Annotated in this window: 118 protein-coding genes (1 of these 118 only partly in view); 71 read left to right on the forward strand and 47 right to left on the reverse strand. The window is 58.1% G+C overall.

Annotated features, from left to right (window positions below; translation table 11 throughout):
- The 28 genes from ACIQT8_RS00005 to rplQ form a co-directional block, all read left to right on the forward strand.
- A partial coding sequence (locus tag ACIQT8_RS00005) for an EF-Tu/IF-2/RF-3 family GTPase (RefSeq protein WP_400962095.1) occupies positions 1-435 on the forward strand: 435 nt, incomplete at its 5' end.
- Positions 436-749: 314 nt separating this feature from the next.
- Positions 750-1,058 (forward strand): 30S ribosomal protein S10, encoded by a 309-nt coding sequence (rpsJ, locus tag ACIQT8_RS00010; RefSeq protein WP_003507767.1) that lies wholly within the window; start codon positions 750-752, stop codon positions 1,056-1,058.
- Between the two features lie 168 nt (positions 1,059-1,226).
- The gene (gene rplC, locus ACIQT8_RS00015) at positions 1,227-1,868 is read left to right on the forward strand and encodes a 50S ribosomal protein L3 (RefSeq protein ID WP_138790878.1); all 642 of its coding nucleotides are present in this window, start codon (positions 1,227-1,229) and stop codon (positions 1,866-1,868) included.
- A 13-nt stretch (positions 1,869-1,881) separates the two neighbouring features.
- Positions 1,882-2,502, forward strand: coding sequence for a 50S ribosomal protein L4 (gene rplD, locus ACIQT8_RS00020; RefSeq protein WP_138790877.1), 621 nt, complete (start codon positions 1,882-1,884; stop codon positions 2,500-2,502).
- A complete protein-coding gene (locus tag ACIQT8_RS00025) occupies positions 2,499-2,792 on the forward strand; it encodes a 50S ribosomal protein L23 (protein WP_063948592.1) in 294 nt (97 codons plus the stop codon). The genes rplD and ACIQT8_RS00025 overlap by 4 nt, the downstream gene beginning before the upstream one ends.
- 43 nt (positions 2,793-2,835) lie before the next feature.
- Entirely contained in the window at positions 2,836-3,672 is an 837-nt protein-coding gene (gene rplB / locus ACIQT8_RS00030) for a 50S ribosomal protein L2 (protein WP_138790876.1), read from the forward strand.
- Between the two features lie 15 nt (positions 3,673-3,687).
- Positions 3,688-3,966: a 30S ribosomal protein S19 gene (gene rpsS, locus ACIQT8_RS00035; RefSeq protein WP_075627127.1), complete on the forward strand. Its 279-nt coding sequence runs from the start codon at positions 3,688-3,690 to the stop codon at positions 3,964-3,966.
- A gap of 2 nt (positions 3,967-3,968) precedes the next feature.
- A complete protein-coding gene (gene rplV / locus ACIQT8_RS00040; RefSeq protein ID WP_065113658.1) occupies positions 3,969-4,358 on the forward strand; it encodes a 50S ribosomal protein L22 in 390 nt (129 codons plus the stop codon).
- Entirely contained in the window at positions 4,358-5,089 is a 732-nt protein-coding gene (gene rpsC / locus ACIQT8_RS00045; protein WP_262522817.1) for a 30S ribosomal protein S3, read from the forward strand. Before rplV ends, rpsC begins: the two co-directional genes overlap by 1 nt.
- A gap of 38 nt (positions 5,090-5,127) precedes the next feature.
- Positions 5,128-5,541, forward strand: coding sequence for a 50S ribosomal protein L16 (gene rplP, locus ACIQT8_RS00050; RefSeq protein WP_003495190.1), 414 nt, complete (start codon positions 5,128-5,130; stop codon positions 5,539-5,541).
- A gap of 12 nt (positions 5,542-5,553) precedes the next feature.
- Positions 5,554-5,754, forward strand: a complete 201-nt coding sequence (gene rpmC / locus ACIQT8_RS00055; RefSeq protein WP_138790874.1) for a 50S ribosomal protein L29 — start codon at positions 5,554-5,556, stop codon at positions 5,752-5,754.
- Between the two features lie 12 nt (positions 5,755-5,766).
- Positions 5,767-6,003 (forward strand): 30S ribosomal protein S17, encoded by a 237-nt coding sequence (gene rpsQ, locus ACIQT8_RS00060; RefSeq protein ID WP_045017083.1) that lies wholly within the window; start codon positions 5,767-5,769, stop codon positions 6,001-6,003.
- 234 nt (positions 6,004-6,237) lie between these two features.
- Positions 6,238-6,606 (forward strand): 50S ribosomal protein L14, encoded by a 369-nt coding sequence (gene rplN / locus ACIQT8_RS00065; protein WP_003495199.1) that lies wholly within the window; start codon positions 6,238-6,240, stop codon positions 6,604-6,606.
- Between the two features lie 12 nt (positions 6,607-6,618).
- Positions 6,619-6,927 carry a 50S ribosomal protein L24 gene (gene rplX / locus ACIQT8_RS00070; protein WP_138790873.1) on the forward strand — a complete coding sequence of 103 codons (309 nt, stop codon included), beginning with the start codon at positions 6,619-6,621 and terminating at the stop codon, positions 6,925-6,927.
- Positions 6,920-7,477 (forward strand): 50S ribosomal protein L5, encoded by a 558-nt coding sequence (gene rplE, locus ACIQT8_RS00075; RefSeq protein ID WP_138790872.1) that lies wholly within the window; start codon positions 6,920-6,922, stop codon positions 7,475-7,477. Before rplX ends, rplE begins: the two co-directional genes overlap by 8 nt.
- Positions 7,478-7,510: 33 nt before the next feature.
- Positions 7,511-7,816, forward strand: a complete 306-nt coding sequence (gene rpsN, locus ACIQT8_RS00080; RefSeq protein WP_138790871.1) for a 30S ribosomal protein S14 — start codon at positions 7,511-7,513, stop codon at positions 7,814-7,816.
- 12 nt (positions 7,817-7,828) lie between these two features.
- Positions 7,829-8,227, forward strand: coding sequence for a 30S ribosomal protein S8 (gene rpsH, locus ACIQT8_RS00085; protein WP_138790870.1), 399 nt, complete (start codon positions 7,829-7,831; stop codon positions 8,225-8,227).
- Positions 8,228-8,269: 42 nt separating this feature from the next.
- On the forward strand, positions 8,270-8,803 hold the full coding sequence (gene rplF, locus ACIQT8_RS00090) for a 50S ribosomal protein L6 (RefSeq protein ID WP_138790869.1): 534 nt from the start codon (positions 8,270-8,272) through the stop codon (positions 8,801-8,803).
- 12 nt (positions 8,804-8,815) lie between these two features.
- A complete protein-coding gene (gene rplR, locus ACIQT8_RS00095; RefSeq protein ID WP_138790868.1) occupies positions 8,816-9,178 on the forward strand; it encodes a 50S ribosomal protein L18 in 363 nt (120 codons plus the stop codon).
- Positions 9,179-9,298: 120 nt separating this feature from the next.
- Positions 9,299-9,868: a 30S ribosomal protein S5 gene (gene rpsE / locus ACIQT8_RS00100; protein WP_138790867.1), complete on the forward strand. Its 570-nt coding sequence runs from the start codon at positions 9,299-9,301 to the stop codon at positions 9,866-9,868.
- 11 nt (positions 9,869-9,879) lie between these two features.
- Positions 9,880-10,086: a 50S ribosomal protein L30 gene (gene rpmD / locus ACIQT8_RS00105; RefSeq protein ID WP_003495212.1), complete on the forward strand. Its 207-nt coding sequence runs from the start codon at positions 9,880-9,882 to the stop codon at positions 10,084-10,086.
- A 16-nt stretch (positions 10,087-10,102) separates the two neighbouring features.
- Positions 10,103-10,582 (forward strand): 50S ribosomal protein L15, encoded by a 480-nt coding sequence (rplO, locus tag ACIQT8_RS00110; protein ID WP_138790866.1) that lies wholly within the window; start codon positions 10,103-10,105, stop codon positions 10,580-10,582.
- A gap of 233 nt (positions 10,583-10,815) precedes the next feature.
- Positions 10,816-12,156 carry a preprotein translocase subunit SecY gene (secY, locus tag ACIQT8_RS00115; protein ID WP_400962113.1) on the forward strand — a complete coding sequence of 447 codons (1,341 nt, stop codon included), beginning with the start codon at positions 10,816-10,818 and terminating at the stop codon, positions 12,154-12,156.
- Positions 12,153-12,743 carry an adenylate kinase gene (locus ACIQT8_RS00120; protein ID WP_138790864.1) on the forward strand — a complete coding sequence of 197 codons (591 nt, stop codon included), beginning with the start codon at positions 12,153-12,155 and terminating at the stop codon, positions 12,741-12,743. The genes secY and ACIQT8_RS00120 overlap by 4 nt, the downstream gene beginning before the upstream one ends.
- Before the next feature lie 251 nt (positions 12,744-12,994).
- On the forward strand, positions 12,995-13,363 hold the full coding sequence (gene rpsM, locus ACIQT8_RS00125) for a 30S ribosomal protein S13 (RefSeq protein ID WP_003516122.1): 369 nt from the start codon (positions 12,995-12,997) through the stop codon (positions 13,361-13,363).
- A 138-nt stretch (positions 13,364-13,501) separates the two neighbouring features.
- Positions 13,502-13,891 carry a 30S ribosomal protein S11 gene (gene rpsK, locus ACIQT8_RS00130; protein WP_007766864.1) on the forward strand — a complete coding sequence of 130 codons (390 nt, stop codon included), beginning with the start codon at positions 13,502-13,504 and terminating at the stop codon, positions 13,889-13,891.
- Positions 13,892-14,084: 193 nt separating this feature from the next.
- Positions 14,085-15,095: a DNA-directed RNA polymerase subunit alpha gene (locus ACIQT8_RS00135; protein ID WP_003495228.1), complete on the forward strand. Its 1,011-nt coding sequence runs from the start codon at positions 14,085-14,087 to the stop codon at positions 15,093-15,095.
- Positions 15,096-15,213: 118 nt separating this feature from the next.
- Entirely contained in the window at positions 15,214-15,639 is a 426-nt protein-coding gene (gene rplQ, locus ACIQT8_RS00140) for a 50S ribosomal protein L17 (RefSeq protein ID WP_004442575.1), read from the forward strand.
- A 181-nt stretch (positions 15,640-15,820) separates the two neighbouring features.
- Here rplQ and ACIQT8_RS00145 read toward each other — a convergent pair whose 3' ends face one another.
- A complete protein-coding gene (locus ACIQT8_RS00145) occupies positions 15,821-16,693 on the reverse strand; it encodes a DUF817 domain-containing protein (RefSeq protein ID WP_400962119.1) in 873 nt (290 codons plus the stop codon).
- 66 nt (positions 16,694-16,759) lie between these two features.
- On the opposite strand from ACIQT8_RS00145, the gene ACIQT8_RS00150 reads away from it, so the two are divergent.
- Entirely contained in the window at positions 16,760-17,176 is a 417-nt protein-coding gene (locus tag ACIQT8_RS00150; protein WP_400962122.1) for a DUF2809 domain-containing protein, read from the forward strand.
- Here ACIQT8_RS00150 and msrQ read toward each other — a convergent pair.
- Both msrQ and msrP read right to left on the reverse strand, forming a co-directional pair.
- Positions 17,139-17,798 (reverse strand): protein-methionine-sulfoxide reductase heme-binding subunit MsrQ, encoded by a 660-nt coding sequence (msrQ, locus tag ACIQT8_RS00155; RefSeq protein WP_400962125.1) that lies wholly within the window; start codon positions 17,796-17,798, stop codon positions 17,139-17,141. The genes ACIQT8_RS00150 and msrQ overlap by 38 nt on opposite strands.
- Positions 17,799-17,800: 2 nt before the next feature.
- Positions 17,801-18,742: a protein-methionine-sulfoxide reductase catalytic subunit MsrP gene (gene msrP, locus ACIQT8_RS00160; RefSeq protein ID WP_400962128.1), complete on the reverse strand. Its 942-nt coding sequence runs from the start codon at positions 18,740-18,742 to the stop codon at positions 17,801-17,803.
- Between the two features lie 306 nt (positions 18,743-19,048).
- Here msrP and ilvD point away from each other — a divergent pair, with 306 nt between their 5' ends.
- Positions 19,049-20,890: a dihydroxy-acid dehydratase gene (ilvD, locus tag ACIQT8_RS00165; protein ID WP_400962131.1), complete on the forward strand. Its 1,842-nt coding sequence runs from the start codon at positions 19,049-19,051 to the stop codon at positions 20,888-20,890.
- Between the two features lie 232 nt (positions 20,891-21,122).
- Positions 21,123-22,124, forward strand: a complete 1,002-nt coding sequence (locus tag ACIQT8_RS00170) for a serine hydrolase domain-containing protein (RefSeq protein WP_400962134.1) — start codon at positions 21,123-21,125, stop codon at positions 22,122-22,124.
- A 14-nt stretch (positions 22,125-22,138) separates the two neighbouring features.
- Here the strand turns inward: ACIQT8_RS00170 and ACIQT8_RS00175 are convergent, their stop codons facing one another.
- Positions 22,139-22,492, reverse strand: coding sequence for a lysozyme inhibitor LprI family protein (locus ACIQT8_RS00175; RefSeq protein WP_400962137.1), 354 nt, complete (start codon positions 22,490-22,492; stop codon positions 22,139-22,141).
- Positions 22,493-22,652: 160 nt separating this feature from the next.
- On the opposite strand from ACIQT8_RS00175, the gene ACIQT8_RS00180 reads away from it, so the two are divergent.
- Both ACIQT8_RS00180 and ACIQT8_RS00185 read left to right on the forward strand, forming a co-directional pair.
- On the forward strand, positions 22,653-24,059 hold the full coding sequence (locus ACIQT8_RS00180; RefSeq protein WP_138790857.1) for a DegQ family serine endoprotease: 1,407 nt from the start codon (positions 22,653-22,655) through the stop codon (positions 24,057-24,059).
- A complete protein-coding gene (locus ACIQT8_RS00185; RefSeq protein ID WP_138790856.1) occupies positions 24,056-25,372 on the forward strand; it encodes a replication-associated recombination protein A in 1,317 nt (438 codons plus the stop codon). Before ACIQT8_RS00180 ends, ACIQT8_RS00185 begins: the two co-directional genes overlap by 4 nt.
- 121 nt (positions 25,373-25,493) lie before the next feature.
- Here the strand turns inward: ACIQT8_RS00185 and ACIQT8_RS00190 are convergent, their stop codons facing one another.
- Entirely contained in the window at positions 25,494-25,808 is a 315-nt protein-coding gene (locus tag ACIQT8_RS00190) for a DUF1883 domain-containing protein (protein ID WP_138790855.1), read from the reverse strand.
- 250 nt (positions 25,809-26,058) lie between these two features.
- Between ACIQT8_RS00190 and ACIQT8_RS00195 the strand changes: the two genes are divergently transcribed.
- From ACIQT8_RS00195 to ACIQT8_RS00215, 5 genes are all read left to right on the forward strand, one after another.
- A complete protein-coding gene (locus ACIQT8_RS00195) occupies positions 26,059-27,873 on the forward strand; it encodes a methyl-accepting chemotaxis protein (protein ID WP_400962142.1) in 1,815 nt (604 codons plus the stop codon).
- Between the two features lie 281 nt (positions 27,874-28,154).
- A complete protein-coding gene (locus tag ACIQT8_RS00200) occupies positions 28,155-29,396 on the forward strand; it encodes an extensin family protein (protein ID WP_400962145.1) in 1,242 nt (413 codons plus the stop codon).
- A 259-nt stretch (positions 29,397-29,655) separates the two neighbouring features.
- The gene (locus ACIQT8_RS00205; RefSeq protein WP_400962148.1) at positions 29,656-30,477 is read left to right on the forward strand and encodes a sulfite exporter TauE/SafE family protein; all 822 of its coding nucleotides are present in this window, start codon (positions 29,656-29,658) and stop codon (positions 30,475-30,477) included.
- Between the two features lie 106 nt (positions 30,478-30,583).
- Positions 30,584-31,510, forward strand: coding sequence for an ABC transporter ATP-binding protein (locus tag ACIQT8_RS00210; protein WP_400962151.1), 927 nt, complete (start codon positions 30,584-30,586; stop codon positions 31,508-31,510).
- Entirely contained in the window at positions 31,507-32,268 is a 762-nt protein-coding gene (locus ACIQT8_RS00215) for an ABC transporter permease (protein WP_138790850.1), read from the forward strand. The genes ACIQT8_RS00210 and ACIQT8_RS00215 overlap by 4 nt, the downstream gene beginning before the upstream one ends.
- Positions 32,269-32,277: 9 nt before the next feature.
- Here the strand turns inward: ACIQT8_RS00215 and ACIQT8_RS00220 are convergent, their stop codons facing one another.
- Entirely contained in the window at positions 32,278-33,012 is a 735-nt protein-coding gene (locus tag ACIQT8_RS00220) for a hypothetical protein (RefSeq protein ID WP_400962154.1), read from the reverse strand.
- A 730-nt stretch (positions 33,013-33,742) separates the two neighbouring features.
- On the opposite strand from ACIQT8_RS00220, the gene ACIQT8_RS00225 reads away from it, so the two are divergent.
- Entirely contained in the window at positions 33,743-34,324 is a 582-nt protein-coding gene (locus ACIQT8_RS00225; protein ID WP_138793920.1) for a transglutaminase-like cysteine peptidase, read from the forward strand.
- 116 nt (positions 34,325-34,440) lie between these two features.
- Here the strand turns inward: ACIQT8_RS00225 and ACIQT8_RS00230 are convergent, their stop codons facing one another.
- From ACIQT8_RS00230 to ACIQT8_RS00240, 3 genes are read right to left on the reverse strand one after another with little or no spacing between them, the layout of a single operon-like run.
- The gene (locus ACIQT8_RS00230; protein ID WP_262522803.1) at positions 34,441-35,148 is read right to left on the reverse strand and encodes a TIGR02281 family clan AA aspartic protease; all 708 of its coding nucleotides are present in this window, start codon (positions 35,146-35,148) and stop codon (positions 34,441-34,443) included.
- Complete coding sequence (locus tag ACIQT8_RS00235) at positions 35,145-35,339, reverse strand: DUF1289 domain-containing protein (protein ID WP_400962159.1); 195 nt, start codon at positions 35,337-35,339, stop codon at positions 35,145-35,147. The genes ACIQT8_RS00230 and ACIQT8_RS00235 overlap by 4 nt, the downstream gene beginning before the upstream one ends.
- A 19-nt stretch (positions 35,340-35,358) precedes the next feature.
- A complete protein-coding gene (locus ACIQT8_RS00240; RefSeq protein ID WP_400962162.1) occupies positions 35,359-36,141 on the reverse strand; it encodes an adenosylcobinamide-GDP ribazoletransferase in 783 nt (260 codons plus the stop codon).
- A 125-nt stretch (positions 36,142-36,266) separates the two neighbouring features.
- On the opposite strand from ACIQT8_RS00240, the gene cobT reads away from it, so the two are divergent.
- Together cobT and ACIQT8_RS00250 are read left to right on the forward strand one after the other, a co-directional pair.
- On the forward strand, positions 36,267-37,289 hold the full coding sequence (cobT, locus tag ACIQT8_RS00245; protein ID WP_400962165.1) for a nicotinate-nucleotide--dimethylbenzimidazole phosphoribosyltransferase: 1,023 nt from the start codon (positions 36,267-36,269) through the stop codon (positions 37,287-37,289).
- 8 nt (positions 37,290-37,297) lie between these two features.
- Positions 37,298-37,702, forward strand: coding sequence for a diacylglycerol kinase (locus ACIQT8_RS00250; RefSeq protein WP_138793915.1), 405 nt, complete (start codon positions 37,298-37,300; stop codon positions 37,700-37,702).
- Between the two features lie 57 nt (positions 37,703-37,759).
- Here ACIQT8_RS00250 and ACIQT8_RS00255 read toward each other — a convergent pair whose 3' ends face one another.
- Positions 37,760-39,295: a sensor histidine kinase gene (locus ACIQT8_RS00255; protein WP_400962169.1), complete on the reverse strand. Its 1,536-nt coding sequence runs from the start codon at positions 39,293-39,295 to the stop codon at positions 37,760-37,762.
- 107 nt (positions 39,296-39,402) lie between these two features.
- Here ACIQT8_RS00255 and ACIQT8_RS00260 point away from each other — a divergent pair, with 107 nt between their 5' ends.
- The 4 genes from ACIQT8_RS00260 (at position 39,403) to ACIQT8_RS00275 (ending at position 42,434) form a co-directional block, all read left to right on the forward strand.
- A complete protein-coding gene (locus ACIQT8_RS00260; RefSeq protein ID WP_262522798.1) occupies positions 39,403-39,990 on the forward strand; it encodes a thermonuclease family protein in 588 nt (195 codons plus the stop codon).
- Positions 39,983-40,639 carry a uracil-DNA glycosylase family protein gene (locus ACIQT8_RS00265; RefSeq protein WP_400962172.1) on the forward strand — a complete coding sequence of 219 codons (657 nt, stop codon included), beginning with the start codon at positions 39,983-39,985 and terminating at the stop codon, positions 40,637-40,639. The genes ACIQT8_RS00260 and ACIQT8_RS00265 overlap by 8 nt, the downstream gene beginning before the upstream one ends.
- Before the next feature lie 67 nt (positions 40,640-40,706).
- Positions 40,707-41,195 (forward strand): Lrp/AsnC family transcriptional regulator, encoded by a 489-nt coding sequence (locus tag ACIQT8_RS00270; RefSeq protein WP_138793911.1) that lies wholly within the window; start codon positions 40,707-40,709, stop codon positions 41,193-41,195.
- Positions 41,196-41,468: 273 nt separating this feature from the next.
- The gene (locus ACIQT8_RS00275) at positions 41,469-42,434 is read left to right on the forward strand and encodes an aliphatic sulfonate ABC transporter substrate-binding protein (RefSeq protein WP_400962176.1); all 966 of its coding nucleotides are present in this window, start codon (positions 41,469-41,471) and stop codon (positions 42,432-42,434) included.
- Between the two features lie 102 nt (positions 42,435-42,536).
- Here ACIQT8_RS00275 and ACIQT8_RS00280 read toward each other — a convergent pair whose 3' ends face one another.
- From ACIQT8_RS00280 to ACIQT8_RS00300, 5 genes are all read right to left on the reverse strand, one after another.
- On the reverse strand, positions 42,537-43,361 hold the full coding sequence (locus ACIQT8_RS00280; RefSeq protein WP_400962179.1) for a methyltransferase domain-containing protein: 825 nt from the start codon (positions 43,359-43,361) through the stop codon (positions 42,537-42,539).
- A gap of 186 nt (positions 43,362-43,547) precedes the next feature.
- A complete protein-coding gene (locus ACIQT8_RS00285) occupies positions 43,548-43,814 on the reverse strand; it encodes an usg protein (RefSeq protein ID WP_138793908.1) in 267 nt (88 codons plus the stop codon).
- 168 nt (positions 43,815-43,982) lie between these two features.
- Complete coding sequence (locus ACIQT8_RS00290) at positions 43,983-44,813, reverse strand: ABC transporter permease (RefSeq protein WP_262522794.1); 831 nt, start codon at positions 44,811-44,813, stop codon at positions 43,983-43,985.
- Positions 44,810-45,613, reverse strand: a complete 804-nt coding sequence (locus ACIQT8_RS00295; RefSeq protein ID WP_138793906.1) for an ABC transporter permease — start codon at positions 45,611-45,613, stop codon at positions 44,810-44,812. Before ACIQT8_RS00295 ends, ACIQT8_RS00290 begins: the two co-directional genes overlap by 4 nt.
- Before the next feature lie 113 nt (positions 45,614-45,726).
- Positions 45,727-46,500, reverse strand: a complete 774-nt coding sequence (locus tag ACIQT8_RS00300; RefSeq protein ID WP_138793905.1) for an ABC transporter substrate-binding protein — start codon at positions 46,498-46,500, stop codon at positions 45,727-45,729.
- A gap of 349 nt (positions 46,501-46,849) precedes the next feature.
- On the opposite strand from ACIQT8_RS00300, the gene ACIQT8_RS00305 reads away from it, so the two are divergent.
- Positions 46,850-49,039 (forward strand): OmpA family protein, encoded by a 2,190-nt coding sequence (locus ACIQT8_RS00305; RefSeq protein ID WP_400962184.1) that lies wholly within the window; start codon positions 46,850-46,852, stop codon positions 49,037-49,039.
- 72 nt (positions 49,040-49,111) lie between these two features.
- On the opposite strand, the gene ACIQT8_RS00310 is transcribed toward ACIQT8_RS00305, so the two are convergent.
- Entirely contained in the window at positions 49,112-50,035 is a 924-nt protein-coding gene (locus ACIQT8_RS00310; RefSeq protein WP_138793902.1) for a pseudouridine-5'-phosphate glycosidase, read from the reverse strand.
- A gap of 31 nt (positions 50,036-50,066) precedes the next feature.
- Entirely contained in the window at positions 50,067-51,008 is a 942-nt protein-coding gene (locus ACIQT8_RS00315; RefSeq protein ID WP_400962188.1) for a carbohydrate kinase family protein, read from the reverse strand.
- A 246-nt stretch (positions 51,009-51,254) separates the two neighbouring features.
- Here ACIQT8_RS00315 and recA point away from each other — a divergent pair, with 246 nt between their 5' ends.
- Positions 51,255-52,346 carry a recombinase RecA gene (recA, locus tag ACIQT8_RS00320; protein WP_138793900.1) on the forward strand — a complete coding sequence of 364 codons (1,092 nt, stop codon included), beginning with the start codon at positions 51,255-51,257 and terminating at the stop codon, positions 52,344-52,346.
- Between the two features lie 221 nt (positions 52,347-52,567).
- Entirely contained in the window at positions 52,568-55,231 is a 2,664-nt protein-coding gene (gene alaS / locus ACIQT8_RS00325) for an alanine--tRNA ligase (RefSeq protein ID WP_400962192.1), read from the forward strand.
- A gap of 54 nt (positions 55,232-55,285) precedes the next feature.
- Here the strand turns inward: alaS and ACIQT8_RS00330 are convergent, their stop codons facing one another.
- Both ACIQT8_RS00330 and ACIQT8_RS00335 read right to left on the reverse strand, forming a co-directional pair.
- Positions 55,286-55,912: a glutathione S-transferase family protein gene (locus ACIQT8_RS00330; RefSeq protein ID WP_400962195.1), complete on the reverse strand. Its 627-nt coding sequence runs from the start codon at positions 55,910-55,912 to the stop codon at positions 55,286-55,288.
- Positions 55,913-56,301: 389 nt separating this feature from the next.
- Positions 56,302-57,516, reverse strand: coding sequence for an NADP-dependent isocitrate dehydrogenase (locus ACIQT8_RS00335; RefSeq protein ID WP_138793897.1), 1,215 nt, complete (start codon positions 57,514-57,516; stop codon positions 56,302-56,304).
- A 214-nt stretch (positions 57,517-57,730) separates the two neighbouring features.
- Here ACIQT8_RS00335 and ACIQT8_RS00340 point away from each other — a divergent pair, with 214 nt between their 5' ends.
- The 7 genes from ACIQT8_RS00340 (at position 57,731) to ACIQT8_RS00370 (ending at position 63,976) form a co-directional block, all read left to right on the forward strand.
- A complete protein-coding gene (locus tag ACIQT8_RS00340) occupies positions 57,731-58,261 on the forward strand; it encodes a hypothetical protein (protein WP_178340843.1) in 531 nt (176 codons plus the stop codon).
- A 109-nt stretch (positions 58,262-58,370) separates the two neighbouring features.
- Complete coding sequence (locus ACIQT8_RS00345) at positions 58,371-59,198, forward strand: RNA methyltransferase (protein WP_138793896.1); 828 nt, start codon at positions 58,371-58,373, stop codon at positions 59,196-59,198.
- Complete coding sequence (gene murI, locus ACIQT8_RS00350) at positions 59,182-59,994, forward strand: glutamate racemase (protein WP_262522786.1); 813 nt, start codon at positions 59,182-59,184, stop codon at positions 59,992-59,994. The genes ACIQT8_RS00345 and murI overlap by 17 nt, the downstream gene beginning before the upstream one ends.
- Before the next feature lie 385 nt (positions 59,995-60,379).
- Positions 60,380-60,619 (forward strand): hypothetical protein, encoded by a 240-nt coding sequence (locus ACIQT8_RS00355; protein ID WP_138793894.1) that lies wholly within the window; start codon positions 60,380-60,382, stop codon positions 60,617-60,619.
- Between the two features lie 154 nt (positions 60,620-60,773).
- Positions 60,774-61,409, forward strand: a complete 636-nt coding sequence (locus tag ACIQT8_RS00360) for a LysE family translocator (protein ID WP_400962201.1) — start codon at positions 60,774-60,776, stop codon at positions 61,407-61,409.
- Positions 61,410-61,446: 37 nt separating this feature from the next.
- Positions 61,447-62,331 carry an EamA family transporter gene (locus tag ACIQT8_RS00365; RefSeq protein WP_138793892.1) on the forward strand — a complete coding sequence of 295 codons (885 nt, stop codon included), beginning with the start codon at positions 61,447-61,449 and terminating at the stop codon, positions 62,329-62,331.
- A 130-nt stretch (positions 62,332-62,461) separates the two neighbouring features.
- Positions 62,462-63,976, forward strand: coding sequence for a helicase HerA domain-containing protein (locus ACIQT8_RS00370; RefSeq protein ID WP_400962205.1), 1,515 nt, complete (start codon positions 62,462-62,464; stop codon positions 63,974-63,976).
- Positions 63,977-64,008: 32 nt separating this feature from the next.
- Here ACIQT8_RS00370 and ACIQT8_RS00375 read toward each other — a convergent pair whose 3' ends face one another.
- Positions 64,009-64,998 (reverse strand): TerC family protein, encoded by a 990-nt coding sequence (locus tag ACIQT8_RS00375; protein ID WP_400962208.1) that lies wholly within the window; start codon positions 64,996-64,998, stop codon positions 64,009-64,011.
- 452 nt (positions 64,999-65,450) lie between these two features.
- Between ACIQT8_RS00375 and rpsD the strand changes: the two genes are divergently transcribed.
- The 5 genes from rpsD (at position 65,451) to ACIQT8_RS00400 (ending at position 69,733) form a co-directional block, all read left to right on the forward strand.
- A complete protein-coding gene (gene rpsD, locus ACIQT8_RS00380; protein ID WP_138793889.1) occupies positions 65,451-66,068 on the forward strand; it encodes a 30S ribosomal protein S4 in 618 nt (205 codons plus the stop codon).
- A gap of 70 nt (positions 66,069-66,138) precedes the next feature.
- On the forward strand, positions 66,139-67,068 hold the full coding sequence (locus tag ACIQT8_RS00385) for a glutaminase (RefSeq protein ID WP_138793888.1): 930 nt from the start codon (positions 66,139-66,141) through the stop codon (positions 67,066-67,068).
- A gap of 63 nt (positions 67,069-67,131) precedes the next feature.
- Positions 67,132-68,040 carry a tRNA 2-thiocytidine(32) synthetase TtcA gene (ttcA, locus tag ACIQT8_RS00390; protein ID WP_262522784.1) on the forward strand — a complete coding sequence of 303 codons (909 nt, stop codon included), beginning with the start codon at positions 67,132-67,134 and terminating at the stop codon, positions 68,038-68,040.
- A gap of 12 nt (positions 68,041-68,052) precedes the next feature.
- Positions 68,053-68,880: an inositol monophosphatase family protein gene (locus ACIQT8_RS00395; RefSeq protein WP_138793886.1), complete on the forward strand. Its 828-nt coding sequence runs from the start codon at positions 68,053-68,055 to the stop codon at positions 68,878-68,880.
- A 28-nt stretch (positions 68,881-68,908) separates the two neighbouring features.
- Positions 68,909-69,733 carry an inositol monophosphatase family protein gene (locus ACIQT8_RS00400; protein WP_138793885.1) on the forward strand — a complete coding sequence of 275 codons (825 nt, stop codon included), beginning with the start codon at positions 68,909-68,911 and terminating at the stop codon, positions 69,731-69,733.
- A gap of 73 nt (positions 69,734-69,806) precedes the next feature.
- On the opposite strand, the gene ACIQT8_RS00405 is transcribed toward ACIQT8_RS00400, so the two are convergent.
- From ACIQT8_RS00405 to ACIQT8_RS00415, 3 genes are all read right to left on the reverse strand, one after another.
- On the reverse strand, positions 69,807-71,015 hold the full coding sequence (locus ACIQT8_RS00405; RefSeq protein ID WP_138793930.1) for a multidrug effflux MFS transporter: 1,209 nt from the start codon (positions 71,013-71,015) through the stop codon (positions 69,807-69,809).
- Between the two features lie 136 nt (positions 71,016-71,151).
- On the reverse strand, positions 71,152-71,487 hold the full coding sequence (gene grxD, locus ACIQT8_RS00410) for a Grx4 family monothiol glutaredoxin (protein WP_138793884.1): 336 nt from the start codon (positions 71,485-71,487) through the stop codon (positions 71,152-71,154).
- Between the two features lie 144 nt (positions 71,488-71,631).
- A complete protein-coding gene (locus ACIQT8_RS00415) occupies positions 71,632-71,895 on the reverse strand; it encodes a hypothetical protein (protein WP_400962218.1) in 264 nt (87 codons plus the stop codon).
- Between the two features lie 114 nt (positions 71,896-72,009).
- Here ACIQT8_RS00415 and ACIQT8_RS00420 point away from each other — a divergent pair, with 114 nt between their 5' ends.
- Positions 72,010-73,158, forward strand: a complete 1,149-nt coding sequence (locus ACIQT8_RS00420; RefSeq protein ID WP_400962221.1) for a hypothetical protein — start codon at positions 72,010-72,012, stop codon at positions 73,156-73,158.
- 83 nt (positions 73,159-73,241) lie between these two features.
- Here ACIQT8_RS00420 and ACIQT8_RS00425 read toward each other — a convergent pair whose 3' ends face one another.
- From ACIQT8_RS00425 to ACIQT8_RS00440, 4 genes are all read right to left on the reverse strand, one after another.
- The gene (locus ACIQT8_RS00425; RefSeq protein ID WP_003516012.1) at positions 73,242-73,475 is read right to left on the reverse strand and encodes a BolA family protein; all 234 of its coding nucleotides are present in this window, start codon (positions 73,473-73,475) and stop codon (positions 73,242-73,244) included.
- Positions 73,476-73,490: 15 nt separating this feature from the next.
- Positions 73,491-75,725, reverse strand: coding sequence for a phosphoribosylformylglycinamidine synthase subunit PurL (purL, locus tag ACIQT8_RS00430; protein WP_400962225.1), 2,235 nt, complete (start codon positions 75,723-75,725; stop codon positions 73,491-73,493).
- A gap of 114 nt (positions 75,726-75,839) precedes the next feature.
- Positions 75,840-76,430, reverse strand: a complete 591-nt coding sequence (locus ACIQT8_RS00435; RefSeq protein WP_400962228.1) for an acyloxyacyl hydrolase — start codon at positions 76,428-76,430, stop codon at positions 75,840-75,842.
- 117 nt (positions 76,431-76,547) lie between these two features.
- On the reverse strand, positions 76,548-77,966 hold the full coding sequence (locus ACIQT8_RS00440; RefSeq protein WP_400962231.1) for a PLP-dependent aminotransferase family protein: 1,419 nt from the start codon (positions 77,964-77,966) through the stop codon (positions 76,548-76,550).
- 91 nt (positions 77,967-78,057) lie between these two features.
- On the opposite strand from ACIQT8_RS00440, the gene ACIQT8_RS00445 reads away from it, so the two are divergent.
- A complete protein-coding gene (locus ACIQT8_RS00445) occupies positions 78,058-78,363 on the forward strand; it encodes a DUF1127 domain-containing protein (RefSeq protein ID WP_400964316.1) in 306 nt (101 codons plus the stop codon).
- A gap of 173 nt (positions 78,364-78,536) precedes the next feature.
- On the opposite strand, the gene ACIQT8_RS00450 is transcribed toward ACIQT8_RS00445, so the two are convergent.
- The 15 genes from ACIQT8_RS00450 to bcp all read right to left on the reverse strand — a co-directional run bounded on the left by ACIQT8_RS00450 (position 78,537) and on the right by bcp (position 93,532).
- Positions 78,537-78,941 (reverse strand): hypothetical protein, encoded by a 405-nt coding sequence (locus tag ACIQT8_RS00450; RefSeq protein ID WP_138793877.1) that lies wholly within the window; start codon positions 78,939-78,941, stop codon positions 78,537-78,539.
- Between the two features lie 97 nt (positions 78,942-79,038).
- Positions 79,039-79,710 (reverse strand): phosphoribosylformylglycinamidine synthase subunit PurQ, encoded by a 672-nt coding sequence (gene purQ / locus ACIQT8_RS00455; protein ID WP_138793876.1) that lies wholly within the window; start codon positions 79,708-79,710, stop codon positions 79,039-79,041.
- 18 nt (positions 79,711-79,728) lie between these two features.
- Positions 79,729-79,971, reverse strand: coding sequence for a phosphoribosylformylglycinamidine synthase subunit PurS (purS, locus tag ACIQT8_RS00460; RefSeq protein ID WP_138793875.1), 243 nt, complete (start codon positions 79,969-79,971; stop codon positions 79,729-79,731).
- A gap of 33 nt (positions 79,972-80,004) precedes the next feature.
- Positions 80,005-80,769 (reverse strand): phosphoribosylaminoimidazolesuccinocarboxamide synthase, encoded by a 765-nt coding sequence (purC, locus tag ACIQT8_RS00465; protein WP_138793874.1) that lies wholly within the window; start codon positions 80,767-80,769, stop codon positions 80,005-80,007.
- A 281-nt stretch (positions 80,770-81,050) separates the two neighbouring features.
- Positions 81,051-83,582 (reverse strand): EAL domain-containing protein, encoded by a 2,532-nt coding sequence (locus tag ACIQT8_RS00470; protein WP_400962237.1) that lies wholly within the window; start codon positions 83,580-83,582, stop codon positions 81,051-81,053.
- Between the two features lie 345 nt (positions 83,583-83,927).
- The gene (locus tag ACIQT8_RS00475) at positions 83,928-84,491 is read right to left on the reverse strand and encodes an alpha/beta hydrolase (RefSeq protein WP_400962239.1); all 564 of its coding nucleotides are present in this window, start codon (positions 84,489-84,491) and stop codon (positions 83,928-83,930) included.
- Positions 84,492-84,561: 70 nt separating this feature from the next.
- Positions 84,562-85,869 carry an adenylosuccinate lyase gene (purB, locus tag ACIQT8_RS00480; protein ID WP_400962241.1) on the reverse strand — a complete coding sequence of 436 codons (1,308 nt, stop codon included), beginning with the start codon at positions 85,867-85,869 and terminating at the stop codon, positions 84,562-84,564.
- 60 nt (positions 85,870-85,929) lie between these two features.
- A complete protein-coding gene (locus tag ACIQT8_RS00485) occupies positions 85,930-86,427 on the reverse strand; it encodes a hypothetical protein (RefSeq protein ID WP_400962244.1) in 498 nt (165 codons plus the stop codon).
- Positions 86,428-86,508: 81 nt separating this feature from the next.
- On the reverse strand, positions 86,509-87,186 hold the full coding sequence (gene rpe / locus ACIQT8_RS00490) for a ribulose-phosphate 3-epimerase (protein ID WP_138793870.1): 678 nt from the start codon (positions 87,184-87,186) through the stop codon (positions 86,509-86,511).
- A gap of 108 nt (positions 87,187-87,294) precedes the next feature.
- Complete coding sequence (locus ACIQT8_RS00495) at positions 87,295-88,374, reverse strand: branched-chain amino acid ABC transporter substrate-binding protein (RefSeq protein ID WP_138793928.1); 1,080 nt, start codon at positions 88,372-88,374, stop codon at positions 87,295-87,297.
- A 628-nt stretch (positions 88,375-89,002) separates the two neighbouring features.
- Positions 89,003-89,263: a hypothetical protein gene (locus ACIQT8_RS00500; RefSeq protein WP_400962247.1), complete on the reverse strand. Its 261-nt coding sequence runs from the start codon at positions 89,261-89,263 to the stop codon at positions 89,003-89,005.
- Between the two features lie 32 nt (positions 89,264-89,295).
- Positions 89,296-89,733, reverse strand: a complete 438-nt coding sequence (locus ACIQT8_RS00505; RefSeq protein ID WP_400962250.1) for an NUDIX domain-containing protein — start codon at positions 89,731-89,733, stop codon at positions 89,296-89,298.
- 19 nt (positions 89,734-89,752) lie between these two features.
- Positions 89,753-91,246: a DEAD/DEAH box helicase gene (locus tag ACIQT8_RS00510; RefSeq protein WP_400962252.1), complete on the reverse strand. Its 1,494-nt coding sequence runs from the start codon at positions 91,244-91,246 to the stop codon at positions 89,753-89,755.
- 221 nt (positions 91,247-91,467) lie between these two features.
- Entirely contained in the window at positions 91,468-92,748 is a 1,281-nt protein-coding gene (locus ACIQT8_RS00515) for a M23 family metallopeptidase (RefSeq protein ID WP_400962255.1), read from the reverse strand.
- A 316-nt stretch (positions 92,749-93,064) separates the two neighbouring features.
- Positions 93,065-93,532: a thioredoxin-dependent thiol peroxidase gene (bcp, locus tag ACIQT8_RS00520; protein ID WP_138793866.1), complete on the reverse strand. Its 468-nt coding sequence runs from the start codon at positions 93,530-93,532 to the stop codon at positions 93,065-93,067.
- 119 nt (positions 93,533-93,651) lie between these two features.
- Here bcp and ACIQT8_RS00525 point away from each other — a divergent pair, with 119 nt between their 5' ends.
- On the forward strand, positions 93,652-97,038 hold the full coding sequence (locus ACIQT8_RS00525; protein WP_400962259.1) for a DUF3971 domain-containing protein: 3,387 nt from the start codon (positions 93,652-93,654) through the stop codon (positions 97,036-97,038).
- Positions 97,039-97,086: 48 nt separating this feature from the next.
- Here the strand turns inward: ACIQT8_RS00525 and tyrS are convergent, their stop codons facing one another.
- Positions 97,087-98,340, reverse strand: coding sequence for a tyrosine--tRNA ligase (gene tyrS / locus ACIQT8_RS00530; protein WP_138793864.1), 1,254 nt, complete (start codon positions 98,338-98,340; stop codon positions 97,087-97,089).
- A gap of 149 nt (positions 98,341-98,489) precedes the next feature.
- Between tyrS and ACIQT8_RS00535 the strand changes: the two genes are divergently transcribed.
- On the forward strand, positions 98,490-99,611 hold the full coding sequence (locus ACIQT8_RS00535; protein ID WP_400962262.1) for an anhydro-N-acetylmuramic acid kinase: 1,122 nt from the start codon (positions 98,490-98,492) through the stop codon (positions 99,609-99,611).
- 102 nt (positions 99,612-99,713) lie between these two features.
- On the opposite strand, the gene ACIQT8_RS00540 is transcribed toward ACIQT8_RS00535, so the two are convergent.
- Positions 99,714-100,391 (reverse strand): alpha/beta hydrolase, encoded by a 678-nt coding sequence (locus tag ACIQT8_RS00540; RefSeq protein WP_003522662.1) that lies wholly within the window; start codon positions 100,389-100,391, stop codon positions 99,714-99,716.
- 210 nt (positions 100,392-100,601) lie between these two features.
- Between ACIQT8_RS00540 and ACIQT8_RS00545 the strand changes: the two genes are divergently transcribed.
- The 7 genes from ACIQT8_RS00545 (at position 100,602) to sufA (ending at position 107,719) form a co-directional block, all read left to right on the forward strand.
- Entirely contained in the window at positions 100,602-101,771 is a 1,170-nt protein-coding gene (locus tag ACIQT8_RS00545) for a cysteine desulfurase family protein (protein WP_400962265.1), read from the forward strand.
- 201 nt (positions 101,772-101,972) lie between these two features.
- Positions 101,973-103,442 (forward strand): Fe-S cluster assembly protein SufB, encoded by a 1,470-nt coding sequence (gene sufB, locus ACIQT8_RS00550; protein ID WP_138793861.1) that lies wholly within the window; start codon positions 101,973-101,975, stop codon positions 103,440-103,442.
- Positions 103,443-103,514: 72 nt separating this feature from the next.
- Entirely contained in the window at positions 103,515-104,270 is a 756-nt protein-coding gene (gene sufC / locus ACIQT8_RS00555; RefSeq protein WP_138793860.1) for a Fe-S cluster assembly ATPase SufC, read from the forward strand.
- Positions 104,271-104,294: 24 nt separating this feature from the next.
- A complete protein-coding gene (sufD, locus tag ACIQT8_RS00560; protein WP_138793859.1) occupies positions 104,295-105,566 on the forward strand; it encodes a Fe-S cluster assembly protein SufD in 1,272 nt (423 codons plus the stop codon).
- Positions 105,559-106,809 (forward strand): cysteine desulfurase, encoded by a 1,251-nt coding sequence (locus ACIQT8_RS00565; protein ID WP_138793858.1) that lies wholly within the window; start codon positions 105,559-105,561, stop codon positions 106,807-106,809. The genes sufD and ACIQT8_RS00565 overlap by 8 nt, the downstream gene beginning before the upstream one ends.
- 23 nt (positions 106,810-106,832) lie before the next feature.
- Positions 106,833-107,216, forward strand: a complete 384-nt coding sequence (locus tag ACIQT8_RS00570) for an SUF system Fe-S cluster assembly protein (RefSeq protein ID WP_138793857.1) — start codon at positions 106,833-106,835, stop codon at positions 107,214-107,216.
- 113 nt (positions 107,217-107,329) lie between these two features.
- Entirely contained in the window at positions 107,330-107,719 is a 390-nt protein-coding gene (gene sufA, locus ACIQT8_RS00575; protein WP_400962271.1) for a Fe-S cluster assembly scaffold SufA, read from the forward strand.
- A 201-nt stretch (positions 107,720-107,920) separates the two neighbouring features.
- Here the strand turns inward: sufA and ACIQT8_RS00580 are convergent, their stop codons facing one another.
- The 3 genes in view from ACIQT8_RS00580 to ACIQT8_RS00590 are tightly spaced (at most 14 nt apart) and all read right to left on the reverse strand, a layout consistent with a single transcriptional unit that may run on beyond the window.
- Positions 107,921-109,129, reverse strand: a complete 1,209-nt coding sequence (locus tag ACIQT8_RS00580; protein ID WP_400962274.1) for an ABC transporter permease — start codon at positions 109,127-109,129, stop codon at positions 107,921-107,923.
- Positions 109,119-109,838, reverse strand: a complete 720-nt coding sequence (locus ACIQT8_RS00585; RefSeq protein ID WP_262522761.1) for an ABC transporter ATP-binding protein — start codon at positions 109,836-109,838, stop codon at positions 109,119-109,121. The genes ACIQT8_RS00580 and ACIQT8_RS00585 overlap by 11 nt, the downstream gene beginning before the upstream one ends.
- Positions 109,839-109,852: 14 nt before the next feature.
- Positions 109,853-110,064, reverse strand: partial view of an efflux RND transporter periplasmic adaptor subunit gene (locus ACIQT8_RS00590; RefSeq protein ID WP_138793853.1) — the 3' portion only. 1,084 nt of this gene lie beyond the right edge of the window; only the last 212 of its 1,296 coding nucleotides appear in the window; its start codon lies off the right edge, out of view — the gene reads right to left on this strand; the stop codon is at positions 109,853-109,855.

Genomic DNA, 110,064 nt, shown 5'->3' on the forward strand with positions numbered 1-110,064 from the left:
ACGTCGAAGACGACTGTTACCGGCGTTGAAATGTTCCGCAAGCTGCTCGATCAGGGCCAGGCTGGCGACAACATCGGTGCACTGGTTCGCGGCGTACAGCGTGATGGCGTTGAGCGTGGTCAGATCCTGTGCAAGCCGGGCTCTGTCAAGCCGCACAAGAAGTTCATGGCTGAAGCCTACATCCTGACGAAGGAAGAAGGCGGCCGTCATACGCCGTTCTTCACGAACTACCGTCCGCAGTTCTACTTCCGTACGACTGACGTTACCGGTATCGTTTCGCTTCCAGAAGGCACGGAAATGGTTATGCCTGGCGACAACGTCACGGTTGAAGTCGAGCTGATCGTTCCGATCGCGATGGAAGAAAAGCTGCGCTTCGCTATCCGCGAAGGCGGCCGTACCGTCGGCGCAGGCATCGTTGCCTCGATCATCGAGTAATTTCTCGATCTGAAAATACTGGCCGACGGCGGTGCGATAAGCACCGCCGTCGGGCTTTTGGTAAAAAGCGTGACGGCGTAGCACTTTTAGTGCTTGAAAAATTCGGTGAAAGCGCGTAAACGCGCACTCACACTCACCGCTGGATTCGCAAGCGATTGCGAAGCGCGGTGATTTTAGCAATACAGACTACCGAAATGATTGGCTGGCCCCTGGGGCAGTCCTCTCGATTTTTGAAAATCTGCGGCGCCACGATTAATAGAAGTTCATGTGTTTCTGCGTGCAGAAACGAATAACAAAGAACAAGGACAAGACGAATGAACGGCCAGAATATCCGTATCCGCCTCAAGGCGTTCGATCACCGGATCCTCGATGCCTCTACCCGTGAAATCGTGTCGACCGCAAAGCGCACCGGCGCCAGCGTTCGCGGCCCGGTTCCGCTCCCAACCCGCATCGAAAAGTTTACCGTCAACCGCTCTCCTCACGTTGATAAGAAGAGCCGTGAACAGTTCGAAATGCGGACGCACAAGCGTCTTCTCGATATCGTTGACCCCACCCCGCAGACTGTTGATGCTTTGATGAAGCTCGACCTCGCTGCTGGCGTTGACGTGGAAATCAAGCTCTAAGACCCGGCCTGACCTCACTCGAGTGAGGGCCGAAATAACAAGGAAGGTACGTGGAGCAATCCAACGGCTTCCAAACCGGAGACCGGAAACGTCGTGAGATGTCGAAGGGAACTCCTTAACAAAGGCCAGAGAGGGTTTTCCCTTCAAGGCTCGCAAGAGGATGAACCAATGCGTTCAGGTGTGATTGCACAGAAAGTGGGAATGACCCGCGTCTATAACGACGCTGGTGAGCATATTCCCGTAACAGTTCTGCGTCTGGATAACGTACAAGTCGTTGCCCAGCGCACGGAAGACAAGAATGGCTATACCGCAGTTCAGCTCGGTGCAGGCCAGTCCAAGGTCAAAAATACAACGAAGGCGCTTCGCGGCCATTTCGCTGCTGCCAACGTTGAGCCGAAAGCAAAGCTCGTCGAGTTCCGGGTTTCCCCCGAGAACCTGATCGACATCGGTGCATCACTGACCGCAAATCATTTTCAGGCCGGCCAGCTGGTCGACGTCACTGGTACGACGATCGGTAAGGGTTTCGCCGGTGCGATGAAGCGCCACAACTTCGGTGGTGGCCGCGCTTCGCACGGTAACTCGATCTCGCACCGTGCACACGGTTCGACCGGTTCCAACCAGGATCCGGGCCGCGTCTGGAAGGGCAAGCGCATGGCTGGTCACATGGGCCAGACGCGCGTTACGACCCAGAACCTCGAAGTCGTTTCCACCGACGAAGACCGTGGTCTCATCCTCGTAAAGGGTGCAGTTCCCGGTTCCAAGGGTTCCTGGATCATCGTCCGCGACGCCGTCAAGTCGGCTGCGAAGTAAGGGAGCCTTATCAATGGAATTGAACGTCAAAACCCTCGAGGGAAAAGACGCCGGCAAGGTTTCCCTGTCGGACGAGATTTTCGGCCTCGACCCACGCCAGGACATTCTGGCCCGTATGGTTCGCTGGCAGCTTGCTAAGAAGCAGCAGGGAACCCACAAGTCCAAGACCCGTGCAGAAGTTTCCCGCACGGGTGCGAAGATGTACAAGCAGAAGGGTACGGGCCGCGCTCGTCACCATTCGGCTCGCGCTCCGCAGTTCCGCGGCGGCGGCAAGGCCCACGGCCCGGTCGTTCGTAGCCACGCTCATGACCTTCCGAAGAAGGTTCGTGCGCTTGCTCTGCGTCACGCCCTGTCTGCAAAGCTGAAGGCAGAAGAACTGATCATCATCGATCAGCTCGTTGCATCTGAAGCAAAGACCAAGGCCCTGCTCGGCAGCTTCGCTACGCTTGGCCTGACCAACGCTCTCGTTATCGGCGGCGCAGAACTTGATGGCAACTTCAAGCTCGCAGCTCAGAACATCCCGAATGTGGACGTTCTGCCGGTACAGGGCATCAATGTTTACGACATCCTGCGCCGTGGCAAGCTGGTGCTTTCCAAGGCTGCTGTAGAGGCTCTGGAGGAGCGGTTCAAATGACGGATCTTCGCCACTACGATGTGATCGTATCTCCTTCGATCACGGAAAAGTCGACGCTGGTATCCGAACAGAACCAGGTCGTATTCAATGTCGCCAAGGACGCTTCTAAGCCTGAAATCAAGGCTGCTGTTGAAGCTCTCTTCGGCGTCAAAGTCACGGCTGTGAACACGCTTATCCGCAAGGGTAAGACCCGTCGTTTCCGTGGGTTCGCCGGTAAGCTTAAGGACGTCAAGAAAGCCGTCGTTACGCTCGCCGAAGGTCAATCCATCGACGTGTCCACCGGACTCTAAAGGTTAGGCCCAAGCGGGCAAAGACCCAAAAGGGAACAATAAAATGGCATTGAAAAGTTTCAATCCGACCACGCCAAGCCAGCGCCAGCTGGTTATCGTGGACCGCGCTTCGCTCTACAAGGGCAAGCCGGTAAAGGCTCTTACCGAGGGCCTCAGCTCCAAGGGTGGCCGTAACAACCAGGGCCGGATCACCGTCCGGTTCCAGGGTGGCGGTCACAAGCGGACCTACCGTCTGGTAGACTTCAAGCGTCGCAAGTTCGACGTTGAAGGCACCGTTGAACGTCTGGAATACGACCCTAACCGCACCGCGTTCATCGCGCTGGTTACGTACGCAGACGGCGAACAGGCTTACATTCTCGCGCCACAGCGTCTTGCTGCTGGTGACAAGGTGATCGCCTCCGACAAGGCAGTGGACGTGAAGCCAGGCAACACCATGCCGCTTCAGTACATCCCGGTTGGTTCGATCATCCACAACGTCGAGATGAAGCCAGGCAAGGGCGGTCAGATCGCTCGCTCCGCCGGCACGTACGTTCAGCTCGTTGGTCGCGACGCCGGTATGGCGATCCTGCGTCTCAACTCTGGCGAACAGCGTCTGGTGCACGGCTCCTGCCTCGCATCGATCGGTGCTGTTTCGAACGCCGATCACGGCAACATCAACGACGGCAAGGCCGGTCGTTCTCGTTGGCGCGGCAAGCGTCCGCATGTTCGCGGCGTCGTCATGAACCCGGTCGACCACCCGCACGGTGGTGGTGAAGGTCGCACGTCGGGTGGTCGCCACCCGGTGACTCCGTGGGGTAAGCCCACGAAGGGCAAGCGCACCCGTTCGAACAAGTCGACCGACAAGTTCATCATGCGCTCGCGCCATCAGCGTAAGAAGTAAGAGAGGAAGTCACTAATGGCTCGTTCAGTATGGAAAGGTCCGTTTGTTGACGGCTATCTTCTCAAGAAAGCTGAGAAGGTGCGCGAAGGCGGACGTAACGAAGTAATCAAGATCTGGAGCCGTCGCTCCACGATCCTGCCGCAGTTCGTCGGTCTGACTTTCGGCGTATACAACGGCAGCAAGCATGTGCCCGTCTCTGTCAACGAAGACATGGTCGGTCACAAGTTCGGTGAATTCTCTCCGACCCGTACCTATTACGGTCACGGCGCGGACAAGAAGGCAAAGAGGAAGTAATCATGGCGAAGGCTAAGACCGAACGCCGGCTGAAGGACAACGAGGCTCAGGCCGTTGCCCGTACGCTTCGCGTCAGCCCCCAGAAACTGAACCTGGTTGCCGCTCTTATCCGTGGCAAGAAGGTTGATCGCGCTCTCGCTGAGCTCGAATTCTCCCGCAAGCGCATTGCAGGCACCGTCAAGAAGACGCTCGAATCTGCAATTGCCAATGCGGAAAACAACCATGATCTCGACGTCGACGCTCTCGTCGTCGCCGAGGCTTATGTTGGCAAGTCCATCACCATGAAGCGTTTCCACGCTCGTGGCCGTGGTCGTGCATCCCGCATTGAAAAGCCGTTCTCTCACCTCACGATCGTTGTTCGTGAAGTCGAGGAAAAAGGGGAGGCCGCATAATGGGTCAGAAAATCAATCCAATCGGCTTCCGCCTCGGCATCAACCGTACCTGGGACAGCCGCTGGTACGCTGACACCGCTGAATACGGCAAACTGCTGCACGAAGACCTTGCTATCCGGGCTTACCTGGTCAAGGAACTCAAGCAGGCTGGTATTGCCAAGGTCGTCATCGAGCGCCCGCACAAGAAGTGCCGCGTGACCATTCACTCGGCTCGTCCGGGTCTGATCATCGGCAAGAAGGGTGCAGACATCGAAAAGCTTCGCAAGAAGCTTTCCGAGATGACCAACTCCGAAACGCACCTCAACATCGTTGAAGTGCGTAAGCCGGAAGTCGACGCAACCCTCGTTGCACAGTCGATCGCCCAGCAGCTCGAACGCCGCGTGGCTTTCCGCCGTGCGATGAAGCGCGCTGTTCAGTCCGCAATGCGTCTTGGCGCCGAAGGCATCAAGATCACCTGCGGTGGTCGTCTCGGTGGTGCCGAAATCGCTCGTACCGAATGGTACCGCGAAGGCCGCGTTCCGCTCCACACGCTGCGTGCGGACATCGACTACGGTACGGCTGAAGCCGAAACCGCATTCGGTATCTGCGGCATCAAGGTCTGGATCTTCAAGGGCGAAATCCTTGAGCACGATCCGATGGCTTCCGAGCGTCGTGCGCTCGAAGGCGATGCCCAGGGTCCGGCAAGCCGCGAGCGTGGCGATCGTTCCGATCGTCGTCGCGAAAACGCTTGATAAACGCTGGCGAAAGATAAGCTCGGAGAAGTAAGAAAATGTTGCAGCCAAAGCGTACTAAGTACCGCAAGCAGTTCAAGGGACGCATCAAAGGCGTCGCTAAGGGCGGCTTTGACCTGGCATTCGGTGAATTCGGCTTGAAGTCGCAGGAACCGAACCGCGTGAATGCACGCGAGATCGAAGCGGCCCGCCGCGCGATCACGCGTTACATGAAGCGCGCAGGTCGTGTTTGGATCCGTGTGTTCCCTGACGTTCCGGTTACGGCTAAGCCGACCGAAGTTCGTATGGGTAAGGGCAAGGGTTCGGTCGATTACTGGGCATGCAAGGTCAAGCCCGGTCGTATGATGTTCGAGATCGACGGTGTGTCCGAGGAGATCGCCCGCGAGGCGCTTCGTCTCGGCGCTGCCAAGCTCTCGGTGAAGACGCGCTTCGTACAGCGCATCGCAGAGTAAGGAGCAAGGCACATGAAAGCCGAAGACGTTCGCGGCCTCAGCGCCGATCAGCTCAAGGACAAGCTCGCTGACCTGAAGAAGGAGCAGTTCAACCTGCGCTTCCAAAAGGCAACCGGCCAGCTGGAAAAGTCCTCGCGCATCAACGAAGTCCGTAAGGACATCGCCCGCGTCAAAACCATTGCCCGCCAGAAGGCGGCAGAAGCCAAGGCCTAAGGGAAGAACAATATGCCCAAACGCATCCTGCAAGGCGTCGTCGTTTCCGACAAGAACGAGAAGACCGTAGTGGTCCGGGTTGAGCGTCGTTTCGCTCATCCGCTGCTCCAGAAGACCGTTCGCCGTTCGAAGAAGTACAAGGCGCACGACGAAAACAACCAGTACAAGGTCGGCGATGTCGTTTCCATCGAGGAATGCGCACCGATCTCCAAGGACAAGCGCTGGACGGTTGTATCTGCCCACGCTTAATTTCAACAGAATCGCGCCGACTCACTTGTATTCGGCGCGAAAATCTGTATGAAGCACCGCAAGGACGCTCGTGTCACGGGCGTCTTTTGCTTTGATGCGCACGGAAGGTCCTTCGGGAAACCACCCTGTCACGACTTTTCCGCGCAAACAAACAGATATTCATAAGCTGGGGCAGGGGGCTTGCTCGTAAGAGTTTGCCCAACCGTTCCGGTAACAACAAGAAGGCGACCTGACATGATTCAGATGCAAACAAACCTCGACGTGGCGGATAATTCCGGCGCACGTCGTGTCATGTGCATCAAGGTGCTGGGCGGCTCGAAGCGCAAGTATGCTTCTGTTGGCGACATCATTGTCGTTTCCATCAAGGAAGCTATTCCGCGCGGCCGCGTCAAGAAGGGCGACGTGATGAAGGCGGTCGTAGTTCGTACCGCCAAGGACATCCGCCGCGCTGACGGCAGCGTCATCCGTTTCGATAACAACGCAGCAGTTCTTATCGATAACAAGAAAGAGCCGATCGGCACGCGTATCTTCGGACCGGTTCCGCGCGAACTCCGCGCTAAGAACCACATGAAGATCATCTCGCTGGCTCCGGAAGTACTGTAAGGAGCGAATGCGATGCAGAAAATTCGTAAAGGCGACAAGGTTGTCGTATTGACCGGTAAGGACAAGGGCCGCACCGGTGAAGTAATCCAGGTTTTGCCGAAGGAAGATCGGGCTGTCGTGAGTGGCGTTAATATGGTGAAGCGTCACCAGCGCCAGACCCAGAGCCAGGAAGCCGGCATCATCAACAAGGAAGCATCCTTGCACATCTCCAACATTGCCATTGCCGATAAGGATGGCAAGCCGACTCGCGTTGGCTTCAAGGTTGTAGAAGGCAAGAAGGTCCGTGTGGCCAAGCGTTCGGGAGAAGTCATCGATGGCTGAGACCAAGTACGAACCGCGTCTCAAGGCGGAATACGTTTCGCGTATCCGTGGCGCCATGCAGGAGAAGTTCTCCTACGCTAACGTTATGATGATCCCGAAGATCGACAAGATCGTCATCAACATGGGCGTTGGTGAAGCAACTGCTGACTCCAAGAAGCCTACGGTTGCTGCTGCTGATCTGGCCGCTATCGCTGGTCAGAAGCCGGTTGTTACCCGCGCTCGCAACTCCATCGCGGGCTTCAAGGTTCGCGAAGGCATGCCGATCGGTGCGAAGGTTACCCTTCGTGGCGCGCGCATGTACGAATTCCTTGATCGTCTGGTCAACATCGCGCTGCCGCGCGTTCGCGACTTCCGGGGCTTGAACCCGAAGAGCTTTGACGGCCGTGGCAACTTCGCCATGGGCATCAAGGAGCACATTGTGTTCCCTGAGATCAACTACGATAAGGTTGATCAGATGTGGGGCATGGACATCATCGTTTGCACGACGGCGACTTCGGACGACGAAGCACGGGCTCTTCTGACAGAGTTCAACTTCCCGTTCCGTCACTAACCGTAACGACGAGCGTAGAAAAGGAACTCCGATATGGCGAAAACAAGCGCAGTTGAAAAGAACAAGCGCCGCCGCAAGACAGTTGCCTCCCAGGCCGGCAAGCGCGCCGCCCTCAAGGCTATTGTCATGAACCAGTCCCTTCCGATCGAAGAGCGGTTCCAGGCCACCCTGAAGCTCGCTTCGCTGCCGCGTGACGGCTCGAAGACGCGTATCCGCAACCGCTGCGAAGTAACGGGCCGTCCGCGCGCGTTCTATCGCAAGCTCAAGATGTCGCGTATTGCGCTTCGTGAGCTGGGCAACTCGGGCAAGGTGCCTGGCGTTGTCAAGTCGAGCTGGTAAGGAGACGGGCACATGACCATGACTGATCCTTTGGGTGATATGCTCACCCGCATCCGCAATGGTGCTGCTCGCCGTAAGTCTTCGGTAAGCACTCCTGCCTCCAGCCTCCGCGCACGCGTTCTCGATGTGCTGCAGTCTGAAGGCTACATTCGCGGTTATTCCAAGGTCGATTTCGAAAACGGCAAGTCCGAATTCAACATCGAACTGAAGTACTACGAAGGCGCGTCCGTGATCCGTGAGATCGGCCGCGTTTCCAAGCCGGGCCGCCGAGTTTATGTCTCGGTTAAGTCCATTCCGCAGGTCGCGAACGGCCTCGGCATCACCATCCTTTCGACTCCGAAAGGCGTGATGGCCGATCACCAGGCTCGCGAACAGAACGTTGGTGGCGAGGTTCTTTGCTCGGTCTTCTAAGACCGCGCAAGGATCTCCATAGCGAACAGACAGGATTGAAACATGTCTCGTATCGGTAAAAAGCCCGTTCCGGTTCCCGCGGGTGTGACGGCCAATGTTGATGGCCAGAAGGTCACCGCAAAGGGCCCGAAGGGTGAACTGTTTTTCGTCGCAAACGACGACATCCAGCTCAAGCTCGAAGATAACGGCGTTTCGGTAACGCCGGCAAACACCACGAAGGAAGCTCGTTCGAAGTGGGGCATGTCCCGCACGATGATCGAGAACATCTTCAAGGGTGTTAAGGATGGCTACGAGCGCAAGCTCGAAATCAACGGCGTTGGTTACCGTGCCGCGATGCAGGGCAAGAACCTGCAGCTCGCACTCGGCTTCAGCCACGACGTTGTTTACGAGCCGCCGCAGGGCATCACGATTGCCGTGCCGAAGCCGACGGAAATCATCATTTCCGGTATCAACAAGCAGCAGGTCGGACAGGTTGCCGCGGAAATCCGCGAATACCGTGGCCCCGAGCCCTACAAGGGCAAGGGCGTCAAGTACGCTGAAGAGCGTATTGTCCGCAAAGAAGGCAAGAAGAAGTAAGGATCACGCGAAATGGCTAGCAGGAAAGAAGCACTTGCACGTCGCGCGAGCCGTGTGCGCCGCCAGCTTAAGGCGGTTGCCAATGGCCGCCCGCGCCTGTCGGTTCATCGCTCGTCGAAGAACATCTATGCTCAGGTCATCGATGACGTTGCCGGCAAGACGCTTGCGTCTGCCTCCACGCTCGAAGCTGATCTGCGCGGTTCGCTGAAGACCGGTGCAGACGTTGCAGCAGCAGCGGTAGTCGGCAAGCTCGTTGCAGAGCGTGCGGCAAAGGCCGGCGTCAAAGAGGTTGTATTCGACCGTGGCGCGTTCATCTACCACGGCCGCGTTAAGGCCCTGGCAGAAGCTGCCCGCGAAGGCGGTCTGAGCTTCTAATCTTTTATCCGTCCGGTTCTGCCGGGCGGATTTTCACCGGACCATGCAGGTTTCAGCAATGAGACCGGTGGTCCTTCTCTCGTTTGCCGTTCTACCCGCAAAAGAAAAAGGACAAGGACAATGGCACAGGATAAAAGAGGTTCGCGCGACGATCGCCAGAACCGCGAAGAGCGTGATAGCGAATTCGTCGACAAGCTGGTCGCGATCAACCGCGTTGCAAAAGTTGTTAAGGGCGGCCGTCGCTTCGGTTTCGCTGCTCTCGTCGTCGTTGGCGACCAGAAGGGCCGCGTTGGTTTCGGTCACGGCAAGGCTCGTGAAGTTCCGGAAGCAATCCGCAAGGCAACTGAAAGCGCAAAGCGCGATCTGATCTTCGTACCGCTGCGCGATGGCCGTACGCTGCATCACGACGTTAACGGTCGTCACGGCGCTGGCAAGGTTCTGCTTCGCTCCGCCAAGGCCGGTACCGGTATCATCGCCGGTGGTCCGATGCGCGCAGTTTTCGAAACGCTCGGCGTTCATGACGTTGTTGCCAAGTCGACCGGTTCTTCGAACCCGTACAACATGGTTCGCGCTACGTTCGACGCTCTGAAGCACCAGGTTCATCCTAAGGACATCGCTGCACAGCGCGGTCTAAAGTATGCAACGCTGCAGGCTCGTCGTGCCGCTTCCGGCAACGCTTCTGAAGAATAAGGAGCTGGATCATGGCCAAGAAGACTACTGAAGCCAAGAAGACTGTTACGGTCGAACAGATCGGCAGCCCAATCCGCCGCCCGGCAATCCAGCGTCAGACGCTGGTCGGTCTGGGTCTCAACAAGATGCACCGTCAGCGTACCCTGGAAGATACTCCGGCGGTTCGTGGCATGATCCGTGCGGTCCAGCATCTCGTTCGCGTCGTTGACGAGAAGTGAGACGGAGTAACCTATCATGAAACTCAATGAAATCAGAGACAACGAAGGCTCCTCCAAGGACCGTATCCGCGTAGGTCGCGGTATTGGTTCTGGCAAGGGCAAGACCGGTGGTCGCGGTGTAAAGGGTCAGAAGGCTCGTTCGGGCGTTGCCATCAACGGCTTCGAAGGCGGTCAGATGCCTATCTACCGTCGTCTGCCGAAGCGCGGCTTCAACAACATTTTCGGTTCCGAATATGCTGTTGTTTCGCTCGGTCGTATCCAGACGGCTATCGACGCCAAGAAGCTCGACGCTTCCGCGACGATCGACGCAGCAGCTCTCAAAGCCGCTGGCGTTATCCGTCGTCCGAAGGACGGCGTTCGCATTCTCGCTGACGGCGAACTGAAGGCAAAGGTTGCCTTCGAAGTTGCTGGCGCTTCCAAACCTGCGATCGAAAAGATCGAAAAGGCTGGCGGTTCCATCAAGCTTCTCGTTGTTGCAGCAGAAGCAGCCGAATAATATTTCGACTTTCAGGCGCCCGGTGTGTTTCACTCCGGGCGTTTGCGCTCCTATATGAGAGCCTCACGGTCTTGATCTCCCGCAGGGGAGGGGATAGACACACGAAAACAGGGTGAGGCATGATGGCGGCGGAAAGCCGCGTTCGTCCGAAGCCCGGTTTTTGACCAGTATCTTTTAGACCTTTCCGCATGTGCCGGTTGTCGCCGGTAGGCAGAGGTCCTTCGGAGAAATTTATGGCTTCAGCAGCGGAACAACTGGCTTCGAACCTGAATTTTTCGACCTTCGCTAAGGCGGAGGATCTGAAAAAGCGTCTCTGGTTTACACTTGCCGCACTTCTCGTCTACCGTCTCGGCACCCATATCCCGCTTCCGGGTTTGAACCCAGAAGCCTATGCACAGGCCTTCCGCGGCCAGGCCAACGGTATTCTCGGTCTTTTCAACATGTTTGCGGGCGGCGCTGTCGAGCGTATGGCGATTTTCGCCCTCGGCATCATGCCTTACATCTCCGCTTCGATCATCGTGCAGCTCATGACATCTGTCGTGCCCTCGCTCGAAGCGTTGAAGAAGGAAGGCGAAGCCGGACGCAAGATCATCAACCAGTACACCCGTTATGGTACGGTTCTGCTCGGTACTCTTCAGGCTTACGGTATTGCCGTTGGTCTCGAGAGCGGCAACGGTCTCGTGATCGATCCGGGCTGGTTCTTCCGTGTCTCGACGGTCATCACGCTGCTCGGCGGCACGATGTTCCTGATGTGGCTCGGTGAGCAGATCACCTCGCGCGGTATCGGCAACGGTATTTCGCTGATCATCTTCGCCGGTATTGCAGCCGGTCTGCCGACGGCTCTGGCCGGTACGCTCGAACTCGGTCGTACGGGTGCGTTGTCCACAACGCTGATCCTGCTCGTCGTGGTCGTCGCGATTCTCGTTATTGCCCTGATCGTTTTTGTCGAGCGTGCGCAGCGCCGCTTGTTGATCCAGTATCCAAAACGACAGGTCGGCAACCGCCTGTTCCAGGGCGATACGTCGCACCTGCCGCTGAAGCTCAATACCGCGGGCGTCATTCCAGCGATCTTTGCGTCGTCTCTGCTGCTTCTGCCGGCAACCGCCGCAGGTTTTGCCGGTAATACCAGCCTGCCGACATGGGCGACATCCATCATTGCCGCACTTCAGCATGGCCAGCCGCTGTTCATGGCGCTCTACGGCCTGCTGATCGCCTTCTTCGCCTTCTTCTACACGGCTATCGTCTTCAATCCGAAGGATACTGCCGATAACCTGAAGAAGCATGGCGGCTTCATTCCCGGTATTCGCCCTGGCGAACGCACCGCGGAGTACATCGATTACGTTCTGACGCGTATCACCTTGATCGGTGCGATTTATCTGGTCTTCGTGTGTATCCTTCCTGAGACACTTATCGCTCGTACGGGTATTCCATTAGCCCTTGGTGGTACTTCGCTTTTGATCGTAGTCAGTGTAACGCTAGATACCGTTGCGCAGATTCAGGGACACCTGATCGCCCAGCAATATGAGGGGTTGATCAAGAAATCGAAGTTGCGTGGAGGAAAGAGGGGACGATGAGACTGATATTTTTGGGTCCGCCGGGTGCGGGCAAAGGAACCCAGGCAAAGCGCTTGACCGACAAGTATGGGATTCCGCAGCTTTCTACCGGTGACATGCTTCGTGCTGCTGTCAGCGCAGGCACAGAGATCGGCAAACGCGCCAAGGCCGTCATGGACGCGGGCGGGCTGGTTTCTGACGATATCGTCAATCAAATCGTTTCTGAGCGCATCGTGGGTGCGGACTGTACGAAGGGATTTATTCTCGACGGCTATCCGCGCACGGTCCCGCAGGCCAAGGCGCTGGCGGACAACATGCGCGACAACAACCTCGTTCTCGATGCGGTTATCGAATTGAAGGTTGATGAGGAGGCGTTGATTCGCCGAATCGAAAACCGTGTGGCAGAGACCATTGCAGCCGGCGGCACCGTCCGTTCGGATGACAATCCGGAATCTTTCCGCAAGCGGTTGACCGAGTATCGCGAGAAGACAGCGCCGCTGTCTCAGTACTATAGCGAGCAAGGTCAGCTCGTGACGCTCGATGGCATGGCTGATGTCGATGCCGTAACACGCGCGATCGAGGGTGCCCTCGAGAAAGCATCGGCCTGACAGGCTGGTCGATTCTATGGATCGAAAAAAGAATCTTGGCGGAGCTGGTTGCTTTTTTGCGCTGATTCCGTTAAACACCGCGCCAACTCGCGACAACCCAAGCGACTGGCGCGGATTTCCCGAAGGGACGGGATATCCGGGTACGGTCGTTTTGACTTGTCGCGGACACCAATTTTGAACTGGCGGTCTTTCGTGCCGCTCAAATGGAATCACCACTTGCCGGATGGCAACTGGAACCAAGGAGAACAGACGTGGCACGTATCGCTGGCGTCAATATCCCGACTGCGAAGCGCGTTGTTATTGCGCTGACCTACATTCACGGGATTGGTCCGAAATTCGCGCAGGAAATCATGGACAAGGTTGGCCTTCCGGCTGACAAGCGCGTTCATCAGCTTACGGATGCTGAAGTTCTTCAGATCCGTGAAGCCATCGACCGTGACTACCAGGTCGAAGGTGACCTGCGTCGCGAGACCTCGATGAACATCAAGCGTCTGATGGACCTCGGTTGCTACCGTGGTCTGCGTCACCGTCGTGGCCTGCCGGTCCGCGGTCAGCGCACGCACACCAACGCCCGCACCCGCAAGGGTCCGGCGAAGGCGATCGCTGGTAAGAAGAAGTAATTTTCCGGTTTTCCGGAAAGGGGAGGCTGGTGCAGTCCGCGCCAGCCTTTCTGAGTTTGGCGAAAAGCCCGTTTTCGGGCGGATTGCCGGTGTAGCCGCTGGTGTTACGGCGGTGAAGAGATCAACGAAAGGTATACCATGGCCAAGGAAGCCACACGCGTCCGTCGTCGCGAACGCAAAAACATCACGTCTGGCGTTGCGCACGTCAACTCGACCTTCAACAACACGATGATCACCATCACCGACGCACAGGGCAACGCTATTGCCTGGTCGTCTGCTGGTGCCAAGGGCTTTAAGGGTTCGCGTAAGTCGACCCCGTTCGCTGCCCAGATCGCTGCTGAAGATTGCGCGAAGAAGGCTCAGGAACACGGCATGAAGTCGCTTGAAGTTGAAGTTTGCGGTCCGGGTTCGGGTCGTGAATCTGCGCTTCGCGCTCTGCAGGCTGCCGGTTTCATGATTACTTCCATTCGCGACGTGACGCCGATCCCGCACAACGGTTGCCGTCCGCGCAAGAAGCGCCGCGTCTGACGCGACCGTGGTTCGGAAATTCCGCCTTTCCTTCAGGTCTGGCGGAATTTTCGTGTATCTGGCGTGTGCGCGCTGATTTCGATCGGCGGACTTGCGCTCAAGAACCCATCGATGAACCGGCATAGGTTCCTCTCGATGTTTTCATGCTCGGTCCGTCACGATTGGATGGTGGCGGCGAACGGAAGGTTTAAAGATGATTCAGAAGAACTGGCAGGAACTTATCAAGCCGAACAAGGTCGAGTTCACCTCGTCCAGCCGCACGAAGGCAACGCTCGTTGCTGAGCCGCTGGAGCGTGGTTTCGGCCTGACGCTCGGCAACGCGCTTCGTCGCGTTCTGTTGTCCTCCCTGCGCGGCGCTGCTGTAACCGCCGTGCAGATCGACGGTGTTCTGCACGAGTTCTCCTCTATTCCCGGTGTACGGGAAGATGTGACGGACATCGTGCTCAACATCAAGGAAATCGCTATCAAGATGGATGGCGACGATTCCAAGCGCATGGTCGTGCGTAAGCAGGGTCCTGGTGCTGTTACCGCTGGCGATATCCAGACGGTTGGCGACATCGAAATCCTCAATCCCGACCACGTAATCTGCACGCTGGACGATGGCGCTGAAATCCGCATGGAATTCACCGTCAACAACGGCAAAGGCTACGTGCCGGCAGAGCGCAACCGCGCGGAAGATGCCCCTATCGGCCTCATTCCGGTGGACAGCCTCTATTCTCCGGTCAAGAAAGTGTCCTACAAGGTGGAAAACACCCGTGAAGGCCAGGTTCTCGACTATGACAAGCTGATCATGACGATCGAGACCAACGGTTCGGTTTCCGGCGAAGACGCCGTAGCCTTCGCCGCTCGTATCCTTCAGGACCAGCTGGGCGTCTTCGTCAACTTCGACGAGCCGCAGAAGGAAGCAGAAGAAGAATCGGTTACCGAACTCGCGTTCAACCCGGCGCTTCTCAAGAAGGTCGACGAGCTCGAACTGTCTGTTCGTTCGGCTAACTGCCTGAAGAATGACAACATCGTCTACATCGGCGACCTGATTCAGAAGACCGAGGCCGAAATGCTTCGCACTCCGAACTTCGGTCGCAAGTCGCTCAACGAAATCAAGGAAGTTCTCGCTTCCATGGGTCTGCACCTCGGCATGGAAGTGCCGGCATGGCCGCCAGAGAACATCGAAGATCTCGCGAAGCGTTACGAAGACCAGTACTAACAAAAGACAAGGCAGGACCGTAAAGACTGCCTTTCCCCGTCAAACAGCAGGTAAGTCACCTGCATGTGCCAGGAAACGGCAGATCCCAAAGGGAACCCTGCATTAAAGGAGAATAGCAATGCGCCACGGAAATTCAGGCCGCAAGCTCAATAGAACCGCCAGCCACCGCAAGGCAATGTTTGCCAACATGGCTGCTTCGCTCATCACCCATGAGCAGATCGTAACCACGCTTCCGAAGGCGAAGGAAATTCGTCCGATCGTTGAGAAGCTCGTGACCCTCGGCAAGCGCGGCGACCTGCACGCTCGTCGTCAGGCGATCTCGCAGATCAAGGATCAGGACGCTGTTCGCAAGCTGTTCGACGCGATCGCAGCTCGTTACGCAAACCGCAACGGCGGCTACCTGCGTATCATGAAGGCTGGCTTCCGCCAGGGCGACAACGCTGCTCTGGCAGTTGTTGAATTCGTTGAGCGTGACGTAGACGCCAAGGGCGCAGCCGACAAGGCTCGCGTTGCTGCTGAAGCTGCTGCTGCTGAAGCTGCGTAAGTTCTGACATCCTTGCGGTGTCATTTGATAAAAAGCCGGGTGAGCGATCACCCGGCTTTTTTGTGTTTGACGTTATCCGGGTGAGGGGATCGGTTGCGTGGATCGACAGGTGCTGAAGGAGGCCGCGTCGAAATGGAACGACAGCCCTCCTTCAGGTTCATCTTCGCCGGGACGGTTCACGTCATTCGGGAACGTAGATGCGGCTCTTGATATGTTTGAGATGGGCCACGATCGTGAAAGTCATGATGACCAGCAGCGACCAGGAACTCCACTTGCCGATATGGACGATGGACCAGGCACCAATCTGATCGGGGTACTTCCAGATCCCGAAGAAGGTGGAGATGTTTTCCGCGAGCCAGACAAAAAAGCCGATGAGCACGAATGACAGCAGCAAAGGCATTTTGCGGTCGCGGTCATAGGGGCGGTAGATGACTGTAGCGCGGGCGTAGAGGCCGATGGCGCAGGCGGCGATATACCAGCGATAGTCGCCGATAAAGTGATGCGTGAAGAAATTGGCGTAAATCGCAACGCCGATCAGCGTTGCCATCCAGTGCGGAGGATGGTGGCGGATACGGACATCGAGCAGCCGCCACGCCTGAATGATGTAACTGCCGACCGCTGCATACATGAAACCGGAAAACAGCGGCACGCCAAAAACCTTGGTATAGGCGAAGTCCGGATAGGACCATGATTGGATGGTGCCGGACGTCTTGAACACCTCCAGGGCAAAACCAACGATGTGGAACAGAAGGATCGCCTTGGCTTCGTCGAGCGTCTCCAGCTTGCTCCAGATCATGAAAAACTGGATTGCGAGCGCGATAACAAGCAGTACGTCATAACGCGGCAGTGCGAAGAGACCAGTGCGTGGAACCAGGAAGATCGACAGGAAAAACAGTCCGGCAAACATGCAGGCACGGGCCTCCTTGATGCCGAAATACAGAAATTCGACCGCGAAGCGCTTTAAGCCGTGCAATTCGCCCCAGGGCTGGATATCGCACAGAAACCTGTCGATCAGGGCGAGGCGGCTTGTGGGATAGGTGGTATCGCTCGTCAAAACCCGTTGATCCTCAATGTGCGGCAATGTTGCCTGTCTACGGCAACCGGTCGTAAAGAGATATTTATGATCGCCGATTCACACCGATTTTATGGCACCCGTGTGGGGTTCCTGTTCGCCACTGTCCTGGTGATTTTTGCCGGGCTGGCGCTGCGTCGCTACGGCTATACCATCGGATTGCCGTTCATGGTCGTGAAGTATGGAGGCTCGGTCCTCTGGGGATCGATGGTCTATTTTCTGATGGCAATGTTCATGGGGTCGGAGAGGCGATCGCTGGCTGCGCCATTGGCGTGTGCAGTGGCGATACTGGTTGAACTTATAAGGCTCGTCCATTTCCCGGCGCTTGATGCGTTTCGAGCGACAACGGCCGGCGCTTTGCTGCTCGGCCGCGTTTTTTCGTTGTGGAATATCGCCTGTTATCTCGTTGGCATCTTACTGGCGGGGTTTATCGCGAGACGGTTCTGGCTGTCGTCGCGCTTTTAGCGGCCCGCCTGCGGGCCATGAGCGTCGGCCGCACCAGCCGGTAGCCCAGCAGGATGACCATGATGCTGATGTAAAACACCGGTTCTAGCGTCATTGACTTTCGCGCCAGCACGAAGTGGAGAACGCCTGCCAGCAGGATCGGGTAGGCGAGTTTGTGCAGGGTGTTCCAGCGGCCGCCAAGGGTGCGGATCGACCAGCGGTTTGATGTCAGTGCCAACGGGATCAGCATCAGGAGGCCTGCCATGCCAAGCATGATGTAGGGTCGCTTCAGGATGTCACCGGCGATCGAGCTGAGGATCAGGCCGCGATCGAGCACCAGGTAGACGGTGAAATGCGCCAGCACGTAATAAAAGGCAATAAGACCCAGCGCGCGCCTGTATGCGATGAGGTTGATGTTAAAAAGGTCGCGCATCGGCGTGACCATCAATCCCAGACAGAGAAAGCGCAGTGCCCAGATGCCGAGAAGGTGTTCAAAATCCTTTACAGGATTGAACCCCAGGCCACCCGTCGCCGCGAGATAGAAATACCATACGCCCGGTGCCAGACCGACAACGTAAAGTGCCCAGATCGCCGCCGGCTGATAGCGCTTCGGCAGGGAGGGAAGGGTAAGAGCAAAAGCCATGGTCAGTAATTCGCCTTGAGGTCCAGGCCGGTGTAGAGGTTTGCGACCTCTTCATAACCATTGAACATCAGGGTCGGGCGGTTCTCCACGCCAAAGAAGCCACCTTCACCAATGCGTTGTTCCGTCGCCTGGCTCCAGCGGGGATGATCGACGTTCGGATTGACGTTCGAATAGAAACCGTATTCCCGCGCGTTGGAGTTCTTCCAGGTCGTTTCCGGCTGCTGTTCGACCAGAGAGATGCGCACGATGGACTTGATGCCCTTGAACCCGTACTTCCAGGGAACAACGAGCCGGACCGGCGCGCCGTTCTGGTTCGGCAGGGTTTCACCATAAAGACCGAGCGCCAGAATGGTCAGCGGATGACGGGCCTCATCAAGCCGCAGACCCTCGACATAAGGCCATTTCAGCGGCTGGAAGAGACCGTGCTGTCCAGGCATTTCGTCGGACCTGACAATGGTTTCGAAAGCCACATATTTGGCGCTGCCCAACGGTTCGACCTTGTCGAGAAGTGTCGCAAGCGGAAATCCGATCCACGGGATCGCCATAGACCAGCCTTCAACGCAGCGCATGCGGTAGGTGCGTTCTTCGAGTTGATATTTCAGGAGATCTTCGATCCCAAACTCCTGTGGTTTTCCGACGAGGCCGTCGACCTTTACCGTCCAGGGGGTCGGTTTAAAGTCGCCTGAATATTCCTTCGGATCTGATTTTCCGACGCCGAATTCATAGAAATTGTTGTAGCTCGTCACGGCGTCGAGGGGCGTCAGCTTCTCGTCGAGTTTGTAGGCGCCGGGTTTCGCGGCAAGTGGGGCTGCGATTGCTTCGCGGCCGGCCAACCCGATAGCTGCCAGCCCGGCCGCAGTCCCCAGAAAGGAACGCCGCGAGAGATAGATGCCCTTGGGCGTGATCTCGCTGGCTGCGATGCGAGGGGGACGATAGGCGGGCATGTGAACCTCCACAAAAGCCGGGCGTAACGGCGACAAATCGATTATGATAATGAATACGGCTGTTGCACAGAGATGTTTCAATACGTGTTATAAAAACTGTATGAAGACCGTAAAAATCGCGGATTTGTGATGTGATCTGTCGAGATTGCGTGATGATCTCAGTGCGTACCGTACCGAACCGTACTGTTTTGCCGGAAGGTGACAGTGACAGGGCCTGTGGTTTGCGCTAGAAAAACGGCAAAACGGGAAGGGAAGGTGCCGCGCTGAGCGGTGTTATCCCTTCGCCAACAGATCGAGGAAAACACCATGCCAGTTTATCGCTCCAGAACGACAACTCACGGCCGCAACATGGCCGGCGCCCGCGGCCTTTGGCGCGCGACCGGCATGAAGGACGGCGATTTCGGCAAGCCGATCATTGCGGTGGTCAATTCGTTCACGCAGTTCGTGCCGGGCCACGTTCACCTGAAGGATCTTGGCCAGCTCGTGGCGCGCGAAATCGAAGCCGCTGGTGGTGTCGCCAAGGAATTCAACACGATCGCGGTTGATGACGGTATCGCCATGGGTCACGATGGCATGCTCTATTCGCTGCCTTCACGCGAAATCATCGCGGATTCCGTTGAATACATGGTCAATGCCCACTGCGCCGACGCGATGGTCTGCATTTCCAACTGCGACAAGATCACCCCCGGCATGCTGAATGCCGCGATGCGCCTCAACATCCCGGCGGTCTTCGTATCCGGCGGTCCGATGGAAGCGGGCAAGGTCGTGCTTCACGGCAAAACGGTCGCGCTCGATCTGGTCGATGCCATGGTTGCTGCTGCCGACGACAAGGTTTCCGACGAAGACGTTCAGGTCATCGAGCGTTCCGCTTGCCCGACCTGCGGTTCGTGCTCCGGTATGTTCACGGCCAACTCGATGAACTGTCTGACCGAGGCACTGGGCCTGTCTTTGCCCGGTAATGGCTCGACGCTCGCCACTCACTCGGATCGCAAGCGTCTGTTCGTTGAAGCCGGTCATCTGATCGTTGATCTGGCACGCCGTTATTACGAGCAGGACGACGAGACCGTTCTGCCGCGCACCATCGCCTCGAAGGCCGCGTTCGAAAACGCCATGTCGCTCGATATCGCCATGGGCGGTTCCACCAACACGGTTCTGCACATTCTCGCGGCTGCTTACGAAGGCGGCGTCGATTTCGGCATGGAAGACATCGACCGCCTGTCGCGCAAGGTACCTTGCCTCTCCAAGGTCGCGCCCGCCAAGCAGGACGTGCACATGGAAGACGTTCATCGTGCCGGCGGTATCATGCGTATTCTCGGCGAACTGGATCGCGGCGGTCTTATCAACCGCGATACCTACACCGTGCATGAAGCGACGCTTGGCGACGCCATCGATCGTTGGGATATTACCCGTACCAACAGCGAAACCGTGCGCCAGTTCTTCAAGGCGGCTCCGGGTGGCGTGCCGACGCAGGTTGCCTTCAGCCAGTCGTCGCGTTGGGATGATCTCGACACAGACAGCGAAAACGGCGTTATCCGCTCTGTCGAAAAGCCTTTCTCCAAGGACGGCGGTCTGGCCGTGCTTTACGGCAACATCGCGCTTGATGGCTGCATCGTGAAGACTGCCGGTGTGGACGAGTCGATCCTGAAATTCACCGGCCCGGCGGTTGTCTATGAAAGCCAGGATGCGGCCGTGAAGGGCATTCTCGGCAACGAGGTCAAGGCAGGTGACGTCGTGGTCATTCGCTATGAAGGACCAAAGGGCGGCCCGGGCATGCAGGAAATGCTCTATCCGACCAGCTACCTCAAGTCCAAGGGCCTCGGCAAAGCCTGCGCGCTCATCACTGACGGTCGCTTCTCGGGCGGTACCTCTGGTCTTTCCATTGGTCACGCTTCGCCAGAAGCCGGGCAGGGCGGCGCTATCGGTCTCGTGCGCCAGGGTGATACGATTGAAATCGATATCCCCAACCGTACGATCAACCTCAAGGTCGCGGATGCAGAACTCGCGTCGCGCCGCGCCGAGCAGGACCAGCTTGGCTGGAAGCCGGCCGCACCGCGCAAGCGTAACGTTACGACGGCGCTCAAGGCCTATGCTGCCTTTGCTGTCAGCGCTGACAAGGGTGCCGTTCGCATTCTGCCCGACGCCGAGTGATAGAGCGTTCGCTTGAAGCCAATACGAAAGCCGCCCTCAGGGGCGGCTTTTTTGTTGAAGACTGCAGTTCAGAAAGCGATTCAAGTCTTTGGGGATGTGATTCCGAAAATCGATCCAAGTCTTTGAACATATTCAATAAGCATTCGAAACCAGAAGAATTCTATCGGTCACGTTGGAGTGATGTGCGCCGAACATACCTTTTCCGAATTCAACCCGTTCCTATCTTGCCATTATGAAAAGACGAACAGCGCTCGCCATTCTCGGCACCTTGCCCTTTGCTTCCATCGCCCGCGCCCAGACCGGCGGGGGAAATGATCGTTTCGAGCCTGCCTTGAGGAATGCGGATGCGCTTTCCAGACTCAAGACTGTGATCGTTAGCGTTGATGGCAACGAGACCGCGAGCCGCGCCTATCACGGTGCGGCGCTCAACGGCTCCACCAACATCAAGTCCGCGTCGAAATCCATCGTCTCTGCTCTGGTTGGCATGGCGATCGACAAAAAGGTTCTTGATGGCGTGGAGCAGCCGATTGCAACGGTGTTGCGGAGCAGTTTTCCAACCAATCCCGATCCGAGGCTGGAAAGGGTTACCATTGGCAATCTGCTTTCCATGCAGTCCGGTCTGGAGCGCATGTCAGGGCCGAATTACGGTCGATGGGTGTCCAGCCGGGATTGGGTGCGGACGGCCCTCGGCTCCGGTTTCGCGGGCGAGCCGGGCGGTGGCATGCTTTACTCGACCGGTTCCACTCACCTGCTTTCGGCCATTCTCACCAAGGCGTCGGGCCGCTCGACATTGGCCTTGGCACGCGAGTGGTTTCGTCCATTGAAAGGTTTTTCGATCGGCGCGTGGGAACGCGATCCGCAGGGCATCTATCTCGGTGGCAACCAGATGGCCATGACGGCGCGGTCGCTGCTGGCCTTTGGCGAGCTTTATCGGCGCGGCGGCGTAACGCCTGATGGTGAGCGATTGCTGCCGCAGGCCTGGATCGACCAGTCATGGCAGCAACGGACCAATTCCGTGTTCAATGGCGACGGTTACGGTTACTGCTGGTTCATCAAGGAGATGGCGGGAGAGCAGGTTTATTACGCCTGGGGTTATGGCGGGCAGATGCTCTACATCGTGCCCGCTAAAAAGCTTTCGGTGGTGATGACGTCGCGTGAGGATGCCCCCTCCGCCAGAACCGGTTACCGCGACCAGTTGCATGGGCTGATGGGGGAGATCATTCGCGCAGCCTGACTTAGCAGCCTGACTTATAGGGGGCGGGAAATGCTTTCAAAGGCTTCGTTGAGTTTCTTCATCCGCTCGTGATAGGCGCCGGTCAGGCAGGTGGCATCCGCACCGCATTCCTGGCGTCTCTTCAGCCACTGGCTTTGTTCGTCGCGTAGCGTGTCGCGCGCGCCCATCGCCATAAGCTGCGTGAGAATGTCGAAGGTCGTTACCATCTTGACGTCGAGATCGTTGAGAACACGATTGTCGCAGATCGCCTTTTCGTCGGCCGCCAGACCCTGCTTTTCACAGTCGAAACTGGCGGCGTGGGCTGGTGCGGCGGTGATGATCGTTACCGCAGCGATGGAAAGGGCAAAGAAACCGGTTTTGAACGTCATGCTGTCTGTATCCCTGAACATTGTCAGGGTTTGAAAAGCCCGAAGGCCGCGGTTTGTTCCATCCGCCCATTCTTGAAAGCGCCAGCCATCATCTTGCCGTGCTTTCATTTATAGGCTGGCTGGTTATAACTTTATCATACTGATGAAGATGAGGAATCACATGCCGAGCATGTTGAAATGTCTGTCCAGCGGCCTTGTCGCTGCCCTTCTTTTCCTGCCAGGCGCGGCGGGTGCACAAGACAACAAGACTGTACCGACCAGTCACACGGAAATGCAGTTGTCCTTCGCGCCGCTTGTCAAGCGCACTGCCGGAGCCGTGGTCAACGTCTATGCCGAGCGTGCCGTGCAGCGCCGACTTTCGCCGTTCGCTGGCGATCCGTTCTTTGAGCAGTTCTTCGGTCAGCAATTGCCGAACCGCACGGAAAAACAATCATCGCTCGGTTCCGGCGTTATTCTTACGGCCGGTGGTCTTGTGGTGACGAACAACCACGTGATCGACGGCGCCGACGATATCAAGGTCGCCCTTGCCGATGGTCGGGAGTTTGCGTCCAAGGTCCTGCTGAAAGACGACCGGCTTGACCTTGCCGTGCTGCAGATCGACGCCAAGGAACAATTCCCAATGTTGCCGCTCGGCAATTCGGATGCAGTCGAAGTCGGCGATCTCGTGCTTGCCATCGGTAACCCCTTTGGTGTCGGCCAGACGGTGACCAGCGGTATCGTTTCGGCGCTGGCGCGCAATCAGGTGGTTCAGGGCGATTTCGGTTTCTTTATCCAGACCGATGCCTCCATCAATCCCGGCAACTCGGGTGGCGCATTGATGAACATGAACGGTGAGCTGATCGGCATCAACACGGCGATCTTCTCCAAAGGTGGCGGTTCCAACGGTATCGGGTTTGCCATTCCGGCCAATCTGGTCCGGGTGTTCATTGCCGCTGCGGAAAAGGGCGATGCCAGCTTCCAACGTCCCTATATCGGCGCGACCTTCGATCCCGTCACATCCGATGTCGCAGAGGCGCTTGGCCTTGATCGTGCCAGAGGCGCGCTGGTTGTCAGCGTCGTGAAGGGCGGTCCTGCCGAGAAGGCTGGCGTCGAGCCGGGACAGGTCATCACGGCCGTCAACGGTATTGAGGTAGAGCATCCAGACGCGCTGGGCTACCGCCTGACGACGGCGGGTATCGGCAAATCTGCCGAGTTGACCGTCATGGACAAGGGGCAGGCCCGAAAGGTTACCATTGCGCTTGATTCCGCGCCTGAAACGGCACCGCGCGACGAGCGCCTGATTGAAGGTCGCAATCCCTTTGCCGGCGCCACTGTCGCAAACCTTTCGCCGAAACTGGCGGATGAGCTGCGCATGCCCTCGCAGGTGAACGGTGTTGTTATTGTCGACGTCAAACGCGGCTCACCGGCTTACCGCGTCGGTTTCCAGCCGAAGGACATTCTGCTGTCGCTGAACGGAGAGGATGTCTCTTCGACAGCGGCCGTCGAGAAGGTGCTGGATGACAATCCCGGTTTCTGGCGAGTGGAAATCATGCGCGACGGTCAACGCATCCGGCAGTTCCTTCGATGAGCGATGACCTCTTCGCGCCGCAGGTTCCGACAGAGGTTGCCAACAGGCGACCTCTTGCCGACCGCCTGCGTCCGAAGACCTTGGCTGAAGTCACCGGCCAATCGCATCTGACGGGCGAAGAGGGCGCATTGCGCCGCATGATTGACAGCGGGTCGCTTGGCTCGATGATCTTCTGGGGTCCGCCGGGAACGGGAAAAACAACCGTTGCCCGGCTGCTCTCCGGTGAAGCGGGCCTCGCTTTCGAACAGATATCGGCAATCTTCTCCGGTGTCGCAGACCTCAAGAAAGTCTTTGAATCGGCCCGTACGCGGCGCATGAATGGCCGTCAGACTCTGCTGTTCGTTGACGAGATCCATCGTTTCAACCGTGCGCAGCAGGATAGCTTTCTTCCGGTCATGGAGGATGGCACCATCATTCTTGTCGGCGCCACCACCGAGAACCCATCCTTCGAACTCAACGCGGCTCTCTTGTCGCGGGCGCGGGTACTGACCTTCCACTCGCACGATGAGGACAGCCTTGCCGAGTTGTTGAAGCGCGCGGAGCAGGCTGAGGCAAGGCCCTTGCCACTGAGCGACGATGCGCGCGCCAGTCTCATCCGCATGGCGGATGGCGATGGCCGTGCGGTGTTGACGCTGGCTGAGGAAGTCTGGCGTGCCGCCCGCAAGGATGAAGTTTTCGACACCGAGGGATTGACGCGTATCGTACAGCGCCGTGCTCCGGTTTACGACAAGAGCCAGGATGGCCATTACAATCTGATCTCGGCGCTGCATAAGTCCGTGCGCGGCTCAGACCCCGATGCCTCGCTTTATTATCTCTGCCGTATGTTCGATGCCGGGGAGGACCCGCTTTACATCGGCCGCCGGCTCGTGCGGATGGCGGTTGAGGATATCGGTCTCGCCGATCCGCAGGCGCTGGTGATCTGCAATGCGGCCAAAGATGCCTACGATTATCTGGGGTCTCCTGAAGGCGAACTGGCGCTGGCGCAGGCCTGCATTTATCTGGCGACCGCACCGAAGTCGAATGCTGTCTACACAGCCTTCAAATCGGCAATGCGGGCAGCCAAGGAGAATGGATCGCTGGTGCCGCCCAAGCATATTCTGAATGCGCCGACCAAGCTGATGAAGGGTGAAGGCTACGGAGACGGCTATCGTTACGATCACGATGAGCCCGATGCGTTTTCCGGCCAGGATTACTTCCCCGAAAAGATGGGGCGGACCACCTTTTATGATCCGCCGGACCGGGGTTTCGAACGTGACATTCGCAAGCGGCTGGACTGGTGGGCGAAGCTGCGGCGAGAAAGAGGACAGCGTTAAGCGCCGTTCCTCATAAAATGAATCACCTGCTTTGCAGAATGATTCCGTAAATGCCCGTATCTTGCTGTTTTCAGGTTCTTTTTCAGATGCGTGGTTTGTTCCTCAAGCGTCAGGCGGGCCGTCAGGACGCCTTGCGCTGCGGCATGGCTGCCGCCTGGGCCGGCAACATCTTCACGGAGGATTCCGCCAGGCCGCTGTGCCCCTCGGCATCGATCACCAGGTGCCAATGCATCGTTTCAGGTATGGTGATGCGGATTGGCGATTTCTTGGCGACACCACCGAGATATTTGAAATCCAGCAGTTCGGTGAAACGCTGAAAATTCGCACCCGTCATCAGGCGCACATTGTTGATGGCCGTCAACGAGATTTCGATGATCGTACCAGCGCGCAATTCTTTCAGATCGTAGTGGGTGAAACGGAAATTCGGCTTCGCCATGGCTCGCCTCTCAATGCTGCAAATTCAAGAACAGAATAAAAGCTTCAACGTTAATGCTGTCTTTAAAAATGGAACGAAACCGTTCTGGTTCCAAAATTTCTGTACAGCTTCCGGACGTTTAGTTGCGTACCGGACCATCAATCCGTGTATTTGGAATACAATACTAAGGTCTAATAACTGTATTTAATAATAATCAATTTTTTGACTTTAGAGTTGGCTGGCTAAATTGCAACTATAGGCGGTCGAACTTATGAAAAACACCAAGATATCTATGCGCCTTTATGCGCTTGTCGCGTTGTTTCTGGTGATATTGGCGACTGCTCTTACGTTCAGCCTGTTGGAAAGTTACCGGGGAATGGAGCGGGAACGTAAAGCAGGGTTGGAATCGATGAACCACACGGCCATCGCTATTCTTGACCAATATTATCGCATGGAGCAAAGCGGAAGTCTTTCTCGGGAGGCAGCGCAGCAGCAGGCCAAGGCCACGATTGCAGCGATGCGATATGGAAATGGCAGCGGCTATTTCTGGATTAACGACATGCATCCGAAAATGGTGATGCATCCCATCAAACCGGAAATGAACGGAACCGATCTTTCCGGAAACAAGGACCCGAACGGCAAGGCGCTGTTCGTTGAGTTCGTCAACACGGTCAAGGCCAGCGGGCAGGGCTTTGTCGACTATTACTGGCCGAAGCCCGGCGCGCCTGAGCCCGTCGAGAAATTCTCGCACGTTGCCGGTTTCGCTCCCTGGGGCTGGATTGTCGGTACCGGTGTCTATGTTGACGACCTGAAGGCGGTTTTCTGGAGGGACGCTTATCTCAACGCGGCCATCTGCCTTGTCGGAGGTCTTCTGGTCATTGCTGCTGCAACTGCGACGATCCGCGGTGTCGTCAAGCCGATCGAGCGGATCAAGCACAGCATGAGCCGCATTGCCGATGGAGATGGTGAGGCAGATGTGCCGTTTGCTGATCGCAGCAACGAAATAGGCGCCATGGCCAAGACGCTTCTTGTGCTGCGCAACTCCGTCAATGAGCGCAGCGCCCTGCAGCGGCGCGAGGCCGAACAGCAGCGCGCTTTGGAGGAGGCGCGCCGTGGCAACGAAATGACGTTGCGTTCGGCGTCGGAGCGTCAGGATCATGCGATGAGCCAGCTTGGCAACGCGCTTGAAAACCTCGCCAATGGCGATCTGACGGTGGAAATCTCCGATATCGGCGCGGACTATGAAAAGCTGCGCACCGATTTCAACCGGGCCGTCGGAGCGCTCCACCAGGTCATCGAGGCAATCAGCAGGACAAGCCACGTCGTCAACGACAGTGCTTCCGATATCAGCGAGGCGACAGGCAATCTTTCGCGTCGTACCGAGCAGCAGGCGGCTGCTCTTGAAGAAACGGCTGCGGCACTGGATGAGATCACGGCGACGGTACGCACCGCCTCCGAGCGCGCCAACGAAGCGCGGCAGATGGTTGGTGATACGAAAACCAGCGCTGGCCGTTCCGGTGAGATCGTTCGCGATGCGGTTGCAGCGATGGGGCGGATCGAAGATTCGTCGAAGCGGATCAGTCAGATCATTTCGGTGATCGACGAGATCGCCTTCCAGACCAACCTTCTCGCGCTTAACGCCGGCGTCGAGGCTGCACGCGCCGGAGAGGCCGGCCGTGGCTTTGCTGTCGTCGCGCAGGAGGTTCGCGAACTGGCGCAGCGGTCGGCCAATGCGGCCAAGGAGATCAAATCGCTGATCACCAGTTCGGCAGAAGAGGTCGGTAGCGGTGTCCGTCTTGTCCGCTCGACGGGCGATGCGCTGGACGAGATCGTTGGCCTCGTCAATCGTGTTGACGGCCACGTCAATTCCATTGCCACCGCCGCGCGCGAGCAGGCGACGGGTTTGCACGAGATCAACACCTCCGTGAACCATATGGACCAGATGACGCAGCAGAACGCAGCCATGGTGGAGGAAACGACCGCAGCCAGTCAGACGCTTGCCGAAGAAAGCCGACAGTTGCATGCGCTGTTGTCGCGTTTCGAACTTGGGCAGCAGGCGGGCCGCACGATTTCACGCGCGGCGTGACGCTTATTGTTCAGAGGACCTCAAGAGGCGCTGTTTCGACAGCGCCTTTTTCATTTGGAACAACCGGTTAACGGATTTCGGCCGGGTTCTTAGCGCAGGATAAGACTTCGTTTACCTCGGTTTACTAAAATTTTACCTGAATTGCCGCTCTGCGCGTCGAGGCGAAGGTCGAAACCGATTTTCGACATGAACGATGCGCAGGTTCAAATTTTAGGGCGTTCCCGCGTGCGTTCAAACGAATGCACGGCGCTCTAGAAGCCGCTGAAGGTACAGGTTCGAGTATGACGTATGCTTCCCTTCCGCGTCGTCTGGTGACGTTGCTGATGATTTCGACGGTGATGGTGTCGTGCTCTGCGGAGGGGCTTGTCCCGCCGGCAGAGGTCGATGGTACCACCCGCGTCAGCGCCATTGGCTCACCACGGCAGCCCGCCTACAGCGCGCCTCCCGGCGCGGTAAACCAGGCGGGGCAGATGGCCGATTATTCTGCCGTTTCGCAGCCGATGCCGGAACCCTACACATCCCACGATCCATTGCTGCAGGCGCCGCAGGGCAGCTATTCGACACTCGATAGCCAGCATCAGGCGCGCATGGCCGCGACTGGCCAGAATGTCTCAAGTCAGGCGATGGTACGCCAACCCGCTTCCAATCAGATCGCCGAAGGCGAGGGCGGTGTGAACATGGATTCCATGCTGGGCGTGGAACCGGTGCGCGGTCTGGCCGAAGAGCAGGATGCCGACATTGCCGAAGGCGTGTCATCTCAGCCGGTTGTCGATGGGATTGGCACGGATAGCCCGATGCAGGTTTCTCCGGTACGTCAGTCACAGGCTGCTGCCCAATCACGCCTGATCCCGCCACCGCCGTCCGGCGGCTCCCGCCAGCCGGTCGAGGAGGTGGCGATGGTGATGCCAAACGATCCGGTACGCGGCGGGTCGTCACAAGGCAGCCGTCCCTCCATGCCTCCCGGCATGATGCCGTCTTCCGAGGTTGCCTGCCGGGCCGAACTTCGTCGTCTCGGCGTTGCCTTCCGGGATGTTGCGCGTATTGCCGATGGCCCGACCTGCGGGATTGACTATCCGATCGAGCTCAGCGGTCTTTCCAGCGGCGTTGCAATCCGTCCGGCGGTCAAACTCAACTGCCAAGTGACGCTTGCCTTCGCAAAATGGGTGAAGTTCGAGCTCGTGCCATCGTCGCGCTTCCGCTATCTCTCCGGCGTTGAGCGGATTACTCCAATGGGCGGCTATTCCTGCCGCAAGATGAATTCTCGCTCCAGCAATCCCTGGTCCGAACATGCCCGTGGCAACGCCATCGATATCGGCACGATCACGTTGAAGAACGGCAAGGAGATCGATGTTCGCAAGAAGAACTTCTTCGCCTTCCGCGAGAAGGCGCTATTGAAGGCGGTTCGCACGGATAGCTGCAAATATTTCTCGACGGTTCTCGGGCCGGGCAGCGATCCGAACCACTGGAACCACTTCCATTTCGATCTGCGAACCCGCAAATCCGGCTATCGCCACTGCGATTAAGATCAGCAGACGATTACGGAAAAGAAAAACCGGCCCGAAGGCCGGTTAAAATGGGACAGCGACGCGGGGTGGGTGCTGTCCCGAATAAAGACTAAAAACAATACGAAAGAACTGCAGACTTCGAAGAAGGCGGCGACCGCTTCGAAGCTGAGTCACAAATGCGTAGTCGTCGTACCGGCAGGCCGATAATGTGGCTTGCCTCACCTCTCTCATACAGTATCACCATCACACGTTCGTGACAGACTGGGGAGCCTGTTCCATGCCGCCTATTTCTGAAATAGCGATGTTTGCCGCCGCACTCGCCGGTGCCGGTGTCATCGCGGGGCTGCTTGCCGGGCTGTTCGGCATTGGTGGCGGAGCAGTTCTCGTTCCGGTCTTCTACCATGTCTTCGGACTTCTGGAGGTTCCGGAAGCGGTGCGAATGCATCTGTCGCTTGGAACTTCGCTCGCCATTATCGTGCCGACCTCCATTCGCTCTTTCCTGACGCATCGGCAAAAGGGCGCAGTCGACATCGATCTGCTCAAAGGCTGGATTGTCGCGGTGCCGCTCGGTACCATCCTCGCGTCGGTCGTTGCGGCTTATGCCTCAAGCATCGCCCTGCGGCTGATCTTCGCTTTCATCGCGCTGGCATTGGCATTTCGCATGATCTTCAATCGCGCGAGCTGGCATCTGGGCTCCGATCTGCCTGCCAATCCGACCCGCTTCCTGGTCGGCACGGGTATCGGCCTGTTTTCCGGCCTGATGGGCGTCGGCGGCGGCGTGATGAACAACACCTTCATGACCCTTTACGGCCGCACCATCCATCAGGCGGTTGCCACCTCATCCGGTGTCGGCGTGCTGATCTCGTTGCCGGGGCTTGCAGGTTACATATGGGCGGGGTGGGGAGATGCCGGCCTGCCGCCATTCTCGACAGGCTTCATCAACTGGATTGCCGTCATCCTGCTGATCCCGATTACGCTGATCGTTGCGCCATACGGTGCCCGGCTGGCGCATGCGCTCAGCAAACAACAACTCGAACGTGCCTTCGGCCTGTTTCTGGTCTTTGTGTCCGCGCAGTTCTTTTACAGCGTTTACGGCTGATTTTCCGCGCTGACGGAATACAGTGTTTGGCGGTCGCGGGCTGGCGTTTGTGCGGGCAACAGCCTATATGGCGGGCATATCTCCTCGATTTCGCGGAAGTTTCGCTATGAATGCAATCGTTTCGATACGAAACCTCACCAAATCCTATGCAAACGGTTTCCAGGCGCTCAAGGGTGTCAGCCTCGATATCAAGGAGGGCGAAATCCTCGCGCTCCTCGGCCCCAATGGTGCCGGCAAGACGACACTGATCTCGATCGTCTGCGGTCTCGTCAATCCTGGCGAAGGCTCGGTCTTTGTCGGTGGCCATGATGTCGTGAAGGATTTCCGGCAGACGCGGGCGCTGATTGGCCTGGTGCCGCAGGAGCTGACCACTGACCAGTTCGAAACAGTCTGGAATACGGTCAGTTTCTCGCGCGGCCTGCACGGGCAGAAGAAGAATCCAGGGCTGATCGAGCGCATCCTGAAGTCGCTGTCGCTCTGGAGCAAGAAGGACAACATGCTGCGCGAACTTTCCGGCGGCATGAAGCGGCGCGTGCTGATCGCCAAGGCGCTGGCGCATGAGCCGAAGGTGCTGTTTCTCGATGAGCCGACCGCCGGCGTGGACGTGACCCTGCGCCGCGATATGTGGCAGGTGGTCGAGGATCTGCGCGCCAAGGGCGTGACGATCATTCTGACAACCCACTACATCGAAGAGGCGGAAGAAATTGCCGACCGTGTCGGCGTCATCAATGGTGGCGAACTGCTGCTGGTCGAAGAAAAAACGGCCCTGATGCAGAAGCTTGGCCGCAAACAGCTTTTCCTCGAGCTTTCGCAGCCGCTTGAGGCCGTGCCGGAAAAACTCTCCGCCTTTGCTCTGTCGCTTTCCGAAGATCACTGCACCATGACCTATGAAATCGACGGCAATGGCGAGCAGGGCCGTATTGCCGATCTCCTGAGTGCACTGTCTGCAGAAGGTATTCACTTTAAGGATATATCGACGCGGCAAAGCTCGCTCGAGGATATCTTCGTTTCGCTCGTTGGGGGCCAGAAATGAATTTCGAAGCAATCAAGTCGATCTATTTCTTCGAGATGGCGCGGACCCGACGCACGCTTTTGCAGAGCGTCGTGTCTCCAGTCATTTCCACATCGCTCTATTTTATTGTGTTCGGAACGGCGATTGGTTCGCGGATTCAGGAGGTTGGCGGCGTTTCCTACGGCTCGTTCATCACGCCAGGCCTGATCATGCTGACGCTGCTCACGCAGTGCATCAGCAATGGCTCCTTCGGCATCTACTTTCCGAAATTCACCGGTACAGTCTACGAAATCCTGTCTGCGCCCGTTGCCATGACGGAAATCGTTGCTGGTTATGTCGGTGCTGCGGCGACAAAGGGGTTGATGATCGGCACGATCATTCTGATAACCGCTTCCTTCTTTGTCGATATCACCATTCAGCATCCGCTGATGATGATCCTGTTCTTCGTGCTGACAGCTGTAAGCTTCAGTCTGTTCGGTTTCATAATCGGTATCTGGGCGACGAACTTCGAGCAATTGAACCTTATTCCAATGCTGGTCGTACCGCCTTTGACCTTCCTCGGCGGTAGCTTCTACTCCATCGACATGCTTCCGCCATTCTGGCAGACGGTCAGTCACTTCAATCCCGTGCTGTATCTCATCAGCGGTTTTCGCTGGAGTTTCTACGGTATTGCCGATGTCGATCCGGTTTTCAGTCTGCTGATGATTGCCGTATTCCTGGCGGCGTGCCTCGGTGTCGTCAGTTGGATGTTCAAGACCGGTTACCGTCTGCGCAACTGACAGATCACGTCAATGATCAGGTACGTGGGGATCAGGCATGCGGGGACCAGGCGATCGGTCCGGATGATTGCGCGCTGAAAATGCTTTCGAGCAAACGAATTTTGGCAAAATAAAAACTGGCGGCCTTCCGACCGCCAGTTTTGATAGGGTGCAGCAATCAGTTCCGATTGTTGTCGTCGCCACCGCGACCGCCACCATGGCCGCCACCGTGACCACCACCATGACCGCCGTCGTGATCACCGCGGCCTCCGCCGTGGCCATCGCGGTCGCCACCACGGCCTCCGCCATGGTCATCGTCGCCGTCATGGCCACCGCCGCCATGGCCTCCGCCACCGCCGTGACCGCCACCGCCGCCGTGACCACCGCCACCGCCGTCATGGCCTCCGCCGCCGCCGCCATGGCCTCCGCCACCGCCGTGACCACCGCCACCGCCGCCATGGCCTCCGCCACCACCGTCATGGCCTCCGCCGCCGCCGTGACCGCCACCGCCGCCATGGCCTCCGCCACCGCCGTGACCACCACCGCCGCCGTGGCCTCCGCCACCGCCGTGACCACCACCGCCGCCATGGCCGCCGCCGCCGCCGCCACCGCCGCCGCCGCCGCCACCGCCGCCGCCGCCGCCACCGCCGCCGCCGCCGCCGCCACCGCCGCCGCCACCGCCGCCGCCGCCACCGCCGCCGCCGCCGCCGCCGCCGCCGCCGCCGCCGCCGCCGTCACCGCCGCTGCTACCGCCGCCAGGGTCACTTGTTCCTCCGCCCGGGTTGCTTGTGCTGCCCGAACTGCTGGTTTGTATCCCGCCGTTGTTCCTATCGTTGTCGCCACCACGGCTTTCATCAAATCTGGGGATGGAGGCTGTAGGCCTGCAAAGGGCAGCCTCTAGTGTTCCGGGCCTCACGAATTCGCATCGCTGCAAACGCGTTTGCGCAGTTCCCAGTGTCGTGCTGGACAGCAAGATTGCAATACACGAGAACACAGTTGTTATCTTACTGCTCATGGGTTTCCTCCCTTATTGGCAGTGTTAACCGCATTCTCCAAGGTATATTAAGGGAATGTTATCCACAATATACTGCTATTCTGTGGTTATTCCGCTCATGTCTCTTGACTATAATCCTATTTAGTTATGTTTTTTGCTGTATTACTCGAAAGTATTATTCTGTTTTGAGGATATTTTTCTAATTTATTGCCTGTTTTTTAATCGTCGGCTGCGGGTTTGTCTGTCTTGGAATATTTGTTGCGCCCGGTGTTTTTCCCGATTTGGCGCATATCAGAACGGGCTAAATTAATTTTTTTTTGAAATTTTGGGCTAATCATGCCAATAGGTGAGCCTTAGGCGCGTTTCAGGGGTGTTTTTTAGTTCGAGTACGACGTGACGTCGGGTCACCTTCAGTCAATGCCTAATTTGTTCATGCGTGAGTCGGACGGCATCAGGCCAGTCCATGAATCACAAGGCTTTCTCGAAGGAACTGACATAATCATGAAGATTTCTGTTGTTGCATTCGCTCTTCTGGGCGCGATGACGTTTGGCGCAAACGTTTCTGCTGGCGAGCTTCCAGCCAGTCGCTCGATTACCGCACCGGAGGGCTTTTCCTCCGCCTGTCAGCGCTATGGCTGGCTGTGCTCGGCCAAAGCCGGTCAAAAGTTCACGGACGAGCAGGCGCTCGATCTGCTGAACAAGGTCAATCGCAAGGTCAACAGTGCCATCAAGCCGGTCGATGATGCGATCGTTTACGGTCGGAGCAACTACTGGTCGCTGCCGAAAGACGGGCGTGGCGATTGCGAAGACTATGCCATGGCTAAAACCAAGGCGTTGCTGGATGCAGGTTTCCCGTCCAACAAGATGTCGGTTTCCGTCGTGCTGGACCGGAGCGGCAACAACCATGCTGTGCTTCTGGTGCGCCTGTCGGACGGCGAGTACGTTCTCGATAATATGAGCGGCTCGATCAAACCCTGGAACCGTACCGGCTACACCTATCTGGCACGTCAGAAATACGGCAACAAGTCCGCTTGGGAAGTCGTTCTCGCCGGACCGCGCGCTGGCCAGTTCAGCGAAATCTGAGCCTTTTCCATTGAGGCGGCACCGGATCTGAAAACCGCTACGCGGTTTCGGTTGATCCGGTGCGGCAGTTTTGACCTCTCGTCCTGAGGGACAATGTCGAGGTCGTGCCGCGTCCCTTATCGGTCACGCAGTCTGAGTTCATCGGTTTGCATTTGAAGTGAACCGAGCGTGGACAGGAAGCTCATGCCGAGAAGGCTTTGCTCAAGCTGGCCTTGCTGGGCCACCAGAGCTGGAATGTTTCTCCGGGCGATGGGCCCGATGCTGATTTCCGACAGACTGACGGGTGCTGCAGATGTGCGGCCATTGGCCGTCATGACCGGCACGGAATAACGAAGGTTCTGCGTATCGATGCCGATGGCGGCGGCGTCCGCATTGGCGAGCACGATTGAACTTGCGCCGGTATCGACCAGCATGTGGATCGTCTTGCCGTCTATCGTGACATTGGCTTCGAAGTGGCCGCTCATGGATTTGTGCAGCACAATTTCCTCCGTGCCGTCAGCAGTCGTGATGACGACGGCGCGGCCCGGTATCAGTCCGCCAACCAGGCGATTGCCGAAAGCCTGGAGATCGTACCGGTAGAGATAGACGGAGACGAGACCGAGAATAATCACCAGCCAGATTGCCAGTTGCCGGATGACGGAGGCAAGGCTGCCACGGCGTCCGGCCAGAATGCCGGCGGAGAGAAGGGCGGCAATCGGCACCAGATAGACCATCTGGCCAAATTGTTCGTTGTTGATGCCGAAGGTTCTGCCGCTGTCGTGATTGATGAGAAGAAGCCCAAGGCCCACTGCCAGGACCAGAAGGATGAAGGTGAGCCTGTTCATGCGCTGCTTTTCTCCTCGGCGGCGGTTTCTTCAAGCAATGCCAGTCGCGCGGGCAGGGCGGTCATGATGGCGCTGCGTTCCTTGTCGCTATAGCTCGACCATCCGCCGATTTCCGACAGCGTTCGCCCGCAGCCGATGCAGAGGCGACCGGCGGTATCGAGTACACAGATATGACGGCAAGGCGTTTCCATAGGGATCTATATCAGGGGGTCAAATGGCGATGGCAAGGGCAACCAGAATCACGATCTCCGTGATCTGCTGGCAAGCGCCGATCGTGTCACCCGTATGCCCGCCGATTTTGCCGAGACACAGGCGGTTGAACAGGATCATGGCCCCGCACGCTGTTGCCAGCACGACAACCAGCGACAGCGCCGGCAGGGTGTGCAGCGTAAACATTGCCACCAGGAACAGGCCGGTTGCGAGGGCGATATTGCGCTCACTCTCTCCCGGTTGGCCGACGGAGGCTGCAACGCCTGTGGGACGTGCAGGCGCAAGTGTCTGCCAGTGCCACACCATGACGGCGCGGCTTGCGACGGCCGCTGCGATCAGGCAGGCGGCGGCGGTTTTGGCAGGCAGATAAGCGATCAGTGCGCCAAGTGCAGTGGCGCGAAGTGCAAAGGACAGGATCAGTGCGATGGCGCCATAGGTGCCGATGCGGCTGTCCTTCATGATCTCGAGGACTTTTTCAGGTGGTTTGCCGCTGCCGAAGCCATCCGCCATGTCGGCCAACCCGTCTTCGTGCAATGCGCCGGTCATCAGTGCCATCACGGCAATGGCGATCCAGCCCGTCATGTCGGCGTCGACATCAAATGATCCGAGCACTGCGATGACGGCTGCGGCGGGCAGGGCAATAAGCAGGCCGGCGGCGGGGAAGGCGCGCGCCGTGCGGCGCATCGAGCCGTCGTCATCTTCAAAGAAGCGGGATGAAACCGGGATGCGGCTGAGAAAGGCCACGGACCGCATCACATCTGTTATAAAATCCCCGGCCTTCATGCTCTCTCCACTGCTTCGCGCGCATTTCCGGTTGTTCCTCAACGCGTCCGCGATTATGAGAGGCGCAACAAAGACCGATTTGTCGGAAAACACAAGTTTCCGGATACACGAGAAAGACTGATACCATGAGCATGAGCGGAATGCCCTTCGATGATTTCCGCGCGCTGCTGCGCGAGCTTCCCGGACCTGAGACGCATGCGCTGGTCGCGGCCAAGGAGCGCAACGCGCAACTGACCAAACCGGCCGGCTCGCTCGGGCGTCTGGAAGAGATCGCCATGTGGCTAGCGGCATGGTCTGGTCGCGCACCGGCGGTCAATCGTCCGCTGGTGGCGATCTTCGCCGGTAATCACGGTGTCACGCGCCATGGCGTTTCTCCTTATCCGAATTCCGTCACGCAGCAGATGGTGGAGAATTTTGCCGCCGGTGGCGCTGCGATCAACCAGATCTGCGTCACCTTCGATCTTGGCCTGAAGATCTTCGATCTGGCGCTCGACTATCCGACCGGCGATATCACCTGCGAGGCTGCCCTTTCCGAGCGTGACTGCGCCGCGACCATGGCGTTTGGCATGGAAGCGATCGCAGGCGGTACGGATCTGTTGTGCGTGGGTGAAATGGGTATCGGCAACACCACGGTTGCGGCCGCCATCAACCTCGCCCTCTACGGCGGCACAGCGGAAGACTGGACTGGTCCGGGCACCGGTGCCGATGCAGAGACGCTGGCGCGCAAGGTGGCAGTGGTCAAGGCGGCTGTCGAATTCCACAGGGATCATCTGTTCGATCCGCTCGAAATCATGCGCCGTCTCGGCGGCCGCGAGATTGCGGCAATTGCCGGCGCGATCCTTGCAGCACGCGTGCAGCGTATTCCCGTTCTGATCGATGGTTATGTCGCAACCGCCGCTGCCGCGCTTCTGAAGGCTGCCAACCCTTCGGCACTCGACCATTGCCTGATTGGTCATGTCTCGGCAGAACCGGGCCATCTGGCGGCCATTGAAAAGCTTGGCAAGACGCCGCTTCTCGCACTCGGCATGCGACTTGGCGAAGGCACGGGTGCAGCCCTTGCCGCCAGCATCGTCAAAGCCGCTGCCGCCTGCCATTCCGGCATGGCAACCTTCGAGGCTGCGGGTGTCGATACCCGCATCAACCACTGAGGACGAGCATGGACGCGATGCCGCAACCGCCAGGACAAGAGCCGGTCTTCCGCAAGGAAAAGGGCCTGCGCCATCTTTTTGCCGCTGCGCGCTACTCTGCGCAGGGGCTGGGGCGTCTCTGGCAGGAAGCGGCGTTCCGGCACGAGGTTCTGGCGTTTGGCGTCGGCGTGGTGCTGCTTCTGCTTGTCGGCGCGCCATTTGTCCACTTCCTTGTCTTTGCCGTCCTGATGCTTCTGCTCTTCGCGGTCGAAGCCCTGAACACCGCCATCGAGGAAGTGATCGATCGCATCTCGCCTGAATTTTCGTCGGTGGGACGCCACGCGAAGGACCTTGGCTCCTTCTCCGTCTTTTGCCTTTTGACGGCAAACGGCCTTTTCATGCTCTATTCGCTGGTAACGTCGCTGTTCTTTTGACAGCGGTATTTTGGAGGAGGGGCGAAGGCCGACAACGCTTCGCCTCTAAGCTTCCGTTCAGGCGAACGAGCGTCGGCGCGGCTGGACCGCGTGGGTCTCTTCAACCGCAGGCAGGCTCTGCATCACGCGTTTTGCCGGCAGGATGGCAATGCCCTCCGTACCTTCGCGCAATTTCGATTTCAGAATGAACTGACCGTCGTGCTTGGCAAGAATGGCCTGCACGATCGGCAGACCAAGGCCCGTTCCCTGTTCGGCGCTTTTGATCGCGATCGATCCCTGACCGAATGCGGAAAGAACGACCGGGATTTCTTCTTCGGGAATGCCGGGTCCATTATCCTTGATCGACACATATTGTCCGCCGCCCGCCGTCCAGCCTGCCTTGACGAGGATTTCACCGCCCTGCGGCGTAAACTTCACGGCGTTGGACAAGAGGTTCAGCACCACCTGGCGTATCGACTTTTCGTCCGCCCAGACCTGCGGCAGGCTGTTTTCGAACTGCTGCGCGATCTTGATGTTCTTGGTGCGGGCACGCAACTGGATCATGCCGATGCAATCCTCGGCAATTTCAAGAAGCGAGATTGCCTCTTCATTGAGGTCGTAACGGCCTGCCTCGATACGGGAGAGATCGAGGATTTCGTTGATCAAGTTGAGAAGGTGCTGACCGGAACGATGAATGTCGCCCGAATATTCCTTGTAGAGAGGATTATTGAGCGGTCCCAAAACCTCCGACGCCATGACTTCCGAGAAGCCAAGGATGGCGTTCAGCGGCGTTCTGAGTTCGTGCGACATCGACGCGAGGAAGCGTGACTTTGCCAGATTGGCCTCTTCGGCGCGTCGGCGGGCCTCGTCGGACACGGATTTCGCGACCTCCAGTTCGGCAATCAGGTCGTCCTTCTCCGTCTGGTAGGAGAGCAGCTTGACGCTCGACTGGTAGAGCCTGCTGGTGATGCGGTGGCAAAACAGGATCGCCATGCCGAACATCAGGGCAAGGCCGACGTCGAACGGATCGCGGGATATGGACGCGGTGACCGACAGTGCCGCAAGCACCGGCAGGAAGGTCATGTAGGTGGCGCGCCGAAGCATGAAGCTGACCATCGCCGTCAGCGAAAGCGCGATCAACAGGGTCGAACCCTTGTAGAACAGCATCAGGCCTGGGTCGGTCGATGCCGGCTCGGCAAGCGAGAACATTGCCCAGACACATCCAATAACGATCTGCGTGCCGAGGAAAAGGCTGCGCCAGCGCGGCAGGTTTTCTGTCGTGATGTCCTGTTTGGACGCTCTCTTGACCAGGATCAGCGATACGGCGTGTGCGCTCAGCGCCAGCAATGACCAGATGATGAGTTCGACGTCACGGGTGATGTAGACGCCGATGATCGAAGCCAGCACAATGAACAGCGGCATGATCGTCGCCCCCTGAAGGGTCTCGGCGACGTGCATGGTCAGCATTTCACGCTCATAGGCGTCGCTCGACGCTCCGCCCTGTTGCAGGCGCTCGCGCGTTGCCTTTACGGTGTCGAAAACCGCCTTGTTGCGGTGTTTCCTTGACCGGTCGACGATGATCTTGTCGGTGGACGTGCTGACGCTTCTACTCATTGTGACTACGCAAATGACATGAACGCTTGCAGCCTAAGAGGAAAATCTTAAGAAGATGCTGCCGTTAAAGGATTTGTTTGCCATTTCTGACAAGGGTTTGTTGTTATATGAGACGGAATGGAGGCAGAGGCTTCTCCCCGCTTCGGGATGGTGTGCTTTTTCTGCTGATGATGGTGTTCGGAATTCTGATTGCCGCGCGGCTCGACCAGGTCAATAGCGAGACCTATGCGGGCCGGTTTTTCGCCATTGACGGCGATACACTTTCGCAAAACGGTGAGCGCTTCCGGCTGCTTGGTATCGATGCGCCGGAACTGCGGCAATCCTGCGAGAGGGACGGCACGGTCTGGCAATGCGGCGAGGAGGCGCGTCGTTTCATGCAAGGTCTCATCGAGGGCCGCAAGGTTGCATGCTCGGGTGGTTCGAGAGACCGCTACGACCGGTTGCTGGTCTATTGCAGCGCTGATGGCAGGGACATCTCGTCTGCCATGGTCGAGGCCGGTTTTGCCGTTGCGACCGGATATTTCCAGTTCTCGGACGAGCAACGTCAGGCGCGTCAGGAGAAATCGGGGATCTGGTCCGGCGATTTTCAGCGTCCGCAAGACTGGAGGCGGGAGCATCGCGCCGCTGAACTCGATACGCCTGCCGCTGGCGTGTTGACGATCATTCGTCATCTTCTCGGGTGGGGAAATGTCTGACATCTCGACCGATACGCCGGAGGCTTCAGATGGGCTCGATGCGTTGCGCCATAGGATCGCGGCCTGTCGGCTCTGTCGTGACACCCCGTTGAAAGGGGAGGCAGGCCGTCTGCCGCACGAACCAAGGCCAGTTGCTGTGATCTCGACGAAGGCGCGCATTCTGATTGCCGGGCAGGCGCCAGGACTGCGGGTTCATGAAACCGGCCTGCCGTTCAATGACGCATCAGGCGATCGTCTGCGCCAATGGCTGGATGTGGATCGCGAGCAGTTTTACGATCGTGACCGTTTTGTCATCGTGCCAATGGGCTTCTGTTTTCCCGGTTATGACGACAAGGGCAGCGATCTGCCGCCGCGGCGAGAATGTGCTCCGCAGTGGCGTAACGAGGTTGTTGCGGCAATGCCGCAGGTGGAGCTGGTCCTGACGATCGGTCAGTATGCGCAGGCCTGGCATCTCGGTTCGAGACGTCTGAAAACGGTGACCGAGACCGTTCGCAACTGGCGCAGTTATTTCCATACCAACACGGGCCAGCGTGTTCTGGCGCTGCCGCATCCCAGTTGGCGCAATAGTGGCTGGTTGAAAAACAACCCGTGGTTCGAGCTGGAATTGCTGCCGGTTCTACGCGAGAATGTAAAAAACCTGGCAAAGTGAAACAATTTTCTGTTTTTGTCTCTGAATTGGTGTATTGAAAGGAAATTAATTCAGGAGGATAGACGCATTGGATCGCCTTGACCGTAAGATTTTGCGCATTCTGCAAGAAGATTCTACGCTGGCCGTTGCCGATCTGGCAAAGAAGGTCGGCCTTTCGACGACGCCCTGTTGGCGGCGTATCCAGAAGATGGAAGAGGATGGGGTCATTCGTCGGCGCGTGGCCCTGCTCGATCCGGCCAAGGTCAACACCAAGGTTACGGTCTTTGTTTCCATCCGCACCGCATCCCACTCGATTGAATGGCTGAAGCGTTTTTCCGAGGTGGTCTCGGAGTTTCCGGAAGTCGTCGAATTCTACCGCATGAGCGGTGACGTCGATTATCTGCTTCGTGTTGTCGTGCCTGATATCGCCGCCTACGATGCGTTCTACAAGCGCATGATCGCCAAGATCGAAATTCGTGACGTATCCTCGGCCTTCGCCATGGAGCAGATCAAATATACGACGGAACTGCCGCTTGATTACATGATGCTGGACAATCCGAAGTCCGGCGAAGAGTAACCCGGTCGCCGTCACGTCTGACGTTTTGCAATGCCCTTTCCGATATGCGGGGAGGGCATTTTTCGTTGTTTGGTGGACAGTTCTAAGCGGCCTCGGTGCAAGATCAGGTCAGCGATGCTGCGACTGAGAAAAAACCGTATTCTTCTCACGTCGGCAAATGCGCACATTCAATTCCATTGGGGCGCGATCCGCGCAAAGCATTAATTTGATAAAATCTGTGGAATATCTACGCTTTTGAGGTGCGATGAACGCCAACAGCGAGGGATATCCAGCATGCTGACACGACGCGGAACATTGGGATTGATTGCAGGCGCAACAGGAGCGGTCTTCATGCCTCATGTCAGGCGGGCTGCGGCAGCGACGACGACGTTGCGCATTGGCTGGCAGAAGAACGGGGTGATCGCGCTCGCCAAAAGCCAGGGAGCACTTGAGGCGCTGTTGAAGGATCGTGGTATCGAGGTGAAGTGGTCCGAGTTTTCCTCAGGGCCGCCGCTTCTCGAAGCGCTCGGCGCCGGTGCTCTGGATATCGGCCCGACCGGCGATGTTCCACCGCTCTTTGCACAGGCGGCCGGTGGCAATTTGCGTTACGTCGGCACCTATAAGGGGGCGGCCGGTGGTTCGGCTCTCCTCGTCCAGAAAGATTCTCCCATCAGGACGCTGGAAGACCTCAAGGGCAAGAAGGTGGCCTTCAAGCGCGGTTCCAGTGCTCATAACGTTACGGTCAAGGCGCTGAGGAAAGCGGGCCTGACACTTGCCGATGTCACCCCCGTTGATCTTGCGCCGCCGGATGCGGCGGCGGCTTTCCGCTCCGGCAGCATCGACGCGTGGTCGATCTGGGACCCGTATTTTGCCGTCGCTGAAAAGGAGCCGACAACGCGTGTGCTGGCAACGGCGGAAGGCATTGTCGATCCGTGGAGCTACTTCCTTGCCAATGGCGATTTCGTCAACGAAAATCCCGACCTGATCCCGGTGATCCTGAAAGAGCTGGCAAATGTCGGCGCCAAGGCGCAGGCAAACATCGATGCCACGGCGAAATCGCTCTCTGTCATCACGGGCGTTCCGGAGGATGTGACGAAGGTTTCGTTGACGCGTCCCGGTGCCGATCTCGGTCGGGTGTCGACTGTGCCGGATGAGGCGATAGCTTACCAGCAGGCACTCGCAGACGAGTTCTATGATCTGAAGATCGTGCCGAAGAAACTGAATGTCGCCGATATCATCTGGCGTCCGAAAGCAAGCTGACACATCCGCGTTCGGAAAAGAGAGTCAATTCAGTGGGCTGGGGTGTTCTGCTGAAAGTTTGAATCAGGGGAGGCGCTCCCGTTTTCGGGAGCGCCTTGACCGTCAGCCCTTGAGCTTTGCGATGACCAGGTGGCCAGGGGTAGGGTTGCCATCCTGCATACGGACGTTGATGTCGGTGACTTCGATGATTTCGAAACCGGTGGCGGCAAGGCGATCGCGCACATAGCTTTCGGCATGGGCAAAGCGCTGGTGCGGACCGACGATATAGGGTCGGCCAGCCATGACGTCTTCTGGAAGCGTTTCTGAGGAGAACACCAGAATGCCGCCGGGCGTCATGTTTTCCGCAGCTCCGAAGAACAGCGGCTCCAACGCGCCGAGATAGGGCAGAACGTCGGTTGCAGCCACGAGATCGAAGGACTCGTCATCATTGTCTTCGAGGAAATCTTCCGCTTCCGCCACGTAGAGCGTTTCGTAGATGTCCTTTTCGTGGGCGATCTCGACCATGTTTTCGGAAATGTCGATGCCGGTGATGTCATCGACCATGTCGCGCAGGGCTTCGCCGGTGAGGCCGGTGCCGCAGCCCAGGTCGAGGAGACGCTTGAAGGGACCGAGTTCGAGTGTCTGGAAGCGCTGGCGCACCATCATCGGCACGGCATAGCCAAGCTGCTCGACGAGAATGTCCTCGAATGCTTCGGCGTGCTGGTCGAACAACGTTTCGACATAGGCGTCAGGTGCTTTTGGTGGCACTTCGCCACGCCCCATGGCCGCGATACGGACCGCTGCGCCACCGTGATCTTCCGGATCGATGGCGAGAACCTCTTCGTAAGCCTTGACGGCAGCGTCCACGTCGCCCGCCTTTTCCAGCGCGAGTGCACGATTGTAGGCTTCGGCGAGTGCCTCTTCGTCAATTTTCTGGTTTTTCGTCATCGTGCGGGTCCATCAGCGTCTTGGCACATCGTCTCGGAAATCAACGTCGATTTGCAAGATAAAGGATGCGCGGATTTTAAGGTTCAGAGCATCTCATGCCGTCGTCTTTCAAACGGACGGCGCTCTGGCTGACGTCTGCTGTAAGCCGCAACAGTAACGGGCGCAATATCTATATGCTGTTCACGCTCAGTGGATGATGAACTCTCCTTTCAGGGCACGCCATTCCTGCGCGGATATTACCTGCCGGTGGACATAGCGAACCGAGTGCAGCGGCCCGTCGAGCTTTTCCTGCCAGAACTTGAGGAAACCACGCATTTCAGGGAAATCCGGTGCAACATCATAGTTCTGCCAGACATAGCTCTGCAGAACCAACGGGTGATCGGGCATGCGATAGAAGATCTGGGCGGTTGTCAGGCCGTAGCCCTTCAGCATCATTTCCATGTCTTTGTTCATGAAGGCTGTTCCCATTCTTGTTGTTGCCGATTTCAGCATTTGCGCTGTATCGGATATGGGAGCATGACATGGTTAATTCACCCTTGCCAATGGCTTGGGTTGTCACAAAATATTTATATTTTTCATAATGTTAGCAGCGTTTGTTGGTGAGTGCTGCCAACGTTTGCTCTATCGCTTCAGATGGCGCGTAAGACGCGCTTCGAGCCATGCCCAGACGTGCCGCAGGGTTTCCACGATCGCCAGGTAGAAGATCGCTGCCCACAGATAGGTCTGATAGTCGAAGGTGCGGGAGAAGGCGTAACGCGTTTGTCCCATCAGGTCGAACACCGTGACGATGGAAACCACGGCCGACCCCTTGATCATCAGAATGATCTCATTGCCGTAAGGGCGAAGGGCCACGATCAGTGCCTGCGGCAGAATGACCTTGCGGAAGGTCACGAGTTTCGACAGGCCGAGAGAGGCTGCACCTTCGTGCTGGCCGCGCGGAACGCTCTGGATTGCGCCACGCAGGATCTCCGCCTGATAGGCGGCGGTATTGAGCGTCAGCGAGAGGAGGCCGCAATACCATGCTTCGCGGAAGAACCACCAGAGGCCGACGCTCTCCAGCCCGTGACGGAAGCTGCCGAGGCCGTAGTAGATCAGGAAGAGCTGCGCCAGCAGCGGCGTGCTGCGGAACACATAAACATAGGCATAAGCGAGCGAGCCTATGAACCGGTTTTCGGACATGCGACCAAAGGCAATCGGCACGGAGACGATTGCGCCGAGAATGATCGACATGCCAACCAGGGTAATGGTGGTGATGAGGCCATCGATGTAGCGTGGCCCGTATCGCTCGAACTTGTCCCAGTCCCAGCCTTCGATCATGGCAAAGATCAGCCCGGCGGCAAGGATCAGCCAGAGCGCGATGACGGCTATGCCGACGACGCGCGACAGATTGAAGGGTTTGTCGACGACAGGCGGAGCCGGACGCGGCGGAATGAGTTCCTGGATATGGCTCATCGGCGGACCTCCGACTTTTTCGACCAGCGATCGATGAAACCGATGCCGAAGGACGAGATCAGCGCCAGTGTCAGGTAAAGCAGGCAGGCAATGCCGTAGAAGAAGAAGGCTTCCTTGCTGACGCGGGCGGCAATGCCGGTCTGGCGAACGATATCGGCAAGACCGATGATCGAGACGTAGGACGTATCCTTGAGCAGAATGACCCAGAGGTTCGTCATGCCGGGCAGGGCGATCCGGACCAGTTGTGGAATGATGACGAGGGTCATGGTGCGGGCACGGGAAAGACCCAGCGCATCGCCAGCCTCATACTGACCTTTCGGAATGGCCTTGAAGGCCGAAAGCAGAACTTCCGAGGCATAGGATGAAAAGACCACGGAAAGCGCGATCATGCCTGCGAGGAAGGCGTTGATTTCAACGGGACCGGTGATGCCGACATATCCGGCGACAGATTGCAGAAGCATCTGGATGCCGTAATAGACAATGAAGAGCGTCAGCAGTTCCGGCAGTCCGCGGAAAATCGTGGTGTAGATACCAGCGGCGAGACGCAGCGATTTTTCTTCAGATTGTGCGGCAAGCGCGATCAGAAAGCCGATGATCAATCCGACAGGCAGTGTCGCAAGCGCCAGCGAGATCGTGACTTTCACGCCAAAGGCAATTTCATCGCCCCATCCGGTATCGCCGCATGCAACGAGTGTGCCGTTTCCAAAAACCGAGAAAATGCCGACCGGTCCGCAGAATGGGTCGAGAAGTGTCGAGACATAGGTCCAGAACGCACCTATGGCGGAAAATGCTCCGCTCATGCCAATTTTCCCCTGCGGTCTTAAGCCGCCGTGATTGTTATCGTCACGTTTTCAAACAAAAATGGCGGAAGGGCAAGCCTTCCGCCATCAGATTTCAACAGATCGCGTAAGGCTTATTCGCCGTAAACGTCGAAATCGAAGTATTTCTTGTTGATTTCCTGGTATTTGCCGTTGGCGCGGATCGCGGCAATAGCAGCCGTGAACTTGTCGGCAAGAGCGGTTTCACCCTTGCGGACAGCAATGCCGGCACCGTTGCCGTTGATTTCAGGGTCAACCTTCAGCGGCGTCATGATCTTGCAGCATGCACCGGCATCCGACTTCAGCCACTCGGACAGAACGACGATATCGTCGATGACGGCATCGATACGGCCGTTCGAGATGTCGAGCTTATACTCGTCGGCGGTCGGGTACATTTTCAGGTCGGAATCCGGAAAATGCTTTTCGGCATAGTTCGAGTGGGTGGTGGAGCCCTGCGCGCCGAGCGACTTGCCCTTCAGGTCTTCGACAGACTTGATCGGCGAATCCTTCGGGACGGCGATTGCCGGTGGGGTGTTGTAATATTTCTTCGAGAAGTCGACCTTCTGGAGACGCTCAGGCGTGATCGACATGGACGCGATGATGGCGTCGAACTTCTTGGCCTGCAAGGCGGGAATGATACCGTCCCAGTCGTTGGTCACGAAGGTGCATTCGGTCTTCATTTCTTCGCACAGCGCCTTGGCGATGTCGATGTCGAAGCCGGTCAGGGTGCCGTCGGCTTCAAGATTGTTGAAGGGCGGGTATGCACCTTCGGTGCCGATGACGAGCTTGTCCTGCGCCATGGCAGCGCCGGAAAACAGCGAAATGGCGGCGATCGATACGGCTGCGAGCAGACGGGTGGAAATAGGCATTTAGATCCTCTCTTTTGGTCGTTCATCTGCGGGCTGTTTTTTATCTTCAGTTGCAGACGCCTTGTGCGCGTGAGGTCGGCGGAACGGAATATCGCGTCTTCGACCTCAAATGCGCCGGCAATTATTCTTCCTGTTGGTCAAAAAATGCAACCGCAATAATTCTGCCTCCATTTCTGCCGCAGTGCTTCCACGAAAAGGCCTTGTTCTGTTCATTTCCAGTACAGAAGGCTTTGCTCATCATGGGAACCGAAGTGCGTGCATGGCGTTGTCCAGCGCCTGCACGGCAAAGAAATACAAAGCGTCTCGGTAGCGTTGACGCTGAAAAATGAAGGCAGATGAGGAAGCACCGATGCTGAACAAGAACAAACTGCTGACAGGGGTGGTCTTTCCCCTGATGTCGCTGGTGGTCGCTGTGGAACCGGCATTGGCCGGTTTTTCCGGGTCTCCGGCAGGCATCCGTTCAACCGTAGCGGCGGATACCCGCCCATTGATCCTGGCGCAGGCTGAGGCACAGGCGCCTGCCGAGGAACCCAATCCCGAAGAAATTCCGCGCAAGAAGCGCCAGCAGGCCGAAGAAGCTCAGCCGCAGGAGCAGCAGCAACGCCAGGCGGAACCCGCGCCCGAGCCGCAGCGCCAGCCGGAACCGCAGGCAGAGCAGCGTCCAAGACAGCGTGAGGCGCAGCCGGAAGCACCAGCCCCAGAGCAGCAGGCGGCCCCGGAGCAGCAGGAACGTCCGCGTCGTCCCGAGCGCGCGCAGCAGCCGGAAGGTGAGGGCGAGCAGCGCCCGGACCGCCCGCGCCGTGAACCGGCGCAGGAGGCAGCCCCTGCCGAGCAGCAACAGGAGCGCCCACGCCGTCCTGAACGTGCCCAGCAGCCGGAAGGCGAGGGTGAGCAGCAGCGGCCGCGCAGACAGGAGCGCGCGCAGGAACCCCAGGCCGAACAGCCGGCTGCACAGGCGCCCGAAAACGCTGAGCCACGACAGAAGCCGGATCGCCGCAAGCAGCCGGTAGAGGAACAGGCGCCTGAGCAGAAGGCGCAGCCAGCCGAAAAGCCGGCCGCTCCAGAACCCGCCGCCAAGGATGCACCGGTTCCGACCGAGGCTCCGACGCCGGCACGTCCGCGTCCGCCAGAAGCACAGCCAAACCCTGCACCTGGCCAGCAGCCGTCAGAGCAGCAGCCAACGGAAGGTCAGGGCAATGCTCGCCCGGCCCCTCTGCCGGATGCACCGAACCCGCCGCCGCAGGATGGTTCAACCACAGGACAGGCCCCGGCTGGTGAAGCCGTTCCCGATCAGGTCGCGACCCCTCAGACCGAGGCGCCGCCGATGAGCAAGGAACAGCTCGACAAGGCCAAGGCGATTGCTCAGGACCCATCCAAGACTGCGGATACGGTTATTCTGCCAGTTGACAAGGGTGCTGCCGTTCTCGACAGCGACAAGGAGGTCGAGCGCTCCGGCAACCGTCAGGCCCGCGAAGAGCGTCGCCGCGAACGCGAGCAGGGCGGGGATTACAAGGTTCCGACATCGGATGCCGAAGCCCAGCGCGCCGCAAGACCGGATGGCAACCCGCCGCCACCGCCTGTGAAGATGGAAGCGATCACCTCGCAGCAGGGCGAGCGCATCGATCAGCGCCCGCAATATGAGCGGCCGGATGGCGTGCGCGAATGGCAGCCACGCGAAGGCGGTCGTCGCGACAGAGATCGCGATGCGCCGATCATCCTGCAATTCGGTGATCGCGTCGTGGTTCGTGGTGACGATAACCAGCGCTTCATCCGCGATGGTGGTGAACCCTACTACGAGCGCCTGCCTGCGGGCCGTGTCCGCGAAACCGTCGAACGCCGGGATGGCACGCAGGTCGTGACGATCCGCAACCGTTATGGCGATGTCATCCAGCGTTCGCGCATCGATGATCGCGGCCGGGAATATGTGCTGTTCTATGCGCCTGAGCTGATGGATGATCCGGATCAGGATTACGTCTATCGCGATCCGGGCCTTGACCTGCCGCCGATGCGTCTGCGCATTCCTGTTCGCGATTACATCATCGATACCTCCAGCGATCCGGATCGCGATTACTACCGCTTCCTGGAGCAGCCGCCGGTCGAGCCGGTCGAACGCGTCTATTCGCTCGACGAGGTGCGATATTCGGCCCGTATTCGTGACAAGGTGCGTCGTATCGACCTCGATACCATCACCTTTGCCACGGGCAGTGCGGAAATTCCGATGGCGCAGGCGCGCTCGCTGCGCAAGGTGGCCGATGCGATCAACAAGGCACTGGACAAGAACCCGGCGGAAACCTTCCTGATCGAAGGACATACGGATGCGGTTGGTTCGGATGAAAGCAACCTCGTGCTTTCTGATGAACGTGCGGCCTCCGTCGCCAATGTCCTGACGGATGTCTACGGCATTCCGCCGGAAAACCTCGCGACCCAGGGTTACGGCGAGCGTTACCTGAAGGTCCAGACATTGACTGCGGAACAGCAGAACCGTCGTGTCACCATCCGTCGCGTTACGCCGCTTGTGCGCCCGGTTGCGCAGAACTAAGCGGTCGCCAACAACGAAAAAGGCCCGGAACCACAAGGTTCCGGGCCTTTTGCTTGAATACGCCTTATCGCCTCAGTCGAGCGCGACAGCGATCTCTGCTGCGAGGCGAGCATTGTTCTTCACAAGCGCAATGTTGGTCACCAGGCTGCGGCCTTCCGTGATCTTGAAGATATCGCCCAGCAGGAATGGCGTGACCTCCTTGCCGGTGATTTCTTCGCGCTCGGCGTTGGAAATGGCGCGGTTGATGTAGATGGCCATCTCTTCGCTGGGGATTTCGTCCTCTTCCGGAACAGGGTTTGCGACCAGCATGCCACCGTCGATGCCGAGCTGTTCGCGGGTTGCTTGGAAATTGGCAATTGCAGCCGGGCTATTGAGCGACAACGGGCTTTTGAGACCGGAGGAGCGCGACCAGAATGCCGGGAACTCTTCCGAGCCGAAGGTCACGACCGGAACGCCCTGCGTTTCCAGAACTTCGAGGGTCTTGGGAACATCGAGGATAGCCTTGGCGCCGGCGCAGACAACGATCACGCCGGTCTTGGCAAGTTCGGTCAGGTCGGCGGATACGTCGAAGCTTTCTTCCGCACCCTTGTGTACGCCGCCGATGCCACCGGTTGCGAAGACCTTGATGCCGGCGCGTGCGGCTGCAATCATGGTTGCCGCCACGGTGGTGGCGCCGGTGCGGCGCTCGGCAATCGCGAAGGCGATATCGGCGCGCGAAACCTTCATCGCATCGGTGGTCTTGGCGAGCGCTTCGAGCTGATCCTTCTCAAGGCCGATATGCAGTACGCCATGAATGACGGCGATGGTTGCTGGCACAGCACCCTGGTCACGGATGATCTGTTCGACGCTTTCGGCCATCTCGATATTGCCCGGATAGGGCATGCCGTGGGTGATGATGGTGGATTCGAGAGCCACGATCGGCGCACCGCGCTGCTTGGCGGCCGCGACTTCCTGTGAATAGACGATGGGGAGGCGTGGGGAAATTGGACGGGTCATCTTATCTGTTCCAGATTTTTTAAAAGCGGGTTCATGCCAGTGTTTCGGCCTCGGGCACAAGTCCCGACATGAGCTCGACACCGTTTTTCGATAGATCGGGGGAAGTTGCGAAGGGCGACTGGACGGTGAGGGCTGCTGCCGCCGCACCCAGTCGCAGCGCCTGCGTGATGGTTGCGCCCTCGGCAATGGCGGAAAGATAACCGGAGGCCATGGCATCGCCAGCACCGGTCACATCCTTCACATCGTCGATGCGGGGCGGAACGAGTGTCGCTGCCTGGTTTCGGTCAAAAGCGATCGCCTGTTTGGAGCCAGACGTGACCACGCCACCGCGCAGGCCGGTTTTTCTGAAGATATCGGGCCACTGCCGGATATCGTCGGGGTTCTCTCCGGTCAGCGCACGCGCCTCGGCTTCATTCATGAAAAGAATGTCGATGTCAGCAAAGGCCGGTTTGAGTTTGACCGCCTTGGCGGGCGAGATCGCGATCGCCGCAAGCATCTTGCCGCAGACGCGGGCTGCCAGGCCGATTGCCGTCAGCGTGTCTTCCGGCAGGTTGGCGTCGCATAGGATAATGTCGGTCGAGCGGATCGCTTCGCGCACAGACCGTACGCGCAGGCGTCGCGGCGTGAAAAGCTTGTAGAGGTCCATGTCTGCGAGCGCGATGACCAGATTGCCGTCGCGTTCCAGAATGGCCGTATAACTCGGTGTGCGGCGATCGAGGAAAACGAAAGGGGTGTCTTCGACACCGGCCTGTCGCGCCGCTGCCGCAACGGCCTCGCCAGTGACGTCTCCACCGCGCGGGCTGATGATGCGAACCTCAAAGCCGAGACGGGACAGGTTGCGGGCCGCATTGAAGCCGCCGCCGCCTGCTTCTTCCATCCAGTGTCCTGGATTGCTGGCACCGGGCGTGGTTTCCGCCTCGATCATGCCGCGCCTGTCGATATGCGCTCCTCCCAGAACGAGTATCTTTTTCAACGCTTCTTCCCTTCTCTGGAGACCCGAAATCTTTCTCCGATTCGGCTGAAAAAATCGGTTCCCGGACTGTTTTTCCTGAAAGGCGACCCGAGCGGCGCCTGGAAAAACAAAAATAGAACAAATGACTTATCGCTATTTGTTTTCAATGTTCTGGCGTCGCCTTGCGGAATGAGAACAAATAGAGTACATACCGTTTCCATACTGCTTCATTGCCTGCGTGGCTTCAATAACCTAAAGGTGTTTCAGATGGCACAAAATTCTTTGCGTCTCGTAGAGGATAAATCGGTGGATAAAAGCAAGGCACTGGAAGCGGCGCTCTCCCAGATCGAACGTTCGTTCGGCAAGGGATCGATCATGAAGCTCGGTTCCAATGAAAACGTAGTCGAAGTCGAAACCGTATCGACGGGTTCGCTCAGTCTGGATATCGCGCTCGGAATCGGCGGTTTGCCGAAGGGGCGTATCATTGAAATTTACGGACCGGAAAGCTCGGGTAAAACGACGCTGGCGCTGCAGACCATTGCAGAAGCCCAGAAGAAGGGCGGCATCTGCGCCTTCGTGGACGCCGAGCATGCGCTCGATCCGGTCTATGCCCGCAAGCTTGGCGTTGATCTGCAGAACCTGCTGATCTCGCAGCCGGACACGGGTGAACAGGCGCTCGAAATCACCGACACGCTGGTTCGTTCCGGCGCCGTTGACGTTCTCGTCGTCGACTCCGTTGCGGCACTAACGCCACGTGCGGAAATCGAAGGTGAGATGGGCGACAGCCTTCCAGGTCTTCAGGCACGTTTGATGAGCCAGGCGCTGCGCAAGCTGACGGCGTCGATCTCTCGTTCGAAGTGCATGGTGATCTTCATCAACCAGATCCGTATGAAGATTGGTGTGATGTTCGGTTCGCCTGAAACCACGACGGGCGGTAACGCGCTGAAGTTCTACGCCTCGGTGCGCCTCGATATTCGCCGTATCGGTGCCGTCAAGGAACGCGAAGAGGTTGTCGGCAACCAGACCCGCGTCAAGGTCGTCAAGAACAAGATGGCTCCGCCCTTCAAGCAGGTCGAATTCGACATCATGTATGGCGAAGGTGTTTCCAAGACCGGTGAGCTTGTCGATCTCGGCGTGAAGGCCGGCATCGTCGAGAAGTCCGGTGCGTGGTTCTCCTACAACAGTCAGCGTCTCGGGCAGGGTCGTGAAAACGCCAAGACCTTCCTGCGCGATAATCCGGCGGTTGCCAATGAGATCGAGCTGGCGCTGCGCCAGAACGCTGGCCTGATCGCCGATCGCTTCCTGCAGAACGGTGGACCTGATGCAGGTGAAGGTGACGATGGTGACGGTGAAGGCTGATCTGCTTCGAGATTGGCCTGAATTGTAGTCTCTCTACTTCCGTTTCTGAGATTTGGACCGCGCGAACTTGTTTCGCGCGGTCGTTTTTGTTTTGCCAGGGCCTCATGCTACGCTCAACGGCTGGACAGGGCGGAAAGCGGGCGATAAAAGCCAGTGATTTTATAATATGGCCGTCCCCATGGGATGGCGATGATGGACTCCAGCTATAGCGGTGTGTGGGCATGAGCGGTGTGAATGAAATTCGGTCGACGTTTCTCGACTACTTCAAGAAGAACGGGCACGAAATCGTGTCTTCCAGTCCGCTGGTTCCGCGTAACGACCCGACGCTGATGTTCACCAATGCGGGCATGGTGCAGTTCAAGAACGTTTTCACCGGTCTTGAGAGCCGCCCTTATTCCACGGCAGCGTCGGCGCAGAAGTGCGTTCGCGCCGGTGGCAAGCACAACGATCTCGACAATGTCGGTTACACGGCACGTCACCACACTTTCTTTGAAATGCTCGGCAACTTCTCCTTCGGCGATTATTTCAAGGAAGAAGCAATCAGCCACGCCTGGAACCTCATCACCGGCGAATTCGGCATCGACAAGAACCGCCTTCTCGTGACGGTCTATCACACCGACGACGAGGCTTTTAATCTCTGGAAGAAGATCGCCGGTTTCTCCGACGACCGTATCATTCGTATTCCGACCAGCGATAACTTCTGGGCGATGGGCGATACCGGTCCTTGCGGTCCCTGTTCTGAAATCTTCTATGACCACGGTGATCACATCTGGGGTGGCCCTCCCGGTTCGCCGGATGAAGATGGCGATCGTTTCATCGAGATCTGGAACCTCGTCTTCATGCAGTACGAGCAGATTACGAAGGAAGAGCGCATCGATCTGCCGCGTCCGTCGATCGACACCGGCATGGGTCTGGAACGTATTTCCGCGCTGCTTCAGGGTAAGCACGACAACTACGACACCGACCTGTTCCGCGCTCTGATCTCGGCGTCGGTCGAGGCAACCGGTGTTCCGGCGGAAGGCGAAAAGCGCGCCAGCCACCGTGTTATCGCCGACCACCTGCGTTCGTCCGCCTTCCTGATTGCCGATGGCGTTCTGCCGTCGAATGAAGGTCGTGGTTATGTTCTGCGCCGTATCATGCGCCGCGCCATGCGCCACGCCGAACTCCTCGGCGCGAAGGAGCCGCTGATCTGGAGGCTCCTGCCGGCACTCGTTCAGCAGATGGGCCGCGCCTATCCGGAACTCGTGCGTGCAGAAGCGCTGATCTCCGAAACCCTGAAACTCGAAGAAACCCGTTTCCGCAAGACGCTGGAGCGTGGTCTGTCGCTGTTGTCTGACGCAACTGTGGATCTGTCCAAGGGCGGCATGCTCGATGGCGAAACCGCCTTCAAGCTTTACGACACCTACGGCTTCCCGCTCGATCTGACGCAGGATGCTTTGCGCGCTCGCGGTATTGGCGTCGACATTTCGGGCTTTACTGACGCGATGGAACGCCAGAAGGCGGAAGCCCGTTCGCATTGGGCCGGCTCCGGCGACAAGGCGACCGAAACCGTCTGGTTCGAGCTCAAGGAAAAGCTGGGCGCCACCGAATTCCTCGGCTACGACACGGAAACGGCTGAAGGCGTCGTGCAGGCAATCGTCAAGGACGGCAAGTCGGTTGACGCCGCCGCTGATGGCGAAGCCGTGCAGGTCGTTGTCAGCCAGACGCCGTTCTACGGTGAATCCGGTGGCCAGATGGGCGATACCGGTGTCATCACCGGCGAAAACGGTGCCTTCACCGTATCCGACACGCAGAAGAAGGGCGAAGGCCTGTTCGTGCACGTCGGTACCGTTTCGAAGGGCGGTCTGAAGGTCGGTGAAGCGGTTCAGTTGACGGTCGATCACGACCGTCGTTCGCGCCTGCGTGCCAACCACTCGGCAACCCACCTTCTGCATGAGGCACTGCGCGAGGTTCTCGGTACCCACGTTGCCCAGAAGGGCTCTCTGGTTGCGCCCGAGCGCCTGCGTTTTGACGTCTCGCATCCGAAGCCGATGTCGGCTGAAGAGCTGAAGATCGTCGAGGAAATGGCAAACGAGATCATCCTGCAGAACTCGCCTGTCGTGACCCGCCTGATGAGCGTCGACGATGCGATTGCCGAGGGCGCCATGGCGCTGTTCGGCGAAAAGTATGGCGATGAAGTTCGTGTCGTTTCCATGGGAACGGGCATTCATGGCGCCAAGGCCAACCGTCCATACTCGGTCGAGCTTTGCGGCGGTACGCATGTTTCGGCGACCGGCCAGATCGGTCTGGTCCGCGTTCTCGGTGAAAGCGCGGTTGGTGCCGGCGTTCGCCGTATCGAAGCAGTGACAGGGCAGGGCGCACTTGCCTACCTCGCGGAACAGGATGAGCGCGTGAAGGCGCTGGCATCCTCACTCAAGGTTCAGCCTGCCGATGTTCTTTCGCGTGTCGAAGGTCTTCTGGACGAGCGCAAGAAGCTTGAGCGCGAATTGGCGGAAGCACGCCGCAAACTTGCGATGGGTGGCGGTTCCGCAGAAGGTTCGGCCGGCGACGTCAAGGAAATCGGCGGAGTGAAGTTCCTCGCCAAGTCGCTTTCCGGCATCGACGCCAAGGATCTCAAGGGCCTCGCCGACGAAGCCAAGGGCGGTCTTGGTTCTGGCGTCGTTCTCCTGATTGCAGTCTCTGACGATGGCAAGGCGAGCGCCGTTGCCGCTGTTACTGAAGACCTGACGTCGCGCTTCAGCGCCGTTGATCTGGTGCGGACTGCTTCCGCAGCGCTCGGTGGCAAGGGTGGCGGCGGCCGCGCTGACATGGCGCAGGCTGGCGGCCCTGACGGTGCGAAAGCCAGTGAGGCAATCGACGCTGTTGCAGCTGCTCTGGCTGCCTGATAACGGCATTTCATATCAATGAAAAAGGCGGGCATTGCCCGCCTTTTTTGTTTTTCAACCTGCTGCCTGCATTTCCTTGGCAGCTTCGTCGTCCAGCTGATGGGCGCGCTTGTAGGCCGCGCGTTCGCCGAGGTGGCTGACATACTCGACAAAGTGCGGACGTTTTTCGATGGAGCCGAACTGCATGCCCCAGGCAATGTGGGAGCCGACATAGACGTCTGCAGCGGAAAAATGATCGCCCGCCACATAACGGTTTTCGCTGACGGCGCGTTCGAGCGTGTTCATCACGTCATCATAGCTGCCACAGCCCACCATCCGCACTTTTTCTTTCGGCACCTCGTAACCCAGTGCCTTCATGCTGACAGCCATTTCGAGCGGACCGGCTGCGAAGAACATCCAGCGATAATAGAGGCCACGTGACTTTGGCGTGGGTGCGAGATTGGCGCCGGGGAACGCGTCTGCCAGATAGGCACAGATCGCGGCGGCTTCAGTAACGATCGTGTCGCCGTGTTTGATCGCCGGAACCTTGGTCATCGGATTGATCAAACGATAGGCGGGCGACTTCATCGATGTTTCGAAGCCCAGAACTTCCGTCTTGTAAGGGACCCCCACTTCTTCCAGCATCCAGCGGGCGATGCGGCCGCGCGACATGGGGTTCGTATAAAATATCAGTTCGCTCATGGCTCCTCCTCCTGAAGCGCACTTCAGAGCGCCATTGGCCCGGATGGAGGCATGGACGCTCCAACTCGTTCAGCCACGCAGCATACATGTCGGCAACCGGGATATATCTCCGGGGTCCGATAGAGGTGTGTGGCATTGTTGACCGGGCCAGTCGGGTGAAGTTCGAAATTCAGGTGGTTATTGTTGTTGTCGTGTTCAGCTTCGCATACGGCCGCAGTCGGTTGCGGAGTGTGCGCCTAGTGTCACGTCTAATCAAGATATGGTGATTCAAAAAGAAACCCGACGTTGTAACAAGCGCCTGGTCGTGAATTATTGAAGCCGCAGCCCAGACCGAAAGCATAAAAAAACCCGACCATATGGCCGGGTTTTCTGTGTCATGATCGGGAAAATCAGGCAGCCATGGCCTTCTGAAGGTTTTCGTCGATCTTGTCGAGGAATGCGGTTGTGGAAAGCCAAGGCTGATCCGGACCGATAAGGAGCGCGAGGTCCTTGGTCATGAAGCCGCTTTCAACGGTTGCAACGCAGACTTCTTCCAGCGTGCTTGCGAACTTCGCCAGGTCGGCGTTGTCGTCCAGCTTGGCGCGGTGAGCGAGGCCACGTGTCCATGCGAAGATCGAAGCGATCGAGTTCGTGGAGGTTTCCTGACCCTTCTGGTGCTGGCGGTAGTGGCGCGTAACCGTACCGTGAGCAGCTTCGGCTTCAACCGTGCGGCCATCGGGCGACAGAAGAACGGAGGTCATCAGGCCGAGCGAACCGAAGCCCTGCGCAACCGTGTCGGACTGCACGTCGCCGTCGTAGTTCTTGCAGGCCCAGATGTAGCCGCCGGACCACTTCAGAGCGGAAGCAACCATGTCGTCGATCAGGCGGTGTTCGTAGGTGATGCCGACTTCGTCGAACTTCGCCTTGAACTCTGTCTGGTAGACTTCTTCGAAGATATCCTTGAAGCGGCCGTCGTAAGCCTTGAGGATGGTGTTCTTCGTGGAAAGGTATACCGGCCACTTGCGCATCAGGCCGTAATTCATGGATGCGCGTGCGAATTCGCGGATGGATTCGTCGAGGTTGTACATTGCCAGTGCAACGCCAGCGCTCGGAGCGTCGAAGACGTCCTTTTCGATAACCTGACCATCTTCACCGACAAACTTGATCGTCAGCTTGCCCTTGCCGGGGAACTTGAAATCGGTTGCCTTGTACTGGTCGCCGAAAGCGTGACGGCCAACAACGATCGGCTTCGTCCAGCCCGGAACCAGGCGCGGAACGTTCTTGCAGATGATCGGCTCGCGGAAGATGACGCCGCCGAGAATGTTGCGGATTGTGCCGTTCGGGCTCTTCCACATCTGCTTCAGGCCGAATTCTTCAACGCGGGCTTCATCCGGCGTGATTGTTGCGCACTTGATGCCTACGCCGTGCTTCTTGATGGCGTTGGCAGCATCGACGGTAACCTGGTCGTTGGTGGCATCGCGGTTTTCGACCGACAGGTCGTAGTATTCGATATCGAGATCGAGGTACGGCAGGATCAGCTTGTCCTTGATGAGCTGCCAGATGATACGGGTCATTTCGTCGCCGTCGAGATCGACGACCGGATTGGCTACCTTGATCTTTGCCATGAATTCCTCACCTTCGAAGCTGCGGCGCAAAAACGCCGTTATGTGGAAAAAATATCCGGTGCGGCTATAGCATCGCATGCGCGTGAGGCAAAGCCATGAGTGGCGCTTTTTTGGCTGGGCGCCATTGCTGCTTTGAACATTGCCAAACCATATTGCCGCAATACAGTCAGGCGAATCGCTTCGCCCGTCTAAGGGTCAATTCCAGGATTACATCATGCGGACCATTCTGCTCGCCACCGCCGCCATCCTCTTCTCCACCAGCGCTTTTGCTGCCGGTCCCACCGATCCGGTCCAGAAGATCATGGACATCACCGTCAAGAACTGGTCCGGCGAAGCCGAGGACTGGAAATACATCTTCGACGAGGACATGCTGACCGGACTGTTCAGCAAGGAATTCGTCGCACAATATCGCGAGGCCGCGAAAAAGCCGGCCTATGAGGCTGAAAGCGGCACGACGGGCGACCCCTTCGGTTACGATGTCGTCACCAACTCGCAGGACGGTTGCCCGTTGCAGGATGTCATCGTGGATGCTGCGCCTGCGAAGGATGGCGTCACGAACGTCACCGCAAAGTTCAAGCTGTGGGCATGCATGGACGAGGCCGAGATGAAGGCGACAGTCGATGAAGTGAATTTCGACGTCATCGAAGAGGATGGTCGTCCGGTGATCAACGACATTCATCGTGTTGGCGATGAGGGCACGGACTCGCTGCGCGAAGAGATGGCAACCATTATCAAGGGCGAATAACGAGGGCTCGTAGCCTTCCTGCTTTGATTTCCGCGCCGATCTGTGCGAGTGAGACGCGCTTTAGAGTATCGATTTTCGATACGGCGGTCTGGAAACTGGAAAACGAACTATGGCAGGTACGAACAGCGAGCTTGAACTTGTGGCGGAAGGCCCGGCGATCATTCTGGTCGAACCGCAGCTCGGAGAAAATATCGGCATGGTAGCGCGGGCGATGGCCAATTTCGGCCTCGCCGAATTACGCCTCGTCAATCCACGCGATGGTTGGCCAAGCGAAAAGGCCCGTGCGGCCGCGTCCAAGGCCGACCATGTCATCGATGGCACCAAGGTTTTCGATACGCTGGAAGAAGCGATCAAGGATCTCAATTTCGTCTATGCCACCACGGCTCGCGAACGCTACGGCTTCAAGCCGGTGCGCGCGCCGGTCACGGCCTGCGACACGCTGCGGACCAAATTCAAGGCAGGCGAAAAGACCGGCATCCTCTTCGGGCGCGAGCGCTGGGGTCTGACCAACGAGGAAGTGGCTCTCGCCGACGAGATCGTGACGTTTCCGGTCAACCCGGCCTTTGCCTCGCTCAACATCGCGCAGGCTGTGCTGTTGATGTCGTATGAGTGGATGAAATCGGGCATGGAAGATCTGGAAGATACGGTCTTCCAGTCCGTCGAACAGCGCCCGTCCACCAAGGAACAGGTTTTTGGCCTTTTCGAGCACATCGAAGAAGCGCTCGAGGCACGTGGATATTTCCACCCGGCTGAAAAAAAGCCCAAAATGGTCGACAACCTGCGTGCCGTGCTTTCCCGGCGGGGATTTTCGGAACAGGAAATCAGCGTGTTTCGCGGCGTAATCAATTCGCTCGACCGTTTCCCGCGTCGCTGGCCCAAGCAGGCCGGAAAGACGGAAACGACAGGGGAGACGACGGAGAATGGCTCTAGCGACTGAGATGGATGCAGCAGAACTGAAGCCGGTGCTGGTGTTCGATTCCGGCATTGGCGGTCTGACGGTCCTGCGCGAAGCGCGCGTGCTGATGCCCGAGCGCGGTTTCATCTATGTCGCTGACGATGCAGGGTTTCCCTATGGCGGCTGGGAAGAGGCCGCACTGAAGGTCCGCATTCTCTCGCTGTTCGAAGAGCTCTTGCGAGACTACGATCCTGAAGTCTGCATCATTGCCTGCAATACGGCATTCACTCTTGCGGGTGCCGATCTGCGTGCGAAATTTCCGGATATGACCTTCGTTGGTACGGTGCCGGCGATCAAGCCGGCTGCCGAGCGCACCCGTTCGGGGCTGGTTTCCGTTCTGGCAACGCCGGGCACCGTCAAGCGTGCCTATACGCGTGATCTCATCCAGTCCTTTGCCTCGCAATGTCATGTCCGCCTTGTCGGTTCGGAGAACCTTGCGCGGATGGCGGAAAGCTGGATCAGGGGCGAGCCGATTTCCGACGAGGCGGTGCTGGCCGAGATCGAACCGTGCTTTATCGATAACGACGGCAAACGCACCGACATCGTCGTCCTTGCCTGCACCCACTATCCCTTCATGGCGAATGTGTTTCGCAAGCTGGCACCCTGGCCGGTTGACTGGCTGGACCCTGCGGAGGCGATTGCGCGCCGTGCCCGCCATCTGGTGCCACTCGTCCAGGGGGCGGAGCATCCTGACGGATTTGACTTTGCGCGGTTTACGTCCGGCAAGCCGGATTTCGCGACACGGCGACTGATGCAGGGTTTCGGCCTCAGCGTCTAGGTCCAGACGGTCTGTTGCTTTTTTGCATCTGTTTTTCGCTGATTATGCAATTCGAGATTGCGGCGCTTGCGCATGCGGGCATCTCGTGTATCGTGGCAATCGTCTATAACCGCTAACTATGGAGGCGTGGAATGTCTGCAAATATCAATGTACGCCTTTTGGGCGTGTCCGCTATTTCGGGCAATGTTTCCGGTGGTTATATGACCCGAGGTTCTTGCCTCCGACAAGGCTGATACGCCTGTTTTCCTTGCCATCTGGCATTTTCACATCATCTGGCAATTGAGTTGCGCGTTCGCGCGGTGCTGAGCCGCGTCCGCTCGCCTCGCATGCCGTTTTTCATCACCAGAGGACCTGGCTGCCCGTGCGGCGCCGGGATGGATTTCCTATGCATAAAAATCAACCATTGGTAGCATTCAGTCTTCCTGATGCGGTCGACCGTCTGTTCGTCGTATTCGGTGTCTGGAAAACCGTAAAAACCGTTCTGCTTGCGGCGATTGTGCCGCGTGCGCCGCCCGACAGCGTTGACGATTTGCCGGAGTGGCTGCTTGACGATATCGGCGTCGAACCTTCCGCAAGGAAGAAGCGGCGCGATTGGTCGGCTCCTTATTGGGCGCCACGGTTCTGACAGCGCGTCATTCAACGGCCTGCACCATACCTGAGAGGGTCGGTGCAGGCCGGATTGTCACCGCATTTTTTCCGCCTGCCGTCACGCAGGCGACCACTTGCCAGCGTGGCGTTTCCATGGCTTGCTCGCTCCGATCAACAAGGGGAGTTTCCTCATGCCTCTCGAAAACTGGCTGGCCTTCGTGGCCGCATCCGCCATCATGCTCGCCATTCCGGGGCCAACGATCCTGTTGGTGATTTCTTATGCTTTGGGCCATGGTCGCAAGGCGAGCACGGCGACGGTTACCGGCGTGGCGCTCGGCGACTTCACGGCGATGACAGCTTCGATGCTCGGGCTTGGTGCGCTGCTTGCAACGTCGGCCGCACTTTTTACCGGGTTGAAGTGGGTCGGAGCGGCCTATCTCATCTATCTCGGAATCAAGCTTTGGCGTGCGCCCGTCAGCGGTGAAATGGCCGCAGGCGAGGGGGCAACGGGTCGGGAACGGCCGCTGAAGATCTTCCTGCATGCCTATGTCGTCACGGCGCTGAACCCGAAAAGCATTGTGTTTTTTGTCGCCTTCCTGCCGCAGTTCCTGGTGCCGACTTCGCCCTTCCTGCCGCAGGTGATTATCTTTGAAGTGACGTTTCTCGTGCTTGCCACCTGCAATGCGGCTCTTTATGGATTGCTGGCAAGTGCAGCCCGCAACACCATTCGCAAACCCAACGTTCAGCGCATCGCCAATCGTACCGGCGGCAGTCTGCTGATCGGCGCTGGTTTGTTGGCAATTGGCTGGAAGAGGGCTGCTTCCTGAAATGCCGCCGGCGGCGGTTTGAAATTCGGACATCCCAATGGCAGTGCCGCACATTCTTCTCGCCCTCGTTACCGTGTTTCTCTGGGGCTTCAATTTCGTTGTCATCAAGGTTGGCGTCATGGGCATGCCGCCGCTTTTGCTGACAGCCTTGCGCTATCTGTTTGCAGCCGTGCCGCTGGTGTTTTTCCTGCCGCGCCCGAAAGTGCCGTGGGGCCATATGATCGTCTACGGCATGGTCATGGGCTGTTTGCAGTTCGGGCTGCTCTACACGGCCATTAAATGGGGGCTTCCGGCCGGGCTGTCGTCGCTGGTCATGCAGTCTCAGGCGTTTTTTACCATGGCGCTGGCGGTAACCATGCTGGGTGAGATTCCGTTGAAGTCCCACATTGCAGGTGCCGGCGTTGCATTTGCGGGTCTTGCCGTCATTGGCCTGGAGCGGATGACGGCTGCCGCAATGATTCCGCTTCTAATGTGCGTTGGCGCTGCGTTCAGCTGGGCGATTGGCAATATCGTCAACCGCAAGGTCGGATCGGTCAATGCGATCTCCTTTGTCGCCTGGACAAGCCTGGTGCCGGTGTTGCCGCTCGTTATCCTCTCGCTGCTGCTCGAAGGCCCGCAGGCCATCGCCGATGGCATGGCGAGTGCCAACCTGATGACGGGCTTGGTGGTGATCTACATGGCTTACGGCGCGACGATCGTGGGAGCGGGCATCTGGAGTTTCCTGCTGCTGCGGTATCCTGCCGGAACGGTTGCGCCATTTTCGCTCCTGGTGCCGATTGTCGGTTTCCTCGGCGCCTATTTTGCTTTTGACGAGCACATTACGCGTCTTGAAATCATCGGCAGCACGCTGGTTGTCGGTGGCCTGGCGCTCAATGTCTTCGGCCGTCGCCTGTCCTTTGGCCGACGCCCGAAGGCGGTGTGACGCACCAGCAATTCCCTGTGCATTGTTGCGATGGGCAGGGTTATTCGTTTAATTTTTTGTTAAAGAGGGTGTTCGGTCGGCCTCCATGAGAGTCGGCGTTTCATCCATTCGCAATGCAGGGAAGTGTAAAGTGCAGGTCGGCATCGACATGGGAACGCTTTCGGGCGGGCAGGCTGCCAAGCTCGATATCGAGGAATTGCTGGCCACGCGTCTGTTGGTGCAGGGCAATTCCGGTTCCGGAAAGTCGCATCTTCTGCGTCGTCTGCTGGAACAGTCCGCGCCGTGGGTGCAGCAGGTCATCATTGACCCGGAAGGTGACTTCGTCACGCTGGCCGACAAGTTCGGGCATATTGTCGTGGATGGCGAGCGCACCGAAGCAGAGCTTGCCGGTATCGCCAATCGTATCCGCCAGCACCGCGTTTCCTGCGTTCTGACGCTGGAAGGTCTTGATATCGAGCAGCAGATGCGCGCCGCCGCTGCCTTCCTCAACGGCATGTTCGATGCCGATCGCGAATACTGGTATCCGGTTCTCGTTGTGGTGGATGAGGCGCAGATGTTTGCCCCATCCGTCGGCGGCGAGGTCACGGAAGATGCGCGCAAGGCGTCGCTTGGCGCCATGACCAATCTGATGTGCCGAGGCCGTAAACGCGGACTTGCCGGTGTGATCGCCACACAGCGCCTCGCCAAGCTTGCCAAGAACGTCGCGGCTGAAGCCTCGAACTTCCTGATGGGCCGAACCTTCCTCGATATCGACATGGCGCGTGCGGCCGATCTTCTCGGCATGGATCGCCGTCAGGCGGAAATGTTCCGCGATCTGCAGCGTGGTAACTTCGTTGCTCTTGGTCCGGCTTTGTCGCGCCGGCCGCTGCCGATCGTCATTGGTGCGGTTGAAACCTCGGCGCGTTCCTCCTCACCGAAGCTGATGCCGCTGCCGGATGCACCGCAAGATGTGGAAGACCTGATCTTCACGCCCGATCCGGAGGAATTCAACCGGCCGGTCGTTCGTCGTACGCCGCCTGCGCCGCGCCCGACAACGGATATCCTGGCGGAGCTTTCGCGATCGACACCGGCAGCCGTCACGTCGCCGTCCGAGCAGACACGGTCGAGCCAGCCCGAAATGTCCCCCGAAGAGCGGGAAGAGAAGATCGCCGGCGTGCTGATGGAAATTCTCGATGATCCGCAATCGGCCTATCGTACCGATGCTGTGCTCTATCAGGATTTTCTGGTGCGCGCCCGTATGCGGCGTATTGCCGGCACCCCCATGGCGCTGTCCGAATTCCGTCGTCAGGTGGCCATTACCCGGTCCGGCGTTGATGTGGAGATGGCGGCGAGCGAGCACTGGCAGACAGCGCTCAAGCTTTCAAAAAGCGTTTCCGACGACCTGCAGGGCGTCTTCCTGCTCTTGGTGAAGGCCGCGCTCGGCGAAGAGCCATGTCCCTCTGACGCCCGTATTGCCCGCGCTTACGGCACCCATTCGGCTCGCCGGGCCCGGCGCCTTCTCGGTTATTTCGAGGAAAAGGAACTGGTGGTCGTTCACGCCGATTTTTCCGGCAAGCGGATCGTGGCTTTCCCTGACCTCGACGCAAAAACCGCACCCGGCGATGCGGATGCGGCGGATGGAGACGTCAGTCTCGCTGCAGAATAATGAGAAAAGGCGGCTTTCGCCGCCTTTTGCATTTATGCCTTGTCGATGGCCTTGTCTTCGTTGCGCGTGGCGATCAGCGAGCCGATGATGCCGGTTGCCAGAATGGCGACGGTCACGCCGAGTGAAAGAGCCGGCGGGATCTTGGCGATACCCAGCATGTCGGCGACAAAGATTTTCGAGCCAACGAACACCAGAACCGCAGCCAGCGCGTATTTCAGATAAGCGAAGCGGTGCATCAGGGCTGCAAGCGCGAAGTAGAGCGCACGCAGGCCAAGGATTGCGAAGATGTTCGACGTGTAGACGATAAACGGATCGGTGGTGATCGCGAAAATCGCCGGGATCGAATCGACTGCGAAGATCAGGTCGGCAATTTCGACCATGATAAGCGCCAGGAACAGCGGCGTAACAAAAGTCTTCAGCTTGCCGGTCTTCGAATCGGTTTCCTTGACGAAGAACTTTTCGCCATGCAGGGCATTGGTGACCGGGAGGTGGCTGCGCAGGAATTTCAGGATCTTGTTGTTGCCAATGTCATTTTCATCGTGGTCGGACGAAAACAGCATTTTCAGGCCGGTGAAGACCAGGAAAGCCGCGAAGAAATACAGAACCCAGTGGAAGTTTTCGACGATGGCCGCACCAGCCGCGATCATGATGCCGCGCAGTACGATAACGCCGAGGATGCCCCACAGCAGGACGCGGTGCTGGTATTGGCGCGGAATGGCGAAATAGGAGAAGATCATGGCGATGATGAAGATGTTGTCCATCGCCAGGCTTTTTTCGACAACAAAGCCCGTGACGTATTCCATCGCCGACTGTTGACCGGATTGGTACCAGATCCAGCCGCCGAAGGCCAAGCCGATGGCGATGTAGAAACTGGACATCAGCATGCTTTCGCGAATGCCGATTTCCTTGGAATTCTTATGCAGAACACCAAGGTCCAGGGCCAGAAGGCCGAGAACGAGAGAAATGAAAACCGCCCACATCCATGTGGGGGTGCCGAGAAAATCCAGAAAGAGGAAGTCCATCAGTCAACCTTTAGCCGGACGAGGTTGGCTTTTCGGATGGGGAACGCATATCAGAACTTAACGTGGCCCCATCCTATAGAAACTCGACATCACGTGTTGTCCGGTAACACGCCAGAGGGGCCCGAGTTCTGATCACGACGGGGAGATAGGATGCCTTTCCGGCTTTTCAAGAGCGGAGCTGTAAAAAAACGAAAATGGCGTGTTTGACAAATTTGTAAAACAGCTATAGAAGCCGCCCCAACGCCGGGCAGTGATGTCCGGTGTGTTTCGTTGACTGCCTTGCAGTTTATAAGCTGACGTTCGGCGGTCAACATCACCGACATGTCCCGTGGCTTCTCCACAAGCGTGTGTGAGAATCCTGTCAGAGGTTCTGAAACGGATCTCAGAGGAGGGCGTGTTTCCTTAATCCGGTTTGGCAACAGACCGGCATAACCTGTTTCGAAGGAAATACGATGAGCAAGCGCGAATCGGCTAAGTACAAAATTGACCGCCGTATGGGCGAAAACATCTGGGGCCGTCCGAAGTCCCCGGTTAACCGCCGCGAATACGGCCCGGGCCAGCACGGCCAGCGCCGCAAGGGCAAGATGAGCGACTTCGGCACGCAGCTGCGCGCCAAGCAGAAGCTCAAGGGCTACTACGGCGAACTGCGTGAAAAGCAGTTCCGCGCAACCTACGACGAAGCAAACCGTCGCAAGGGCGATACCTCTGAAAACCTGATCGGCCTGCTCGAGTCGCGTCTGGACGCCATCGTCTACCGCGCAAAGTTCGTTCCGACCGTTTTCGCATCGCGCCAGTTCATCAACCATGGCCACGTCACGGTTAACGGCGTTCGCGTTAACATCGGTTCTTACCGTTGCAAGCCGGGCGACGTTATCGAAGTTCGTCAGAAGTCCAAGCAGCTCGCAATCGTTCTCGAAGCTGTTGCTCTCGCTGAGCGCGACGTTCCTGACTACATCGAAGTTGACCACAACAAGATGGTTGCGACCTACGCTCGCGTTCCTTCGCTGTCCGACGTTCCGTACCCGGTCATCATGGAACCGCATCTGGTCGTCGAATTCTACTCGCGTTAATCGTCGGGTTTTATTATTCAAGAAGCCGCCCCTTGTGGGCGGCTTTTTTGTTTGTTGCGGAAGGCTGGGTATGCAGGACATTCAGGCGATCGTCGATTCGATCTATGGCAGCATGGTGCCGCGGCTGGGCGAGGGGAAAGTCGCTGACTATATTCCCGAACTGGCCAAGATCGACCCGAAGCAGTTTGGTATTGCCGTAACCACTGTGGATGGCACGACCTATACGGCGGGCGACGCTTTGGCGCCGTTTTCGATCCAGAGTATTTCCAAGGTCTTCATGCTGACGCTGGCGCTCGGCAAGGCGGGGGAGACGGTCTGGAACCGTGTTGGCCGCGAACCGTCCGGCTCGTCCTTCAATTCCATTGTCCAGCTCGAACATGAGCATGGCATTCCGCGCAACCCCTTCGTCAATGCGGGTGCGATCGTCGTCAGCGATATCGTGCTTGCCGGACATCAGCCGCGCGAAGCAATCGGTGAACTCCTGCGTTTCGTGCGTTATCTTGCCGATGACGATACGATCAGCATTGATGACACGGTGGCGAAGTCGGAACAGGCGACCGGTTTCCGCAACATGGCGCTTGCCAATTTCATGCGTTCGTTTGGCAATATCCATCATCCGGTGGACTATACGCTGGGTGTCTATTTCCATCAGTGCGCGCTGGCCATGAGCTGCTCGCAGCTTTCCCGTGCCGGGCTGTTTCTGGCAAACCACGGGCGCAACCCGTTGACCGGGCACACTGTCGTTTCCGATCGTCGGGCCCGACGGATCAATGCGCTGATGCTGACCTGCGGCCATTATGACGGTTCGGGCGATTTCGCCTATCATGTCGGCCTGCCGGGCAAGAGCGGTGTTGGCGGCGGTATTCTCGCGGTGGCGCCGGGCAAGGCGTCGATTGCTGTCTGGTCGCCGGGTCTCAACAAGGTCGGCAATTCGGCGCTAGGTTCGGTTGCGCTGGAAATGCTGGCGACAAAAACCGGCTGGTCCGTGTTCGGGGCTTGATCTTCCCGGCATATACAGGCATTTCGAGCATCAAAGGTGGCGGACAAGCCAAGCGAGCTAATCATGAACATTATCACGAGCATCGATGATATGCCGGATCAGGATCTGACCGGAGAGCAAAACGGCTCGCACCCGCTGTTTGCCAACGCGCCGAGTTCCGTCTCGTTCAACAAGCTGCGCAAGCGCTTGCTCCGGAACGTGCGACAGGCCTTCGAAGACTTCGACATGCTGAAGGGCCAGAAACGCTGGCTCGTCGGGCTATCCGGTGGCAAGGACAGCTATGGCCTGCTGGCGCTGCTGCTGGATCTGAAATGGCGCGGTCTTCTGCCGGTCGAGTTGATCGCCTGCAACCTGGATCAGGGGCAACCGAATTTCCCCAAGCATGTTCTGCCCGAGTACCTCACCGGGATCGGCGTGCCGCACCGCATCGAATATCGCGACACCTATTCCGTCGTGAAGGAAAAGGTTCCGCAGGGCGGAACCTACTGTTCGCTCTGTTCGCGGTTGCGGCGTGGCAATCTCTACCGCATTGCCCGCGAGGAGGGCTGTGACGCGTTGCTGCTCGGCCATCACCGCGAAGACATTCTCGAAACCTTCTTCATGAATTTCTTCCATGGCGGCCGGCTTGCGGGCATGCCCGCCAAGCTGATGAATGACGAAGGCGACCTGATGGTGCTGCGGCCGCTTGCCTATTGCGCCGAGGACGACATGGCGAAGTTTGCCGCTGCCATGGAATTCCCGATCATTCCCTGCGACCTTTGCGGTTCGCAGGACGGGTTGCAGCGCAATGCCATGAAGGACATGCTGGCGGATATCGAGCGGCGTATGCCGGGCCGCAAGGATGTCATGTTGCGGGCGCTTGCGCATGTGAACCCGTCACATCTGCTCGATCCGAAGCTTTTCGACTTTTCGGCGCTCGCTGTCACCGAGCCGTCACATCAGGAGCGTAGGGAGGCCCACCCTCCCTTATGAAAAAGATCCTCCATGCCACTTTCTGATTCCGACCTGGACTTTCTCGTTTCCACTGTTGCCGCTGTCGGCGCGGAAGAAATTCTTCCCCGTTTCCGAAACCTGAGCGCCGGAGCGATCTCGGAAAAGTCGTCGGCTGTGGATCTTGTGACGGAGGCCGATCTTCTCGCTGAAAAACGGATTACGGCGGCACTGCTGGCGCGCTTCCCGAAGGCGCATATCGTGGGTGAAGAAGCCTATGATGCGGACAAGTCCGCTGTTCCGGCGCTTGCCGATGCGCCACTTGCCTTCGTCATCGATCCCATAGACGGCACGTTCAATTACGCGTCCGGCTTTCCTGCCTTTGGAACCTTGCTGGCAGTGACCGTCAAGGGTGAAACCGTTGCCGGCATCATCCACGATCCCGTCATGGCCGACACCATCATCGCTGTCAAAGGCGAGGGGGCTTACCTCACGCGGAAAAACGGTACGCGGGCAAAACTCAAGGTCGCCGATCCGGTGCCGCTTTCGGATATGGTCGGTATCTTCTCCTGGGGGCACAGCCACATCGATCGGCGTCCGGTGATCGCGGCCAATATGGCGAAGACCAAGATGGCGCTCTCGCTGAACTGCTCGGCGCATGAATATTGGCTGGTTTCCACCGGCAAGCTGCACTTCATAGGTCACGAGAAGCTGATGCCCTGGGATCATCTGGCCGGCGTGCTCGTTCACCAGGAAGCGGGTGGGTACACGGCCCGTTTCGACAATACCCCATATCGTCCCGGAGACATCACCGGTGGCATTCTGTCCGCGCCTGACAAGGAGAGCTGGAGAATGCTGCGCCGGGAAATTGCTGCCTTATAAATTCAAGACCACAGGAAGGATGACGCCCATGAGTATCGAACTCGACATTGCAGCACTAGCCACCACGCTTCAGGAAGCGGCAGCGGTGGAAATTCTGCCGCGGTTCCGTAATCTGGGCGATGGCGACGTGCGTATCAAAACCGAGGCGATCGACCTCGTGACCGAAGCCGATGAGGCCGCTGAACGCCTGATCCGCGCCCGTGTCGAAGAGATCATGCCGCAGGCGGTCTTTATCGGTGAGGAAGCGGTTGCGGCGGACGCGTCGCTGCTTGGCAAAATCGCCGATGCCGATCTTGCCGTTGTGGTCGATCCGATCGACGGCACCTACAATTTCGCATCCGGTCTGCCGCTCTTCGGCGTGATGATGAGCGTCGTTTCCAAGGGCGAGACCATTGCCGGCCTTATCTTCGATCCGATGGGCAATGACTGGGTGATTGCCGAGAAGGGCTCCGGCGCGTGGCTCTGCAGCGCAGACGGTGCACAGACGCAGATGTCGGTCGTCCCGGCGCCTGAGCTGTCGCAGATGATCGGCATTGCCAACACCGGCTATTTCGATATCGAAACTCGTCGCAAGGTGCTGTTGAACCTTGCCGATGTGCGCCTGTTCACCAGCTATCGTTGCGCGGCACATGAATATCGCCTGTTCTGCGGCGGTCACATGCACTTCCTGATGTACAACAAGCTAATGCCCTGGGATCACCTGGCGGGTACGCTGATTTCGCAGGAAGCCGGCGCCTATGCGGCACGTCTGGACGGTTCGGCTTATCTGCCGAGCCATGTCGACGGCGGGCTGCTGCTTGCTCCCGATCAGGCAACCTGGGAGTTGCTGCGTGAGAAGATCTTCACCGTCTGAAGACGGTATCTTCCAAAAGAAAAGGGCGCGGGAAGACATTCCCGCGCCCTTCGTTTTTTGATGAAATGCGTTCTTATCGCGTCGGCTTGTTGTGGGCCTGGAATAACACGCCCTTTTCACCGATCAGCACGAAGATCAGGCCGATGATCGAGACGACAAAGAAGCCGGCGACCATTGGCAGCGCCGTGCCGTCGAAAGCCTGTCCGATAACGGCACCGATCAGCGAACCGCCGACTGTGCCCATGAAGCCGATGACCGACGAGGCTGTTCCAGCGACGTGACCCAGCGGTTCCATCGCCAGAGAGTTGAAGTTCGAGCCGATCCAGCCGAACTGGAACATGGCGAGCGCGAAGAACACGATGAAGATCGCGAACGGCATCGGTTCCGGCCCCAGAACCTGCACCAGCAGCCACAGGAAGGTGATGGCGATGAAGCCAAGCAACGACCCGTGCGAGAGCTTGCGCATGCCGAACTTGCCGACCAGCCGGGCATTGATGAAGGACGAGAACGCCATGAACAATGCGACGCCGGCGAAGGCGGCCGCAAACCATGCACCGAGCCCGTAAATGCCCTTGTAGACCTGCTCTGCGGAGTTGATGAAGCCGAACAGGGCGCCGAAGATGAAGGTGCTGGACAGTGTGTAACAGAGCGCAATGCGGTTGGTGAGGACGATCTTGAAGCCGCCGATAACCGAGCGAACCGTCAGGGGGCGTACATCATCCGGGTGCAGTGTCTCGGGAAGACGGTAATACATCCACGCGGTCACCACGGCTGCGATGACGGCCATGAAGGCGAAGATCAGGTGCCAGTCACCAAAGAACAGCACGATCTGGCCGGTGCCCGGCGCGATGACAGGCACAACCATGAAGACCATCATGATCAGCGACATCACTTCGGCCATCTGGCGGCCGCCATAGATGTCACGGACGATCGACACTGTGATGACGCGGGTTGCCGCCGAGCCGATGCCCTGGATGAAGCGCAGCATGAGCAGGCCGGAGAAGGACGGTACAAAAACAACGGCGATGGCTGAAACGATGTAGATAGCCAGACCGAAAAACATCGGCTTGCGGCGCCCGAAACGGTCCGAAATGGGGCCGTAGAAAAGCTGGGCGATACCAAAACCGAGAAGATAGGCGGAAATGACATACTGGCGATGGTTTTCGTTCTCGACGCCAAGCGACGCGCCGATTTCCTGAAGGCCGGGCAGCATGATGTCGATGGCCAGTGCATTGAGCGCCATCAGCATTGCGGCCAGGCCAATAAATTCCGTGCGCCCCATCGAGCCTGCGCGCGAAGCGGTGGATTGTGAAAGATTTGTCACAGAGTTTGCCCCAAAATAACGGCAAAGGCGTTGCATGACGCAACGCCTGGCATAGTTTTCTGACAATCAGAGTGGGCCGGTTTCCCGGCCGAAATCAGGCCGCGCCGCGGACGCTGATACCCTGTTCTTGGAAATGGTTTTGAAGTTCACCGGACTGGAACATCTCTCTTACGATGTCACAGCCACCGACGAACTCACCCTTGATGTAGAGTTGCGGAATGGTCGGCCAGTTGGAGTAGTCCTTGATGCCCTGGCGGATATCGGCATCGGCAAGCACGTTGATGCCCTTGTAGTCGACGCCGAGATAATCGAGAATCTGAACGACCTGGCCGGAGAAACCACACTGCGGGAACTGCGGGGTGCCCTTCATGAACAGCACCACATCGTTGCTCTTCACTTCGTTGTCGATCATGTCGTTGATGCCGCTCATGGGCCAAATCCTTTCAACATGCGGGTCAAGGCCGCTGCTTTGTCTTTGTTCTTAAATAACATGTCGCGACGCGATTTCCACCCACCGCGGCTAAAAAACTGCGGCAGTTGCAAACCCGTCGGGTCAGATTTTCGAACTCGTACCTTAGCGGCTTCTCTGCTTGCTGCGCGAGGAGGCGGTTCGGCGTTTGCTGACCTGCTTTCTGGCAGGTTTACGCTTGGCAGTGGAGGATGAGCTGCCGCCGAGCGCCGCCTCGATGATCGAGCCGACAATACCGCCCGCTAGCGAGGTGGTGCTCTTGGTCCTGCGCTTTGTGCGGCGGGTTTTCTTGACGCCCGTCTTTTTCAGAATCTCAGCCATGGCGCCCTTCATGACGCCGCCAACGAGCTCATCTACGATCTTGGACAAATTTTCACCGCCTGCAAAATCTACCATATTTCGGTCGTGATTTTTACTATACGTGCGTCACCCACTGTATCAAGCGATCCTTTTGGGTATTTCAAACCCAAAGGTTCTTTGTTTATGGCGACTGTGCAGTCACGGCTGGTATTTTATTTTCCCGGTTTCGATCCTCTCGATGCGGCTGCCCACCATCTGCGGTATCAACGTGCCGCTGCCCTTGCCGGCAAGACCTGGGACGTGGCCTATGAGGTGGGCAAGCTGGAGAGCACACCGGCCGGCGACCATTTCACGGTTGATGCCCGCATAGGCGAGAAAAACACGCGTTCCTCCATTTTCGTCTACGATCACAACGACATCATTTCGCATCTGCGCAGCACGTCTGTCGCGCAGCAGGTCGCCTCTGGCTTCAAGGCCGGAGCAGGGATCATCGCCGAAGGCGCTGCCGTTCGTTACTTCCGCTATGCCTGGCGGTTTGGACTGTTTTTCATTTTCCCGTTTCTCCTGATGCTGGCAGGTGGTGCCGCGACTGTGGCAATCACCTTTCTGCCTTGGCTGTTCGGCCTTTCCGCCTGGCTCTGTCTGCTGAGCGTGCCGGTTGCGGCGCTGTTCTTCGTAAAAGCATTCCTGCCGTTTGCGGAGCGTTTCCATACCCTGCATCTTTACGCCGACTGGCGGTTTGCGCTTGCCGTGGGCAGGGACGACCCATTGGCGCGTGAATGGATCGAGGACAAAGCGCAGGCGGTGCTTCTCGCCCTTGAACAGCCGTCCGAAGAAATTCTCGTCGTGTCTCACAGCATGGGTGCAAGTCTCGCACTGGCCGTGATCGGACGGGTGCTGGAATTGCAGCCGGATGCCCTCAAGGGCCGCAAGCTGTCTTTCTCGACCCTTGGCGGGGCTGCGTTGCAATGCGCCTTCCTGTCGAGTGCAACGCGGCTGCGGCAGAGCATCGGAAAGGTTGCGCATCACCCGGAGGTGACATGGTTCGACATTCAGTGCCTGACCGACCCCATTCATCTTTATCGCTGCAATACGGCCCATCTAGCGGGCCATGAGGATGCGCAGCAGCCCACCATCGTGCCGATCCGCTTCAAGCATTCGCTCTCGACGGAGCGCTACAAGAAGAACAAGCGCAACTTCCTGCGCATGCACAGGCAATATGTGCTCGGTCCGGATCGCAAGTCGGGATTCGATTTTACTTTGATGACCGCCGGGCCTTTGCCGGTGGCGTCATTTGCCGGGCTGGAGTCGCAGCAGCCCCCCGTCCTCTAAGCGGCAACGCCATTTCAGCTCTGAAAACAAGAAGGCCCGCGTGAGATGTCACGCGGGCCTTTGAGTTTCATCTTGCGGGCAGATCACTCAGGCGCAGATGTCTGAAGGGCGAGGGCATGCAGAACGCCGCCCATGTTGCCCTTCAATGCGTCGTAGACCATCTGGTGCTGTTGCACGCGGGTCTTGCCCTTGAATGCGTCAGCGACGACTTCCGCCGCGTAATGATCGCCATCACCGGCCAGATCGCGGATCGTGACCTTTGCCCCGGGGATTCCCGCCTTAATCATGTCTTCAATGTCGCCGGGTTTCATGGGCATGGTGTTTCTCCTTGATTATTCTGCAGCGACGAGAGTTTCGCCGTCCATGAATTCAGGGAACCACGATTCATAGGCCGAGTGCAATTCTTTAATCTCGACAGCACGCGCCGTGCCCAGCTTTACGCTGGAGCCGCCTGTAACGCCGATTTTCTGGCAGGAAACGCCCGATGTCTTGGCAGCCGCCTCGACCTTTTCGAGGTCTGATGTCTTGACCGTCAGAACATAGCGACCCTGGTCCTCGCCGTAGAAGGTGAGGATCGGATTATGGCCTTCAACCGCATCGACAGTTGCACCGATACCGGACGAAATTGCCATTTCGGCAACGGCGAGCGCCAGACCACCGGACGAGCAGTCGTGAACGGCAGTCGTCAGTCCGTCGACAATCAGCGAACGAACGAAATCGCCGTTCTGCTTTTCGGCAGCGAGATCGACATGCGGGGCAGGGCCATCGATACGGCCGTGAATGTCACGCATGTAGACAGACTGGGCAATATGGCTGCCGAGGCCGACAGGTGCGCCAATCAGAAGAATGACTTCATCAGCCGCAGCAAAACGAATGCGAGCCATCTTGCCCCAGTCCTTCAGCAGGCCGACGCCGCCAATGGTCGGAGTTGGCAGGATCGCCTGACCGTTGGTCTCGTTATAGAGCGAGACGTTGCCCGAAACGATCGGGAATTCCAGCACGCTGCAGGCTTCGCCGATGCCCTTGATGGCATGAACGAGCTGGCTCATGATCTCGGGCTTTTCCGGGTTGCCGAAGTTCAGATTGTCGGTGGCAGCCAGCGGCAGAGCGCCGGTTGCCGTGATGTTGCGCCAGCACTCCGCAACGGCCTGCTTGCCGCCTTCGAATGGGTCGGCCTCAACGTAACGCGGCGTTACGTCGGAGGAGAAGGCAAGTGCCTTCTTGTCATGACCTTCAACGCGCACCACACCGGCGTCACCGCCTGGAAGCTGCAGGGAGTTGCCCTGGATCAGCGTGTCGTACTGTTCGTAGACCCAACGGCGCGACGAGTTGTTGGCAGAACCGATCAGCGAAACGAGCGCATCGGCAACATCGGCCGCAGGCACGTCGTTTTCCGCAAGCGGTGCGGCAACCTTGGCCGGTGTCCACGGACGGTCGTATTCCGGAGCCTGATCGCCGAGATCCTTGATCGGCAGGTTGGCAACTTCTTCGCCGTTATGCAGAACGCGGAAACGCAGATCGTCGGTGGTCTTGCCGACGATAGCGAAGTCCAGACCCCACTTGACGAAGATCGCCTTGGCAACGTCTTCCTTGGAGGGCTCGAGCACCATGAGCATGCGCTCCTGGCTTTCGGACAGCATCATTTCGTAAGCCGTCATGCGCTCTTCGCGCACCGGCACGGTATTCAGGTCAAGCTCGATGCCGAGGTCGCCCTTGGCGCCCATTTCAACAGCCGAGCAGGTCAGGCCAGCCGCTCCCATGTCCTGAATTGCGATGACCGCGCCGGTCTTCATCAGTTCAAGGCAGGCTTCCAGCAGGCACTTTTCGGTGAAGGGGTCGCCGACCTGAACCGTCGGGCGCTTTTCCTCGATGGACTCGTCGAACTCGGCAGACGCCATCGTTGCACCACCCACGCCGTCACGGCCGGTTTTCGCACCAAGGTAAACGACTGGAAGGCCAACGCCCTTGGCTTCGGAAAGGAAGATGGCGTCGGACTTGGCAAGGCCGGCAGCGAATGCGTTGACCAGAATGTTGCCGTTATAGCGCGGATCGAATTCCACTTCGCCACCAACGGTCGGAACGCCGAAGGAGTTGCCGTAGCCGCCAACGCCTGCAACGACGCCTGCGACAAGGTGACGGGTCTTCGGGTGATCCGGAGCGCCGAAGCGCAGCGCGTTCATGGCTGCGATCGGACGCGCGCCCATGGTGAACACGTCGCGCAGAATGCCGCCGACGCCGGTTGCCGCGCCCTGGTAAGGTTCGATGTAGGACGGGTGGTTGTGGCTTTCCATCTTGAAGACGACGCAGTCGCCGTCATCGATATCCACGACACCGGCGTTTTCGCCCGGTCCCTGAATGACGCGCGGCCCCTTGGTCGGCAGCGTCTTCAGCCACTTCTTCGACGATTTGTAGGAGCAGTGCTCATTCCACATGGCGGAAAAGATGCCGAGCTCGGTGAAAGTGGGCTCTCGTCCGATCAGGTCGAGGATACGCTGGTATTCGTCGGGCTTCAGCCCGTGGGATGCAACGAGTTCCGGGGTGATCTTGATGGAGTTTGGAATCGACATAGGTCTCACGCGGTTCGAGCCGAGGGAAGTTTCCGGTTCTTTAGCGCAAGAGGCTGATTGGCGCGACAGGAAAATGCGCGATAAACCCAGCAAATCGCCGCTTTATGCCCTTATTCAGAACTTGTAACCGACCATCAGGCCCACTCGCGTCAGTCCGTCGTTGGGGCCGTCGCAAAGATTGGCGTGTGATGCGTGCTCGATCTGGGCCGAAATGTTCCAGTTGTTGTCAAAGCGATAGCCGATCGCGGCGTATTCGTGAAAAAGCGCCCGACAGCCGAACTCAGGTCCCGTTTCGCCGGGGCCGTTTTTCAGCTTGCCGTCATGCCACAGCCCGCCAAAACCAAGATCGATGAAGATTTTCGGATTGAGATCGAAGGTCCAGTTCACCCCGCCGAAAATGGTGTTGGCAGCGCCATCGGTGCCAATTTCAGTGCCGATGTGGAGGCGGGGGCGGGCAAGCTTTTGACCAAGCGTGACGGCCGAAGCGTTGGCGAAGGGGTCGAAATATGCGGTAAAGGCGGGGAATACGCCATCTTCGCCGCCATTGTCCGGATTGGAGACGGAAGCCGTTGCGCCAAACCGCAACTCGTCGAACACGGTTCCTTCGGCAGCCTGCGCCCCCGTCACTGCAGCAATGGGCAAAAGGGCAGACATCATAGCCATAGCGATCGCGCGCCTGGCGGAAAAGGAACCGAATGCAACCATCGAATCAACCCCCGCTCTGATCAGGCGGAGGATGCCAGATTCGCGGGGTTAGGAAATGATCCGGTTTTCGAATTCCGCCTGCTGTTGCGCGAAAGACTCTGTTGCCATCAGATCGGCTCAGGCAACGCTTTCATATCCGGCCGAACCATTGTCGAGCAGGCGACGCAGAATGCCGAAGGCTTCGGTCATTTCCTGCTGCGTCGAGGGGCCGGAGAAGCTGATACGGACGCGGTGATAGACCTTCTCGGCTCTGCCGGCCTTGAACTCGTCCTCATCATCGATCAGCACGCCTTCTCGCGCGGCAGCGCTGCGGAATGTCCCGGAAAGCCAGGGTTCAGGCAGCTTCAGCCAGAGGAAGGCAATATCCGGCAGGGAATTGAACTCCATGCCGGCAAGAACCTTTCTGGCGATCGCTTCGCGCTGATTGATCTCGGCAAGACAGTCCCTGCGGATATCGTGCGCGTCACCGCTGTTGACGAGGCGGGCATTCAATTCCGCCAGCATGAACGGCAATCCGCCAGTCATCATCGAATGCGAGATGCGGATTCGCGATGAAAATTGCGCGGGGCAGGCCACCCATCCACCGCGAACACCGGCTGCAACAGATTTGGAAAGGCCTCCCACAACGAAGGTCATATCCGGCGCGAACTCAGCGATAAGCGGAATTTCTTCGCGGGTCATAGCGCCGTACAAATTGTCTTCGATGATCCAGACGCCGTATTTGCGGGCGATGTCGGCAATCATCCGCCGCCGCTCTTCCGGCAAGGTGGCGCAAGTGGGGTTCTGTCCGGCCGACATCAGAAAGATCATCTTCGGGTGCTGCTGGGCGCAGACCCGCTCGAAATCTTCGGGAACGATGCCCTTGTCATCCGCTTCGACCAGCGTCACCCGCCGTCCGGCAAGGGCCGCGCTGCGGCTGATGTGCGAATAGGTGAGGGGCTCGAAAACAATCCGGTCGCCGGGCGCAGTCATGGCGGTAATGACGCTCATCACGCCCGCATGCGCACCGAGCGTCGAGACGATGTTTTCCGGCTTGGGGGACCAGCCATTCTGCGACAGCCAGCGCGCGCCGGCGATGCACCAGCTATCCGGCAATGCCCTGATGTAATTGGTGATCTCGGAAGGGCAGTCTCGGGCAATCTCACCGATATGCGCGCCGATCAATGCGCTTTGGCCGATATCGGGGGCGGCCGTCGTGTTCATGCGGAATTCGCCCTTAACGTCGAGCCCGTGGCGTGTTCCACCGAAGGCTGCCGTTGTCGGCGTGGCCTGGGTCTGCGGTGTGGGAGATTTTCGTTCGTTGACATAGGTGCCGCGGCCAACCTCGCCACTGACCAACCCGCGCTCGTGTATCAGCGCATAGGCCCGGCTGATTGTACCGATTGTCACGCCCAGGTCGTAAGCGAGGTTGCGTTGTGGCGGCAATTTTGTGCCGGCGCCAAGCGTGCCATCCGAAATCGCGCCTTCAATGCTGTCTGCAAGGCGGAGATAAATCGGGCCATCGCCCTTGGTGATGTCTGGAAGCCAATTTGTCATGGTGACAATTTATGCATTGTATCTGTCTATGAGTCAATTGTATTTATTGTTTGCGTTCAATGTGAACATAAATGGAGACAATAGGTGCAATATGCGCAAGATGGATCAATACCTTTCGACAATGGATACAATTTATCCTGACGGTTACGAACGGGAACGCGTGTTCCGCGATGCCGGTGACATGGTTGCACCGGCGCCGTTTCCGGCCAGGATCGCCCGCACGTTTATTGGTCGCGTCATTGTGCGCACATCTCAGTGGTTCATGAAGCGGTCGGGCCGTCTTGCCCTGCGCGAATTGTCCGATGAGCAATTGCTTGATATCGGTCTGACGCGTGAGGAGGCCCAGAGGGAGGCAAGCAAGGCCGATCTTCTCAACTGGCCTTCGCGATCCCTTTAGTTTTCTGTCAGCGGATCACCAACAGACCATATCAGGTTCTGCTGCCCGGTGCCTGCTGATTTTCTGCCGGAGAGCGGCGCCTTCTTTCCCCGGCGCCTTAATGCCATCGGCAGGCCCGCCATGCCAATCCCAACCGGCCTGGCGGGTCTTTTTATGTGCGGAAGGCTGTTAGATCAGCAACCCTTGCCGCCATTTGCCCAACGCTTGACGTCGGCGGCAATGCGAGACGACATACCCTCATTCATCACAGGACCGAAAGCATCGAGCTTTGCCGGATTGCCTTCCGCCTGAACGACGAGCATCGGTCTGGATTCCGGGCTGTTGCGCGGCACGAGAAGAATGCGCGGGCGGCCGGAGAAGGAATTCAGTTCGGGTGCAAGGCGGTAGGACTTGAATGCCGGGTCACCGGATTTGAACCAGCAGGCATTGGCGCCGAGCGCGATGCGCTCCATGGTCGGCAATGCTGCGTGGGAAACGGAACTGACCGGCTGCGGCTTGGGTTGGCAAGCGGCGAGGGCAAGGGCGGCAAGCGTCAGACCTGCGGCACGGCTGAAAGTAAAGCGAAGCAGGCGGCTCATCACGTTTATCCGAAAAATGAGAACAGGCGGGAGCGGCGGATAGCGGAACCGGTCCCGCCACTCTGTATCTTGTCGGCCCTTTGGGCTTTGTGCCGGATCAGGCCGCGATGACGCCGAGCGCCGATGCGAACAGGCCGCGTCCGTCGTTGCCGCCATGGGCAGCTTCGATCAGGTTTTCCGGATGCGGCATCATGCCGAGAACATTGCCCTTGGCGTTGATCACGCCGGCAATGTCGTTCAGCGAGCCGTTCGGGTTGGTGCCTTCGGCATAACGGAAAACGACCTGGCCGTTGTTTTCCAGGGCCTTCAGTTCGTCGGCTTCGACAAAGTAGTTGCCGTCATGGTGAGCAACCGGGCAACGCAGGATCTGGCCCTTGTCGTAAGCGCGGGTAAATTCGGTGTCGTTGTTGGCGACTTCGAGCTTCACTTCGCGGCAGACGAACTTCAACGATGCGTTGCGCATCAATGCACCCGGCAACATGCCGGCTTCGACGAGGATCTGGAAGCCGTTGCAGACACCAAGAACCTTGACGCCCTTTTCAGCCTTTTCACGAATGGCCTGCATGACCGGCATACGTGCAGCGATTGCGCCACAACGCAGATAGTCACCGTAGGAAAAGCCACCGGGAATGACGATCAGGTCGACATCGGGAATTTCCGTTTCCGTCTGCCAGATGGTCACGGGCGCCTTGCCGGAAATCTTGGTCAGGGCGGCGATCATGTCGCGGTCGCGGTTAAGGCCGGGAAGTTGAACGACGGCGGATTTCATGGACGGCGGCTCCTCAGCTTAGAGAATAGCGATGGCGTAGTTTTCGATAACCGTGTTGGCCAACAGTTTTTCGCACATTGCCTTCAGGTCGGCTTCGGCCTTGGCCTTGTCTGTACCGCCGACTTCGAGGTCGAACACCTTGCCCTGACGGACCTGGCCCACACCTTCGAAACCGAGGCTGCCGAGCGCGCCTTCGATTGCCTTGCCCTGCGGATCGAGAACGCCATTCTTCAGCGTAACAGTCACCCGTGCCTTGATCACCTGATCTTCTCCTGATTTCACTTAAAACGGCAGTTACTTCACCAGAACCGGGCCAGTGCCGCGGATCGGTTCGTTTTCATTGATGATGCCAAGCCGGCGCGCGACCTCGGAATAGGCTTCCAGCAGTCCGCCCATGTCACGGCGGAAACGGTCCTTGTCCATTTTTTCCTGGGTCTCGATATCCCACAGACGGCAGCTATCGGGAGAAATCTCGTCAGCGAGAATGATGCGCATCATGTCGCCTTCGAACAGGCGGCCGCATTCGATCTTGAAGTCGACGAGCTGGATGCCGACGCCAAGGAACAGGCCGGACAGGAAGTCGTTGACGCGGATCGCCAGTGCCATGATGTCATCAAGCTCGGCAGGATTTGCCCAGCCGAAAGCCGTGATGTGCTCTTCGGAGACCATCGGGTCTTCAAGTGCATCGGACTTGTAATAGAATTCGATGATCGAGCGCGGAAGAACAACGCCTTCGTCAATGCCAAGACGCTTAGATAGCGAGCCGGCGGCGACATTGCGCACGACGACCTCAAGCGGGATCATCTCGACTTCCCGGATCAATTGCTCGCGCATGTTGAGGCGGCGAATGAAGTGCGTCGGAATGCCGATCTTGTTCAGATGGGTAAAGACATATTCAGAGATGCGGTTGTTCAACACACCCTTGCCGTCGATGACTTCGTGCTTCTTCTTGTTGAAGGCGGTCGCATCGTCCTTGAAGAACTGGATGAGCGTTCCCGGCTCCGGACCTTCGTAAAGGATCTTGGCCTTGCCTTCGTAGATACGGCGGCGACGATTCATATTAGCAGGTCTCTTGGTTGACGCCGATTCTGTCGGCGTTGCGTTTCTGTCTTTGAAGCGGTCCCATAACGGAAAAGAGAGAATTCTACAATGCGGGCGGCATATCTTCCCTTCGATTCTTATGGTCTGCTGCAGGTTACGCCTGAATGATACCGTCGGTCACGATTTTTCAGCAGCGGTGCTTCATGAATATCTCATTCGTCGTGAAGACGAATGCCACGAACGCGACATCCATCAGCGAAGAAAAATTATGTTTTCACGATGGCAAAGGGGAAAGCGCCTCAAAAAGCGCGCTTGCGCGTTGGTCCCGGGCTTTCCAGGTTCAGTTGCCGCCAGGGCTGCGACTGGACGAACGGGATGATTGCCTGCTGCGGTAATGGCCGGCACAGCGCATAGCCCTGCAGGTAGTCGCAGCCAAGCTTCTGCAGCACCCTGACATGGGCTGCCGTTTCCACACCTTCGGCAACAACCTTGATGCCCAGCGAGCGGCCGATGTCGATGATCGATGTCAGCAACTTGCGCTGTTCGGACGATTGCGGTGCTGTGCGCACCAGTTGCCGGTCGACTTTCAGTACGCTCGGACTGACTTTCAGAAGGCTGACGATGGAGGCGTGGCCGGTGCCGAAATCGTCGATCTCGATATCAATGCCCATGTCTCGCAACTGGCGCAGGTTCGAAATCGCCACTTCGTCGCTATCGTCGAGGAATATCGATTCCAGCAGTTCGAAAGATACCGAGCCGGGCGGGATATCGACATTGGACAGCGACTTCATCAGTCCGGGGTCATGCAGGCGTCGCGACGAGACGTTGACGGAAATATTCGGAACATCGAGACCGGCCATATCCCAGGCTTTGAAATCCTTGATCGCCTTGTCGAGCATCATCGCATCGATTGACGAGACGACATCGAGGTCCTCGGCGATCGCGAGAAAACGATCAGGTGTCAGGATGCCTTTTTCCGGGTGCTGCCAGCGTGCCAGTGTTTCCACGCCGGCAATGTCCAGTGTCTGGGCGTCGAAACGGAACTGGTAAAAGGGGATGAATTCATCTCGTTCGAGCGCCAGCAGGATGTCATCGGACATGCGTTTGGTGTTGATGAGAATGTCCTGCGTATCGGCGGAAAAGAATTCGTAGCGGTTCCGGCCACGCTTCTTGGCGTTGTAGAGGGCAATATCGGCATTGAGCAGTATCTGCTTGGCGTCCGACGTCAGACCATAGCTGCTGGCAATGCCGATGCTGGCGCCGAGGCGACAGACATGCCCCTCAAAGTGCACGGGCTTTCGAATTTCCTTGATCAACCGGTCGGCCATCAATGCGAGCTTGCGCTGATTGCCTGAGAACCGGGAGATGACAACGAATTCGTCGCCACCGACATGGGCGACAAAATCGGCATTGCGCGCGTTCTTTTTCAAAAGCGCGGCGATGTGCTTCAGCATCATGTCACCGGTCTTGCGACCGAGTGTGTCGTTGATCTGCTTGAAGCGGTCGAGGTCGACGTGGAGAACCCCGACACCCTTGCCGTCGGCGAAACTTTCCCTGGCAAAACCGTCGAACATGGCATCGAGATAACGGCGGTTCGGCAGGTCTGTCAGATCGTCGTGGGTGGCGTTGTACTCGATCCTGGTCTTGGCCGTTTCGAGTTCGCGGTTGCGCGCCTCGGCAAGCGTCTTGGCCCGTTCCAGTTCATTGCGGAGCGCCACGTCGGCGGTGACGTCCCAGTTCACCCCGATCATCTTCTTCTGACCATCGGAATCGATGAACGGCAGAGAGCGTGCGCGAATATAACGGTACGAACCATCCGGCATGATGGCACGATACTCTTCCGAAAACGGGATCATCCGCGCGACATGGTATTCGACGTTCTTTTCGACGCGCTCGATATCGTCGGGATGAACGCGGGTTTCCCAGAGCCCGCCGACCGCTATGGTTTCCGATCGTTCGATCTGCATGATCTCGTACATGCGGTCATCCCATACGGTGATGCCGGTATCGAAATTCGCCACGAACACGCCGACCTGAGAGGCTTCGAGTGCAAGTTTCAGGGACCGCGAAATGCGCTCGACCTGATGTTCGGTTTCTTTTCTCTGTGAAATATCCGCATCCGTGCCGACAATACGCACAGGCTTGCCGTTTTCATCACGTTCGACACAGGCGCCCCGGCACTCGATCCAGACCCAGCGGCCGTCCTCGTGGCGCTCGCGATATTCGAACACAGCATAGGCTGGGTCACCGGCGTTCTGGCGTTCGATGCAATGCAGGGTATGTTCCCTGTCGTCGGGGTGTATTTTTTGCGCCCAGCGCTCAAAATCAGTTTCCAGCTCGCTGTCGTTTCTGATGCCGCGGATCTGGCGCCAGATGTCGGAGCCGTACATTTCACCGGTCGCGAAATTCTGGTCCCAGACACCGAGACCGGCGCTGACAAGCGCGCTATCCCAGCGTTTTTCGCGGAATGCGATGGCGTTTTCACGTCGTCTCTGACTGGTGACATCGGTCAGCTGAGCAAAAAGCCGCTGTTCTCCATCCACTTCCATCCTGCCGATGGACAATACGACGAAAACGTCCTGTGCGCCGTCTACAGTGGCAAGTCGGACATCGGCGGAAAAGGGCAATTGCTGCTCTGGATTGGCGAGTGCGGCCTTGATTGCTGGATGGTGATCCTTGTGGACGAGACCGAATATGCTGGTCTTGTCTGGCAGTGCGGTGAAAAGAGGAGCGTGTTCAGGTATCTGCAATACCTGGCCATCCTTGCCCAGTTCCAGCGTCGGAACCGGTAGGCTTTCGAATATGGCACTGAGAACACGATTTACGCTCAATCGATCCGGCCCATTTTGAGATGTCTTTGATATTAAATAATTTTCTTCACGCGCCTTCTACGAAGGTTAACTGTAACGTTGCCGGTTTAATCTATCGTTAAATTCACGACGGCGTTACCGAAAGTTGCGAAATGTCAATCTACAGGAAATCCGGTGTTTGCAACATGTCTAATATAAATAAGGGTCGGTTGTGAACAGTTGCATAGTCTTACGACCAATGGATAGGGCCGCTTCGGGCGCGGCGCAAGTCGAATTCTGATACAGAAGAGAAAAGGGCAGCAACGCGCGTCAGCGAATATTCGCGCGTTGATTGCTCTCGTTACAGGCGCCGGAAGAAGCCTGCGATCAGGTTTCGGTAGGCTTCAGCTTGCTCAGGAACTGCGCAAAGACCATGCCACCTTCCGGCCAGGGGCCATGGCCGGACTCGGCGTTGATATGTCCGGACATTCCGGCATCGATCAGCAGCGAACCCCAGGCCGCAGCAATTTCGTAGGCATGTTCGTAAGAGCCGAACGGATCGTTCCTGCTGGCGATGGTGATGGTCGGGAACGGCAGTGGATCGCGCGGGTAGGGGCCAAACGTCATCAGGTGTTTCGGCCTGATCGCATCGTTGGCGACGTCAGGCGGGGCAACCAGAAGTGCGCCCGTTACCTTCTTGCCAATCTCGGGCAGGGCATGGATCACGGTTGGAACGCCGAGCGAATGGGCAACGATGACAACCGGTCTGGTTGAGGCGTTGACCTCTTCGACCAGCCTTGCCACCCAGTCTTCCTTTACCGGTTTTGACCATTCCGCCTGCTCAACCCGGCGCGCTGTGGAAAGCTTGCGCTCCCAACGGCTCTGCCAGTGGTCGGGGCCGGAATTGGTGTAACCGGGTACAATAAGAATATCTGCTTCTGAAACCTTCATGGGCCCATATCTGTGTTGCAATAACGGCGCGATCAAGATCGCGCCGTTACTATCTTTTCTGATTTTGTTCTTAAGCGTTGCCGAAGACGCGCTTGAAGATCGTGTCGACGTGCTTGGTGTGGTAGCCGAGGTCGAACTTCTCGCGGATAACCTCTTCGGAAAGAGCTTCGCGGACTTCGTCGTCGCCCAGAAGCTCTTCAAGGAAGTCTGCGCCGTGTTCCCAGACCTTCATGGCGTTGCGCTGGACAAGGCGATATGCGTCTTCACGAGACACGCCTGCCTGCGTGAGCGCCAGGAGAACGCGCTGCGAATGTACCAGACCGCGGAACTTGTTCATGTTCTTCAGCATGTTGTCCGGGTAGATCACCAGCTTCTCGATAACGCCGGCCAGACGGTTCAGCGCGAAGTCGAGGGTGATGGTGGTGTCGGGACCGATGCCGCGCTCCACGGAGGAGTGGCTGATGTCACGCTCGTGCCAGAGGGCAACGTTTTCCAGCGCCGGAACAACCGACATGCGTACCAGGCGGGCAAGACCCGTCAGGTTCTCGGTCAGCACGGGGTTGCGCTTGTGCGGCATGGCCGAAGAACCCTTCTGGCCCGGAGAGAAGAACTCTTCGGCTTCCAGCACTTCGGTGCGCTGCATGTGGCGGATTTCGATCGCGACGTTTTCGATCGACGAGGCGATGACGCCAAGGATCGCGAAGAACATGGCGTGGCGGTCGCGCGGAATGACCTGGGTCGAAACCGGCTCCGGCGCAAGACCGAGCGCTTTGCAGACATGTTCTTCCACGGAAGGATCGATGTTGGCGAATGTTCCGACGGCGCCGGAGATGGCGCCAGTGGCAATTTCAGCGCGGGCGTTGACGAGGCGGGCGCGGTTGCGATCCATCTCCGCGTAGAAGCGGGCAAATGTCAGGCCCATCGTGGTCGGCTCGGCATGAATGCCGTGGCTGCGGCCGATGCGCACCGTGTTCTTGTGTTCGAAAGCGCGTGTCTTCAACGCGGCCAGCAGCCGGTCCATGTCGGCCAGAAGCAGGTCAGCGGCGCGAACGAGCTGAATGTTCAGCGTCGTGTCGAGAACGTCGGAGGAGGTCATGCCCTGGTGCACGAAACGGCTGTCGGGGCCGACGAATTCGGCAAGGTGCGTCAGGAAGGCAATGACGTCGTGCTTGGTTACAGCTTCGATTTCATCGATGCGCGCCACATCGAAGTTGGCGCTGCCGCCCTTTTCCCAGATCGTCTTAGCTGCGGACTTCGGAATGACGCCGATTTCGGCCAGCGCGTCGCAGGCATGGGCCTCAATCTCGAACCAGATGCGGAATTTTGTTTCCGGCGACCAGATAGCGACCATTTCCGGCCGGGAGTAACGAGGGATCATGGCAAGGGCTTTCTTTGTGGAGGAAATTTGCTGCCCGTTTAGCAAAGTGTTCCGGCAATCTCAATGCGTGCGGCGGCAAAGTATGGCGCTGGCCAGAAGGATCGGCAAAAGCGCATAAGGAAAATACAGGCGAAGACCGATGACCGAGAACTGGTAGATGGCGCCAAGCGACGTGAAGAGCTGCTGAAAGAACCAGATGCGCGAGAAGACGGGTGCGTGCCACTGCGCATAAAAGACGCGGTATTGCAGAGCGAAGATGAGGGCGGTGACAAGAAATGTGGAGATGGCCACCAGGATGAAGGCCGTGCCGAAGCGGATGGCATTCGGGCTTGCTGGTGGCACGACACAGAATGCGGCGGCGGCGACCAACCAGCCGAGCACTCCGCCGACGAAGAACAGCACTGCGATGGTAAGGAAATTGTCGGTTTCGAGCCTGTTCTGCAGATAGAGGCCGACCGATGCCGTTGCCGACGAACAGATGCCCCATGCCACCGCGCCAAACGACAGGGCGAGCACTCCGGGAAACCTGTCGTAAAAATGCTGACCGTCGTTACGCATCAAAGCACTCTAGAAGCACTTGCAGGGTTGCTGTCGGCATGGTCGCATGTCGCCCCGAGCGGTCAGGGCGACATATGGGGTTCAGCGACGTCCCGTTTCGGCGGCAGCGCGCAATGCGGCAACCGTCTTGCGGTAGTCGTCGACGCCATCTCCCTTGAACACGGCCGAGCCCGCCACGAGGGCGTTGGCGCCAGCGGCGATGATAGCAGGTGCGGTCTCAACCGTCACGCCGCCGTCAACTTCGAGTTCGATCGGACGTTCACCGATCATCGTTTTGGTTGCTCGGATCTTGTCGAGCATGGCGGGAATGAATTTCTGACCGCCAAAGCCCGGATTGACGCTCATGATGAGGATCAGATCGACATCATCAAGAACGTTTTCGATGACCGAAAGCGGTGTGGCGGGATTGAGTGTCACACCAACCTTCTTGCCGAGCGAGCGGATGGTCTGCAACGAACGGTGCAGATGCGGTCCGGCTTCGGCATGTACGGTGATGCTGTCACAGCCTGCCTTGGCGAAGGCTTCCAGATAGGGGTCTACGGGCGCAATCATCAGGTGGCAGTCGAAGAATGCCTTGCTGTGCGGGCGCAGTGCCTTGATGACGTCGGGGCCGAAGGAGATGTTGGGAACGAAATGGCCGTCCATGACATCGAGGTGAATCCAGTCCGCGCCGGCCTCCGTAACGTCCGCGACCTCCTGTCCCAGCTTGGCAAAATTGGATGCCAGAATGGATGGGGCGATCCGGATGGGCAGGGACATGGGCATACTCCTCTCAGCGCGTTTGCTGCGGTGCCTTTAACATCAAGCGATGCCCTTTGAAACGGCTTTACAGCCGGTTCGGACGGGTTTTTTAGGTGGCGTGGCCAACTATTGCTTTTCCGCCCTCTCGGTCGGCTCAAAGCGTTGGCCGTTCCAACGTTGCAGGCCGTATGGGTTCGCCGCAAACTCGTGCGAAGGGTTGAAAGCGATGTCGCCAATGACGGTTTTGAATGCGGTGCCGCTTGCCAGAAGTTCGGACGCCGGCTTGTTTTGCGCCTGCACCATTTCAACAAGCGCTGCCGTCAGCTCTGTCGCTGCGTAAGACGGCAGGACATAACCCTCGGGTTCGATGTTTGCCGCCCGCAATTCACCCGTCACTGCCTGGGCAGAAGGCAGGGTGTCGTAGGCTGGGCGCGTTACGGCCAGAACATTGGGGGGGAGGGCGACGGGGTTGTTGGCTGCGGCCATCGCATCGCCACCCATGATCGTCAGGGCAATGTTCTCCGTGCCGGCATCTCTTGCAATGATGGCGACATCGTTGCGCTCTGCGCCAACGAATACATGTGTCACCCCGGTTCGTGCCAGCCTGCGCACCAGTGCGACCTGCTGTTCCTGGGTGGGGCGCATGGTGTCGGCCAGCGTCGGCTTCAGGCCGTTTTCCTCGAGGGCGGAGCGAACCCGGTCAACAAGTTCGCGGCTGTATATCGTGCCGTCATCGACCAGGCCGATGGGGTGACCCTTCCAGTCGCGCAGGATGATTTCAGCCACCTTATCGGATTCCGCCTTGTCGGACGGGGCGAAACGAAACAGTGGCCAGCCATATTTCAGGGCGTCTTCCATCAGGATGGGCGCACGGCTGGAGAGTGTGATGGCCGGTATGGCGGCAGACTTGAGCGGTGGCAGGACGCCCTGCAGCGTTTCGGTGCACAGGAAACCGATTGCCGCGCTGACCTTGGCGGCAACGAGCCCATCAGCAATGGCGCCGCCGCTGCCGTCTTCGCAGCTTTCATGAATTTCGATCACATCGAGACCCAGCTTGGCCGCTGCCGCCTTTGCGCCCTGCCGGATCTGCTGTCCCAAAAGTTCGAACGGACCATTCTGGGGAGCGACAATGCCAATTGTTGCCGCGCTTGCTGCGCCCGCGAAGGCAAGACTGGCGATAAAGGGCAGCAGGCAAAGAGAACGCATCACGTGATCGAAATCCTATTTTCACGGTCTGATTGTTTATCGGCAGGATCGCGTTTTCAAAAGGAAAAATAACGTCAAAGCGACCATAAGCTGATACCGGCTACCGAAATGTTTTCCCGGGTCAATGTTTCGGGCACAAAGATTCGGGTTCGGACGCGCCAGGGTTGTTGAAATTCACCAGGTAGAGGAAAAGCTGATCTTCAGTCCTGTTCGCATCGCCTCTTTGCAAGTGAAAATCAGGATACATGAATATTTAAGTATACTTGAATGTGCGATGGTCGTTTTTTAGTTTATAAAACTGTAACGCGAGGGCGATATAACCTGAAGATTGTATCTGGCAAGATTACATTTCTGCTTTCTACAGTGCAGCCGAAAAAAATGCCCATTTTGTTTTCACTTGGTTAATCTATTGATTTATTTTTGTAATGGCTCATTTTTTCTTTCGCAGTCGCGTAGTTTTCTCTGGTTTTTTCGCATTTGCGAGAAGATGTGCTTGACGAAAAGTAAATGTTTCGCTTAGATATAGGTGTTTCAGGGGACGACTGAAATTGGCTCTTTTGAGCCTCGGAAGTGTTCCGAATATAAGCACTGCCAGACTATATTGGACTCGATATTCTATCCTTTTTTATTACGTACCAACCGCTTCGGGCAACTGAAGCGGTTTTTTACGCGGGATAATATGAGGCAACTCTGGGTTGTGTTGTTCCAGCCCTGCAAAAGCTGAAGCTTCCGACATGTTTTTCGTCAAAAGAGCTCCCTGCGCAATCTCGGTACGCATTTCCGGTGTCTGATCGTCTGTCGTGAGGCCTGCTGCAATCCGGGCGCGAATCGTCACTCGCCGAGGCCATGACGCAAATGGTTGCCGGTTGCTTTCTACATGAATTTTCAAGCGCGCACTTCTATGACGTGCTGCGCCGTACCCTAACTCTGATGGACCGGGTGGTGCTTGAGCGCCGTCAATGCGTCTTTTGCGAAGGCGGAGAGGGGTTCCGGAAGCTGATCCAGTGCGAACCAGCCGATCTCGGACAGTTTGTCCGGTTCCGTCAATGTGGGCTCGCCCTGGAAATCGCGAGCTAGATATATCAGGGAAACCCAGTGCTGGTTATCGGAGGCCAGCGCCAGTTCGCTGTGGCAGAGGAAATCCACCTGGCCGATCGCCAGCCCCGTTTCCTCTTCGGCCTCGCGTTTTGCCGCGATATGAGCCGGCTCCATATGGTCGACTTTTCCGCCTGGAATGCTCCAGTGTTCCGCTTCCGGCGCCTTTACGCGCCGGCAAAGCAGCAGTTTTTCATCGCGCAGAATAACGAGACCCGCGCCGACGCCAGGAAAATCGAGGCCCGGTTTGCCTGGAGAGGTCATCGTTTGCCCTTCCGGCAGATCAGCTCTTGGCGTTTGCCACGATCAGCATGAATGCCGGAATGTCGTCGCCGAAGCCAACCGGTGTCGGGCCATCGTCGTGGTCACGGTAATGACGGCGACGGTCGCGGTTGTCGTCGTTGGCGTGGCCAGGGCTGCGGCGATCGGAATGACGGGGCGCTTTTTCCGCTTTGCGTTCTGCCTTCACTTTGTCTTCTCCGTGAACCGCGACATCCGCTTCCGTTGCGGATTGTGCGCCCTTGTTGATTGTTTCGTTCTGCTGCGTGTTGTCACGACGGTTTTTGTCGCGACCCTTGCCGCCACGTTCCTTGTTGCCGCGACGTCCACCGTTGTCATGGCTTTCCATGGGAGCGGGCAGGGCGGAAAGGTCGCCGTTCAGCCACTCGATGTTTTCGCCGATCAGTTTTTCGATGGCGTCGAGATATTTCGTGTCGCTTTTGGTGACGATGGTGAAGGCCTTACCCGACCGTCCAGCGCGGCCGGTACGGCCGATGCGGTGAACGTAGTCTTCCGAATGGATCGGAATGTCGAAGTTGAAGACGTGGCTGACGTCAGGAATATCCAGACCGCGTGCCGCGACATCGGACGCGACGAGCAGTTTCAGGTTTCCGTCCTTGAAGTTCTGCAGCATGGTCATGCGCGTACGCTGATCCATGTCGCCATGCAGCGCGCCGACCGAGAAGCCGTGCCGGTCGAGTGAGCGGAACAGCTCGGAGACATCCTTCTTGCGGTTGCAGAAGATAATGGCGTTCTTCAGTTCCTGCTCTTCGGCGCGGATCAGGTCGCGCAGCATGGCGCGCTTCTCATAATCCTTGTTGTGCGCAGCAACGATGCGCTGGGCGACCGTTTTTGCCGTGGAAGAAGGCTTGGCAACTTCAACACGGGCCGGGTTCTGCAGGAAGCGGTCCGCAAGCTTCTGGATCTCCGTCGGCATGGTTGCCGAGAAGAACAGCGTCTGGCGGGTAAATGGAATCATCTTCGCAATGCGCTCGATGTCCGGAATGAAGCCCATGTCCAGCATGCGGTCGGCTTCATCGATGACGAGAATTTCGACACCGGTCATCAGAAGCTTGCCGCGCTCGCAATGGTCGAGAAGGCGGCCGGGGGTGCAGATCAACACGTCTGCGCCACGCTCAAGCTTGCGGTCCTGCTCTTCGAAGGAGACGCCGCCGATCAGCAGCGCGACGTTCAGCTTGTGATTCTTGCCGTATTTTTCGAAGTTTTCGGCAACCTGCGCTGCGAGTTCGCGCGTCGGCTCGAGAATCAGCGTACGCGGCATTCTGGCGCGTGCGCGGCCCTTCTCCAGAAGGGTGAGCATCGGCAGAACGAAGGAAGCCGTTTTCCCCGTTCCGGTCTGTGCGATGCCACAGATATCGCGTCTTTCCAGCGCAGGCGGAATAGCGCCCGCCTGAATGGGCGTCGGCGTTGTGTAGCCGGCATCTGCAATAGCGGAAAGAACTTTTTGGCTCAGGCCAAGATCAGAGAATGTTGTCAAAGGAAGAACTTTTTCCGTTCTGGTTCAATAAGAACGCCCGCATGCGGCGAAAGCGCCTGCAAGACTGTGGCGCGGGGATATGCCTAAAACGCCTGAAAGTCAAGGAAACAACGGGTGATTGTGCTTTAAAGACGTCATGCAGGCCAAGCTACATGCGCTTTCAAGCAATTTTCCGGAGATTGTCTAAAACAAGAGAAAAATCCGCGATAAAATCGCTACTCTTATTTGAGATATGTTTTCAGCTCCGATCCGGCAACAAGAAAGCGCATCGGATCGACTGGCGCGTCATTGCGGCGAACTTCGTAGTGGATGTGCGGGCCGGTGGAACGGCCTGTGCTGCCGGCGCGGCCGATCACGTCGCCGGTGTCGATCTTGTCGCCGGGCTTGACCAGAATGGCGGACAGGTGACCGAAGCGGGTGGATACGCCCTGACCGTGATCGATCTCGACCATATTGCCATAACCGCCCGAGTTTTCAGCGATTGTGACGGTACCCGCGCCGGTTGCCTTGACGTTGGCGCCGGTCTCGGCACGAAAGTCGATGCCCGTATGCAAGGCTGGCCGACCGAGAAAGGGATCGAGACGGTTGCCGAAGCGGCTGGTGATGGTGCGGCCGGGAGCGGGGTTGCCAAACGGCATGCCGGTTGCGGTTTCCTTGACGAGATCGAGCCGGTTGAGGGCGTTGTCCAGGCTGGCAAGCGAGACATTGAACGGGTCGTTTTCAGCCGGTTGCGGGGCGGCATAGGGACCACCAACATCCTGGTTTCCGGCTTCGTCAATTTTCAGGCCTGCCTGGCGAATGATGTCCTGCATCGCTGTCGCCTTGTTTTCGGCGTCGGCGGTGAGTTCAGCGATTCGCGATATCTGCTGGCGTTCGATGTCTTTCAAAGACAGCGTGACTTTGGAGAAAATCCGGTCGGCGCGGTCGGAAGGTGTCTCGCCGCTACCCGGCGCGTAAAACACCTGCTTTTCGGATTTGGGTGCCTTGTCGGGCTGCATCAGCTTTTCGATGGCGGAAACGCCGCGTCCCTTGTCGGCGCTTTTCTCCGGAAGAAGTGCGTTCGAGAAGGCCGAGGGAGTTGCAGCAGGCGTGATGCCGGCATTTTCGGCACGCTCCATCAACTCGCTCATGCGCCCATGTCGGGAGGTGAGGGCGGTCTGCTGATCAAGAAGTTTTTCGACTTTTCTTTCAACAACTTGCTGATCGAGCAATTGGCGTGATGTGACGCGGTCCACCTGCGCGCGCAAGGCCGCAATCCGGTCTTCATAATCGTGCTGCATGCGTGTCTGTCGCGCCATTGTCGCGCCGATCAGATCGTCTCTGAGAATAAGGTAGGACGTTGCGCCGAGATAGGCGAGCGACAAAGCGCCAGCCACGGAAACGGCGAGGGCAGTCATCCAGGGGCGTATCGTCAGATGCCTTACCCTGTCGCCGCTTGCCAGAATCAGGACGTGCTGCTTACGCTTCTTTCCGAACCCCGGTTGTTCTGCCGTCTGAGCCAAAATCTCTCTCCAGCCTGTCCGTGTGCCAGAGAAAATCATATTTCGTTAAGGTTAACGAAGTTTTGCCATGGAGCCGGGAATGCTTGCCAGATCAGCGTTTCAGCTGTGGCGGATGGCTGTCAGGGATCGGTGGGAGGAGGGCGTGAGGTCGGCTTCCGCAAAGGCGAGATTACATGTGGCTGCCTTCTGGTGCGTGCTGAAACCGTCAATGGCCAGATGTCGGAGACTGCCTGCCGGACCGTTCCGGTAGGAATAGTATTAGGGGTAAGTGGCGGCGCGCACGTCGCCCGTCGTGTCAGGCACACCGACAGCGATGTCAGAGCTTTTTGGCAGCGTCCAGAACAGCCTCGGCGTGTCCGGCAACCTTCACCTTGTTCCAGATTTCGGCAATGGTGCCGTCGGGTGCGACGAGAAAGGTCGTGCGCTCGACGCCCATGTATTTCTTGCCGTACATGCTTTTTTCCTTCCAGACGCCGTAGGCTTCGGCGACGGTCTTTTCTTCGTCTGCCGCCAGCATCACGGTCAGCGAGTGTTTTGCCGCGAATTTGTCGTGGCTTTTGACAGAATCGGGCGAGATGCCAATCACAACCGTATTGGCTGCCTCGAACTGTGCGCCGAGCGCGCTGAAATCGATGGCTTCAGCCGTGCAGCCGGACGTATCGTCCTTCGGGTAGAAGTAAAGTACGACTGCCTTGCCCTTGAGGTCGGTCAGTGTCACCGTTCCGCCGCCATTGCGCGGTAGAGTGAAGTCAGGAGCTGGGCTGCCGATCGTCGTATCTGTCATAATCCACCTTTCTTTCACCGGGATGTTGAGTGAAACTCACCAGATTCGGTATATAGCGAAACGAAGCGTCGTCCAGTATTGCGGCGAAACAAAAGCTTTCCGGGAGCAGACACGGGCGTATGGCGGAAATACGGGGTGAAAGGGTCACGTTCGGCAAGCGCGATATCGTTCGGCTGCACGATCTTCCTTCGGCAAAGGCCGAAGATCCGATCATCGTGCATTGCCCGGCGCCGCGCTCGATGCTGCGCACCTTTACGAAGATATTTACGGCCCTTTTCGTTCTCGCTTTCCTGTCGATTGGCGGCATCATCCTGTCGGTAGAGACCGGCTCTATCGACAAAACCCTGTCGGCACAGGCGCAGCAGGCGCTGGAAAAGGCGCTTGGTCCCCATTACAGCGCCCGCATCGGCTCTTCGGCCATTCGCTTTTCAACCGGATTGCGGCTGGCGCTTGTGGCGCGTGACGTCGATATCATCGATCAGGCCTCCGGCCAGCACATGAGCCGGGCGCGTGCCATTGGTATGGCGCTCGACCCGCTGGCGCTTCTTGCCGGCCGCGTTTCCGTGCAGAGCCTTGAAGCTGACGGGATGGAACTCGATACAGCGCTTCTGCCCAAGGGCAATGGCTTTGATCCCACCAAGATCAAGATCGACGCGATCCCGGATGCCTTGCAATCGGCATTCCTGCAGCTCGATAATTTTGCACAGGCATTCCGGGTCAGCGGCACGGAGCAGATCACCATTTCGGATGTCTCTGTGCATTTGCCCCCCAGCAATGAGGGCAAGTTACGGACGATCCAGTTGCAGGAGTTGTCCCTCTCGCCGGATGCGGAGGGTGGTTACACCATCGATGGCGAAGCGATCTTCAACAACGAGGTTGCCAGCCTGTCGCTCAAGACATCGGGGACCGGTGGGGTTATCGAAGGTTTTCAGGCCCGTCTCGATGGTTTCGATGTCGGGCCGCTGCTTGAGAAATACGATCCGCAAGGCAGCCTGCACGAAGGCCTGAACGTCAAGGCGGGTGTGAATATCGCCGCCCATCGCGGCGGAGAGGGGCGTGAGCCGCAGCTTTCGGTTTCTCTGGGCGTGGGCAACGGTACGCTGCTGATCGCAGGGGAAGCCCAGCCGGTCTCCGGCGGCACGATCAATGCGCGGTACGACTTTGCCAACACGTCGCTGGCGATCGACAATTCGCGGCTCGAGTTCGGTCGAACGATCCTTCCGATTGCCGGAGAGATCAAGGACACGGACGAGGGTTTCGGTCTTGCCTTGAGGATCGACAACGCCGTGGCGTCGGCAGAGGCTTCCGGCGAGCCGCCGGTTCCTTTCAATCTGAAAGCTGACGGGCAGTTCACGGCTGCGGCAAGGCAACTGGATATCTCCTCGCTCTATGTCAGCTCTCCGCTCGGTGACATGGCGGGGTCGCTCAAGATCCGTTTTGGTGAACAGGGTTCACCTGAAATCAGCTTCGGCGGTCAGATCCCGAAAATGGAGGCAACGGCGGTCAAGCAGCTCTGGCCGTTCTGGATGGCGCATAAGCCGCGCGACTGGGTGGTGTCGAACCTGTTCGGCGGGACCGTCACCAATGGTTCGATCGCGGTGTTCATTCCGCAGGGACGCATGTGCGGTCCCGGTTGCCCGCTGATTCTCGGCAAAAGCGAGATGCAGATCCGCTTCGATATTGCCGATACGCGGTTGAACACCACAGGCAACATTCCGCCGTTGCGGGATGCCAGTGCCCATTTCCAGCTTTCCGGCGAAGAGATCGATGTCGATATTTCGCGGGCGACATCCTACTTCCCTTCCAACCGTTCCCTGACACTGGAAAACAGCCGTTTTTCGATCGATTCGGTCTATGAGAAGCCGCTGCTTGCCAATCTCGACCTGAACATTGCCGGGGCTGCGGATGCGGTGGCGGAGCTTGCCACCTTCCACCCGATCAATGCGCTCAAGGATACCGAGTTCAAACCGGAAGATTTTACCGGCGACGTCAAAGCCCAAGCAAAGCTCGTGGTCGGGTTGCTGAGCAGTCAGGCTCCGCCACCGCCGGTCTGGTCGGCGGAGCTGAACCTCAAGGGGCTGGCACTGGCGCGGCCTTTTGCCGGTCGCAGCGTGACGGCCGTTGACGGCACGATGACGCTGAACGACCAGCAGCTCGTGCTGCAGGGCAAAGGCCGGATCGATGACGTGCCGATGGACATCGCGCTGACGGAACCCGTGCGCAAGAACGGCAACGTTCCCCGCCAGCTTGCCCTCAAGGCGTCTCTGAACGAAAATCAGGTGGCGAAACTTGCGCCGGAGCTGACGACGGTTCTCGGCGGCACCACGACGCTGGAGGTCAGCGGGGCCGATCCCAAGCATCAGGAGGTCAAGCTCGATCTCACCCGAGCATCGATCATCCTGCCGGGCATCGGCTGGAGCAAGGGGATCGGTATCCCCGCCAGCGCAGAGTTTTCGATGGAGACGGTCGATGGCCGTACGAACATCAATGACTTTTCGCTCGACGGTGACGGCTTTGGCGCGGCCGGCAATATTGCCTTCAACAAGAACGGTCTGATTTCCGCAGATCTGGACAGGCTGAAACTATCGTCTTCCGACGATTATGCTGTTTCTGTCGTTGCATCCAAGAACAGTTACATCATCACCGCCAACGGAAAATCGATCGACCTTCGGCCCCTGATTTCCAAATTGCGCAATCCCGCAGGCACCGGGGATGGCACGCCACGTTCGCAACCCTCACTCGCCATCAAGGCGCAGATCGACAAGGTCTACGGTTTCAACAACGAGGTTCTCTCCAACGTCAATGCGGACGTCAATCTGCGCGAAGGCCAGATACGTTCGGTCGATTTTCGCGGTGTAACGGGCAATGGCCAGGCCGTCGTGGCGCAGACCACCAACAAGGCGTCATCCGGCACCATCACTCTGACAAGCAGCGATGCCGGTTCGCTTGCCCGCTTTGCCGATCTTTATACGCGTCTGCGTGGCGGCCTCGTCAATCTGGCGCTGACGACCAGCAACGGCACGTCCTGGAGCGGTTCGCTCGACCTGCGCAACTTCTCCGTCGTCAACGAGGCCAAGCTGCAGGATATCGTTGCGACGCCGACAGGTGAGGATGGGCGCAGCCTCAACACGGCTGTTCGCCGCAACATCGATGTGAGCTCGGAAAAGTTTCAGCGCGGTTTTGCGCGGATTGTCTACGTCAATGGCTCGATTGCTGTCGAAAACGGTGTGGTGCGAGGCGAACAGATCGGCGCGACCTTCCAGGGCCTGTTGAAAGACCAGAGCGGCAGGATGGAAATGACTGGCACCTTCATGCCGGCTTATGGCCTGAACCGTCTGTTCGGCGAGTTGCCGTTCATCGGCATCTTCCTCGGAAATGGTCGTGACCGTGGTCTGCTCGGCATCACCTTCAAGCTTTCAGGGCAGGCGAACCAGCCAACGCTGACGATCAATCCTCTGTCGCTGATCGCGCCGGGCGTCTTCCGGCAGATCTTCGAGTTCCAATAAAAAGGGCCGCTTTCGCGGCCCTCATTTTTTGATGTCGTTTTGCGCGGCTTATGCCGGGCGAACGAGAACGTGCTTTTTCTTGCCGACCGAAAGCTTGATGACGCCATCGGCGGTGATCTCGCCGGAACCGATCGTCTGGCGCTCATCGGCCATAGCCTTGTCGTTGATTCTGACGGCACCGCCCTGAACATGGCGGCGAGCTTCGCCGTTCGATCCGGCCAGGCCAGCGCGAACGATCAGCGACAGCAGACCAACGCCGGATTCGAGTTCGGCTGCCGGAACGTCGATGGACGGCAGGTTTTCCGCAAGTGCACCTTCTTCGAAGGTCTTGCGTGCGGTCTCCGCAGCTTCTTCGGCGGCAGCGCGGCCATGCAGGATCGCTGTGACTTCCGTTGCGAGGATCTTCTTTGCTTCGTTGATTTCCGAACCACCAAGTGCTGCAAGGCGGGCGATCTCGTCCATCGGCAGCGTGGTGAAGAGTTTTGCGAAACGCACGACGTCGGCGTCTTCGGTGTTACGCCAGTACTGCCAGAAGTCGTAGACCGGCAACAGGTCCTTGTTGAGCCAGACCGCACCGGAGGCCGACTTGCCCATCTTCGCCCCGGAAGACGTGGTCAGCAGAGGCGAGGTCAGCGCGTAAAGCTGCGGCGTACCCATGCGGTGACCAAGGTCGATACCGTTGATGATATTGCCCCACTGGTCGGAACCACCCATCTGCAGGCGGCAACCGACGCGCTGGTTCAGCTCGACGAAGTCGTAGGCCTGCAGGATCATGTAGTTGAACTCGAGGAAGGACAGCGACTGTTCGCGGTCAAGGCGCGTCTTGACGCTGTCGAAGGACAGCATGCGGTTGACCGAGAAATGGCGGCCGACGTCGCGCAGGAATTCGAGGTAGTTCAGACCACGCAGCCAGTCGGCGTTGTTGATCATCAGTGCCGGGTTCGGCTTGCGATCGTAATCGAGGTAGTTGGCGAAGACGTGCTTGAGCGAGGTAATGTTGTCCTCGATCATGTCGATCGTCATCAGCTTGCGAGCTTCTTCCTTGAAGGAGGGATCGCCGACCATGCCGGTGCCGCCGCCCATCAGGGAGATCGGCTGGTGGCCGGTCTGCTGCAGCCAGTGCAGCATCATGATCTGGGTCAGGTGGCCGACGTGCAAACTGGATGCCGTCGGATCATAGCCAATATAGGCAGTCACAGTTTCCTTGGCGAACAGTTCGTCGAGACCTGCCTCATCGGAGATCTGGTGAATGAAGCCGCGCTCGTCGAGCGTGCGGAGGAAATCGGACTTGAACCTGGACATGACCTTTTTCTTTCTGATTGGATATTTGTCGTCATTGGGAGCCAATGAACGCGGCGGATTTATCATTGTTTTTTGAAAAGTGCACCCGTTTCGGCCATGAATATTGGCGAATCGTACAATGATGATTCCTTCGGACGGGAGAATGACGCGTGGGTGACGTAAAAACGGCGATCGGCCTTATGAGCGGAACATCGATGGACGGCATCGATATTGCGCTTTTGCACACGGATGGCGAAAGCATCGTGCGGCATGGACCGAGTGGCTATTTTCCCTATGATCCGCATTTGCGCGCCATCTGGCAAAAAGCGCTGACGACCGCCAAGTCGATCTGCGAACGTCGTGAACGCCCCGAGGATCTCGGCGATGCCGAACGCAAGCTGACGCTTGCGCATGCGGCGGCTGTCAAATCCTTCCTGCACCGCCACAAGCTTCAGGCAGACCAGATCGATGTGATCGGTTTTCACGGGCAGACCGTGCTGCATAGGCCGGATGAGGCGCTGACGGTGCAGATCGGTGACGGTCCGCTGTTGGCCGAAGAAACCGGGATCGACGTCGTCTATGACATGCGCGCCAACGACATGGTGCATGGCGGGCAGGGCGCGCCACTCATTCCAGCCTATCACGCCGCACTTGCTGCCAATCTGCCCAAGGGTTTTGCAACGCCTGCCGTCTTCGTCAACATCGGCGGCATTTCCAATCTCACTTTCATTGGCGACGAGGGGCGACTTGCGGCCTTCGACAGCGGACCGGGCAACATGTTGATCGACCAGTGGATCGAGGCGCATACCGGAAAGACTTTCGACAAGGGTGGCAAGGTTGCCGCGAGCGGAAAGGTCGTGCTTCCGCTTGTGACCCGCTACATGGAAAGCCCGTTCTTTTCGGCCAATATTCGCCGCTCGCTCGACCGCAGCGATTTCCTGCCGCCGCAGAAGGGCGAGGTTTCGCTGGGTGATGGCGCGCGCACGCTGGCGCACCTGACCGGTACGGCTATTCTCAAGTCCGCCAGCTATCTTCCGGAAGCGGCCAAAACCTATGTGGTCTGTGGTGGTGGCCGTCTCAATCCTGTTATCATGGCAGAGTTTGCCGCACAGGCCGCCGAAAAGGATGCCAAGGTCATCGCGGCGGAGGATGCCGGTTTCGATGGTGGGGCGATGGAGGCGGAAGCCTGGGCCTATCTCGCGGTTCGGTCTCTAAAGGGATTGCCGCTAACCTATCCCGGCACGACGGGCGTGGCAGAGCCGGTCACCGGCGGTGTTCTCGCGACGGCGTGAGCCTGCGTGCAAACATGCCGTGACGGGCGGCGGCCCGGCCAGATACGCCCAAACAAAAAACCGCCGGGATGACCGGCGGTTCTGAGTTTCATTGGTTCATTATCAGCGGATGCGCTTGGCAGCCGGTTCCGGCACCAGTTCGCCGTTCAGGCGACGGTCGAGGTAATCCTCGCACTCGCCCATCAGCTCATCCACCTTGCCATTGAAGAAGTGGTTGGCGCCGGGAACGGTCCGGTGCGTGATCAGAATACCCTTCTGGGTCTTCAGCTTTTCAACCAGACCATTGACGTCCTTCTCCGGTGCGACCTTGTCGGAATCACCGTTGATGATGAGGCCGGACGACGGGCAGGGGGCGAGGAACGAGAAGTCGTAGGTGTTCGGCTGCGGTGCAATCGACATGAAACCTTCGATTTCCGGGCGGCGCATCAGAAGCTGCATGCCGATCCATGCGCCGAAGGAGTAACCGGCGACCCAACAGCTCTTGCTGTCCGGATGCAGGCTCTGCACCCAGTCGAGCGCGGAAGCCGCGTCGGACAGTTCACCGGCACCATGGTCGAACTCGCCCTGGCTGCGGCCGATGGAGCGGAAGTTGAAACGGAGCGTCGTGAAGCCGCGCTTCTGGAAAAGATAGAAGAGCTGGTAGACGATCTGGTTGTTCATCGTGCCGCCGAACTGTGGGTGCGGGTGCAGAATGATCGCGATCGGTGCGCTCTTTTCCTTGGAGGGCTGATAACGGCCTTCGAGGCGACCCGCCGGGCCGTTAAAGATGACTTCGGGCATTGGTACTCCGGTCGTGTTTTTTTGTTCCTGGCGGCGATCTTCTGGCGATAAGACTTGACGAAGTCTGTCAGCTTTTCTAGAACGCAGTTTAGAACAATTCGAAACTTTGTGTGTGCTAAAGCACTCGGCTCGTGTCATAAGGCAAGCACAACTGAAATTTCAAGGAAAATGCGTTTCGGCGCATGGAAGATTAGCGGAAGCTGTTCCGTCATGACGGTTTTGACTCGCACATATATGGACTGGAACGCCACGGCGCCGTTGCGGCCTGCCGTGCGGGACGTGCTTGTCGAAGCTCTTGATATGTCTGGTAATCCTTCGTCTGTTCACAGGGAAGGGCGCGCTGCACGCGCGGCCGTTGAGGCGGCTCGCCGCGAGGTTGCTGCCCTTGCTGGCGCGCAAGCGCCGAATGTGACGTTTACCAGCGGTGCGACCGAAGCGGCCAATCTGGTTTTGACACCGGATTTCAAGATGGGCCGCGCTCCATTGCGGATGGGCCACCTCTATGTTTCCGCCATCGAACACCCTGCAGTTCGTGAAGGCGGCCGGTTCAGCAAGGATAACGTTACGGAAGTTCCTGTTACGGCATCCGGTGTTCTCGACCTTGCCGCGCTTGAGACCCTGTTGGCCGGACATGATGCGTCGTCCGGCCTGCCGATGGTTGCCTGCATGCTTGTGAACAACGAGACCGGCATCGTTCAGCCCGTTATCGAGGCCGCAAGGCTTGTGCATGCCGCGGGCGGGTTGATGGTTGTCGATGCGGTTCAGGCCGCAGGGCGCATGCCGCTTGATATTGCAGCACTGGATGCGGACTTCCTTATTCTCTCGTCCCACAAGCTTGGTGGGCCGAAGGGGGCAGGTGCCCTGGTGTCGCGCGGTGAAGTGATGATGCCTCGGCCGCTGATCCATGGCGGCGGGCAGGAAAAGGGTCATCGTTCCGGCACTGAAAATACGCTGTCGATTCTTGGGTTCGGTGCGGCTGCTGCCGATGCGGTCAAAAATCTGGAAGCGGAAACGCTGCGTCTATCCGATCTGCGGACGGCGCTTGAGGCCGGTATGCGCGTTGCCGCCGCCGACGTGGTGATCCACGGCGAGAGTGGGGCGCGGGTATGCAACACCACCTTCTTCACGCTTCCGGGACTGAAGGCGGAAACGGGGCAGATCGCCTTCGACATTGAAGGTATCGCCCTTTCGGCCGGATCGGCCTGCTCGTCCGGAAAAGTTGGCGAAAGCCATGTCCTGACGGCGATGGGGCATGACCCCAAGCTCGGCGCGCTGAGAATTTCGCTCGGCCATGCGACGACGCAAAACGATATCGAGCGCACGCTTGCGGCGTTCGGAAAAATAGCCGGGCGGCGCAAGCCGGCCGGACAGGCGGCGTGAAAGCGCGGTAAAGAATTGCGGAATATCAAATTTCCGCTTGCTGGGATGTGTGAAAAACGCCATTCCGCACCTACATGGGTGAAGAGTTCCGTCCGCCTGCATGGCCCGGAATAATTTGCCCGAAGATGGATGAAGGCGGCTTTCCGCCTTGATACGTTGACAAGCCACCGGACCTTTGCTCCGGCGAGATTGGAGAACGACATGGCTGCGGTTCAGGAAACGATCGATCAGGTCCGCCAGATCGATGTGGACCAGTATAAATACGGCTTCGAAACTCAGATCGAAGTCGACAAGGCCCCGAAAGGCCTTTCCGAAGAGGTAATCCGGTTCATTTCTGCAAAAAAGCAGGAGCCGGAATGGATGCTGGAATGGCGCCTTGAGGCGTACAAGCGCTGGCTGACAATGGAAGAGCCGACATGGGCTCGCGTCAGCTATCCGAAGATCGATTTCAACGATCTCTATTATTATGCCGCACCGAAGTCCGCTCCCGGCCCGAAGTCGCTGGATGAAGTCGACCCGGAGCTGCTGAAGGTCTACGAAAAGCTCGGCATTCCGCTGAAGGAACAGGAAATCCTCGCCGGCGTTGAAAAGCGCCCGGTCGCGGTTGATGCCGTGTTCGACAGCGTGTCGGTTGTCACCACCTTCAAGGCGGAACTGGCGAAGGCTGGCGTGATCTTCATGTCGATCTCCGAAGCGATCCGCGAGTATCCGGAGCTGGTGAAGAAATATCTCGGCTCGGTCGTTCCGACGACGGACAACTTCTATGCGACGCTGAACTCGGCGGTCTTCACCGACGGTTCTTTCGTGTTCGTGCCGAAGGGCGTTCGCTGCCCGATGGAGCTTTCCACGTACTTCCGTATCAACGAGAAGAACACCGGTCAGTTCGAGCGCACGCTCATCATCTGTGAAGAAGGCGCCTACGTTTCCTATCTGGAAGGTTGCACCGCACCGCAGCGCGACGAGAACCAGCTTCACGCCGCCGTGGTCGAACTCGTGGCGCTCGATGATGCCGAAATCAAGTATTCCACCGTCCAGAACTGGTATCCGGGCGACAAGGAGGGCAAGGGCGGCATCTACAACTTCGTGACCAAGCGTGGCGATTGCCGCGGCAACCGTTCGAAGATTTCCTGGACACAGGTTGAAACCGGTTCTGCCATCACCTGGAAGTACCCGTCCTGCATCCTGCGCGGCGACGACAGCCGTGGCGAGTTCTACTCGATTGCCGTTTCCAACGGTCATCAGCAGATCGACAGCGGCACCAAGATGATCCACCTCGGCAAGAACACGTCGAGCCGCATCATCGCCAAGGGTATTGCTGCCGGTTTCTCGGAAAACGTCTATCGCGGTCAGGTTTCGGCACATCGCAAGGCGACCAACACGCGTAACTTCACGCAGTGCGACAGCTTGCTGATCGGCGACAAGTGTGGCGCTCACACCGTGCCCTACATCGAGGCGAAGAACTCTTCGGCGCATTTCGAGCACGAAGCGACCACCTCGAAGATTTCCGAAGACCAGCTCTTCTACTGCCTGCAGCGCGGTATTCCCGAGGAAGCAGCGATCGCCCTGATCGTCAACGGCTTCGTCAAGGAAGTCATTCAGGAGCTGCCGATGGAATTTGCCGTTGAAGCGCAGAAGCTGATCGGCATCTCTCTCGAAGGCTCGGTGGGCTGATCTTCAGACGGACACGACCCTGAGTGCGCGGTTTTCGCGCACCAATCGATCACACTATTCTAGGAAAAAACCATGCTTGAAATCATCGACCTGCACGCAAAGATCGCCGACACCGAAACCGAGATCATCAAGGGTCTGAACCTGAAGGTTGCCGCTGGCGAAGTTGCCGCCATCATGGGCCCGAACGGTTCGGGCAAGTCGACGCTCTCCTACATCCTGTCGGGCCGCGAAGACTATGAAGTCACGTCCGGTGACATCCTGTATAACGGCGAAAGCATTCTCGAACTGGACGCTGCAGAGCGCGCTGCCAAGGGTATCTTCCTGGCCTTCCAGTACCCGGTCGAAATCCCCGGCGTTGCCACCATGCAGTTCCTCAAGGTTGCCATGAACGAGCAGCGCAAGGCACGCGGCGAAGCCGAACTGACGACGCCTGACTTCATCAAGAAGGTGAAGGAAGCTGCCGGCGATCTGAAGATCGACATGGACATGCTGAAGCGTCCGCTCAACGTCGGCTTCTCCGGCGGTGAAAAGAAGCGTGCCGAAATCCTGCAGATGGCGCTTCTGGAGCCGAAGCTTTGCGTTCTCGACGAAACCGATAGCGGTCTCGACATCGACGCGCTGAAGATCGTTGCCGATGGCGTTAACGCGCTGAAGTCTCCGGACCGCGCAACCATCGTCATCACCCACTACCAGCGCCTGCTCGACTACATCGTTCCGGACAGCGTTCATGTTCTCTACAAGGGCAAGATCATCCGTTCTGGCGACAAGGAACTGGCGCTTGAGCTGGAAAACAACGGTTACGCCGACATCATCGGTGAAGCGGCCTAATCAAGAGGCCAGGAGGTGATGTCCATGAACATTCAAGCTACCAACCGGCTGACACCCGCTGAAAGCGCGCTGGTCGATGCCTATACCGCCAAGTTCAGCGAATTGCCGGGCGATGGTGCGGTGGTTGCCGCCCGTGACGTGCTGTTTGACGATCTGAAGACCGGTGGTCTTCCGACCCGTCGTATCGAGGCATGGCACTATACCGATCTGAAAAGCCTGCTGCGCGCTATCCCCGAGGATGCGCCTGCACCCGTGATCGAAAAGCAGTCTCCTGCCGTTGCCGGGTCTTCCGTTGCCTATGTGCTGCATGGCGCATCGGCGCTCGGCAAGATCGAGGGCGTGACGGTTTCGAGCTTTGCCAACAACCTGCTGGACGGTTCGGCTGCGGCCGGTCTTGCCGAAGCCAGCAAGGATGACGCAATCGGCCGTATCAACGGCAGCTTCGTCCGCGACGGTCTGACGCTCGATATTCCGGCGGAAGCCGACATCGAAAAGCCGATCGAATTGCAGGCCGTTCACGGCGCTGGCCAGGTGCACAGCCGTTTCCCGGTCCGTTTCGGCAAGGGTTCCAAGGCAACGATCATCGAACGTCACCTGTCGGTGACTGATGGTGCGGCTTTCGTTTCGTCCGTCAGCGACATCGTTGTCGACGATGGTGCGGAAGCAACCTGGATCATTCTGCAGCAGCAGGGTGCAGCCGATATCCATCTTGGCCAGCTCCGCATCAAGCTGGGTGCCGAAGCCAAGCTTCGCCTGTTCATCATCAATGCCGGCGGCAAACTGGTACGCCAGGAGCTGCGCATCGACGTTGAAGGCGAGGGCACGGATCTCACCGTTCGGGGTGTCAACCTGCTGGGCGGTGAAACGCACACCGATGTGACCATGGTTCTCGGCCACAATGTGCCGAACACGACCTCGACGGAAATCTTCCGCAACGTCGTTTTCGACCGTGCGAAGGGCATCTTCCAGGGCATGATCCGGGTTGCGCCCGATGCCCAGAAGACCGATGCCAAGATGTCGTGCAACACGCTGCTGATGTCTGACGATGGCGAGTTCTCGGCCAAGCCGGAACTCGAAATCTTCGCGGACGACGTTCAGTGCGGCCACGGTGCGACGGTTGCCGATATCAGCGACAACCACCTCTATTACCTGATGGCGCGTGGCGTGCCGAAGGCGAAGGCACGGGCAATGCTCGTCAACGCTTTCGTGGCCGAGATCGTCGAGGAACTGGAAGAAGAAAATCTGGTAGAGGCGCTGGAAGAGATCATTTCCGGCTGGCTGGAAAATCATGCCTGATAGCGAACGCGCCGTCGTAGCGGCCCCTTATGACGTTGAAGCCGTGCGGAAGGATTTTCCGATCCTTTCGCGCGAGGTCTATGGCAAGCCGCTGGTCTATCTGGACAACGGCGCGTCCGCACAAAAGCCGCAGGTGGTCATCGATGCCGTTTCGCATGCCTATGCAAACGAGTACGCGAACGTCCACCGCGGCCTGCATTTTCTTTCCAATGCGGCAACCGATGCTTATGAGGCGTCGCGCGAAAAGGTGCGACGTTTCCTGAATGCCGGTTCGGTGGACGAGATCGTGTTCACCAAATCCTCGACCGAGGCGATCAATACGGTTGCCTACGGTTACGGCATGCCGAAGATCGGCGAGGGCGACGAGATCGTCATCTCGATCATGGAGCATCACTCCAACATCGTGCCGTGGCATTTCATTCGCGAACGGCAGGGCGCCAAGCTGGTCTGGGTACCGGTGGACGACGATGGTGCATTTCATATCGAGGCTTTTGAAAAGAGCCTGACTGAGCGCACCAAGCTTGTTGCCATCACCCACATGTCGAATGCGCTCGGCACGGTCGTTCCGGTGAAGGAAATCTGCCGCATTGCGCATGAGCGTGGCATTCCGGTTCTGGTTGATGGCAGCCAGGGCGCGGTGCATATGCCTGTCGATGTGCGCGATATCGATTGCGACTGGTATGTGATGACCGGCCACAAGCTTTACGGCCCATCGGGCATCGGCGTGCTTTACGGCAAGGCCGACCGCCTGAAGGAGATGCGGCCGTTCCAGGGTGGTGGGGAAATGATCCTCGACGTGTCCGAGGACACGATCACTTATAACGATCCGCCGCACCGTTTCGAAGCGGGTACGCCACCGATCGTCCAGGCGATCGGCCTTGGTTACGCGCTGGATTACATGGATGGTATCGGTCGCGCTGCGATTGCCGCGCATGAGGCCGATCTGGCCGCTTATGCCACTGAACGGCTGCAGTCGATCAATTCGCTGCGGATCATCGGCAATGCGCCGGGCAAGGGCGGTATCTTCTCCTTCGAACTCGAAGGAATCCACGCCCATGACGTGTCGATGGTGATCGACCGTCGTGGTGTTGCGGTACGTGCTGGCACACATTGCGCCATGCCGCTCTTGAAACGCTTCGGTGTGACCTCCACATGCCGGGCGTCGTTCGGACTTTACAACACGCGCGCAGAGGTGGACGCTTTGGCGGATGCTCTCGAATATGCTCGCAAATTTTTTGCCTGAGATCAGGATCGAGGATCAGGATCATGACTGCCGAAGCCACTGAAAAAAAACTGGATGCGCCCGAAGTTGCGGAAAAGGTCTCGACCATTCCGCCAGACGAGTTGGCGCGCCTCAGCGACGACGTGATTGCGGCGCTCAAAACCGTGTACGATCCGGAAATTCCGGCTGATATCTTCGAACTCGGCCTTGTTTACAAGATCGACATTGAAGACGACCGGATGGTGAAGATCGTTATGACGCTGACGGCGCCCGGTTGCCCGGTCGCTGGCGAAATGCCCGGCTGGGTGGAAAATGCGGTCGGCGCCGTTGAAGGCGTGTCGGGCGTTTCGGTTGAAATGACCTTTGATCCGCCGTGGACGCCCGACCGCATGTCGGAAGAAGCGCAGGTCGCTGTCGGCTGGTATTGAGCCGCTTGCCAATTTTGACAGGCATCGTCCCTTGATGATGCCTTCAGCTACGATTAAATTCGAATCCATCGAGCATCGAGCCTTGAACTCGATTGTTGAAGGAGAATGAGCCCATGGGCTTTGCAGTTATGACCATGACGCAGGCTGCCGCCTCGCGTGTCAAAGCAATCACCGAAAATTCCGGTCCAGACGCCAAAGGCGTGCGCGTCGGCATCAAAAAGGGCGGTTGCGCCGGTATGGAATATACCATCGACCTCGTGACCGAGCCGGATGCGAAGGACGATCTGATCGAATTCGATGGTGCCAGAGTCTGGATACAGCCGTCAGCCGTGCTTTATCTGTTGGGAACGCAGATGGATTTCGAAATCACGAAAATGCGCTCCGGCTTCACCTTCAACAACCCCAATCAGACCTCGGCCTGCGGCTGCGGTGAATCGGTCGAATTGAAGCCTGCCGATCTGGCAGCTCTGGCAAAACAGCGCGAGGCTGCTGCAAGCATCTGATCGTTTCAGCCATTGTGTTTAAAAAAAGCGCCGCTCTGACGGCGCATTTTGATTCAGGCTGCAGTGCTGCTTAAACCGCACATTGTCGTTCGTGGCCTGATCGGAGTTCTATCAAGTCCTCGATCGCGAGAGGCTATGGCAAGGTCGGGATGCGGAAATACGCGTCCCTCTCCAAAACAGACACCGCATCAAATGCCAGGTTCATTCGTGCCGCAAGGCTTCGATCGGGCTCAGGCTTGCGGCGCGTCGTGCCGGGAAATAGCCGAAAATCACGCCGATCGCCGCCGAAAAGGCGAAAGCCAGGACAATGATCGACGGGCTGGTGACGAAGGGGACGTTGAGGAAGGTGACGACGGCATAAGCAAGGCCAAGGCCGGTCAAGATGCCGACAATGCCACCGAAGGCCGACAGCATCACGGCTTCCACCAGAAACTGCGTGAGGACCTGCTTTTCCAGTGCACCAATCGCCAGCCGGATGCCGATTTCGCGGGTTCTTTCCGTGACCGACACCAGCATGATGTTCATGATGCCGATGCCACCGACCAGAAGACTGACGGCAGCGACGGCGCCGAGAAGACCTGTCAGCAGCGTTGTCGTTCCGGTCATGGCAGAGGCGATCTGCGTCATGTCGTTGACGGCGAAGTCGTCTTCGCGGCCAATGCCGATGCGGCGGCGTTCGCGCAGCAGGCGCTCCAGGTCCGCCTGGACCTTGGATGTCGAAACGCCGTCCTGCGCCGAGACCATGATCGAGGAAATGGTTGTCGTGCCGCCGATGCGCCGCTGATGGATCTTGAGCGGCATGATGATTGTGTCATCCTGATCGTCGCCCAGGCCGGATTGGCCTTTTCGCGCCAGAAGGCCTATGACCGGGCAGGAAATGTTGCTGACCCGGATGGTCTGGCCAACGGGATTTTCCGCACCGAACAATTCCTGTCGCACGGTTTCGCCGATGATGCAGCCGATCTGGCCGCCACGATCTTCCGCCGGCTGGAAATCACGCCCGCGTGCAATCGTCCAGTCCTGAGCAATCAGGTAATCGTTGGTCGTGCCGATCACGCTTGTCTGATGGTTCTTGCCGCCGAAAATGACCGTTGCCGCAGAGCTGCGGTTTTGCGGCGCGACGGCGCGCACGCCACTGATCTGGTTTCTGATGGCCTCCACATCGCGATCATCGAAGCGCTTGGCTTCGGTGCTGGCGCGGCCGGGGCCGAACTGACCGGGGCGCACGAACAGCATGTTGGTGCCGAGGCGCGACAGTTCGGATTTTACCTGTGCCGTCGTGCCATTGCCGATCGTCACCATGGCGATAACGGCGGCAACGCCAATGACGACGCCAAGAACGGTCAGGAAAGAGCGCAGCAGGTTGCGGTTGATGGCGCGCAACGCAAGTCTGGACGTTTCAAGAAACATCTGTAGTCTCCTTTTCCGTCACGGCGCTGTCGGAGGCAAGATGGCCATCAACGAAGCGCAATAGCCGCTTGGCGTGGGCAGCAATGTCTTCTTCATGCGTCACCATCACCACCGTGATACCCTTGTCGCGGTTGAGCGAGGTGATCAGTTCCATGATCTCATTGCTGGTCTTGGTGTCGAGATTGCCGGTCGGCTCGTCGGCCAGAAGAAGAGCAGGGCGGGTAACGATGGCGCGGGCAATTGCCACGCGCTGCTGCTGGCCACCGGAAAGCTCCTGAGTGGTGTGATCCTCACGGCCTTTCAGCCCGACCTGTGCCAGCGCTTCCATGGCGCGTTCCCGCCGTTCGGCTGCCTTCATGCCGCGATAGACGAGGGGCAGTTCGACATTTTCCACCGCCGAAGTGCGGGCCAGAAGGTTGAAACCCTGAAAGACGAAACCAAGCATATGGCGGCGCAGCAGTGTCAGATGTTCGTTGTCAAAGCCGCTGGTTGGCACACCCTGAAACAGATATTCACCCGCCGTCGGTGTATCGAGACAGCCGATGATGTTCATGGATGTCGATTTACCTGAACCGGACGGCCCCATGATCGCGACGAATTCATGCTGGTGGATCGACAGGCTTACGCCATCCAGTGCACGGATCGTCGCTTCGCCACGGCCGTATTGCTTGACGACATCACGGAATTCGATGAGCGGCGGTTGTTGCATGACGTTTTCCTCTGTCAGCCGCTGTTGCGTGCAGATGCGTCCGTAATCACCAGGTCATCGGCTTTGAGTTCGCCGGATTTTACCACAGTGTGCTGGCCATCGGTCGAGCCGGTTTCAATCGATACTGATTCCGGGTTGTTGTTGCGCAGCACCCAGACCGTACGTTTTCCAGCCGCGGCCTCGCTGGCGCCGCGGTTTTGCGGACGGCCCATGCGGGGCGGGCGGA

This window comes from Agrobacterium sp. NPDC090273 (assembly GCF_044772305.1).
GTDB lineage: Bacteria > Pseudomonadota > Alphaproteobacteria > Rhizobiales > Rhizobiaceae > Agrobacterium.

Bases quoted from the DNA above. Each gene is read 5' to 3' on its own strand.
- ACIQT8_RS00345 (WP_138793896.1), top strand. From the start codon at position 58,371: ATGGCAGGTACGAACAGCGAGCTTGAACTTGTGGCGGAAGGCCCGGCG.
- ACIQT8_RS00235 (WP_400962159.1), bottom strand. From the start codon at position 35,339: ATGGAAACGCCTTGCCGTCATATCTGTGTACTCGATACCGCCGGTCGC.
- ACIQT8_RS00120 (WP_138790864.1), top strand. From the start codon at position 12,153: ATGAGACTGATATTTTTGGGTCCGCCGGGTGCGGGCAAAGGAACCCAG.
- ACIQT8_RS00420 (WP_400962221.1), top strand. From the start codon at position 72,010: ATGGCGACTGTGCAGTCACGGCTGGTATTTTATTTTCCCGGTTTCGAT.
- rpsQ (WP_045017083.1), top strand. From the start codon at position 5,767: ATGCCCAAACGCATCCTGCAAGGCGTCGTCGTTTCCGACAAGAACGAG.
- ACIQT8_RS00425 (WP_003516012.1), bottom strand. From the start codon at position 73,475: ATGCCCATGAAACCCGGCGACATTGAAGACATGATTAAGGCGGGAATC.
- ACIQT8_RS00335 (WP_138793897.1), bottom strand. From the start codon at position 57,516: ATGGCAAAGATCAAGGTAGCCAATCCGGTCGTCGATCTCGACGGCGAC.
- msrQ (WP_400962125.1), bottom strand. From the start codon at position 17,798: ATGGCTTTTGCTCTTACCCTTCCCTCCCTGCCGAAGCGCTATCAGCCG.
- ACIQT8_RS00310 (WP_138793902.1), bottom strand. From the start codon at position 50,035: ATGACCCGTCCAATTTCCCCACGCCTCCCCATCGTCTATTCACAGGAA.
- rplF (WP_138790869.1), top strand. From the start codon at position 8,270: ATGTCTCGTATCGGTAAAAAGCCCGTTCCGGTTCCCGCGGGTGTGACG.
- ACIQT8_RS00260 (WP_262522798.1), top strand. From the start codon at position 39,403: ATGAGACGGAATGGAGGCAGAGGCTTCTCCCCGCTTCGGGATGGTGTG.
- rplN (WP_003495199.1), top strand. From the start codon at position 6,238: ATGATTCAGATGCAAACAAACCTCGACGTGGCGGATAATTCCGGCGCA.
- ACIQT8_RS00540 (WP_003522662.1), bottom strand. From the start codon at position 100,391: ATGCCCGAAGTCATCTTTAACGGCCCGGCGGGTCGCCTCGAAGGCCGT.
- ACIQT8_RS00190 (WP_138790855.1), bottom strand. From the start codon at position 25,808: ATGGCGAAGCCGAATTTCCGTTTCACCCACTACGATCTGAAAGAATTG.
- rplP (WP_003495190.1), top strand. From the start codon at position 5,128: ATGTTGCAGCCAAAGCGTACTAAGTACCGCAAGCAGTTCAAGGGACGC.
- rplD (WP_138790877.1), top strand. From the start codon at position 1,882: ATGGAATTGAACGTCAAAACCCTCGAGGGAAAAGACGCCGGCAAGGTT.
- rplC (WP_138790878.1), top strand. From the start codon at position 1,227: ATGCGTTCAGGTGTGATTGCACAGAAAGTGGGAATGACCCGCGTCTAT.
- rpsJ (WP_003507767.1), top strand. From the start codon at position 750: ATGAACGGCCAGAATATCCGTATCCGCCTCAAGGCGTTCGATCACCGG.
- ACIQT8_RS00545 (WP_400962265.1), top strand. From the start codon at position 100,602: ATGACGGTTTTGACTCGCACATATATGGACTGGAACGCCACGGCGCCG.
- ACIQT8_RS00215 (WP_138790850.1), top strand. From the start codon at position 31,507: ATGAATTTCGAAGCAATCAAGTCGATCTATTTCTTCGAGATGGCGCGG.
- sufA (WP_400962271.1), top strand. From the start codon at position 107,330: ATGGGCTTTGCAGTTATGACCATGACGCAGGCTGCCGCCTCGCGTGTC.
- ACIQT8_RS00150 (WP_400962122.1), top strand. From the start codon at position 16,760: ATGATCGCCGATTCACACCGATTTTATGGCACCCGTGTGGGGTTCCTG.
- sufB (WP_138793861.1), top strand. From the start codon at position 101,973: ATGGCTGCGGTTCAGGAAACGATCGATCAGGTCCGCCAGATCGATGTG.
- ACIQT8_RS00355 (WP_138793894.1), top strand. From the start codon at position 60,380: ATGCATAAAAATCAACCATTGGTAGCATTCAGTCTTCCTGATGCGGTC.
- murI (WP_262522786.1), top strand. From the start codon at position 59,182: ATGGCTCTAGCGACTGAGATGGATGCAGCAGAACTGAAGCCGGTGCTG.
- purC (WP_138793874.1), bottom strand. From the start codon at position 80,769: ATGAATCGTCGCCGCCGTATCTACGAAGGCAAGGCCAAGATCCTTTAC.
- ACIQT8_RS00405 (WP_138793930.1), bottom strand. From the start codon at position 71,015: ATGGGGCGCACGGAATTTATTGGCCTGGCCGCAATGCTGATGGCGCTC.
- rpsD (WP_138793889.1), top strand. From the start codon at position 65,451: ATGAGCAAGCGCGAATCGGCTAAGTACAAAATTGACCGCCGTATGGGC.
- ACIQT8_RS00225 (WP_138793920.1), top strand. From the start codon at position 33,743: ATGAAGATTTCTGTTGTTGCATTCGCTCTTCTGGGCGCGATGACGTTT.
- ACIQT8_RS00305 (WP_400962184.1), top strand. From the start codon at position 46,850: ATGCTGAACAAGAACAAACTGCTGACAGGGGTGGTCTTTCCCCTGATG.
- ACIQT8_RS00185 (WP_138790856.1), top strand. From the start codon at position 24,056: ATGAGCGATGACCTCTTCGCGCCGCAGGTTCCGACAGAGGTTGCCAAC.
- rplO (WP_138790866.1), top strand. From the start codon at position 10,103: ATGAAACTCAATGAAATCAGAGACAACGAAGGCTCCTCCAAGGACCGT.
- ACIQT8_RS00485 (WP_400962244.1), bottom strand. From the start codon at position 86,427: ATGCGTAACGACGGTCAGCATTTTTACGACAGGTTTCCCGGAGTGCTC.
- ACIQT8_RS00290 (WP_262522794.1), bottom strand. From the start codon at position 44,813: ATGAGCCATATCCAGGAACTCATTCCGCCGCGTCCGGCTCCGCCTGTC.
- ACIQT8_RS00440 (WP_400962231.1), bottom strand. From the start codon at position 77,966: ATGACAAATTGGCTTCCAGACATCACCAAGGGCGATGGCCCGATTTAT.
- ACIQT8_RS00450 (WP_138793877.1), bottom strand. From the start codon at position 78,941: ATGAGCCGCCTGCTTCGCTTTACTTTCAGCCGTGCCGCAGGTCTGACG.
- ACIQT8_RS00375 (WP_400962208.1), bottom strand. From the start codon at position 64,998: ATGGACTTCCTCTTTCTGGATTTTCTCGGCACCCCCACATGGATGTGG.
- rpsK (WP_007766864.1), top strand. From the start codon at position 13,502: ATGGCCAAGGAAGCCACACGCGTCCGTCGTCGCGAACGCAAAAACATC.
- rplE (WP_138790872.1), top strand. From the start codon at position 6,920: ATGGCTGAGACCAAGTACGAACCGCGTCTCAAGGCGGAATACGTTTCG.
- rplX (WP_138790873.1), top strand. From the start codon at position 6,619: ATGCAGAAAATTCGTAAAGGCGACAAGGTTGTCGTATTGACCGGTAAG.
- ACIQT8_RS00580 (WP_400962274.1), bottom strand. From the start codon at position 109,129: ATGTTTCTTGAAACGTCCAGACTTGCGTTGCGCGCCATCAACCGCAAC.
- recA (WP_138793900.1), top strand. From the start codon at position 51,255: ATGGCACAAAATTCTTTGCGTCTCGTAGAGGATAAATCGGTGGATAAA.
- ACIQT8_RS00275 (WP_400962176.1), top strand. From the start codon at position 41,469: ATGCTGACACGACGCGGAACATTGGGATTGATTGCAGGCGCAACAGGA.
- tyrS (WP_138793864.1), bottom strand. From the start codon at position 98,340: ATGTCCAGGTTCAAGTCCGATTTCCTCCGCACGCTCGACGAGCGCGGC.
- purL (WP_400962225.1), bottom strand. From the start codon at position 75,725: ATGTCGATTCCAAACTCCATCAAGATCACCCCGGAACTCGTTGCATCC.
- rpsN (WP_138790871.1), top strand. From the start codon at position 7,511: ATGGCGAAAACAAGCGCAGTTGAAAAGAACAAGCGCCGCCGCAAGACA.
- ACIQT8_RS00400 (WP_138793885.1), top strand. From the start codon at position 68,909: ATGAGTATCGAACTCGACATTGCAGCACTAGCCACCACGCTTCAGGAA.
- ACIQT8_RS00170 (WP_400962134.1), top strand. From the start codon at position 21,123: ATGAAAAGACGAACAGCGCTCGCCATTCTCGGCACCTTGCCCTTTGCT.
- sufC (WP_138793860.1), top strand. From the start codon at position 103,515: ATGCTTGAAATCATCGACCTGCACGCAAAGATCGCCGACACCGAAACC.
- bcp (WP_138793866.1), bottom strand. From the start codon at position 93,532: ATGACAGATACGACGATCGGCAGCCCAGCTCCTGACTTCACTCTACCG.
- rplQ (WP_004442575.1), top strand. From the start codon at position 15,214: ATGCGCCACGGAAATTCAGGCCGCAAGCTCAATAGAACCGCCAGCCAC.
- ilvD (WP_400962131.1), top strand. From the start codon at position 19,049: ATGCCAGTTTATCGCTCCAGAACGACAACTCACGGCCGCAACATGGCC.
- ACIQT8_RS00210 (WP_400962151.1), top strand. From the start codon at position 30,584: ATGAATGCAATCGTTTCGATACGAAACCTCACCAAATCCTATGCAAAC.
- rplB (WP_138790876.1), top strand. From the start codon at position 2,836: ATGGCATTGAAAAGTTTCAATCCGACCACGCCAAGCCAGCGCCAGCTG.
- ACIQT8_RS00360 (WP_400962201.1), top strand. From the start codon at position 60,774: ATGCCTCTCGAAAACTGGCTGGCCTTCGTGGCCGCATCCGCCATCATG.
- ACIQT8_RS00340 (WP_178340843.1), top strand. From the start codon at position 57,731: ATGCGGACCATTCTGCTCGCCACCGCCGCCATCCTCTTCTCCACCAGC.
- ACIQT8_RS00385 (WP_138793888.1), top strand. From the start codon at position 66,139: ATGCAGGACATTCAGGCGATCGTCGATTCGATCTATGGCAGCATGGTG.
- ACIQT8_RS00230 (WP_262522803.1), bottom strand. From the start codon at position 35,148: ATGAACAGGCTCACCTTCATCCTTCTGGTCCTGGCAGTGGGCCTTGGG.
- purB (WP_400962241.1), bottom strand. From the start codon at position 85,869: ATGATCCCTCGTTACTCCCGGCCGGAAATGGTCGCTATCTGGTCGCCG.
- ACIQT8_RS00280 (WP_400962179.1), bottom strand. From the start codon at position 43,361: ATGACGAAAAACCAGAAAATTGACGAAGAGGCACTCGCCGAAGCCTAC.
- rpsS (WP_075627127.1), top strand. From the start codon at position 3,688: ATGGCTCGTTCAGTATGGAAAGGTCCGTTTGTTGACGGCTATCTTCTC.
- rplV (WP_065113658.1), top strand. From the start codon at position 3,969: ATGGCGAAGGCTAAGACCGAACGCCGGCTGAAGGACAACGAGGCTCAG.
- ACIQT8_RS00135 (WP_003495228.1), top strand. From the start codon at position 14,085: ATGATTCAGAAGAACTGGCAGGAACTTATCAAGCCGAACAAGGTCGAG.
- ttcA (WP_262522784.1), top strand. From the start codon at position 67,132: ATGAACATTATCACGAGCATCGATGATATGCCGGATCAGGATCTGACC.
- rpmD (WP_003495212.1), top strand. From the start codon at position 9,880: ATGGCCAAGAAGACTACTGAAGCCAAGAAGACTGTTACGGTCGAACAG.
- rpsE (WP_138790867.1), top strand. From the start codon at position 9,299: ATGGCACAGGATAAAAGAGGTTCGCGCGACGATCGCCAGAACCGCGAA.
- ACIQT8_RS00365 (WP_138793892.1), top strand. From the start codon at position 61,447: ATGGCAGTGCCGCACATTCTTCTCGCCCTCGTTACCGTGTTTCTCTGG.
- ACIQT8_RS00195 (WP_400962142.1), top strand. From the start codon at position 26,059: ATGAAAAACACCAAGATATCTATGCGCCTTTATGCGCTTGTCGCGTTG.
- rplR (WP_138790868.1), top strand. From the start codon at position 8,816: ATGGCTAGCAGGAAAGAAGCACTTGCACGTCGCGCGAGCCGTGTGCGC.
- msrP (WP_400962128.1), bottom strand. From the start codon at position 18,742: ATGCCCGCCTATCGTCCCCCTCGCATCGCAGCCAGCGAGATCACGCCC.
- ACIQT8_RS00295 (WP_138793906.1), bottom strand. From the start codon at position 45,613: ATGAGCGGAGCATTTTCCGCCATAGGTGCGTTCTGGACCTATGTCTCG.
- cobT (WP_400962165.1), top strand. From the start codon at position 36,267: ATGAGCATGAGCGGAATGCCCTTCGATGATTTCCGCGCGCTGCTGCGC.
- ACIQT8_RS00585 (WP_262522761.1), bottom strand. From the start codon at position 109,838: ATGCAACAACCGCCGCTCATCGAATTCCGTGATGTCGTCAAGCAATAC.
- ACIQT8_RS00255 (WP_400962169.1), bottom strand. From the start codon at position 39,295: ATGAGTAGAAGCGTCAGCACGTCCACCGACAAGATCATCGTCGACCGG.
- ACIQT8_RS00495 (WP_138793928.1), bottom strand. From the start codon at position 88,374: ATGCGTTCTCTTTGCCTGCTGCCCTTTATCGCCAGTCTTGCCTTCGCG.
- ACIQT8_RS00285 (WP_138793908.1), bottom strand. From the start codon at position 43,814: ATGAACAAAGACATGGAAATGATGCTGAAGGGCTACGGCCTGACAACC.
- ACIQT8_RS00205 (WP_400962148.1), top strand. From the start codon at position 29,656: ATGCCGCCTATTTCTGAAATAGCGATGTTTGCCGCCGCACTCGCCGGT.
- ACIQT8_RS00505 (WP_400962250.1), bottom strand. From the start codon at position 89,733: ATGACCTCTCCAGGCAAACCGGGCCTCGATTTTCCTGGCGTCGGCGCG.
- alaS (WP_400962192.1), top strand. From the start codon at position 52,568: ATGAGCGGTGTGAATGAAATTCGGTCGACGTTTCTCGACTACTTCAAG.
- ACIQT8_RS00395 (WP_138793886.1), top strand. From the start codon at position 68,053: ATGCCACTTTCTGATTCCGACCTGGACTTTCTCGTTTCCACTGTTGCC.
- ACIQT8_RS00300 (WP_138793905.1), bottom strand. From the start codon at position 46,500: ATGCCTATTTCCACCCGTCTGCTCGCAGCCGTATCGATCGCCGCCATT.
- ACIQT8_RS00175 (WP_400962137.1), bottom strand. From the start codon at position 22,492: ATGACGTTCAAAACCGGTTTCTTTGCCCTTTCCATCGCTGCGGTAACG.
- ACIQT8_RS00200 (WP_400962145.1), top strand. From the start codon at position 28,155: ATGACGTATGCTTCCCTTCCGCGTCGTCTGGTGACGTTGCTGATGATT.
- rpsH (WP_138790870.1), top strand. From the start codon at position 7,829: ATGACCATGACTGATCCTTTGGGTGATATGCTCACCCGCATCCGCAAT.
- ACIQT8_RS00565 (WP_138793858.1), top strand. From the start codon at position 105,559: ATGCCTGATAGCGAACGCGCCGTCGTAGCGGCCCCTTATGACGTTGAA.
- ACIQT8_RS00570 (WP_138793857.1), top strand. From the start codon at position 106,833: ATGACTGCCGAAGCCACTGAAAAAAAACTGGATGCGCCCGAAGTTGCG.
- rpsC (WP_262522817.1), top strand. From the start codon at position 4,358: ATGGGTCAGAAAATCAATCCAATCGGCTTCCGCCTCGGCATCAACCGT.
- purQ (WP_138793876.1), bottom strand. From the start codon at position 79,710: ATGAAATCCGCCGTCGTTCAACTTCCCGGCCTTAACCGCGACCGCGAC.
- rpmC (WP_138790874.1), top strand. From the start codon at position 5,554: ATGAAAGCCGAAGACGTTCGCGGCCTCAGCGCCGATCAGCTCAAGGAC.
- ACIQT8_RS00525 (WP_400962259.1), top strand. From the start codon at position 93,652: ATGGCGGAAATACGGGGTGAAAGGGTCACGTTCGGCAAGCGCGATATC.
- ACIQT8_RS00435 (WP_400962228.1), bottom strand. From the start codon at position 76,430: ATGGTTGCATTCGGTTCCTTTTCCGCCAGGCGCGCGATCGCTATGGCT.
- ACIQT8_RS00475 (WP_400962239.1), bottom strand. From the start codon at position 84,491: ATGAAGGTTTCAGAAGCAGATATTCTTATTGTACCCGGTTACACCAAT.
- sufD (WP_138793859.1), top strand. From the start codon at position 104,295: ATGAACATTCAAGCTACCAACCGGCTGACACCCGCTGAAAGCGCGCTG.
- rpe (WP_138793870.1), bottom strand. From the start codon at position 87,186: ATGTCCCTGCCCATCCGGATCGCCCCATCCATTCTGGCATCCAATTTT.
- ACIQT8_RS00445 (WP_400964316.1), top strand. From the start codon at position 78,058: ATGCGCAAGATGGATCAATACCTTTCGACAATGGATACAATTTATCCT.
- grxD (WP_138793884.1), bottom strand. From the start codon at position 71,487: ATGAGCGGCATCAACGACATGATCGACAACGAAGTGAAGAGCAACGAT.
- ACIQT8_RS00025 (WP_063948592.1), top strand. From the start codon at position 2,499: ATGACGGATCTTCGCCACTACGATGTGATCGTATCTCCTTCGATCACG.
- ACIQT8_RS00265 (WP_400962172.1), top strand. From the start codon at position 39,983: ATGTCTGACATCTCGACCGATACGCCGGAGGCTTCAGATGGGCTCGAT.
- ACIQT8_RS00240 (WP_400962162.1), bottom strand. From the start codon at position 36,141: ATGAAGGCCGGGGATTTTATAACAGATGTGATGCGGTCCGTGGCCTTT.
- ACIQT8_RS00330 (WP_400962195.1), bottom strand. From the start codon at position 55,912: ATGAGCGAACTGATATTTTATACGAACCCCATGTCGCGCGGCCGCATC.
- secY (WP_400962113.1), top strand. From the start codon at position 10,816: ATGGCTTCAGCAGCGGAACAACTGGCTTCGAACCTGAATTTTTCGACC.
- ACIQT8_RS00180 (WP_138790857.1), top strand. From the start codon at position 22,653: ATGCCGAGCATGTTGAAATGTCTGTCCAGCGGCCTTGTCGCTGCCCTT.
- ACIQT8_RS00250 (WP_138793915.1), top strand. From the start codon at position 37,298: ATGGACGCGATGCCGCAACCGCCAGGACAAGAGCCGGTCTTCCGCAAG.